The organism is Achromobacter sp. GD03932 (genome assembly GCF_029839485.1).
Classification (GTDB): domain Bacteria; phylum Pseudomonadota; class Gammaproteobacteria; order Burkholderiales; family Burkholderiaceae_B; genus Achromobacter; species Achromobacter bronchisepticus_A.
Genome location: NZ_JAOCAT010000022.1, coordinates 1 through 112,250, shown reverse-complemented (window position 1 = coordinate 112,250; position 112,250 = coordinate 1). Strand labels below are relative to the sequence as shown.

General features: G+C 66.9%; 106 protein-coding genes and 1 riboswitch (1 of these 107 running past the window's edge). Of the genes, 60 read left to right on the top strand and 46 right to left on the bottom strand.

The genetic code is table 11. From position 1 onward, the window contains the following. Positions 1-715, top strand: partial view of a multidrug efflux RND transporter outer membrane subunit OprZ gene (gene oprZ, locus N5C88_RS20640; protein ID WP_280016129.1) — the 3' portion only. It extends 668 nt beyond the left edge of the window; only the last 715 of its 1,383 coding nucleotides appear in the window; its start codon lies beyond the left edge, outside the window; the stop codon is at positions 713-715. A 4-nt stretch (positions 716-719) separates the two neighbouring features. On the opposite strand, the gene N5C88_RS20635 is transcribed toward oprZ, so the two are convergent. The 5 genes from N5C88_RS20635 to betT all read right to left on the bottom strand — a co-directional run bounded on the left by N5C88_RS20635 (position 720) and on the right by betT (position 9,287). After that, positions 720-1,376: a metalloregulator ArsR/SmtB family transcription factor gene (locus N5C88_RS20635; RefSeq protein WP_059374993.1), complete on the bottom strand. Its 657-nt coding sequence runs from the start codon at positions 1,374-1,376 to the stop codon at positions 720-722. Positions 1,377-1,429: 53 nt separating this feature from the next. Next, a complete protein-coding gene (locus N5C88_RS20630; protein WP_280016128.1) occupies positions 1,430-2,875 on the bottom strand; it encodes a TolC family protein in 1,446 nt (481 codons plus the stop codon). Between the two features lie 15 nt (positions 2,876-2,890). After that, positions 2,891-5,995 (bottom strand): MexW/MexI family multidrug efflux RND transporter permease subunit, encoded by a 3,105-nt coding sequence (locus N5C88_RS20625; protein ID WP_059374997.1) that lies wholly within the window; start codon positions 5,993-5,995, stop codon positions 2,891-2,893. 16 nt (positions 5,996-6,011) lie between these two features. Then, entirely contained in the window at positions 6,012-7,139 is a 1,128-nt protein-coding gene (locus tag N5C88_RS20620; protein WP_118931887.1) for an efflux RND transporter periplasmic adaptor subunit, read from the bottom strand. 177 nt (positions 7,140-7,316) lie between these two features. Further along, entirely contained in the window at positions 7,317-9,287 is a 1,971-nt protein-coding gene (betT, locus tag N5C88_RS20615) for a choline BCCT transporter BetT (RefSeq protein WP_280016127.1), read from the bottom strand. Between the two features lie 143 nt (positions 9,288-9,430). On the opposite strand from betT, the gene N5C88_RS20610 reads away from it, so the two are divergent. Further along, complete coding sequence (locus N5C88_RS20610; RefSeq protein ID WP_280016126.1) at positions 9,431-9,811, top strand: VOC family protein; 381 nt, start codon at positions 9,431-9,433, stop codon at positions 9,809-9,811. 18 nt (positions 9,812-9,829) lie between these two features. On the opposite strand, the gene N5C88_RS20605 is transcribed toward N5C88_RS20610, so the two are convergent. After that, complete coding sequence (locus N5C88_RS20605) at positions 9,830-10,453, bottom strand: TetR/AcrR family transcriptional regulator (RefSeq protein ID WP_059375005.1); 624 nt, start codon at positions 10,451-10,453, stop codon at positions 9,830-9,832. 235 nt (positions 10,454-10,688) lie between these two features. Between N5C88_RS20605 and N5C88_RS20600 the strand changes: the two genes are divergently transcribed. The 3 genes from N5C88_RS20600 to N5C88_RS20590 are packed head-to-tail and all read left to right on the top strand — an operon-like array spanning position 10,689 to position 16,398. After that, positions 10,689-11,780, top strand: coding sequence for an efflux RND transporter periplasmic adaptor subunit (locus tag N5C88_RS20600; RefSeq protein WP_280016125.1), 1,092 nt, complete (start codon positions 10,689-10,691; stop codon positions 11,778-11,780). After that, complete coding sequence (locus tag N5C88_RS20595) at positions 11,777-14,950, top strand: efflux RND transporter permease subunit (protein WP_059375007.1); 3,174 nt, start codon at positions 11,777-11,779, stop codon at positions 14,948-14,950. Before N5C88_RS20600 ends, N5C88_RS20595 begins: the two co-directional genes overlap by 4 nt. Before the next feature lie 2 nt (positions 14,951-14,952). Continuing rightward, a complete protein-coding gene (locus N5C88_RS20590) occupies positions 14,953-16,398 on the top strand; it encodes an efflux transporter outer membrane subunit (protein WP_118931889.1) in 1,446 nt (481 codons plus the stop codon). Between the two features lie 46 nt (positions 16,399-16,444). Here N5C88_RS20590 and N5C88_RS20585 read toward each other — a convergent pair whose 3' ends face one another. Beyond that, positions 16,445-17,215, bottom strand: coding sequence for an IclR family transcriptional regulator (locus N5C88_RS20585; protein WP_280016124.1), 771 nt, complete (start codon positions 17,213-17,215; stop codon positions 16,445-16,447). Between the two features lie 259 nt (positions 17,216-17,474). Between N5C88_RS20585 and N5C88_RS20580 the strand changes: the two genes are divergently transcribed. The 9 genes from N5C88_RS20580 to N5C88_RS20540 all read left to right on the top strand — a co-directional run bounded on the left by N5C88_RS20580 (position 17,475) and on the right by N5C88_RS20540 (position 26,738). Next, positions 17,475-18,488 (top strand): tripartite tricarboxylate transporter substrate binding protein, encoded by a 1,014-nt coding sequence (locus tag N5C88_RS20580; RefSeq protein WP_251877480.1) that lies wholly within the window; start codon positions 17,475-17,477, stop codon positions 18,486-18,488. Then, positions 18,488-19,372: a polysaccharide deacetylase family protein gene (locus N5C88_RS20575; RefSeq protein ID WP_251877482.1), complete on the top strand. Its 885-nt coding sequence runs from the start codon at positions 18,488-18,490 to the stop codon at positions 19,370-19,372. The genes N5C88_RS20580 and N5C88_RS20575 overlap by 1 nt, the downstream gene beginning before the upstream one ends. After that, positions 19,369-20,136, top strand: coding sequence for a polysaccharide deacetylase family protein (locus N5C88_RS20570; protein WP_280016123.1), 768 nt, complete (start codon positions 19,369-19,371; stop codon positions 20,134-20,136). Before N5C88_RS20575 ends, N5C88_RS20570 begins: the two co-directional genes overlap by 4 nt. 126 nt (positions 20,137-20,262) lie before the next feature. Next, positions 20,263-21,399: a C45 family peptidase gene (locus N5C88_RS20565; protein WP_118931906.1), complete on the top strand. Its 1,137-nt coding sequence runs from the start codon at positions 20,263-20,265 to the stop codon at positions 21,397-21,399. Between the two features lie 36 nt (positions 21,400-21,435). Beyond that, entirely contained in the window at positions 21,436-23,001 is a 1,566-nt protein-coding gene (locus tag N5C88_RS20560) for an ABC transporter substrate-binding protein (protein ID WP_280016122.1), read from the top strand. A gap of 608 nt (positions 23,002-23,609) precedes the next feature. Beyond that, positions 23,610-24,248 carry a GntR family transcriptional regulator gene (locus N5C88_RS20555; protein WP_059375022.1) on the top strand — a complete coding sequence of 213 codons (639 nt, stop codon included), beginning with the start codon at positions 23,610-23,612 and terminating at the stop codon, positions 24,246-24,248. After that, entirely contained in the window at positions 24,238-24,747 is a 510-nt protein-coding gene (locus tag N5C88_RS20550; RefSeq protein ID WP_280016121.1) for an ureidoglycolate lyase, read from the top strand. Before N5C88_RS20555 ends, N5C88_RS20550 begins: the two co-directional genes overlap by 11 nt. Positions 24,748-24,772: 25 nt before the next feature. Continuing rightward, on the top strand, positions 24,773-25,699 hold the full coding sequence (locus tag N5C88_RS20545) for an allantoinase PuuE (RefSeq protein ID WP_118931896.1): 927 nt from the start codon (positions 24,773-24,775) through the stop codon (positions 25,697-25,699). 43 nt (positions 25,700-25,742) lie between these two features. Beyond that, positions 25,743-26,738, top strand: coding sequence for a tripartite tricarboxylate transporter substrate binding protein (locus tag N5C88_RS20540; RefSeq protein WP_280016120.1), 996 nt, complete (start codon positions 25,743-25,745; stop codon positions 26,736-26,738). A gap of 45 nt (positions 26,739-26,783) precedes the next feature. On the opposite strand, the gene N5C88_RS20535 is transcribed toward N5C88_RS20540, so the two are convergent. The 7 genes from N5C88_RS20535 to N5C88_RS20505 form a co-directional block, all read right to left on the bottom strand. After that, positions 26,784-28,343, bottom strand: coding sequence for an ABC transporter substrate-binding protein (locus tag N5C88_RS20535; RefSeq protein WP_118931897.1), 1,560 nt, complete (start codon positions 28,341-28,343; stop codon positions 26,784-26,786). Between the two features lie 186 nt (positions 28,344-28,529). Beyond that, entirely contained in the window at positions 28,530-29,150 is a 621-nt protein-coding gene (locus tag N5C88_RS20530) for a GntR family transcriptional regulator (protein ID WP_059375031.1), read from the bottom strand. A gap of 91 nt (positions 29,151-29,241) precedes the next feature. Continuing rightward, entirely contained in the window at positions 29,242-30,897 is a 1,656-nt protein-coding gene (locus N5C88_RS20525) for an ABC transporter ATP-binding protein (protein ID WP_059375032.1), read from the bottom strand. Continuing rightward, the gene (locus N5C88_RS20520) at positions 30,897-31,715 is read right to left on the bottom strand and encodes an ABC transporter permease (protein WP_059375034.1); all 819 of its coding nucleotides are present in this window, start codon (positions 31,713-31,715) and stop codon (positions 30,897-30,899) included. Before N5C88_RS20520 ends, N5C88_RS20525 begins: the two co-directional genes overlap by 1 nt. Further along, on the bottom strand, positions 31,712-32,656 hold the full coding sequence (locus N5C88_RS20515) for an ABC transporter permease (RefSeq protein ID WP_054450419.1): 945 nt from the start codon (positions 32,654-32,656) through the stop codon (positions 31,712-31,714). Before N5C88_RS20515 ends, N5C88_RS20520 begins: the two co-directional genes overlap by 4 nt. Before the next feature lie 61 nt (positions 32,657-32,717). Beyond that, the gene (locus N5C88_RS20510; RefSeq protein ID WP_251877496.1) at positions 32,718-33,587 is read right to left on the bottom strand and encodes an alpha/beta hydrolase; all 870 of its coding nucleotides are present in this window, start codon (positions 33,585-33,587) and stop codon (positions 32,718-32,720) included. A gap of 202 nt (positions 33,588-33,789) precedes the next feature. Continuing rightward, positions 33,790-34,707, bottom strand: a complete 918-nt coding sequence (locus N5C88_RS20505; protein ID WP_280016119.1) for a DUF808 domain-containing protein — start codon at positions 34,705-34,707, stop codon at positions 33,790-33,792. 175 nt (positions 34,708-34,882) lie between these two features. On the opposite strand from N5C88_RS20505, the gene N5C88_RS20500 reads away from it, so the two are divergent. Then, on the top strand, positions 34,883-35,191 hold the full coding sequence (locus N5C88_RS20500; protein WP_280016118.1) for a DUF1272 domain-containing protein: 309 nt from the start codon (positions 34,883-34,885) through the stop codon (positions 35,189-35,191). Between the two features lie 25 nt (positions 35,192-35,216). On the opposite strand, the gene ytfE is transcribed toward N5C88_RS20500, so the two are convergent. Beyond that, positions 35,217-35,897, bottom strand: coding sequence for an iron-sulfur cluster repair protein YtfE (gene ytfE / locus N5C88_RS20495; protein WP_059375052.1), 681 nt, complete (start codon positions 35,895-35,897; stop codon positions 35,217-35,219). A 152-nt stretch (positions 35,898-36,049) separates the two neighbouring features. Between ytfE and norR the strand changes: the two genes are divergently transcribed. Beyond that, on the top strand, positions 36,050-37,573 hold the full coding sequence (norR, locus tag N5C88_RS20490) for a nitric oxide reductase transcriptional regulator NorR (RefSeq protein ID WP_280016117.1): 1,524 nt from the start codon (positions 36,050-36,052) through the stop codon (positions 37,571-37,573). 48 nt (positions 37,574-37,621) lie between these two features. Here the strand turns inward: norR and N5C88_RS20485 are convergent, their stop codons facing one another. The 11 genes from N5C88_RS20485 to N5C88_RS20435 all read right to left on the bottom strand — a co-directional run bounded on the left by N5C88_RS20485 (position 37,622) and on the right by N5C88_RS20435 (position 49,673). Continuing rightward, the gene (locus N5C88_RS20485) at positions 37,622-39,001 is read right to left on the bottom strand and encodes an alpha/beta fold hydrolase (protein ID WP_280016116.1); all 1,380 of its coding nucleotides are present in this window, start codon (positions 38,999-39,001) and stop codon (positions 37,622-37,624) included. 58 nt (positions 39,002-39,059) lie between these two features. After that, positions 39,060-39,512: a VOC family protein gene (locus tag N5C88_RS20480; protein WP_059375061.1), complete on the bottom strand. Its 453-nt coding sequence runs from the start codon at positions 39,510-39,512 to the stop codon at positions 39,060-39,062. Between the two features lie 23 nt (positions 39,513-39,535). Then, positions 39,536-41,764: an alpha-ketoacid dehydrogenase subunit alpha/beta gene (locus N5C88_RS20475; RefSeq protein WP_280016115.1), complete on the bottom strand. Its 2,229-nt coding sequence runs from the start codon at positions 41,762-41,764 to the stop codon at positions 39,536-39,538. 12 nt (positions 41,765-41,776) lie between these two features. Then, positions 41,777-42,595 carry an ABC transporter ATP-binding protein gene (locus tag N5C88_RS20470; protein WP_054450398.1) on the bottom strand — a complete coding sequence of 273 codons (819 nt, stop codon included), beginning with the start codon at positions 42,593-42,595 and terminating at the stop codon, positions 41,777-41,779. Positions 42,596-42,631: 36 nt separating this feature from the next. Next, positions 42,632-43,714, bottom strand: a complete 1,083-nt coding sequence (locus N5C88_RS20465; RefSeq protein WP_251877514.1) for an ABC transporter substrate-binding protein — start codon at positions 43,712-43,714, stop codon at positions 42,632-42,634. Between the two features lie 69 nt (positions 43,715-43,783). Then, entirely contained in the window at positions 43,784-44,602 is an 819-nt protein-coding gene (locus N5C88_RS20460) for an ABC transporter permease (protein WP_118931813.1), read from the bottom strand. Continuing rightward, positions 44,590-45,480 (bottom strand): ABC transporter permease, encoded by an 891-nt coding sequence (locus tag N5C88_RS20455; protein WP_251877516.1) that lies wholly within the window; start codon positions 45,478-45,480, stop codon positions 44,590-44,592. Before N5C88_RS20455 ends, N5C88_RS20460 begins: the two co-directional genes overlap by 13 nt. A 1-nt stretch (position 45,481) precedes the next feature. Beyond that, complete coding sequence (locus N5C88_RS20450) at positions 45,482-46,471, bottom strand: alcohol dehydrogenase catalytic domain-containing protein (protein ID WP_251877518.1); 990 nt, start codon at positions 46,469-46,471, stop codon at positions 45,482-45,484. A 24-nt stretch (positions 46,472-46,495) separates the two neighbouring features. After that, positions 46,496-47,269, bottom strand: a complete 774-nt coding sequence (locus N5C88_RS20445; RefSeq protein WP_059375074.1) for an SDR family oxidoreductase — start codon at positions 47,267-47,269, stop codon at positions 46,496-46,498. 7 nt (positions 47,270-47,276) lie between these two features. Continuing rightward, positions 47,277-48,590: a histidinol dehydrogenase gene (gene hisD / locus N5C88_RS20440; RefSeq protein ID WP_280016114.1), complete on the bottom strand. Its 1,314-nt coding sequence runs from the start codon at positions 48,588-48,590 to the stop codon at positions 47,277-47,279. Positions 48,591-48,620: 30 nt separating this feature from the next. Further along, positions 48,621-49,673 (bottom strand): ABC transporter substrate-binding protein, encoded by a 1,053-nt coding sequence (locus tag N5C88_RS20435; protein WP_280016113.1) that lies wholly within the window; start codon positions 49,671-49,673, stop codon positions 48,621-48,623. Between the two features lie 222 nt (positions 49,674-49,895). On the opposite strand from N5C88_RS20435, the gene N5C88_RS20430 reads away from it, so the two are divergent. The 6 genes from N5C88_RS20430 (at position 49,896) to N5C88_RS20405 (ending at position 54,965) form a co-directional block, all read left to right on the top strand. Beyond that, positions 49,896-50,948, top strand: coding sequence for a substrate-binding domain-containing protein (locus tag N5C88_RS20430; RefSeq protein WP_059375082.1), 1,053 nt, complete (start codon positions 49,896-49,898; stop codon positions 50,946-50,948). 19 nt (positions 50,949-50,967) lie between these two features. Beyond that, the gene (locus N5C88_RS20425) at positions 50,968-51,891 is read left to right on the top strand and encodes an NAD(P)-binding domain-containing protein (RefSeq protein WP_059375085.1); all 924 of its coding nucleotides are present in this window, start codon (positions 50,968-50,970) and stop codon (positions 51,889-51,891) included. Next, entirely contained in the window at positions 51,884-52,693 is an 810-nt protein-coding gene (locus N5C88_RS20420; RefSeq protein WP_059375089.1) for an ABC transporter permease, read from the top strand. Before N5C88_RS20425 ends, N5C88_RS20420 begins: the two co-directional genes overlap by 8 nt. After that, positions 52,681-53,475 (top strand): ABC transporter permease, encoded by a 795-nt coding sequence (locus N5C88_RS20415; RefSeq protein ID WP_059375092.1) that lies wholly within the window; start codon positions 52,681-52,683, stop codon positions 53,473-53,475. Before N5C88_RS20420 ends, N5C88_RS20415 begins: the two co-directional genes overlap by 13 nt. Continuing rightward, positions 53,475-54,269: an SDR family NAD(P)-dependent oxidoreductase gene (locus N5C88_RS20410; protein WP_280016112.1), complete on the top strand. Its 795-nt coding sequence runs from the start codon at positions 53,475-53,477 to the stop codon at positions 54,267-54,269. Before N5C88_RS20415 ends, N5C88_RS20410 begins: the two co-directional genes overlap by 1 nt. A 96-nt stretch (positions 54,270-54,365) precedes the next feature. Then, a complete protein-coding gene (locus N5C88_RS20405) occupies positions 54,366-54,965 on the top strand; it encodes a LysE family transporter (protein WP_251877528.1) in 600 nt (199 codons plus the stop codon). 30 nt (positions 54,966-54,995) lie between these two features. On the opposite strand, the gene N5C88_RS20400 is transcribed toward N5C88_RS20405, so the two are convergent. Continuing rightward, positions 54,996-55,892 carry a LysR family transcriptional regulator gene (locus N5C88_RS20400; RefSeq protein ID WP_059375100.1) on the bottom strand — a complete coding sequence of 299 codons (897 nt, stop codon included), beginning with the start codon at positions 55,890-55,892 and terminating at the stop codon, positions 54,996-54,998. A gap of 96 nt (positions 55,893-55,988) precedes the next feature. On the opposite strand from N5C88_RS20400, the gene N5C88_RS20395 reads away from it, so the two are divergent. From N5C88_RS20395 to N5C88_RS20380, 4 genes are all read left to right on the top strand, one after another. After that, the gene (locus tag N5C88_RS20395; RefSeq protein ID WP_280016111.1) at positions 55,989-57,320 is read left to right on the top strand and encodes an arylsulfatase; all 1,332 of its coding nucleotides are present in this window, start codon (positions 55,989-55,991) and stop codon (positions 57,318-57,320) included. A gap of 40 nt (positions 57,321-57,360) precedes the next feature. After that, on the top strand, positions 57,361-58,326 hold the full coding sequence (locus N5C88_RS20390) for a tripartite tricarboxylate transporter substrate binding protein (RefSeq protein ID WP_118931805.1): 966 nt from the start codon (positions 57,361-57,363) through the stop codon (positions 58,324-58,326). 164 nt (positions 58,327-58,490) lie between these two features. Continuing rightward, positions 58,491-58,745, top strand: a complete 255-nt coding sequence (locus N5C88_RS20385) for a type II toxin-antitoxin system RelE/ParE family toxin (protein WP_059375107.1) — start codon at positions 58,491-58,493, stop codon at positions 58,743-58,745. 20 nt (positions 58,746-58,765) lie between these two features. Continuing rightward, on the top strand, positions 58,766-59,125 hold the full coding sequence (locus N5C88_RS20380; RefSeq protein WP_059375110.1) for a helix-turn-helix transcriptional regulator: 360 nt from the start codon (positions 58,766-58,768) through the stop codon (positions 59,123-59,125). A 27-nt stretch (positions 59,126-59,152) separates the two neighbouring features. Here the strand turns inward: N5C88_RS20380 and N5C88_RS20375 are convergent, their stop codons facing one another. After that, on the bottom strand, positions 59,153-59,893 hold the full coding sequence (locus tag N5C88_RS20375; protein ID WP_054450373.1) for an SDR family oxidoreductase: 741 nt from the start codon (positions 59,891-59,893) through the stop codon (positions 59,153-59,155). Positions 59,894-59,931: 38 nt separating this feature from the next. Further along, positions 59,932-61,272, bottom strand: coding sequence for a CitMHS family transporter (locus N5C88_RS20370; RefSeq protein WP_059375112.1), 1,341 nt, complete (start codon positions 61,270-61,272; stop codon positions 59,932-59,934). Between the two features lie 309 nt (positions 61,273-61,581). Here N5C88_RS20370 and N5C88_RS20365 point away from each other — a divergent pair, with 309 nt between their 5' ends. The 5 genes from N5C88_RS20365 to N5C88_RS20345 all read left to right on the top strand — a co-directional run bounded on the left by N5C88_RS20365 (position 61,582) and on the right by N5C88_RS20345 (position 66,783). After that, positions 61,582-62,289, top strand: coding sequence for a response regulator transcription factor (locus N5C88_RS20365; RefSeq protein WP_280016108.1), 708 nt, complete (start codon positions 61,582-61,584; stop codon positions 62,287-62,289). Next, complete coding sequence (locus N5C88_RS20360) at positions 62,246-63,715, top strand: sensor histidine kinase (protein WP_280016107.1); 1,470 nt, start codon at positions 62,246-62,248, stop codon at positions 63,713-63,715. The genes N5C88_RS20365 and N5C88_RS20360 overlap by 44 nt, the downstream gene beginning before the upstream one ends. Further along, positions 63,705-64,793: an ABC transporter substrate-binding protein gene (locus tag N5C88_RS20355; protein ID WP_280016106.1), complete on the top strand. Its 1,089-nt coding sequence runs from the start codon at positions 63,705-63,707 to the stop codon at positions 64,791-64,793. Before N5C88_RS20360 ends, N5C88_RS20355 begins: the two co-directional genes overlap by 11 nt. Before the next feature lie 284 nt (positions 64,794-65,077). Continuing rightward, positions 65,078-66,163 (top strand): LuxR family transcriptional regulator, encoded by a 1,086-nt coding sequence (locus tag N5C88_RS20350; protein WP_280016105.1) that lies wholly within the window; start codon positions 65,078-65,080, stop codon positions 66,161-66,163. Positions 66,164-66,462: 299 nt separating this feature from the next. Further along, positions 66,463-66,783, top strand: a complete 321-nt coding sequence (locus tag N5C88_RS20345; protein ID WP_280016104.1) for a DUF4148 domain-containing protein — start codon at positions 66,463-66,465, stop codon at positions 66,781-66,783. Between the two features lie 7 nt (positions 66,784-66,790). Here the strand turns inward: N5C88_RS20345 and N5C88_RS20340 are convergent, their stop codons facing one another. Then, a complete protein-coding gene (locus tag N5C88_RS20340) occupies positions 66,791-67,756 on the bottom strand; it encodes a helix-turn-helix domain-containing protein (RefSeq protein WP_280016103.1) in 966 nt (321 codons plus the stop codon). Positions 67,757-67,920: 164 nt separating this feature from the next. Here N5C88_RS20340 and N5C88_RS20335 point away from each other — a divergent pair, with 164 nt between their 5' ends. The 9 genes from N5C88_RS20335 to N5C88_RS20295 all read left to right on the top strand — a co-directional run bounded on the left by N5C88_RS20335 (position 67,921) and on the right by N5C88_RS20295 (position 77,171). Beyond that, on the top strand, positions 67,921-68,769 hold the full coding sequence (locus tag N5C88_RS20335; RefSeq protein ID WP_280016102.1) for a phytanoyl-CoA dioxygenase family protein: 849 nt from the start codon (positions 67,921-67,923) through the stop codon (positions 68,767-68,769). Then, on the top strand, positions 68,766-70,298 hold the full coding sequence (locus tag N5C88_RS20330) for an AMP-binding protein (protein ID WP_165867784.1): 1,533 nt from the start codon (positions 68,766-68,768) through the stop codon (positions 70,296-70,298). The genes N5C88_RS20335 and N5C88_RS20330 overlap by 4 nt, the downstream gene beginning before the upstream one ends. Before the next feature lie 22 nt (positions 70,299-70,320). Then, entirely contained in the window at positions 70,321-71,250 is a 930-nt protein-coding gene (locus N5C88_RS20325) for a phytanoyl-CoA dioxygenase family protein (RefSeq protein ID WP_059375132.1), read from the top strand. A 1-nt stretch (position 71,251) separates the two neighbouring features. Beyond that, positions 71,252-72,481 carry a serine hydrolase gene (locus N5C88_RS20320; protein WP_280016101.1) on the top strand — a complete coding sequence of 410 codons (1,230 nt, stop codon included), beginning with the start codon at positions 71,252-71,254 and terminating at the stop codon, positions 72,479-72,481. A gap of 49 nt (positions 72,482-72,530) precedes the next feature. After that, positions 72,531-73,790 carry an ABC transporter substrate-binding protein gene (locus tag N5C88_RS20315; RefSeq protein WP_059375137.1) on the top strand — a complete coding sequence of 420 codons (1,260 nt, stop codon included), beginning with the start codon at positions 72,531-72,533 and terminating at the stop codon, positions 73,788-73,790. Between the two features lie 69 nt (positions 73,791-73,859). After that, complete coding sequence (locus N5C88_RS20310; RefSeq protein ID WP_059375141.1) at positions 73,860-74,741, top strand: branched-chain amino acid ABC transporter permease; 882 nt, start codon at positions 73,860-73,862, stop codon at positions 74,739-74,741. Further along, the gene (locus N5C88_RS20305; RefSeq protein WP_280016100.1) at positions 74,741-75,754 is read left to right on the top strand and encodes a branched-chain amino acid ABC transporter permease; all 1,014 of its coding nucleotides are present in this window, start codon (positions 74,741-74,743) and stop codon (positions 75,752-75,754) included. Before N5C88_RS20310 ends, N5C88_RS20305 begins: the two co-directional genes overlap by 1 nt. Continuing rightward, positions 75,751-76,467, top strand: a complete 717-nt coding sequence (locus tag N5C88_RS20300) for an ABC transporter ATP-binding protein (protein WP_059375147.1) — start codon at positions 75,751-75,753, stop codon at positions 76,465-76,467. The genes N5C88_RS20305 and N5C88_RS20300 overlap by 4 nt, the downstream gene beginning before the upstream one ends. Then, positions 76,467-77,171 carry an ABC transporter ATP-binding protein gene (locus N5C88_RS20295; protein ID WP_059375149.1) on the top strand — a complete coding sequence of 235 codons (705 nt, stop codon included), beginning with the start codon at positions 76,467-76,469 and terminating at the stop codon, positions 77,169-77,171. Before N5C88_RS20300 ends, N5C88_RS20295 begins: the two co-directional genes overlap by 1 nt. Before the next feature lie 19 nt (positions 77,172-77,190). Here the strand turns inward: N5C88_RS20295 and N5C88_RS20290 are convergent, their stop codons facing one another. Together N5C88_RS20290 and N5C88_RS20285 are read right to left on the bottom strand one after the other, a co-directional pair. Then, on the bottom strand, positions 77,191-77,619 hold the full coding sequence (locus N5C88_RS20290; RefSeq protein WP_059375152.1) for a VOC family protein: 429 nt from the start codon (positions 77,617-77,619) through the stop codon (positions 77,191-77,193). A gap of 67 nt (positions 77,620-77,686) precedes the next feature. Next, the gene (locus tag N5C88_RS20285; protein WP_280016098.1) at positions 77,687-78,742 is read right to left on the bottom strand and encodes a hypothetical protein; all 1,056 of its coding nucleotides are present in this window, start codon (positions 78,740-78,742) and stop codon (positions 77,687-77,689) included. 542 nt (positions 78,743-79,284) lie between these two features. On the opposite strand from N5C88_RS20285, the gene N5C88_RS20280 reads away from it, so the two are divergent. Continuing rightward, positions 79,285-79,608 carry a hypothetical protein gene (locus tag N5C88_RS20280; protein ID WP_059375158.1) on the top strand — a complete coding sequence of 108 codons (324 nt, stop codon included), beginning with the start codon at positions 79,285-79,287 and terminating at the stop codon, positions 79,606-79,608. 88 nt (positions 79,609-79,696) lie between these two features. On the opposite strand, the gene N5C88_RS20275 is transcribed toward N5C88_RS20280, so the two are convergent. Further along, positions 79,697-81,082, bottom strand: a complete 1,386-nt coding sequence (locus N5C88_RS20275) for a PLP-dependent aminotransferase family protein (RefSeq protein ID WP_280016097.1) — start codon at positions 81,080-81,082, stop codon at positions 79,697-79,699. 118 nt (positions 81,083-81,200) lie between these two features. On the opposite strand from N5C88_RS20275, the gene N5C88_RS20270 reads away from it, so the two are divergent. After that, positions 81,201-82,061 (top strand): DMT family transporter, encoded by an 861-nt coding sequence (locus N5C88_RS20270; protein ID WP_280016096.1) that lies wholly within the window; start codon positions 81,201-81,203, stop codon positions 82,059-82,061. A gap of 31 nt (positions 82,062-82,092) precedes the next feature. On the opposite strand, the gene N5C88_RS20265 is transcribed toward N5C88_RS20270, so the two are convergent. From N5C88_RS20265 to N5C88_RS20250, 4 genes are all read right to left on the bottom strand, one after another. Continuing rightward, the gene (locus N5C88_RS20265; RefSeq protein WP_280016095.1) at positions 82,093-82,536 is read right to left on the bottom strand and encodes a DUF695 domain-containing protein; all 444 of its coding nucleotides are present in this window, start codon (positions 82,534-82,536) and stop codon (positions 82,093-82,095) included. Positions 82,537-82,616: 80 nt separating this feature from the next. After that, complete coding sequence (locus tag N5C88_RS20260; protein WP_059375169.1) at positions 82,617-83,558, bottom strand: sensor domain-containing diguanylate cyclase; 942 nt, start codon at positions 83,556-83,558, stop codon at positions 82,617-82,619. A gap of 132 nt (positions 83,559-83,690) precedes the next feature. Further along, complete coding sequence (locus tag N5C88_RS20255; protein WP_280016094.1) at positions 83,691-84,563, bottom strand: alpha/beta hydrolase; 873 nt, start codon at positions 84,561-84,563, stop codon at positions 83,691-83,693. Between the two features lie 191 nt (positions 84,564-84,754). Further along, positions 84,755-85,336, bottom strand: coding sequence for an ABATE domain-containing protein (locus N5C88_RS20250; protein WP_251877547.1), 582 nt, complete (start codon positions 85,334-85,336; stop codon positions 84,755-84,757). A 136-nt stretch (positions 85,337-85,472) separates the two neighbouring features. Here N5C88_RS20250 and rpiB point away from each other — a divergent pair, with 136 nt between their 5' ends. From rpiB to N5C88_RS20230, 4 genes are all read left to right on the top strand, one after another. Continuing rightward, a complete protein-coding gene (gene rpiB, locus N5C88_RS20245; protein WP_118931790.1) occupies positions 85,473-85,901 on the top strand; it encodes a ribose 5-phosphate isomerase B in 429 nt (142 codons plus the stop codon). 27 nt (positions 85,902-85,928) lie between these two features. Beyond that, a complete protein-coding gene (locus N5C88_RS20240; protein ID WP_251877549.1) occupies positions 85,929-86,804 on the top strand; it encodes a leucine-rich repeat domain-containing protein in 876 nt (291 codons plus the stop codon). A gap of 14 nt (positions 86,805-86,818) precedes the next feature. Further along, a complete protein-coding gene (locus N5C88_RS20235; RefSeq protein WP_251877551.1) occupies positions 86,819-87,286 on the top strand; it encodes a hypothetical protein in 468 nt (155 codons plus the stop codon). A gap of 72 nt (positions 87,287-87,358) precedes the next feature. Further along, positions 87,359-88,567, top strand: coding sequence for a hypothetical protein (locus N5C88_RS20230; RefSeq protein WP_251877553.1), 1,209 nt, complete (start codon positions 87,359-87,361; stop codon positions 88,565-88,567). 65 nt (positions 88,568-88,632) lie between these two features. On the opposite strand, the gene N5C88_RS20225 is transcribed toward N5C88_RS20230, so the two are convergent. Further along, positions 88,633-89,955, bottom strand: a complete 1,323-nt coding sequence (locus tag N5C88_RS20225; RefSeq protein WP_118931784.1) for a D-serine ammonia-lyase — start codon at positions 89,953-89,955, stop codon at positions 88,633-88,635. 91 nt (positions 89,956-90,046) lie between these two features. On the opposite strand from N5C88_RS20225, the gene N5C88_RS20220 reads away from it, so the two are divergent. Continuing rightward, positions 90,047-90,997, top strand: coding sequence for a LysR substrate-binding domain-containing protein (locus N5C88_RS20220; protein ID WP_280016092.1), 951 nt, complete (start codon positions 90,047-90,049; stop codon positions 90,995-90,997). Between the two features lie 41 nt (positions 90,998-91,038). On the opposite strand, the gene mntP is transcribed toward N5C88_RS20220, so the two are convergent. After that, positions 91,039-91,611: a manganese efflux pump MntP gene (gene mntP / locus N5C88_RS20215; RefSeq protein ID WP_059375198.1), complete on the bottom strand. Its 573-nt coding sequence runs from the start codon at positions 91,609-91,611 to the stop codon at positions 91,039-91,041. A 7-nt stretch (positions 91,612-91,618) separates the two neighbouring features. Next, positions 91,619-91,808: riboswitch (yybP-ykoY riboswitch) on the bottom strand. A 122-nt stretch (positions 91,809-91,930) separates the two neighbouring features. Between mntP and N5C88_RS20210 the strand changes: the two genes are divergently transcribed. Further along, complete coding sequence (locus N5C88_RS20210) at positions 91,931-92,380, top strand: DUF6389 family protein (RefSeq protein WP_251877559.1); 450 nt, start codon at positions 91,931-91,933, stop codon at positions 92,378-92,380. A 22-nt stretch (positions 92,381-92,402) separates the two neighbouring features. Here the strand turns inward: N5C88_RS20210 and N5C88_RS20205 are convergent, their stop codons facing one another. From N5C88_RS20205 to N5C88_RS20180, 6 genes are all read right to left on the bottom strand, one after another. Beyond that, positions 92,403-92,846: a hypothetical protein gene (locus N5C88_RS20205; RefSeq protein ID WP_059375201.1), complete on the bottom strand. Its 444-nt coding sequence runs from the start codon at positions 92,844-92,846 to the stop codon at positions 92,403-92,405. A gap of 84 nt (positions 92,847-92,930) precedes the next feature. Continuing rightward, entirely contained in the window at positions 92,931-95,369 is a 2,439-nt protein-coding gene (locus N5C88_RS20200; protein WP_280016091.1) for a TonB-dependent siderophore receptor, read from the bottom strand. A gap of 66 nt (positions 95,370-95,435) precedes the next feature. Further along, positions 95,436-96,419 (bottom strand): FecR domain-containing protein, encoded by a 984-nt coding sequence (locus N5C88_RS20195; RefSeq protein WP_251877563.1) that lies wholly within the window; start codon positions 96,417-96,419, stop codon positions 95,436-95,438. After that, complete coding sequence (locus N5C88_RS20190; protein ID WP_059375206.1) at positions 96,416-96,922, bottom strand: sigma-70 family RNA polymerase sigma factor; 507 nt, start codon at positions 96,920-96,922, stop codon at positions 96,416-96,418. Before N5C88_RS20190 ends, N5C88_RS20195 begins: the two co-directional genes overlap by 4 nt. 132 nt (positions 96,923-97,054) lie before the next feature. Beyond that, on the bottom strand, positions 97,055-97,777 hold the full coding sequence (locus N5C88_RS20185) for an META and DUF4377 domain-containing protein (protein ID WP_054450298.1): 723 nt from the start codon (positions 97,775-97,777) through the stop codon (positions 97,055-97,057). A 428-nt stretch (positions 97,778-98,205) separates the two neighbouring features. Next, positions 98,206-99,171: a lysozyme inhibitor LprI family protein gene (locus tag N5C88_RS20180; RefSeq protein ID WP_347881405.1), complete on the bottom strand. Its 966-nt coding sequence runs from the start codon at positions 99,169-99,171 to the stop codon at positions 98,206-98,208. 146 nt (positions 99,172-99,317) lie between these two features. Here N5C88_RS20180 and N5C88_RS20175 point away from each other — a divergent pair, with 146 nt between their 5' ends. Beyond that, a complete protein-coding gene (locus N5C88_RS20175) occupies positions 99,318-100,085 on the top strand; it encodes an extracellular solute-binding protein (RefSeq protein WP_280016090.1) in 768 nt (255 codons plus the stop codon). A gap of 98 nt (positions 100,086-100,183) precedes the next feature. On the opposite strand, the gene N5C88_RS20170 is transcribed toward N5C88_RS20175, so the two are convergent. After that, positions 100,184-100,783, bottom strand: coding sequence for a nitroreductase family protein (locus tag N5C88_RS20170; RefSeq protein ID WP_059375218.1), 600 nt, complete (start codon positions 100,781-100,783; stop codon positions 100,184-100,186). Between the two features lie 181 nt (positions 100,784-100,964). Here N5C88_RS20170 and N5C88_RS20165 point away from each other — a divergent pair, with 181 nt between their 5' ends. The 11 genes from N5C88_RS20165 to N5C88_RS20115 all read left to right on the top strand — a co-directional run. Next, positions 100,965-101,336, top strand: coding sequence for a tRNA-binding protein (locus N5C88_RS20165; RefSeq protein WP_059375221.1), 372 nt, complete (start codon positions 100,965-100,967; stop codon positions 101,334-101,336). A 113-nt stretch (positions 101,337-101,449) separates the two neighbouring features. After that, positions 101,450-102,586 (top strand): FAD-dependent oxidoreductase, encoded by a 1,137-nt coding sequence (locus N5C88_RS20160; RefSeq protein ID WP_059375224.1) that lies wholly within the window; start codon positions 101,450-101,452, stop codon positions 102,584-102,586. Positions 102,587-102,614: 28 nt separating this feature from the next. Beyond that, positions 102,615-103,031, top strand: coding sequence for a RidA family protein (locus tag N5C88_RS20155; RefSeq protein WP_059375227.1), 417 nt, complete (start codon positions 102,615-102,617; stop codon positions 103,029-103,031). Positions 103,032-103,158: 127 nt separating this feature from the next. Further along, positions 103,159-104,604 (top strand): M81 family metallopeptidase, encoded by a 1,446-nt coding sequence (locus N5C88_RS20150; protein WP_059375232.1) that lies wholly within the window; start codon positions 103,159-103,161, stop codon positions 104,602-104,604. A 52-nt stretch (positions 104,605-104,656) separates the two neighbouring features. Then, positions 104,657-106,228, top strand: a complete 1,572-nt coding sequence (locus N5C88_RS20145) for an ABC transporter substrate-binding protein (protein ID WP_280016088.1) — start codon at positions 104,657-104,659, stop codon at positions 106,226-106,228. A gap of 52 nt (positions 106,229-106,280) precedes the next feature. Further along, on the top strand, positions 106,281-107,216 hold the full coding sequence (locus N5C88_RS20140; protein WP_013391996.1) for an ABC transporter permease: 936 nt from the start codon (positions 106,281-106,283) through the stop codon (positions 107,214-107,216). A gap of 14 nt (positions 107,217-107,230) precedes the next feature. Continuing rightward, positions 107,231-108,106, top strand: coding sequence for an ABC transporter permease (locus N5C88_RS20135; RefSeq protein ID WP_280016087.1), 876 nt, complete (start codon positions 107,231-107,233; stop codon positions 108,104-108,106). A gap of 8 nt (positions 108,107-108,114) precedes the next feature. Further along, complete coding sequence (locus tag N5C88_RS20130; protein ID WP_280016085.1) at positions 108,115-109,122, top strand: ABC transporter ATP-binding protein; 1,008 nt, start codon at positions 108,115-108,117, stop codon at positions 109,120-109,122. Positions 109,123-109,130: 8 nt separating this feature from the next. Next, the gene (locus N5C88_RS20125) at positions 109,131-110,144 is read left to right on the top strand and encodes a dipeptide ABC transporter ATP-binding protein (protein WP_280016084.1); all 1,014 of its coding nucleotides are present in this window, start codon (positions 109,131-109,133) and stop codon (positions 110,142-110,144) included. 12 nt (positions 110,145-110,156) lie between these two features. After that, entirely contained in the window at positions 110,157-111,611 is a 1,455-nt protein-coding gene (locus N5C88_RS20120) for a D-aminoacylase (protein WP_280016083.1), read from the top strand. Between the two features lie 82 nt (positions 111,612-111,693). Further along, on the top strand, positions 111,694-112,250 hold a 557-nt coding region (locus N5C88_RS20115; protein ID WP_280016082.1), incomplete at its 3' end, for an XRE family transcriptional regulator.

Genomic DNA, 112,250 nt, shown 5'->3' with positions numbered 1-112,250 from the left:
CGCCACGCATGCCGAACTGAGCCGGGAATACCGCCAGTCCGTGCATACGCTGGGCATACTGGCGGGAGACTTTTCCCTGCCGCCCGACACCGATGCCGTCACGCTGGAAAGCCAGAGCCTGACGCCGCTGGCCGCGGGCCTGCCCTCCGCCCTGCTGATCCGTCGTCCGGACCTGCGCCAGGCCGAGGACACGCTGCGGGCCGCCAACGCCGACATCGGCGCGGCGCGCGCGGCGTTTTTCCCATCGGTGCAGCTGACCACCGACATCGGCACCACGGCCGGCAGCTTCTCGGACCTGTTCGGCTCTGGCACCGGCACCTGGACCTTCGCGCCCAAGCTGACCCTGCCCATCTTCAACGCCGGGCGCAACAGCGCCAACCTGTCGCTGGCGGAAACGCGCAAGGACATCGCGGTGGCCCAGTACGAGGGCAGCATCCAGCAGGCCTTCCGCGAAGTGGCCGACGCGCTGTCCGCGCGCGACACGCTGCGCGCCCAGATCGACGCCCAGCGCAAGGTGCGCGACGCCGACCGCGACCGCCAGCGCCTGACCGAAAGGCGCTACGAGCGCGGCGTGGCGAGCTATCTGGAAATGCTGGAAGCGCAACGCAGCCTGTTCGAATCCGAACAGGAGTTCATCCGGCTGCAGCAGCGCCGGCTGGTCAACGCGGTGGAGTTGTACAAGGCGCTGGGCGGCTGGGAGCAGCCCGGATCCTGACGGATCAGTCAGCCTTGTCGATGCGGTAGGCGCAGCGGCGCGCGCCCGCGAGGATGTGCTCTTCGCGCCGCACCCGGACCTCTGCTCCGAGCACCTTGTGGAAGAGTTCCAGCTCGCTGCGGCAAAAGCCCATACAGGCTTTGGCCGCGGAGCAGATCGGGCAGTGGTTCTCGATGAAGAGGAAGTCCGCGCCATCCTTGCGCAGCTCGGCCATGTAGCCTTCGGCGCAGCGGACTTCCACCAGCCGCTCCAGCCTTTCCTTCAGGCTGCGGGCGCCCTGCATGGCCTGGCGATAGCCGTTGAGCATGGCGGTTTCGCGCGCCTGGATCAGCTTTTCGATGCCCTCTTCGCCGAACACCTGGCGCACGGCGCCCAGCATCTGTACCGTCATTTCGGCATGCGTGTCCGGAAAGCGCCCGTTTCCGGCATCGGTCAGAAACCAGATCTGCGTGGGCCGGCCACGGCCCGCGCTGTGGCTTTCGGAATCCACCAGTCCTTCCGCATGCAAGCGCGTCATCTGCTGACGCACCGCCTCGGCCGTCACGTCCAAGGTCTTGGCAATGACGGCGACGGATTGCGGGCCGCGCGTCTTCAGGGTCATGAGCACGCGGTCGGCGGGCTGATGCTCCCAGACCACGGGATGGGACGGACTGTCAGACATGAATGTGGAGTCTCCGGTTGTTTGCCTATGGTGCCATGAACCGCGGCTGCCAGTCAGCCGGAAGCCGCCTGCGGGTCGGCCGCCGGCGCTTCCCATCCGCCTCCCAGCGCCTTGTACAGCGCAATCAGGCGGGTATAGGACTCGGTTTCGGCCACGGCCACGGCGTCCTGGGCGCGCAAAAGCGTACGCTGCGCGTCCAGCACCGTCAAATACGGGGTGCTGCCTTCACGGTAGCGCAGTTGCGCCAGTTCCGCCGCCCTGCCGCTGTGCGCGGCCGCCTGCGCCAGGCTGCCCAGGCGCTGCTGGGTCTGGCCGTATTCCGTCAGCGCCGATTCCAGTTCCTCGACCGCCCGCAGCACGGTCAGTTCATAGCTGGCGACGGCGCCGTCCGCGCGCGCCACCGCGCCGCGCTTGCGCGCCAGCGCCGTGGGCAGGTGGAAGGCGGGCCAGTTGGCCGTGGCCGCCACGCTGAACGCGCGGCTGGCTGATGACCCGAAATCCGCGCCGCGCAGGGCCACAAAGCCCAGGAATCCGCCCAGGTCGATGCGCGGATACAGTTCGGCGGTCGCCACGCCCACGTCGGCGTTGGCAGCGGCCATGCCGCGCTCGGCCGCCAGCACGTCCGGGCGCCGCGACAGCAAGGCGCTCACGTCGCCGATCGGCAGGCGGGTGTCCAGGGGAGCCAGCGCCTTGCCCGCATCAAGCTCGCCCAGCTCCACCGGCCGCAGGCCCGCCAGCACGGCGATCCGGTATTGCGCCAGCCGCCGGGCCGCGATCTGCACCGGCACGCTGGCCTGCACGGTCTCCAGTTCGGCGCGCGCGCTGGCCAGGTCGCCTTCGTCGCCGCGGCCGGCCGACACCATGGCCTGGATCACGCGCAGGCTGTCGCGCTGGCTCTGCAGGTTGGCGCGCGCCACGGCCAGGCGCTGTTCCGCGCCGCGCAGCTCGAAGTAGTTGCGCGCCACTTCGGCCGCCACCACGATGCGGGTCTGGGCCAGGTCCGCGGCCTGCGCCTCGCTGCGCGCGGCGGCGCCCTCGGCCGCCCGGCGCAGCCGGCCGAACAGGTCCAGCTCCCAGGTGGCGTCAAAGCCGACCCGATAGCTTTCGGCCAGGTTGCGTTGACCCGCGACGCCAGCATTGGCCTGGGACAGGCTGCGCTCATAGCCGCCGCCCAGCGTGACCACGGGCAGCCGGTCCAGATCCTTCTCGTCCAGCACCGCGCGCGATTCGGCCAGGCGCGCCTGCGCCATGCGGATGTCGAGGTTGCGGGACAACGCCAGATCGATCAACCGGTCCAGCTGCGGATCCTGCAATTGCTTCCACCAGTCGCGCTGCAATTGATCGGTGGAGAACAGGGCCTGTTCAGGGCTGGCCAGCGCCACCGGCGCGGCCTGGGGCTTCTGATAGTCGGGGCCGACGGCGCAGCCGGCGGTGGCCAGCGCGGCCAGCAGCACGGCCGCGCCGCGGCGCAAGCGTAGGGAAAGTTGTGGATGCTTCATGATGGTTTCCTTCGGCTAAGCGGAGGCGGCGGGCGCCGCGGCGTCCTCGGCCTGGGCCAGCGCCAGTTCCCGAGCGCGCGGCGTGTCGTGCGCTGCGCGGTGGTCGCGGGCAAAGACGGTGTAGACGGTGGGCAGCACGAACAGCGTGAACAGCGTGCCCACCAGCAGGCCCACCACGATGACCAGGCCCAGGCTGTAGCGGCTGTGCGCGCCCGCGCCGCTGGCGAACAGCAGCGGGATCAGGCCCATGACCATGGCGGCGGTCGTCATCAGGATGGGGCGCAGCCGGATGCGGGCAGCCTGCTCCATCGCGGTGCGCCGGTCCAGCCCGTGGCTGACCTGCATTTCATTGGCGAACTCCACCATCAGGATGCCGTGCTTGCTGATCAGGCCGATCAGCGTCACCAGCCCGATCTGGGTGTAGATGTTGATGGTGGCCATGCCCAGCGCCAGCGGTATCAGCGCGCCGCAGATCGACATGGGCACGCTCACCAGGATGATGAAGGGATCGCGCAGGCTCTCGTATTGCGCCGCCAGCACCAGGTAGATCACGATGATGGCGAAGATGAAGGTGATCATCAGCGCCGAGCCTTCCTGGCTGTACTGGCGCGCGTCCGACTGCCAGTCGTAGCTGAAGCCCGCGGGCAGGAACTTGGCCTGGTCGGTCAGGAACTGCACCGCATCGCCCATGGTGACACCCGGCATGGGAATGGCCTGGAAGGTGGCCGCGTTGAGCTGATTGAACTGGGTCAGCTTGTTGGGCTCCACGCCCATGGACACGGTCACGAGGTTGGACAGCGGTACCTGGGCGCCGCTGGCGCTCTTGACGTAGTAGCGCGCCAGCGACTCCGGCGAGATGCGCTGCTCGCGCAGGCTCTGCGGAATGACGTCATAGGAACGGCCGTCCATGCCGAAGCGGTTCACGTAGTTCTCGCCCACCAACACGGCCAGCGTGTCGCCGATGGCCTTCATGGTGACGCCCAGGCTGTTGGCCTTGGCGCGGTCCACCTTCAGCTGCACCACCGGGTTGTTGTAGTCCAGGTCGCTGTCGACCACCATGAACAGGCCGCTCTCGCGCGCCGCCTTCTTCAAGCCCTCCATGGCCTCGTAGACCACCGGATAGTCGGACGCGCTCATGATGACCATCTGCACCGGCAGCCCGCCGGTCGATCCCGGCAGCGACGGCAGCTGGAAGGCGAAGATGTTGCTGCCCTCGACCTGGTTCACCATGGCCTGCATGTCGGCCTGGATCTGGTCGGCCGAACGGTGGCGCTTATCCCAGGGCACGAAGTCCACGCCGCCGATGCTGTTGGAGACGCCGTCGGAGCCATTGATCAGCCAGCGCCCCTGCTGTTCGGGCAGGGTCTTCATGACGTCGTCCCACTTGCGGCCGAACTTCTCCACGTAGTCGATGTTGGCGTGCTGCGGCGACTTGATCGCCGTCAGCACGGTGGACTGGTCCTCCACCGGCGCCAGCTCGCGCTGCGCCGCGTTGTAGAGGAACGGCAGGCTGGCCAGCACCGCCACGGCGATCAGCCCGGTCACCCAGCGGTGATGCAGCGAGACGTCCAGCACGCGGCCATAGGCGTCGCCCAGGCGTCCGAAGAAATGCTCGGCGCGGCGCGCCATCCAGCCCTCGGAAACGCGGCTGTCCAGCAGGAACGAACTCATCACCGGCGACAAGGTCAGCGCGATAACGCCCGACACCACCACCGATCCCGCCAGGGTGAAGGCGAACTCCTTGAAGAGCGAACCGGTAAGCCCGCCCATCAGCCCGATGGGCGCGTAGACCGCCGCCAGCGTAATGGTCATGGCGATCACCGGCCCCGCCACTTCGCGCGCGCCGATGAGGGCCGCGCGCACCGGCGACTTGCCCTCTTCGATGTGGCGGTGCACGTTTTCCACCACCACGATGGCGTCGTCCACCACCAGGCCGATGGCCAGCACCATGGCCAGCAAGGTCAACAGGTTCACGCTGAAGCCGAACAGCGCCATGATGGCCGCCCCGCCCAGCATGGACAGCGGAATGGTCAGTACCGGAATCAGCACGGCGCGCAAGGACCCCAGGCACAGGAAGATCACCACCACCACGATGGCGACGGCCTCGATCAGCGTGCGCACCACGCCGTCGATCGAGGCGCTGATGAAGCGGGCCAGCTCGAACGGCACCTGCACGCTGGTGCCGGGCGGCAGGTTCTGCTTGATGTTGGGCAGCAGCTCGTTCAGGCGCTTGACGATCACCAGCGGATTGCCCACCGGCGTGGCGTTCAGGCCGAAGTACACCGCCGGCTCGCCGTCCATCAGGCCGCTGGAATCGGTGGACGCGGCGCCCAGTTCCACCGTGGCCACATCGCCCAGGCGCACGATCGCGTCGCCCTCGCGCTTGACCACCATGTCGCGGAATTCCGCGACGTTGACCAGGTCCGTGTTGACCTGGATGTTGGACACCACGTACAGGCCCTTGGCCTGTCCCGGCGCCGCCTGCACGTTGTTGTCGCGCAGCGCGTCGGCCAGCTCGCCCGCGGAAATACCGCGCGCCGCCATCCGGTTCGGGTCCAGCCACACCCGCATCGCCAGTTTCTGCCCGCCGTAGAGCTCCACGCTGGCCACGCCGTCGATGGACGAGAGCTGCGGCTGCACCACGCGCGACAGATAGTCGGTCAATGACGCCAGCGACAAGGTGCTGCTGGAAAAACCCACATAGGCCACGGCGGTCGCCTCGCCGGCGGACTTGACCAGCACAGGGTCGTACACGTCCTGCGGCAAGCGGTACTTGACCTCGTTGACCTTGGCCATCACCTCGGTCATGGCCTTGTTGGAATCGGCGTTCAGCTTCATCCGCACCGTGATCACGCTGCGGCCTTGGGTGGAGGAAGACGACAGGTAGTCGATGCCTTCCACCGTGGCCACGGACTGCGCGATGGGCTGGGTGACGAAGCCCTGCATGAGATCGGGCGAAGCGCCCGGATACTGGGTGGTGATGGTGATGGTGGTGCTTTCGGTCAGCGGATACTGCCGCACCGGCAGGCCGCTCAGGGCCTTGATGCCCAGCAGCAGGATCAGCGTGCTGACCACCAGCGCCAGCACCGGCCGGCGTACAAAGAGATCGGTGAATTTCATGTTCTGCTCCGCGCCCTCACCGGACTTGCGCCACGGTCTGCTGCGCGGCGTCCAGCGCCACGGTGTCCTGGGCGCTGACCTCGACCGCCGCGCCGTTGTGCAGGCGCAGCTGGCCCGACGTCACGACCTGGTCGCCCGCCTGCAGGCCTTCGGTCACGACCACGCGGCCGCGCACGCGCTCGGCCGTCTTCACGTAGGCCTGCCGGACCGTCGTGCCGGTGGACGCCTCGCCCGCCTTGGGCGGGTTCAGCACGTAGACGGAATCGCCATAGGCGCTGTAGCTGACCGCAGTTTCCGGCACGGTGATCACGCCGGGGCGCGCCGGCAGGCCGATCTGGCCCTGGGCGTACATGCCGGCCGCGAGCGCGCGGTCGGCGTTGGGCAGGGTCGCCTGCACGCGCACGGTGCGCGATCCCGCATCCACCTGCGGCTCCACGGTGCTGATCTGGCCTTCGAAGACGCGGCCCGCATGGGCGTCCACGGTCACCGCCACCGGCAGGCCCGCGCGCAACGCGCCCATGGCCTGCTCGGGCAGGGTGATGTTGGCATACATGGCGGAAGCGTCGGTCAGCGATACCAGCGGATCGCCGGCGCGGGCGAATTGCCCCAGGTTCACGCGGCGCACGCCCAGCACGCCGTCAAACGGCGCCTTGACGCGCTTTTGCTCGATCAGCGCCTGCACCCGCTTGATGTCGCCCGCGGCCTGGTCGTAGTCGGCCTGCGCCTGGTCCAGCTGTTCGCGCGTGGCGGCCTGCTGCGGCAGCAGGCGGCGGGTGCGATCCAGCAAGGCGCGCGCATTGCGCGCCTGGGCCTGCAAGCGGGCCAGCTCGCCCTGCTCGGGCGCGTCGTTCAACTGCACCAGCAACTGGCCGGCCTGGACCTGCGCGCCCGAGGCGAACAGGATACGGTCGACCCGGCCGTCCACTTCGGCCGCGACCTGCACCTGGCGCGCGGCCTCCAGCGAGCCGATGCCGCTCAGCGTGACCGGGAAGTCCGCCTGCCGCGCGGCGGCCACCGCGACCTTGGCCGGCGCCATGGCCCAGCCGCCCTTTTGCTGCGCGCCGCCGTACTTCCAGTACAGCCCGCCGCCCGCCAGCGCCAGCGCCACGACCCCGGCCGCCCACGCTCCTGATTTCGCCTTCATGATTGACTCGCTATTTATCAAAGAATGTTCTTGGATAATCCACGATATCGGGCATTTCGTCAAAAGGGTTAATCCAATCCCCGGCATAGCGGCGGACTATGGCGTGCAAGCCCATGCGGGGCGTGTGGGCATAAAAAAACCGCCAGCAAGCTGGCGGTTTCGCGGGGTACGGCGCGGCTAGGTCCGCACCATGTGCAGATAGTGGCGGTGGCGTTCGTACTGGTCCAGGATGTCGCCGATGACGGCATCGCGGCTCCAGCCCATGATGTCATAATCCTGCCCTCCTTCACGCAGGTGGACCTCGGCGCGGAAGTACTTGCGCTCTTCCTCGTCGGCCGCTTCCTCGGGCGTGAGGCTGGGGCGTACGAAGGCCTCCGGCAGCACGGCGTAGGAGAAGTCCAGGTGTTCGCCATGGGAGACTTCCATGATCACGCCCTCATCGTTGCCGTGTTCGCGCACTTCCACTTGATAGCCCTGCTTGCGCAGTTCATCCGCCACGTCTTCCAATGCGGGGCGCACCACGTCGCCGATGAAGCGCTGCACATGGGCGCGGCGCGGCATCATGACCATGTTGCGCAGCCGCCGCTCCCAAGACTGTCCGCCGCGCGCCGGGCGCGACAGCGTCAGCGACTGATAGCGGATGCCGCGCTTGGTCGCGTCCAGCTTGAGCGCCTTGAACAGGCCCCACAGCGACAGCAGCAAAATGATGGAGAAAGGCAGCGCGCTGGCGATGGTAGCGGTCTGCAACGCTGTCAGGCCGTCGGCCAGCAGCAGCGCGATCGCCACCGCCCCCATCAGCACCGACCAGAAGATGCGTTGCCACACGGGCGTGCGGTCCGAGCCGCCGGAAGCCAGCAGGTCGACCACCAGCGCGCCCGAGTCGGCCGAGGTGACGAAGAACACCGCCACCATCGCGATGGCGACGACGGACAGCACCCCGCTCCAGGGCAATTGTTCCAGGAAGGCGAACAGCGCCAGGGAAGAATCGGCCTGCACCACTTCCGCCAGGCCCTGCACCTTGTCGACCAGGATCATGTGGATGGCGGTATCGCCGAACACCGTCATCCAGAACAGCGTGAAGCCGGCCGGCACCAGCAGCACGCCGGTGACGAATTCGCGGATGGTGCGGCCGCGCGAAATGCGCGCGATGAACAGGCCCACGAAGGGCGACCAGGCGATCCACCAGCCCCAGTAGAACAGCGTCCAGCCGCCGATCCAGTCGGTCGGTTCATAGGCGTAGAGGTTGAAGGTCTTGTTGACGATATCGGACAGGTAAGCGCCCGTGTTCTGCACGAAGGTCTGGAACAGGAACACCGTGGGGCCGACCACCAGCACGAACAGCAGCAGCACCGCCGCCAGCACCAGATTGGTCTCGGACAAGATGCGGATGCCCTTGTCCAGGCCGCTGGCCACCGACAGGGTCGCCAGGCCGCAGGTGACGATGACCAGGATGATCTGCGTGGTCACGCCCACCGGAATGCCGAACAGGTGGTTCAGGCCGCTGTTGATCTGCGCCACGCCCAGGCCCAGCGAAGTGGCCACGCCCAGCACCGTGCCGATGATGGCGAAGATGTCGACCGCATGCCCGATAGGCCCGTGGATGCGGTTGCCGATCAGCGGATACAGCGCCGAACGCAAGGTCAGCGGCAGCCCGTGCCGATAGCTGAAGAAAGCCAGAATCAGCGCCACCACCGCGTAGATGGCCCAGGCATGCAGCCCCCAGTGGAAGAACGTGATCTTCATGGATTCGCGCGCCGCGAGGGCGGTGCCGCCTTCGCCCACCGGCGGCGCGATGAAGTGCATCACGGGCTCGGCCACGCCGAAGAACATCAGGCCGATCCCCATGCCCGCGGAGAACAGCATCGCAAACCAGGTGAAGTTGCGGTAATCGGGTTCGCTGTGGTCGGGCCCCAGCTTGATGTCGCCGTACCGGCTGACCGCCAGGAACACCACCGCAATCAGGATGATGGCCACGACCAGGATGTAGAACCAGCTGGCGTTGCCCAGGATCCAGCCCTGCATGGACTCGAACAGGCCTTGCGCGACCTTGGGCGCCAGGATCGCGAATCCCACCAGCAGCAGCGTGAACACGGCCGCCGGAAAAAACACGGGACGATTGATGGTGGATGGTCGGGTTTCTGAAGTCATGCTGCCGCTCCTTTCGCCCGAGGGTTGGAAATTCCAGCGCGCGTCCCCCTCAGTCCGGCGCGCGCCGCAAGTATTACTATCACGGCCTAAGGCCGTCTGACAATCAGTAACCTCAAGCCGGGCCGGCCAGAGGAGAGATATCCATGATCGATCACCTGGACCATCTGGTCCTGACCTGCACCGACCCCGCCGCCACGGTGGACTTCTATACCCGGATCCTCGGCATGCGCCTGGAGACGTTCGGAGAGAACCGCCAGGCGCTGCGCTTCGGCAACCAGAAGATCAACCTGCACGTGCGCGGCCATGAGTTCGAACCCAAGGCCCACCTGCCCGTGCCGGGCGCGCTGGACCTGTGCTTCATCGCCGACCGTCCGCTGGAAGAGGTGATCACGCATCTGAACCGCGAAGGCGCCCGGATCATCGAAGGCCCGGTGCCGCGCACCGGCGCGACCGGCAAGATCCGCTCGGTCTACCTGCGGGATCCGGACCTGAACCTCATAGAAATCTCGGAATTGCTGGCCTGAGGCCGGGGACCGGCCGCCTTACTCGGTCTTCGGTTCGCCGAAGACCACGCTGCGGAAGAAACCGGCCAGCACGGCCTCGGTCATTTCCGGCGTGACGGCCTGCGGGTCGAAGGCATAGCTGAACTGCATGCCGTCCGACAGGGCCAGCAGGCCCAGCGCCATTTGCTCCGGCGGCATGCGTAGCGGCGTGCCGACCCGGGCCGAAAACTGCTGCACGTAGTCCGTGACGGCTGCGCGCAATTCCCGCATACAGGCCAGAAAGCCCTCGCGGAATTCAGGGTCGCGGACCGCCTGCAGCTTGCCTTCCATCCACAGCAGGAAACAGTCGTTCTGGCGAAAGTGCGTGGAGTAGTGCTCGAGCACGCGCGCTTCCATCTGCGGGCGCGACGACCCGTCCTCGAAGATGGCGCGCATCTCGTTCATGACGCTTTCGTGGTCGCGTCTGAGCAGTTGCAGGAACAGTTCGGACTTGCTGCTGAAATTGGAATAGAAGGCTCCGCGCGTGTAGCCCGCCTGTTCGGCGATGTCCTCCACGCTGGTCGCCACAAACCCTTTCGCTACAAAAATCGATTGCGCAGCGTCGAGCAGACGCTGGCGCGTCTGATCACGGCTTTGCTCTCGCGTAAGGCGGACTTTTGACATGGCGCGAGTTTAGCACTGGGGCGCATTTCAAATTCACCATTGAATCTGAATTCATACCTGTATTAGAATCCAGGCCGTATCGGGCCGGAACCGGCCCTTATTCCCGAATTTCCGCGCCGCGAGGTGTTACGTGACTTGCCCTGGCCCTGCCGCGCGCCTTGCCGCGCGCTCCGCCGCGGCCGCCCCCGCGGCGCCGCTTTCGCCCTCCACCCGGTCCCGCCGTTGGCCGCGCCTGTTGTCGCTGCCGGGCGCCGCGGCCCTCGCCTTGTTGCTGGCCGCCTGCGGCCGCAACGAGGCGCCCCCGCCCGCGCCGCGTCCGGTGGTCGCCATGCCGGCCCAGGCCGATGAACGCTTGCCGGCCTGGACGCTGCCTGGCGAAGTGCAAGCGCGCTACAGCACGCCGCTGTCGTTCCGCGTGGGCGGCAAGATCATCGAGCGCCAGGTCCGGCTGGGCGATGCCGTCACCCCCGGGCAGATCGTCGCGAAGCTGGATCCGGCCGACGCCGCCAAGAACGCGGCCAGCGCCCGCGCGCAGTTGTCGGCGGCCCAGCACCAACTGGACTATGCGCGCCAGCAGCTGGACCGCGACCGCTCCCAGGCCCGCGAAAACCTGATCGCTGCGACCCAGCTGGAGCAAACCCGCAACGACTACGCCACGGCATTGGCGCAGCGCGACCAGGCGCAACAGCAGGCGGCATTGGCGGCCGACCAGCTCAAATACACCACGCTGCAGGCCGACCATGCTGGCGTCATCACCGCGGAACAGGCGGACACTGGACAGAACGTGGCCGCCGGCGAGCCGGTCTACAACCTGGCCTGGTCCGGCGACATCGATGCCATCTGCGACGTACCGGAAAGCGTGCTGGCGGGCCTGGCCATCGGCCAGCGCGCCAGCGTCACGCTCGGCCCCCTGCCCGGCCAGACGTTTTCCGCGGTGCTGCGCGAGATCGCGCCGGCCGCGGATCCGCAAAGCCGCACCTATCGCGCCAAGCTCACGCTGGAATCCCCGACCCCGGAGGTGCGCCTGGGCATGACGGCCAACATCAGCTTCGACAACCGCTCAGGCGAAAGCCTGACGACCTACACGGTGCCGGCCACCGCGCTGTTCCATGACGGCCCCGCGCCCGCCGTGTGGATCGTCAAGCCGGACGCCGACACGCTGGAGCTGCGCCGCGTCCAGGTGCTGCGCTACGACGCCCGCACCGTCACCCTGTCCAAGGGCTTGCAGGCCGGCGAACGCGTGGTCTGGCAAGGCGTGCACACGGTGGCCGCCGGCGAGAAAGTCCGCGCCGTGCCGCCGCTGCATCCCGAGGATTTCGCCTCATGAGCGGCCCGCAGCAGGACGCTGCGACTCAGGCGCATCGCCACGAGGAAGGCCGCTTCAACCTGTCGGCCTGGGCGCTGCGGCACCAGCCGCTGGTCGTCTTCATCATCACGCTGATCACGCTGTTCGGCGTGTTGTCGTACTCGAAGCTGGCGCAATCGGAAGATCCGCCCTTCACCTTCCGCGTCATGGTCATCAAGACGCTATGGCCCGGCGCCACCGCGCAGCAGGTGCAGGAACAGATCACCGACCGCATCGGCAAGAAGCTGCAGGAAGCCCCCAACACGGACTTCATGCGCAGCTATTCGCGGCCGGGCGAGTCGCTGATCTTCTACACCATGAAGGACTCCGCGCCCGCCAGCGCCGTGGCCGAGCAGTGGTACCAGGTGCGCAAGAAGGTCGGCGACATCTCGGCCACGCTGCCCCCGGGCGTGCAAGGCCCCTTCTTCAACGATGAATTCGGCGACGTCTACACCAACATCTACACGCTGCAGGGCGACGGCTTTTCGCCCGCCCAGCTGCACGATTACGCCGACCGGCTGCGCACCGTGCTGCTGCGCGTGCCGGGCGTGGCCAAGGTGGACTACTTCGGCGACCAGCCCGAGCACATCTACGTCGAGATCTCCAACACCCAGCTCACGCGACTGGGCGTGTCGGCGCAGCAGATCGCCCAGGCCATCAACAGCCAGAACGCCGTGACGAGCGCGGGCACGTTGACCACCGCCGACGACCGCGTCTTCGTGCGGCCCAGCGGCCAGTACGCCAACAGCCGCGTCCTGGCCGACACGCTGATCCGGGTCAACGGCAAATCGATCCGGTTGGGTGACATCGCCACCATTCGCCGCGGCTACCAAGACCCGGCCGTCGAACAGATGCGGCTGGGCGGCAGCTCCGTGCTGGGCATAGGCATCACCATGCAGCCGGGGCGCGACGTGGTCCATCTGGGCAAGGCTTTGAGCGCCAAGTTCGAAGAACTCCAGGCCCAGCTACCCGCCGGGCTGACGCTGAAGGAAGTCTCCAGCATGCCCAAGGCGGTATCGCATTCGGTCGACGACTTCCTGCGCTCCGTGGCCGAAGCGGTGGCCATCGTGCTGGCCGTGAGCCTGGTGTCGCTGGGCTTGCGCACCGGCATGGTCGTGGTCATCTCGATCCCGGTGGTGCTGGCGGTCACGGCGCTGTTCATGGACATGTTCGGCATCGGCCTGCACAAGGTATCCCTGGGTACGCTGGTGCTGGCGCTGGGCCTGCTGGTGGACGACGCCATCATCGCGGTCGAAATGATGGCAGTGAAGCTCGAACAGGGCTGGAGCCGCGCGCGCGCCGCCGCATTCGCCTACACCAGCACCGCCTTCCCCATGCTGACCGGCACCCTGGTCACGGTGGCGGGCTTCCTGCCGATCGCGCTGGCCAAGTCCAGCACGGGCGAATACACCCGTTCCATCTTCCAGGTGTCCGCCATCGCGCTGATCACCTCCTGGTTCGCCGCCGTGGTGCTGATCCCGCTGCTGGGCTACCGCCTGCTGCCCGAGCGCAAACGCGAAGCCCATCTGCCCGACGACCACGAACACGATATCTACAACACCCGCTTCTACCAGCGCCTGCGCGGCTGGGTGGGCTGGTGCGTGGACCGCCGCTACCTGGTGCTGGGCGCCACGGCGCTGGTCTTCGTGGCTGCCATGGCCTGCTTCCGCTTCGTGCCGCAACAGTTCTTCCCGAGCTCCGACCGCAGCGAACTGCTGGTGGACGTGCGCCTGCAGGAAGGCGCGTCGTTCGCGGCCACGCTGCGCCAGGTCGAGCGGCTGGAAAAGACGCTGGAAGGCCGTCCGGAAATCGACCACTCGGTCAGCTTCGTCGGCACCGGCGCGCCGCGCTTCTATCTACCGCTGGACCAACAGCTCGCCACCCCGAACTTCGCCCAGCTGGTCATCACCACTCATTCGGTCGAGGACCGCGAGAAGCTCGCGCAATGGCTGCAGCCCGTGCTGCGCGAGCAGTTCCCGGCCATCCGCAGCCGCCTGTCGCGCCTGGAGAACGGCCCGCCCGTGGGCTTCCAGGTGCAGTTCCGCGTCAGCGGCGACAAGATCGCCGACGTGCGCGCGGTGGCCGAACAGGTGGCAGCCGAAGTCCGCGCCGATCCGCGTTCGACCAATGTGCAGTTCGACTGGGACGAGCCGTCCGAACGTTCGGTGCGCTTCGAGATCGACCAGCAGAAGGCGCGCGAGCTGGGCGTCAGTTCCAGCGACATCTCGGACTTCCTGGCGATGACGCTGTCGGGCTACGCGGTCACGCAATACCGCGAACGCGACAAGCTGATCACCGTGAGCCTGCGCGCGCCGCAGGAAGAGCGGATCGACCCCGCGCGCCTGAGCACCCTGGCCATGCCCACGCCCAACGGCGCGGTGCCGCTGGGCAGCCTGGGCCACGTGCGCTATGACCTGGAGTACGGCGTCATCTGGGAACGCGACCGCCAGCCCACCATCACGGTGCAAGCGGACGTCGCCGCTGGCGCGCAAGGCATCGACGTCACCCGCGCCATCGACGCCAAGCTCAACGCCCTGCGCGCCGGACTGCCCGTCGGCTACCGCGTCGAGGTGGGCGGCCCGGTGGAGGAAAGCGCCAAGGGCCAGTCCTCGATCAACGCCCAGATGCCGCTGATGGCGGTGGCCGTGCTGACCCTGCTGATGCTGCAGCTGCAAAGCTTCGCCCGCGTGCTGATGGTGGTGCTGACCGCGCCGCTGGGACTGATAGGCGTGGTCGCGGCGCTGCTGCTGTTCGGCAAGCCCTTCGGCTTCGTCGCCATGCTGGGCGTGATCGCCATGTTCGGCATCATCATGCGCAACTCGGTCATCCTGGTGGACCAGATCGAACAGGACATCGGCGCCGGCCACAAGCGCGTGGACGCCATCGTCGGCGCCACCGTGCGCCGTTTCCGCCCGATTACCCTGACGGCCGCGGCCGCCGTGCTGGCCCTGATCCCGCTTTTGCGCAGCAACTTCTTCGGCCCCATGGCCACCGCCCTGATGGGCGGCATCACCATCGCCACCGTGCTGACGCTGTTCTTCCTGCCGGCCCTGTATGCCGCGTGGTTCCGCGTCCGCCACGACGAGCGCGACGAACCCGAAGGCGTGCCGCCGGGCGCCAACGCCGGCGACACGGTGGAACGGGGAGCATGACGATGAACCGACTTTCCTTGCGCCTGGCCGCCCTGCCCCTGACGCTGGCCTTGGGTGCCTGCGCCTTCGCGCCCAGCAGCAAGCCGCCCGCGGTCGCGCAACCGGCGCAGTACGGCGTCGAGGCCACGCCCGCCGCAAGCGCCGCCGCCCAGGGCGTGGCGCAGCGCTTCGAACAAGGCGCGCGGCCCGTGCCCGAATGGTGGAAGCGTTATGAATCAGAGGCGCTGAACGCGCTGGTGGCCGAAGGCCTGACCAACAGCCCGGACCTCGCCGCCGCCGAACGCAACCTGGCCGGCGCGCGCGAACAGCTGCGCGGCCAGGTGAATTCGTCGCTGCTGCCTTCGGTGGACGCGGGCGCCGACGCCTCCCGCCGGCGCGCGCTGACCATGCCGAACTTGCACGAACCGACCGCGCAGTACAACGTCTTCACCGGCCAGATCCACGCCAAGTACGACCTGGACCTGTTCGGCGCGGCGCGCTTTGCCAACGCCTCGCTCGCGGCCCAGGTCGAGCAGCAGGCCTTCCAGCTGGAATCCGCCCGCCGTTCGCTCGCCAGCAATATCGTCACCGGCGCCATCACTGCCGCCGCACTGGCCGAACGCGTGGCGTTGACGGAAAAGCAGGTCGTGCTGGCGCGACAGGTGGCGCGCGACACGCAGCGCCGCTACGAACTGGGTTCGGCCTCGCAGAACGACGCGCTGGACGCGGACCAGGACGCCGCCACGCTGGAAGCGTCCCTGCCCGGCCTGCGCGCGCGCTGGCATGCGACGCGCCATGCGCTGGCGGTGCTGCTGGGCCGCAACCCAGACCAGGCCCCACCCGATCTCGCCTTCAGCATGCTGGCCGTGCCGCAGCAAGTGCCGGTGGTGGTGCCGTCCGAACTGCTGGCTGCGCGCCCGGACATCCTGTTCGCGGATGCGGTGGTGCAAGCCGCCGCGGCCGACGTGGGCCTGGCCACCGCGCAGTTGTTCCCCAGCCTGTCCTTGTCCGCGTCCATGGGCAAGAGCGGCTTCAATTGGCCCGCGGCGATGTCGGGCGCCGGCGCCATCTGGGCAGTTGGCGCTACGCTCACGCAACCCATCTTCCATGGCGGCGCGCTGCTGGCCGAACGCAGCGCGGCCAAGGAACGCTACGAAGCCGCGCTGCTGCAATACAAGCAGACCGTGCTGACCGCCTTCCGCGACGTGGCCGACACGCTGTCGCGGTTGGATGCCGACGGGCAGGCGCTGGCCTCCGCCGAAGCCTCGCGCCGCTCGGCCGAACAGTCCTACCGCAACACCGCCAGCCGCGTGCGGCTGGGCGCGCTGGCGCCTTATACCGAATACGCTGCGGAACAGCATTACGTGGCGGCCCGCTTGCGCGAGATCGAGTACGCCAATGCGCGCCTGACCGAAACGGCGGCGTTGTTCCAGGCCATGGGGTCGCCGGCCCGCGCCGCGCAGCAATAGCGCATCCAGCCAAGATCGCCGCAGGCCCGCACGCAAGCCCTCGCGCTCACGGCGCGGGGGCTTGTTCCTTCATGCGCGTGGCCAGCGCCAGCGATTCGATGCGGCGGGCGGCCGACTGCAGCAAGGCCGTGGTCTTGTCCTGCGCGATGGTGTTGAGCCGGGCCGCAAGAAAGGTGACGGTCAGCGCGCCGAACACGCGGCGGTCCTCCTGGAACACCGGCACCGCGATGCCCGCCCGCTCCGGCGAGATCTCGCCCACTCCCAGATAAAAGCCCTGCACCCGGATCTGGTCCAGCTTGCCGGTGAATTCGGCCTGCGTCGCGCCCAGGCCCAGATCGCGGATCTCGTCCGCATGGGCTTCGTACAGGCGGCGCTGGTCCTTGCGCGGCAGGAACGCGACGATGGTCTTGGCCGTGGCGCCGCGGAACAGCGGATGGGCGCGGCCGCGGCCGTGCGGAATGCCCAGTTCGTCTGGACCGCGCTCGTGGTGGATGTTCAGGATGCGCAGGCCGTGGATCACGCTGAGCAATACGTCGCCGCCCACCTGGTCCACCACCTCGCGCATGATCGGGCGCGCCACGCCCAGCACCGGATCGCCGTCGATGATGAGGTGGTCCAGTTCGATGATGCGCGGCCCCAGCTTGTAGCCTTCGCCCGTCACCCGCAGCAGATAGCCCAGGTCCGTCAGGTCGCGGATGTAGCGGTAGCCCGTGGGCGCCGAATACGACAGGCGCGAAATGATCTCTTCCGCCGACAGCACCGGGGTTTCGAGACTGAAGAGGTCAAGTATCGCTAGGGCTCGCTTCAGGGTGGACATGGCGGTCGTGGGGCGGGGAACAACGCGGGATCGGGCGCAGCGTATCACAGGGGTGCGTGCGGCGCGCCTGTGCCATTGGCGCAGCCTATCGCACCCAGCCCAAGCTCAAGACCCAAACTATCGTTTTCCTATTTTTTATCATTTATAGATAAAAACTAATTGGATTGAATTATTTTTTATCGAATAATGACATTCAAGCAATGGGTAGATTGACGTCCAACACGCCACTGCACCTGCGGAAAACATCAGGGGAAAATCCATGAAGCAGTCTTGCGGCACCAAGGGCGGCATCAGCCGCCGGCATTTCCTGGGGGCCTCGGCCGCCACCTTGGCCAGCGCGGCGCTGGCGCGGCCTGGCCGCGCCTGGGCGGCCGGCTATCCGGCCGAACGCGCCATCCAGTTCATCGTGCCCTTCCCGGCCGGCGGCGGCACCGACCTGGTGGCCCGGCCGCTGGCCCAGGGCATAGGCGAGGCGCTCAAGCAAAGCGTGGTCGTGATCAACAAGGGCGGCGCCGCGGGCAACATCGGCACCCAGCAGGCCGCCCGTTCGGCGCCGGACGGCTACACCATCGCGCTGGGCTCCACCGGCACGCACACGGTGAACCAGAGCCTGTACCAGAACATCGGCTACGACCCGGTCAAGGACTTCGAGCCGGTGTCCATGGTCTGCTACTACAACAACGTGCTGGTGGTGCATCCGTCGTTTCCGGCGCGCACGCTGCAGGAGCTGGTCGCGCTCATCAAGGCCAATCCGGGCAAGTACTTCTATGGCATCACGCAGAACGGCAGCTCTGCCCACCTGGCCATGGAACTACTCAAGGCCACGGCCGGCCTGGACCTGCCCGGCGTGCCGTACAAGGGCGCGGCGGCCGCGGTCAACGACTTCCTGGGCGGGCAGTTTCCGATCCTGATGGACGTGGTGATCAACCAGCAGCAATTCATCCGCGGCGGCAAATCGCGCCCGCTGGCCGTGACTTCGGCGCAGCGCGCGCAGGCGCTGCCCGACGTGCCGACCGTGGCGGAATCGGGCTTTCCCGGCTATCAGGCCATAGGCTGGAACGGCGTGTTCGCGCCCGCGGGCACGTCCGCCGCCATCATCCAGACGCTCAATGGCGCCGTGCAAAGCGCGCTCAAGCAGCCCGCCCTGGAGCAGTTGACGCAGAACGGACTGGAGCTGCACGGCAGCACCCCGCAAGAACTGAGCCGTTTCGTCGCGACTGAGAGCGAGAAGTGGCGCACGCTGATCAAGAACGCCGACATCAAGGCCACCTGATGCAACGCATACCCTACGGCGTCCCCTTGGACGCCAGCGCCAATCCCTGGCTGCCGCTGGACCGCGAACTGCGCGCGCAGGGCCTGCGCGCCGCGGGCGCCGCGCCGGTGCGCGCGGTGGTTTGCGTCACCGTCCACGTCGACGGCCCCGCCGTCGAGGTCGGCCGCAAGCAGTTCCCGGCCGGTCCCCATACCGCGGGCCGCTATGCCATCCGCCGCGGCGTGGCGCGGCACCTGGAGATCCTGGCGCGCCACGGCATGCCTGCCACGTTCTTCGCCTGCGGCTACGACGTCGAGCACTATCCGGCGACCTTCCACCGCATCCTGGAGGCAGGCCACGAGATCGCCGCCCACGGCTATCTGCACGAAGCCTGGGACCTGGGCGATGACGAGCCCGCGCTGCTGGAGAAAACCCATCGCATCATCCAGCGCGAGCTGGGCGTGACGCCGGCGGGCTGGTGTTCGCCTTCGGGCCGCAAGAGCCATCGGACCCTGCCCGCGCTGCGACGCCTGGGCTATTGCTACGACGCCAGCGAAAAGGACCAGGACCGTCCCTACCTGCCGGCGGACACGGCGGATTTCATCATGCTGCCGAACAACACGGTCTCGCTGGACGACTATCCGTTTTACTTTTCGGGCCACAGCCTCGCGGCGGAAGCGTACGACAACTGGGTGCAGGAATTCGAGGCGCTGCGCCAGGCCGAAGGCTATGTGCACCTGACCGTGCACCCCAAGGCTGCCGGCGGTTCCGGCACACCGGCCCGCGCCGCGGCGCTGGACCGCTTCCTGGCCTATCTGGCCGCCCAACCCGATGTGCACGTCATGACGCTGGAAGCGCTGGCGCGCCACTGCCTTGCCCGCCCCGACGCCTGGAGAAGCGCATGAGCGCCGACAAAACCGTACTGGTCACCCTCAATGTGCAGGGCATCGGCCCCGAAGCCGCGACCCAGCCGGAAGCCTCGCTGCACGGCCGCGACGCGCATGGCCGCTATACCTACGGCGGCGGCCTGGCGCGCGTGCTGGACATGCTGCGCCGCCAGGACATCCGCGCCACGCTGTTCTGGCCGGTGTTCGAAGCCGAACGCTGCCGCGACCTGCTGGAGCAAAGCCTGCGCGACGGTCACGAGGCAGCCTCGCAAGGCAATGCCTACGAAGACCTGCCCGCGCTGGGCGAGCGCGAAGGCGAAGTGCTGGAACGGGCCCGCGACCGGCTGGCCGAACTGACCGGCGCCCCCCCGCAGGGCTTTCGCTATGCCAGCGCGTTTACCGCCAGCACCGTACCGCTGCTGCACCGGCTCGGCTATCGCTACGACAGCAGCGCAATCGACGACGACGCCCCCTACGCCCTGGACGCCGACGGCGGCCCCGGCATGCTGGAGCTGCCCTGGAGCGAAGGCCTGTGCGACGCCACCCATTTCAGCCGCCGCGTGACGCAGGACCGCGCCTACGCGCACTGGGTGGAACAAGGCGACGCGCTGCTCGCGGCCGATGGCTATGCCTGCCTGACCTTGCATCCGCGCGCCGACAACGGCGTGGGCCGCGCGGCCAGGCTGCTGAAAGTCGAGCAACTGCTGGAGCGCTTCCGCGCCGCGGGCGCAAGCTTCAAGACCTGCGCCGAATTGGCCGCCGCCTCCCACCATACGCGCTGAACGCAGGACGCCCATGGCCTGCTTGCACTGGTAAACCCTGAGCAATATTGGCGCCAAAATAAGCTAACATTTTTTCGCCAACCAATTTCCACCCCAGATTGCGGCGCGGCGCGCCGCCCTATGTCCATGACCCAGATCACCCAATTTCCCTTCGTATCGGTTTCGGGCGCGCCCGAGGCCCGCGGCCGCTCCTATGGCCAGCAAGCTGCCGACCGCGTGCGCAAGAGCGCCAAGATGTACGGCCAGACCCTGGTCGACCTGGGCTACGACGCCATGGCGCGCACCCAGCTGATCAACGGCTTCGCCCGCGAGATCGAGAACTTCGCGCCGCACTACCTGGAAGAGATGCGCGGCATCGCCGCGGGCGCCGACGTGCCGTTCGAAGACATCGTGATGGTGAACGCCCGCACCGAAGTCATCGCCAAGGCCCGCGCCGAAAAGAAGAAGGCCGCCGAACTGGAGCCGGGCGACGGCTGCACCGGCGCGCTGATCCTGCCGACGCGCTCGGCCAACGGCCGCCTGATCCATGGCCAGAACTGGGACTGGCGCGCGGAATGCGCCGAGACCGCGATCGTGCTGCGTGTGCGCAACGACAACGGCCCCGACATGCTGACCTTCGTCGAAGCGGGCGGCCTGGCGCGCAGCGGCCTGAACAGCGCCGGCGTCTCGATCACCGCCAACTACCTGGAATCCGACCGCGACTTCCGCCAGCTGGGCGTGCCGCTGTCGCTGATCCGCCGCAAGGTGCTGGAACAGGAACACTTCGCGCTGGCGATCAAGGCGGTGGCAACCACGCCCAAGTCCTGCTCCAACAACATCATGATCGGCATGGCGGCGGGCTTCGGGGTCGATTACGAATGCACCACCGACGAAGCCTTCCCCATCTACCCTGGCAGCGATGACCTCATCGTCCACGCCAACCACTGGGTCAGCGACGTGGCCCTGTGCAAGCTGCGCGACACGGGCCGCGCCAGCACGCCGGAAAGCGCCTACCGCGACTGGCGCGTGCGCCGCCTGTTGAACGAGCAATCCAAGCTGACGCGCGAAGACTTGAAGCGCGCGCTGTTCGATGACTTCGGCGCGCCCTATTCGGTCTGCCGTCCGCCGCGCCCCGGCAGCCACGACAACCTGTCGGCCACGGTGGCGATGGTGATCATGGAGCCGGAAGCCGGCCTGATGGAAGTCGCGCCGCTGCCGGCGCTGAACCGCAGTTTCACCCGCTACAGCCTGAGCGCCGAACCCGAACTGCTGGCTGCCGCCTGAAGCGGCGCGCCCGCGCAACCCCAGGAAGACGTATCGATGAAAAACCATTTGTTGAGCGCCGCGGTTGCGCTGGCGCTGGGTTCCATGGCCGGCGCGGCCTGGGCGCAATCGGCCCCGCCGCTGCGCATTTCACTGACGGCGGACATCCGCTCCACCGAACCCGGCGTCAACCGCGACAGCAACAGCGACGCGGTGGTGCTGCACATCGTCGAGGGCCTGGTGGCCTACGGCGAGGATGCCGAGGTGCGGCCGCTGCTGGCCAAGTCGGTGGACATCAGCCCGGACGGCAAGACCTATACCTTCAAGCTGCGCGAAGGCATCACGTTCCACAACGGCAAACCGATGACGTCGGCCGACGTGCTGTGGACCTGGCAGCATTACACCGCGGCCAATTCGGGCTGGCGTTGCGCCAGCGAGTTCGACGGGCGCGGCACGGTCAAGGTGACGGGCGTGGAAGCGCCGGACGCGCAGACGGTCGTCTATCACATCGAAAAGCCCAGCAGCCTGTTCCTGGCGACGCTGGCGCGCGCCGACTGCGGCGGCACCGGCATCCTGTCCAAGGACTCGGTGCGCGCGGACGGTTCCTGGGACAAGCCCATCGGCACCGGGCCATTCGAATTGGCGGAATGGAAGCGTGGCGAGTACGTGCGCCTGACGAAGTTCGCGGGCTATTCGAACCTGGACGGCAAGCGCGACGGCTATACGGGATCGAAGCGGCCGCTGGTGGACGAGGTGCGCTTCCTGATCGTGCCGGACGATTCCACCGCCAAGGCGGCCCTGCAGCGCGGCAACATCGACATCATCGAGGACGTGTCCAATAGCGACGTGCCGGTGCTGCAAGGCACGCCGAACGTCAAGGTGGCGCATGCGCCGGTGATGAGCATGACCGCGCTGCTGATGCAGACCAAGGATCCGGTGCTGGCCAATCCCAAGATGCGGCAGGCGCTGGCGCACGCGATCGATTACCAGCAACTGGCGGCGGCAGTGACGGAAGGCCTGGCCCAGCCCAACAATTCGATCGTGCCGCTGGTTTCGCCCTACTACGACGCGGCGCAGAAGCAGGGCTGGAACTACGATCCGGCGCTGGCGCAGAAGCTGCTGGGCGAAGCGGGCTACAAGGGGCAGGATCTGACGATCCTGACGACCAAGCGCTATCCGCAGTCGTACAACTCGGCGGTCATCATCCAGGCGATGTTCCAGGCGGTGGGGATCAAGGCGCAGCTGTCGGTGGTGGAGTGGGCGACGCAGCTGGACCGCTATAACGCGGGCACTTACCAGATGATGACGTTCCCTTATTCGGCGCGGCTGGACGCGGCGCTGAACTACGAGATGGTGACGGGGGACAAGGCGAAGCAGCCGCGCAAGGTCTGGGACAATCCCGCCGCGCTGAAGCTGATCGAGGCGGCGTCGTCGGATACGGATCATGCGAAGCGGCAGGCTTCGTTTGATCAGCTGCATAGGCTGTTCCTGGCGGATGTGCCTAGTATTCCTTTGTACAACGGGTTGGATATTGGGGCTTATCGGGCGGATATCAGGGGGTATCAGCCTTGGGCGGTCAAGAAGCCGCGGGCATGGGAGGTGGAGCGGGTTTCGGCTCCTTGATGTTGATTTTGTTGTCTTTGTTGGTGCCGGTGCGGTCTTCGTAGGTCGCCCGGCGGCGCGGGCCTGGTGGCTGCTCGCGCCCACGATTGCGGTCCGGAGCGTTCGCTCCGGACTGCCCCTTCGTCATCTTCGTCCTCGCCTTCGGCGACTCCTTCAGATTCCCTCGGGCGCATCGAGGTTGCTCGCAGCCACCAGGCCCGCACCGCCGGGCTACGAGTTTCTTGGTTCGCTGCGCCGTCAGACCCGTGGGTAGTGGCGAGGTTTGCGGGGCCCGCTGAATGCGGCCGCCTGCGCGGCCGCATTCAGCTTACTTGGTGGTGGGGCGTCGGAGCGGTGTGCGCTGGCGCGCTGGCGTGGGTCTTGTTTTTTCTCTCCTGCGGTTTTCTCCCCCCGCACCTTCCTTTCCGTTTTTTTCTCCGCTTTCGCTCTGCCTTCCCTTCTTCTCCCCTTTTCTCGCCACTCTGATTGCCTGGCCGTATCCGGCCACGCCTATTAGGGATACTACTGGTATCTCTTTGGGATACCAGTGGGGTACCTTCTCATCCGTTACGCGCGACGGCAACTCGGAGTCTCTGTCGTCCGCGCTTTTTTCTTACGCTGCAACACACATGAACGCTACTCAACGCACCTATCAGACCCTGCTGGACCAGATTGTTTCGCGCCGGATTCCGGCGGGGGAAGTGTTGGAGGAACGCCGGCTGGCGGATGAACTGGAGGTGTCGCGCACGCCGTTGCGCGCGGCGATGAACCGGTTGTTGGGCGAAGGGATGCTGGAGCGGCTGTCCAACGGATCCATCGTGGTGCGCTCGTTTGGCGTGACGGACCTGCTGGAATTGCTGCAGATCCGCAGCCTGCTGGAAAGCGAGGCGGCGGCGATGGCGACCGGGCGGATTCCGGCGGAGCCGCTGGAAGGGCTGCGGGCGCGCTTGCAGGCCTTGCTGGATGCGAAGACGCCGGACGAAAAGTCGGATTGGGAGGTCGATAACGCGCTGCACGATCTGGTGGCGGCGTACTGCGGCAACCGGAATCTGGCGACGATGATCACGGCGACGCGGCGGCAGGTGCGGATGTGCGATGTGGAGCGCTTGCCGCAACGGCAGGTGCAGGCGCGGGAAGAACACTTGGCGATCGTGGAAGCGCTGCTATCGGGCGAGTCGGCCCGGGCGCGGCAGGCGATGGCGGCGCATCTGGAGAACGTGCGGCGCAGCTATGTGAATTCGCTGGGGTATCTGAGCCATGGCGCGTGACCTGGACGCATCCCCGCGCGTGATCCGCCCGCGGCCGCTCACGCCCGAGGCCTTTGCGCCATATGGCGAGGTGATCGCGCACCAGGGCGCGGAGCGCCGTCACTATCTGACCGAGCCCATGCGGCATGGGCCCGAGGTGGTTCGCCAGGCCGGCTGGGTCAGCCGGGTGCAGGCGGCGGCGCCGGGGCCGGTGGAGATCCGGCTGATGGAACGCCACCGCCATGCGGCGCAGAGCTTCGTGCCGTTGACGGACTCGCCCTATCTGGTGGTGGTGGCGCCGACCGGCGCCGACGATCTGCCCGACATGGCGCGGCTGGAAGCGTTTCTCGCGACTGGCAGCCAGGGCGTGTGCTACCGCGTGGGCGTCTGGCATCACGGCCTGACCGTGTTGCAGGGGCCGGCGGAATTCCTGGTCCTGATGGGCCAAACCGGCCGCGGCGATGACGACGAGTTCTGGCAGGCGCCGGCTCCGCACGCCCTGGTTTCGATTTCCGATTGACCCTACCTCGATGGCTAGCCCCGCTATGACTACCGATCATCCGCACTTGCGCCGCGATTTCGTCGGCTACGGCGCCAACCCGCCCGATCCCCGTTGGCCGGGCGGCGCGCGCCTGGCGTTGAACCTCTGCATCAATTACGAGGAAGGCGGCGAGCCTTCGGTGCCGGACGGCGACGCTGAATCCGAGACCGGCCTGACCGAGGGCGGCGCCGGCGGCTTCGCCGGGCGCGACCTGGCGGCCGAATCGATGTTCGAGTACGGCAGCCGGATCGGCTTCTGGCGCGTGCACCGGCTGCTGCAGGAACGCGGCATGGCGGCCACGATACTGGGCTGCGGCCTGGCGCTGGAACGCAATCCGGAGGTCTGCGAGGCCATCAAGGCGGCGGGCTATGACGTGTGCGCGCACGGCTGGCGCTGGGAACGGCACCAGAACCTGACGCTGGAAGAAGAGCGCGAGCGCATCCGCCGCACCGTGGAATCGATCACCCGCACGGTGGGTTCGCGCCCGCTGGGCTGGTACTGCCGCTACGGCCCCAGCCTGAACACCCGCGCCTTGCTGGCCGAGGAAGGCGGCTTTCTGTACGACTCCGATACCTATAACGACGAGCTGCCCTACTGGACCGAGGTCGGCGGCAAGCCCCACCTGCTGGTGCCTTACGGCCTGGCCAATAACGACGCCAAGTTCATCCGCGGCGGCATGGCCACGGGGCAGGACCTGTTCGAGTACCTGCGCGACGCATTCGACATGCTGTACGAGGAAGGCGCCACGGCTCCCAAGATGATGTCCGTGGGATTGCATCTGCGGCTGGTCGGCCAGCCGGGCCGCGCGGCAGGCCTGGCGCGCTTCCTGGACCACGTGGCGGCGCACGGCGACGTCTGGGTCTGCCGGCGCGCCGACATCGCTCGCCACTGGCATGCGCACCATCCGGCCGCCCAGGGCGCCGCGCGCTGATTCGTTTTCTGCATCGCCCACGTTTTCTCATCAGGAGAGCAGCATGTCGAAGTACCAGAAAATCAATCGCCGCGGCCTGCTGGCCACGGCCCTGGCCGGGTTGCTGGCGCTGGGCTTGAGCCCGGCGGCGCAAGCCGAGGTCTATCCCAGCAAGCCGATCCGCATCGTCGTGCCCTTCCCGCCCGGCGGCGCGGCCGACACCCTGGCGCGCGCGCTGTCGCAGCAGTTGAACGACACGCTGGGCAAGCAGGTCATCGTGGAAAACCGCGCCGGCGCGGGCGGCACCATCGGCACCAATGCGGTGGCGCGCGCGGAGCCGGATGGCTACACGCTGCTGTTGGGCAACGTGTCCACGCTGGCGATCGCGCCCAGCCTGTATCCGAACCTGAACTACGACCCGGTGAAGGATTTCACGCCCATCACCCTGGTGGGCAAGAGTCCGCTGGTATTCGCGGTCAATCCGGGCCTGCAGGCGAAGAATCTGCCCGAACTGATCGCGCTGGCGAACAAGGATCCCGGCAAGCTGACCTTTGGCTCTTCCGGCGCGGGCAGCATCACCCACCTGACCGGTGAAGTGCTGAACCTGGCCACGGGCGGAAAACTGGTGCACGTGCCCTACAAGGGCAGCTCGCCGGTGCTGCTGGCGGTGGCCTCGGGCGAATTGAGCATGGGCGTGACGCAGGTTGTGGAGATGCTGCCGCAGTACAAGGGCGGCCGGGTTGGCGCCGCGGCGGTGACGGGCATCGAGAAGTCGCCCGCCCTGCCCGACGTGACCACCGCTGCCTCGCAAGGCGTGAAGGGACTGGAAGCCACCACCTGGTACAGCCTGATGGCGCCCGCGGGCGTGCCGGCGGAAGTGGTGCAGCGCCTGCATCCGGCGCTGGAAAAGGTGCTGACCAACGCCGAGCTGCGCAAGCGCTTTGCCGACGAGGGCCTGATCCTGGCGCCGTCCACGCAGGCGGAGCTGAGCGCGTTCCTGGGCAATGAAGTGCGCGACTGGGCCGCGGTGATCAAGCAGGCGGGCGTGAAGCTCGACTAGCGGCTGGCGCCGGGCCGCGAGCGCGGCCCGGCGCCATCAAGCGTCCTACTTGCCGTCGCGGACCTTGGTTTCCCAGGCCCGCGGCTTGCCTTCCCAGACCGAAAATCCTTCCACGCGCTTGCTGGATGCCCAGGCGTCCGCGCCGTTGTACAGCATCAGCATCGGGGTCTGTTCCAGCATCAGGGCGTGCAGCTGGTCGAACAGCGCCTGGCGCTTGGCCGGATCGGATTCCAGGAAACTCTCATCGATCAGCTTCTGCGCCGCGGGGTCATCCCAGACCTTGCGCGGCTGCTTGGCCTTGTCGCCCGAAAACTGCTCGAAGCTCAGCGAAGGGTCCAGGCGCGAAGAAAACGAGAACGAGCTGATCTGATACTTGCCGGTGTTGTAGCGGTCCAGCTGCGTGGCCCATTCCAGCACCTCGATCTTGGCGTTGATGCCCACCGCCTGCATCATGGCCTGGGCGATCACCGCCACTTGATAGCTCGGCACGTGGGCGCGCTTGTTGGCGTAGATGATCACGGGCTCGCCCTTGTAGCCGGCTTCCTTCAGCAATTGCTGCGCCCGGGCCGGATCGTATTTGTAGCCGCGCTTTTCCGCGTCCTTGTAATAGGCCGAACCCGCGTAGACCGCGGAATTGTTCAGTTGGCCCAGGCCTTCGGAGGCCGCGGCCACGACCTGCGGAATATCCAGCGAGGCGGCGATGGCCTGGCGGATCTTCACATTCTTCAGCACCGGATCCTCGGTCTGGAACAGCAGCACGTGCTTGACCGCGTCATGCGGGCTGAACACCGTCAGGTTCTTGGCGTTCTTCAGTTCGCCCACATCGGTGTTGGTGATCTGCGCGGCGTCGATGGCGCCCGACAACAGGCCCGCCTTCGAAGTGGACGGATCCGGCACCACCAGGAACTTGACCTCATCGGCCAGCGGACGCTTGGAGCCCACGTAGCCGTCCGGCTTGTCGCCAGCGGGCGAGACGTAATCCTTGTAGGCCGTCAACAAGGTGTATTCGCCGCGCTTCCAGTCCTTGAACATGTAGGGGCCGGTGCCCACCGGCTTGATCCAGGAACCGTCGGCGGCGACCGAATCCTTGGAGATGATGGCGGTCATGCCGCAATCGGTGCGGGCCAGCGAATCCAGGAACACGGCCGACTTGCGGTCCACCTTCATCACCACGGTCTGCGCGTCGGGCGCGGACACGTCCGTCACCTTCAGGCCGTTGCGGCCGTCAAAGTCGCTGCGGCAGCGCCAATCCGTCTTGGGATCCATGTAGCGCTGCCAGTTCCAGACCACATCGGCCGAGGTCAGCGCGGCGCCGTTGTGGAACTTGACGCCGTCGCGCAACTTGAAGGTATAGGTCAAACCGTCTTCCGACAGGTCCACCGACTTGGCCAGCAAGGGCCCCACGGTGCCGTTCTCGCGATAGCCGACCAGGCCCTCGACGATGTTGAGGATCACGCCGTCGGTGGTGTTGTCGCGGTTGACGCCGGGGTTGGTCGAGCGGATGTCGGCGGGCTGGGCGATGGTCAGCAGCGCGGCCTGGGCCGAACCGGCGGCGGCCAGCGCCAGGCTGAGCGCGAGCGCTCTAGGTACGAAAACATGGTGCATGCAAAGACTCCCCGGCGTGCGGCGCAAAATTCACGCATATATTGGCGCCAAAATTAGCTGCCCATTATGAGCGGAATGCGCCGCTCCGCTATCGGGGGTATCCCTGAAGGCGCCGCCGGAATGAAAAACGGCGGCCTTCATTCCGAAGGCCGCCGCATGCTTGCAGCGCGGGTTGCGCCGGCCGCCTCAGGAGATGTCCTGCCCCACGTGCTGGGCAATGATTTTCTGCAGGCGCTTGACGTCGCGCGCTTCCAGCGCGTCCACCATGTCGAAATGCTCGCGCGCGGAAATCTCGATGCGCGAGCGCGTCACCCATTCCTTGGCCGGCGCCGCCGGGCCGCGGGCCCGGGTTTCGTGGATCAGCGCGACCAGTTCGCGGTTGCGGCACATGTCGTACATGCCCGCGTGGAAAGCCAGGTTGACCTCGTACTGCTCCAGCAGCGTGCCGTCCTGCAGCAGCTTGGCGAAGCGTTCGGCCAGGGTGCGCAGCGCCTTGACCTTGGCCACGGTGACGTTGGGCATCAGGTCCGCCGCCGCGCCCGTTTCCAGCAGGATGCGGATGTCGCGGATCTGCAGATGCTGGTCCGGATCCATGGCGTAGACGTGATAGCCCCGGTTCGGGATGTGCGCGATCAGCCGCTTGGCGGCCAATTGGTCTAGCGCCCGCCGGACGTCCAGACGCTTGGCGTCGTAGCGTTCCTGCAGGTCGATCTGTTTCAGCCAGGCGCCGGGACCGTAAACGCCCGCCTGTATATCGTGGGCGATGCGATCAACCAGGCCGGGTTGCGCCGTTGCCGCTTTCGGCATGGACCACTCCCGTCTATCAAATCCGAAGCGCGTATTTTATGCGTAAGTATTCCCGGGGGACGGCGCCTGCGCCCCCTGGGATACCCGCCCCTCAGGCGCTGGCCCGCAACGGCTGCTGCTGGTCCAGCCGCCAGCGCAGGCGCACGCCGCCGGTATCGGTGGATTCCAGCGCCGGAATCGCCGACAGCAGGCTGCGGGTGTACTCCTCTTGCGGTTGGTCGAACACGGCGTCGCGAGAGCCCTGCTCGACGATGCCGCCGTCGCGCATCACCACCACGCGGTCGGCCACCTGCTCCACCACGCCCAGGTCGTGGCTGATGAACAGGCAGGAAAAGCCATGGCGTTCCTGCAGGTCGGCAAACAAGTCCAGCACCTGCGCGCGCACGGTCACATCCAGCGCGGACACCGGTTCGTCGGCGATGACGAAGGCCGGACGGCGCACGATGGCGCGGGCAATTGCCACACGCTGGCGCTGGCCGCCCGACATCTCGTGGGGATAGCGCTTGGCGTACTCGGAACCCAGGCCCACTTCGGCCAGCACTTCGTCCACCCGGCGGCGCTTCTCCGCCGCGGGCATGTCGTCCAGCATGCGCAGGCCCTCTCCCACCAGCTGGCCGATGGTCATGCGCGGATCCAGCGAGGAATACGGATCCTGGAACACCATCTGGCAGTTCAGCCGGTAATCGCGCCAAGAGGCCGAACGGCGGTTCACGGCCTGGCCGCGGAACAGGATCTGGCCCGAAGTCGGCGCCAGCAATCCAGCGATGGCCCGTCCCAGCGTGGTCTTGCCCGAACCGGAGCCGCCCACCACCGCCACCACTTCGCGCGGCTTGACGTGCAGGTCGATGCCGTTGAGCGCGCGCTTGGCGCCGGTGCGCGAGAACAGCCGCTGATGGCCGGCGTAGTCGACCACCAGGCTCTTGACCTCGACGATGGGCGGCTCCTTGCCCAGCTGGCGCGCCGGCAGCCGGCGCGGCATGGCGTCCAGCAGCTTGCGGGTGTAGGGGTGCTGCGGCCGCTCCAGAATGCTGGCGGTGGCGCCTGTCTCGAGCACCTTGCCGTGTTGCATCACCACCATGCGCTCGGTGTAGCGCGCGACCATCGGCAGGTCGTGGCTGATCATCAGCACCGCCGTATGGTGTTCGCGGGTCAGGTCCACCATCAGCTCCAGCACGTCGCGCTGCACCACCGCGTCCAGCGCGGTGGTGGGCTCGTCGGCGATCAGGAGCGCGGGCTCCAGCAGCATCACGGACGCCAGCATCATGCGCTGGCGCATGCCGCCGGAGAACTCGTGCGGCCAGGCTTCCATCGCGCCCTTGGGATCGCGGATGCCCACCCGGCGCAGCATTTCCAGGATGCGTTCGCGGCGCGCGGCGGCGGACAGGCCCTTGCGGTGCAGGCGCAGGCCCTCCTCCAGCTGGCGGCCGATGGGCATGGACGGATTCAGCGAGGTCATCGGCTCCTGGAACACCATGCCGATGCGCGCGCCGCGCAGCTTGCGCAGCGCGGCCGGGGACGCCTGCGTCACGTCCACGCCTTCGAACTTGATGGAGCCGCCGGCCACCACCAGCGGCGATGGCGTCAGGCCCATGATGGCGCGCGCGGCCTGCGTCTTGCCGCTGCCGGATTCCCCGACGATGCCGACCATCTCGCCAGGCGCCACCTCGAAGGACACGCCGCTGACGATTTCGCGCCCGCCCGCGCCAACGGTCAGCGACAGATTCGATACGGATACCAATGCGCTCATTACACGCCCCTCATGCGGGGATCGAAGCGGTCACGCACCGCGTCGCCCAGCAGATTGATTCCCAGCAGCGCGAGCGCGATGGCCAGGCCGGGAAGTATGGATAGATAGGAAGCCTGCGCCATGAACGGCCTTGCGGCGGCCAGCATGTTGCCCCAGGTGGGCGCGGGAGGCGGCACGCCCAGGCCCAGGAAGGACAGCGCGCTTTCCGCCAGGATCACCCAGCCGAACATGGAAGTCGCCAGCACCGTCAGCGGCGCCACGCAATTGGGCAGCACGTGGCGGAACATGGTGTAGAGCTCGGAGTTGCCCAGCACGCGCGAGGATTCGATGAACTCCTTCTCGCGCAGCGACAGCACCGTGCCGCGCACGATGCGCGTCACCGAGGGCGTATAGGCCAGGCCCAGCGCCAGGATGATGCCGTACTTGTTGGCGCCTACTACTGCCAGCAGGCCCAGCGCCAGCAACAGCCCGGGAAACGCCAGCAGCGCGTTGTTGAAGGCCATGATGATGCGGTCGGTCCAGCCCCGCACAAAGCCGGTCAGGGTGCCGACGATCGTGCCCGCGACGATGGCGAAGCTCACCGTCAGCAAACTGATCCAGACACTGCTGGAGGCGCCGGCCAGCAGGCGCGACAGCTCGTCGCGGCCGAATTCGTCCGTGCCGAGCAGGAACTCGCCGCCCGGCGGCTTCAGGCGCGCCACGAAATTGATCTTGAGCGGGTCATGCGGCGTCCAGAAGGCGCCCATGATGGCCGCCACCAGCATCAGCGCCACGATGACGCCGCCCAGTAGCGCGTTGGCTGCAATTCGCTTTTTCATTCGGCGGTCACTCTCGGGTCAAAGAGGGGATAGCAAAGGTCGATGAACAGGTTCACGATCACGTAGACCACGCCCACGAACAGCAGACAGCCCTGGATCACGGGGTAATCGCGGGCGAAGATGGAGTCCACCAGCAGACGTCCCAGGCCGGGGATGGTGAACACCGTCTCCACCACGGCGATGCCGCCCAGCAGGTTGCCCAGCACCAGGCCGATCAGCGTCCAGGTGGGACCGAAGGCATTGCGGAAGGCGTGGCGCATCAGCACCGCGGATTCCGACAGGCCCTTGGCCCGCGCATGGGTGATGTAGTCCAGCCGCAGCACTTCCAGCGTGCTGGCCCGCGCCATGCGCATCAGCACGCCGATCTCATGCAGGAACAGCGTCAGGATGGGCATGGCCAGGTACAACAGGCCGGCCTTCCAGTCTTCGCCGATGGACACGTAGCCCACCACCGGCAGCCATTGCAGCTTGAGGCCGAAGAAGATCAGCAGCAGCAGGCCCAGCCAGAAGGTCGGAATCGACACCAGCAGCGTGGCCGTGCCGACCAGGAACAGGTCGGGCGCCTTGTTCTGCTTCCAGGCGGCGATCATGCCGGCCGGCACCGCCACCAGCGCGGCGAACAGCACCGCCACCACCACCACGCGGCCGCTGATCAGGAAGCGGTCCCACACCAGCGGCAGCACCGGCTGGCCGGTATTGATGGACGAACCCAGGTCCCCGTGCAGCATGTTGCCGAACCAGATGCCGAACTGGGTAAGCCAGGTCTGGTCCAGCCCCAGCCGCTCCCGCAGGTCGGCCAGCGCGGCCGGCGTCGCCAGGTCGCCCAGCAGCAGTTGGGCTGGGTCGCCCGGGATGAGCCGGATCATCACGAACACCGCCACCGCCACAATCAGCAGCGTCGGTATGGCCATGACGATCCGGGATAGCGCGAAACGCAGCATGCCCCTCTCCTATTCCTGGTCGCGGACTCGCGGATGCCCGCAAGCGCCGCGTCCGCCGGTCTCAGTTGTCTTCATGCCGCAGCTTGCGCAGGGCGGCGGCCAGGAAGTCCTGCACCTGGCCCACGCACTTCAAGCCGTCATGCGGCACGTTTTCCACCACGTCCAGCACCGCGTTCACACCCTGCGCTTCGAACGAACGGCGCAGCGACTCCAGGCGCTCCGGGCGGGTACTGCCGGCGGAGTTCGCGCCAGGCATGAAGAACTTGCCGCCTTCGCGGTGGGTGATTTCCCAGGTTTCCAGGTCGGCCTTGCCCACGATCATGTGGACCGCCACCTGCTTGAGCGCTTCGATGTCGATGCGCTTGCCGAAACGGGCCTCGGCATCGCGCACGCCCACCCACCAATCCTGGCTGGGATCCAGCAGCGTGACCGAGCCCGGCGCGCCGATCGACACGGCCCACAGGCTTTCGGGGTGCAGGTAGGCGAACCGGTTGACGAACTGGCCGCCGCCCGAATAGCCGAACAGGCCGAACTTCTTGAAGTCGCAGCCGAACTTCTCGCCCACTTCCGCCACCATGTCCAGCAGGATCTCGTCGTAGCGGATGTCGCCTTCGCGCAATTGCTTGAAACCGTCGCGGTTGCCGTCGCCCAGCGGGCTTACGGGGAACAGCGGGCACAGCACGATGCAGTCGTTCCAGCGGGCGAACTCCGCGAACGCGTCGCGGTATTCCACGAAGGCGCGGCCGGTGCCGTGCATGATCACCACCAGCTGCATGGGATGCCTGGCGCTGTCGATGTGCGGCGGGACATAGGTGCAGTAGGAAAAGCGCGGGTCGGAGCGGGCGGCGAAGACGGTGCTGTGGCCCAGGTCGTACATGGCCCGCGCGCGGGCGGCGTCGGGCTGGATGGCGGGTGCTGCGTTGGACTGCATGATTTCCTCGTTTCCATGGCCGCGGGGCCGATGGTCTATGCCGGTGGTCGAAATAATGATCACATAAATTGGCGCCAATTTTAGGCGCACGTATTCCGGCGCAACAAGGCAGGGGATTCCCTAGGAACGTAAAAAGGGAGCGCCGCGGCGCTCCCCTGGATGGCGCCGGCGCCCCCGCTCAGCGGGCCGGCGCCAGTCCGCCTCAGCCTTTCTTGAACAGCCGCTTCGCGAGGCTGACCGCCCCCAGCACCACGGCTCCGGCCACGATGCCGAACAAGGCATTGAGCAAGGTGGCCGTGAGCGCCTGCACCACCCCGCCCCCGCCCACCGCGGCGGCGGCCTGGTCGACCGCAGCCTGCACCGGCGCAATGCCGTGCGTCAGGATGGCGCCGCCCACCATGAACATGGCCGCGGTGCCGACCACCGAAAGGGTCTTCATCAGATAGGGCGCCGCACCCACGATGCGCCGGCCCAGCCAGGCCACCGCCTGGGACGATTTCTGGCTCAGGTATAGGCCCAGGTCGTCCAGCTTGACGATGCCGGCCACCAGGCCATAGACCCCGACCGTCATCGCGATGGCGATGACCGACAGCACCAGCACCTGCCGGGTAAAGTCGGCGTCCGCCACCGCCCCCAGGCTGATGACGATGATTTCCGCAGACAGGATGAAGTCGGTGCGTATCGCGCCTTTGATCTTGTCGCGCTCGAAGGCCACCATGTCGACCGTATCATCCTGCAGGGCCTGGGCGCGCGCGGCGTGGTTGCCTTCGTCCGAATCGCCGTGCGGCAGGAACTTGTGCGCCAGCTTCTCCACGCCTTCGTAGCAGAGAAAGGCCCCGCCCACCATCAGCAGGGGCGTCACGGCCCAGGGCGCGAAGGCGCTGATCAGCAGCGCCGCCGGCACCAGGATCAGCTTGTTGATGAAGGAGCCCTTGGCCACCGCCCAGACGACCGGCAGTTCCCGGTTGACCGGCACGCCCGTAACCTGCTGGGCGTTCAACGCCAGGTCGTCGCCCAGCACCCCGGCCGTTTTCTTGGCCGCGACCTTGGTCATGACGGACACGTCGTCCAATATGGTCGCGATATCGTCAAACAGTGCGAAGAAGCTGCTTCCCGCCATCAAGAATCCCCTGTGCCTCGAAAGGATTTTCGAGTGTACAGGCGGCCGGCGTCCGCCAAGCGTCGCCCGCCTGGCCGTTTTCACTTCTTTTCTGTCCGTAACCCCGATGGCGCGGCCGGGCATGCCGGCCTACCCTGGCGGCTGGACCCGACTATTGCCCCCCCCAGGAGGCCACATGCTTGCCTTGCGACCCAGCTGCGAACACTGCGATGCGGCGCTGCCGCCAGACTCCACCGCCGCCCGCATATGCAGTTTTGAATGCACCTTCTGCGCCGCTTGCGCCGAAGGATTGCTGGGCAATGTCTGCCCCAATTGCGGCGGCGGCTTCGCGCCCCGGCCGGTCCGCCCCGCCAGCGACCGCAAGGGCGGCAACTTCCTGGGCAAGTACCCGGCCAGCACCGAGCGCAAGCATCGTCCGGTCGACCTGGCCGCGCACGACGCCTTGCGGCGCAGCCTGGACGGCGTTCCGCCGGAACGCCGCTAGCGGCTGCAACGCCCGAACGCGGGCGCTAGCTGTGCGCGTGCGCCGCCGGGCTGGCCGCGTTCTCGAACAGGATGTTGTTTTCCAGGTGGATGTGCGCCATCAGGTCTTCCTTGAAGGTACGCAATCCCAGGTACAGCGCCCGCCACGTGTTGCATGCGGCGCGCGGCAGCGTGATGTCGTGGGTCAGCGCCAGCAGCCGTTCCAGCGCCACGCCGTGGTCGTCGTGCTCGGCGCGCATGACCATGATGGGCATGCCGGCCATGGCGCCATGGCCGCGGGCCAGCATCGGGAACAGCACCTGTTCCTCCTTCTGCATATGGCTTTCCAGCTCCTGCTGCATCACGCGCAGGTGATCGGCCAGGCCGGTCGGGCAGTCAGGGCTGTCGGCGTGCACCTGCTCCACCTTGAGCGCCAGCCGGATCAGCTCGGGCAATTGCTGGCGGTGCACCTCGTGGTAGCGCGCCAGGATATGGTCGACCAGTTCGGCCGGCGAGGCCAGCCCCCAATCCGTTTCGTGGGACGGGCTGCGCGCCAGCTCCATCAGGCGCGCCTCGATCTGCGCCGCGTCCAACGAACGCTCGGCCGCCGCCTCGGCCAGGCTCTTCTTGCCGCCACAGCAGAAGTCCAGCTGGTACTCATGAAACACCTGCGTGGCGCCGGGGATGCTGCGGGCCAATTGGCCCAGGGATTGCTCAACCATGCTCATCGCGTCTCTCCATAGTTCGTGACGGGTACTGGAAGCAATGCGAAATCCGTGCCAGGAAAAACTTGCTATTTATCAATGAATTGCAAATTAAAGGGTGAATATCACCCTGGCAGGTCAAGGTTTTATCCACCCCGAACGGTAAAATTCACCCCATGCAAAACCTCCTGCTCGCCGATCTGGTCGCCGACCTGCCCCCCGCCGTCCGCCTGCAGCGGCTGGTGTCCAGCCTGCGTACGCACTTCCGCTGCGGCGCGGTGGCGCTGCTGCAACTGGAGGAAGACCATCTACGCCCCATCGCGGTGGATGGCCTGACGCAAGACGCCCTGGGCCGCCGTTTCGCCGTGCAACAGCATCCGCGGTTGGCGGCCATCCTGGCGCGGCGCGGCGTCACCTGTTTCCACCACGACAGCACCCTGCCCGATCCCTATGACGGCCTGATCAACGGCATGGCTGGGGAACCGCTGCCGGTGCACGACTGCATGGGCACCAGCCTGCACATCGAGGGCCGCCCCTGGGGCGTGCTGACCCTGGACGCCCTGGAAGTCGGCACCTTCGACGCCGAGGCCCAGTCCGACCTGCGCGACTACATCGTGCTGCTGGAAGCCGCTTTGCGCACCACGCGCCTGGAAGCCGAAATCCGCGCGCTGCGCGTGGCGCGCGGCGCCGAACCGGCCGACAGCACCGTCGCCGACAACAGCGAGATCCTGGGGCAAAGCGCAGCCATCGGCCGCCTGTTGCACGAAATCCAGGTGGTGGCGGATTCCGAGCTGCCTATCCTGCTGCTGGGCGAAACCGGCGTGGGCAAGGAACTGTTCGCGCATCGCGTGCACCGCCTCTCGCGCCGCCGCGACAAGCCGCTGGTGCATGTGAACTGCGCCGCGCTGCCCGAATCGCTGGCCGAAAGCGAATTGTTCGGCCACGCCAAGGGCGCCTTCTCGGGCGCCGTGGCCGACCGGCCCGGCCGCTTCGAAGCCGCCAATGGCGGCACGCTGTTCCTGGACGAAGTGGGCGAACTGCCGCTGCTGGTGCAGGCCAAGCTGCTGCGCACCTTGCAGAACGGCGAAATCCAGCGCCTGGGCGACGACCGGCCGCGCCGCGTCGACGTGCGCATCCTGGCCGCCACCAACCGCAGCCTGCGCGACCTGGTGCGGGTCGGCGATTTCCGCGCCGACCTCTATCACCGGCTATCGGTCTATCCCATCCCCATTCCGCCGCTGCGCGACCGCGGCAACGACGTGCTGCTGCTGGCGGGCCGCTACCTGGAACTGAACCGCGCGCGCCTGGGTTTGCGCAGCCTGCGGCTGTCGCCGGAGGCCGAGGACATGCTGCGCCGCTACCGCTGGCCCGGCAACGTGCGCGAACTGGAGCACGTCATCAGCCGCGCCGCCATCAAGGCTGTCAGCCACGGCGCCACGCGCAACGAGATCGTGACGCTGGGCGCCAAGCTGCTGGACCTGTCCGACGGCGACATGCCGCTGGCCGCGCCTCAGGAGAACGCCGACGCGCCCGCCGGTCCTGACCAGACGCTGCGCGAGGCCGTGGACGCCTGCCAGCGCCAGGCCATCCGCCGGGCGCTGGAAACGCACCAGGGCAACTGGGCCCATGCCGCGCGCGCACTGGGCGTGGACTCCAGCAATCTGCACAAGCTGGCGCGGCGCATCGGGCTGAAGGGCTGACTCCGCGCCGGCCGTCCCGGCAAACGCCAAGCCCCAACCGCCATACCATCAGGGCCGCGCCATCGCCCCGAGCACGATATCCGCCACCAGCTTGCCGGCCTCCCATTGCGGCATGTGGCCGGCATCCGGCAGCAGATGCAGCGCGGTCCTGGCTGGCGCATTCAGCGCGTGGCGCCAGGGGATGACGGCGTCGCGCCGCCCGTGGATCAACGTGCAGCGGCATTGCAGGCTGGCCAGGTCCGCGGCGATGCTCAGTTGCTGCACGCCGTTCCAGCCCACCTCCCGGCATAACTCGATCAGGGGCTCGCGCCGCGCCTGCGTGCTCTGGCGCAAGGCGTCGATGAAATTTCCCGACGGAGTCATGCCGGAGACGGTGAGCTTCTGCAGCTCGCGCTGCGCCGCTTCGTTGGTGCCGGCATGCGTCATGCCCGTCAGGAAGCTCTGGTCGATTTCAGTGCCCAGCCCGACCGGCGCGATCAGGACCAGGCTATCCACGGCCATGCCGGGGCGGGATGCCGCCCGGGCCGCCACCGCCGCGCCAAAAGAATGGCCAATCAGGTTCACGGGTCCGATGCACTGGGACGCCACCGTGTCGGCCACCGCATCGACGATATGTTCGAAGCGCGTGGCCTGCGAACGCGTGGCGCCATGGCAAGGCAGGTCCATCGCCAGCACGCGCAGTCCGGCGCGGCTGAGCGCATGCGCCAGGCTGGCCCAGGCGTCGCGGTCGCCGAACATGCCGTGGATCAACACCGCCGTCTGGCTGCCCGGACGCCCCCCTTCCCACACCGTGAACCGGACTTCGCCGTGGCGGGTGTACGCCCAGGCCTCGCGCTTTTCTCCTGGCGCGCCGCGGGCCTGCATGCTGCCCTGTCCGCTGGCGCTTGCCTGACCGACATCCGCCACGGTCACACGGCCGTTGGGCCCGGTCCCCGCCACTGCGTCCAGTGCGATGCCGCGCTCGGCCGCGACGCGGCGGGCGGCGGGGGTGGCGAACTTGCGGTCTACCGAAGGCTGCGCGACAGGATGCGCCAACGACGGCGAGGCCGCCGGCGTCCGCGCGGCAGGCGGCGCGGCCGGCGGCGCGACAACGGCCGCCGCGGCAGCGGCCGCCGCGGCATCCGCAGGCTTTGCTGCCGCGGATTGCGCCGCCGCGCCGCCCGCGCTCGCCGCCACAGCCTCGCCTTCCATCTGTACCCGCGCGATCACTGTATCCGCGTTGACGATGCCGTCCACCGCGACCAGATGTTCCACCATGACCCCGTCGTCGTGCGCGGGCACCTCGATGATGGATTTGTCGGTCTCGATTTCGACCAGCACGTCGCCCGTCTTGAAGGCCTGCCCAGGCGCCACGATCCAGGCGACCAGGCGGGCAGCGTCCAGGGCCTCGCCTGTCGGCGGGACGACCATATCCAGCGTTCTCGTCATGCTTGTTCCTTCGAAGATCGATGCGCGCCCCGGCAAGCGGAGTTGCGCCAGCGCAGCGTCAGGCCGCCGGATTCATGAACTGGATGAACTCCGTGATGGCGCCTTCCGGCTCCATCAGATAGAACACCTTGGTGCGCCCTTGCCGCATGACACGCGGCGAGGACACGCTTTCATAGCCGGCGCGCGTGGCCTGCTCGTATACGGCATCCACGTCCTCCACTTCGAAGGCCACGTGGCTGTAGCCGAAATCGCATTGGCGGCGGGGCTGCCTGTCGCCTTCCGGCGTGTAGTACTTGAACAGTTCCACCCGGTGTCCGCCATGGCGCAGCATGGCCCAGCGTATGGTCGCACCCGGCAGGCCGACCACTTCGCCCAGCGCGGGCTCGCTGCGGTGGTCCATCTCGCCCTCCAGCTCGAAGCCGAGAAAGCCGGTATAGAAGTTGCGCGCGCGTTCGAAATCATTGACGCAGACGGCCGTGTGATGCGTGGCTAGCAGTTTGTCCTTGAGCATTTTTCTCTCCTATGGCGTCCGGTTCAGCGGGCGCCGCCGCGGCGGCTGTCCATGGATTTCAGGGCCATCTCCACGGCCTGCGCGTCCGCCAATGCGGCGCGCTCCAGCACCTTGGAGACCACGGGCGAGGAATTGGCGCCCGTAACGTGCACGATCTCGTGGTCCAGCCAGTCGAACAGCCTTGACTGCGCCTCGCTCGCCACCCGCGAGCCGATCGAGGTGCCGCGGGTAGTCTGCTCCACGATCATCAGCGCCTGCGTGCGCTTGACGCCGGCCGCGATGGTGTCCCAATCGATGCCCAGCGGATCCAGCGTGCGCAGGTCTATCACCTGGGCGTCGATGCCCGTACGTTCCGCCGCCTGGCAGCAGACCTCGACCATGACGCCGTAGGTCAGGATGGTGCAGCGTGCGCCCTCGCGCGCGACCCGGGCCCGGCCGATCGGCACGATGTAGTCCCAGTCCTCGGCGGGCACCTTGCCCACCGTCTTGAACAGGTCGTTGTATTCCACCATCAGGACCGGATCGTCGCAGCGCAGCGCGGCGTTGAGCAAGCCGATATAGTCATAGGGACGCGATGGCGCCAGGATCCGCCACCCTGGATACTGGGCAAACAGGCCGCTGGCGTCCATGGAATGCTGCGAGCCATAGCCGGTGCCCGCCGTGACCCGGCTGCGCACCAGCACCGGCACTGCGAACTTGCCGCCGAACATGTGGCGCACCTTGGCGATCTGGTTGAACAGCTGGTCCGCGGCCACCAGCGCGAAGTCGGGATACATGATCTCCACCACGGGCCGCATGCCGTTCAACGCCGCGCCCAAGGCCAGGCCAGTGAAACCATTCTCGCAGATGGGCGTGCCGATGAGGCGTTCCGGAAAGTGATCGCCTATGTCCTTGGTAGCGCCGGCCGTGCCGCCTTTCAGGCGATGCACATCCTCGCCCAGGATGAAGATGCCGTCGTCGCGCTGCATGTTCAGCAGCATGGCGCGCGAAATCACGTCCTGGAACTTGGCGTCCGCCAGGCTCGCTGGCGTCTGCTCCTCCAGCTCGATGGCGCGTTGGCCCGCGAGTTCGCCCAGGTTGCCGCGGATACCGCTGTCCACGCTGGCCGGGTCCGGCCACAGTTCGGGCCGGATGCGTTGCGCTGCCTCGTCACCGTAATGCTCCAGCAGCCGCCCCAGCGCGCCGTCTATCAATTCGTCCGCGCGGCGCTCCAGGCGGGCGATGCCGGCATCGTCGATCAGACCCAGCGATTTCAGCTGCGCGGGAAACATCGACATGGGATCGCGCGCGCCCCAGGCCTCTTCCTCGTCCTTGTCGCGGTAGCGGAACGCGCTGCCCTTGAGCGCGCCCGACTGGTGCAGGTAGCGGTAGGTCTGCGCTTCCAGCAGCACCGGCCCGCCGTCGCGGCGGATGATGGCCCGAGCTTCCTGCATGGCCAGGCGCGCAGCCACCACGTCCATGCCGTCGAACTCGACCGCCGGCACGCCCAGGGACAGGCCGCGCGCCGACAAGCGGGTTTCGCGCGTCTGTTCCGACACGTGGGTGGACACGGCGTACAGGTTGTTTTCCACGAAGAAAATGGTGGGAGCGTTGTAGAGCGCCGCAAGGTTCATGGCCTCGTACGCCGCTCCGCTCTGCATGGCGCCGTCGCCGAAGAAGGCCACCGACACATGATCGCGCCCGCGCAGCTTGTCGGCAAAGGCGTAACCCACCGCATGCGACGGATTGCCGCCCACGATGGCGTTGGATCCATAGATGCCGGCCTCGGGATAGCGCAGATGCATGGAACCGCCGCGGCCGCCGCAATAACCCGGCGTCAGGCCCAGGATCTCGGCATAAGTCCGGTAGACCACCTCGCGGTGCGAATCCAGCGTTTCCGAGTCCAACGGCGAATAGTCCGCCGGTGTGGCGTGGTTCAGCGCCTTGGCAAGAAACTGGTGGTGCATGCGGTGGGTGCCGTTGATCTTGTCGGCCGACTCCAGCACCGACATGGCGCCCACGGCGGCGCCGTCCTGGCCGATGCTGGAATGCGCCGGACCATGCAGGATGCCGGCCACGCTCAGCTTCAGCAGCTTCTCTTCGAAGCGCCGGATCAGTATCAACTGCTCCAGCATGCGGACCATCTCGCGCGGCGCGATGGCCCCCCCATCCGCGGCGGTGGCGGTAAGCCGCCACCACGGCGTGTCGGTGTGCAGGGCGGCAAGCCGCGAGGGTTTCGCGGCAGGCGCCGCGCCTTCATTGATGTGCTTCATCTACGCTTCCCTTCAGTGAGCCGCGGCCAGGGCGGCATCCAGCGGTTCGGTTTCCTGCGCGCGCAGCAACTTCCAGATGTGCGTGCGCAGGTGCACGAATGCCTCCATGTCCATCACGTCCTCGATCCGCTCCATGCTGTCCCAGTCCTCGCGCTTGCGCACGTCGGCCACGTTGATGATTTCCTTGATCTGTCCCGGGCGGCCGGTCAGCACCACCACGCGGTCGGACAGATACACCGCTTCTTCCACGCTGTGGGTAATGAACAGCACGGTGCGCGGATTGAGGCGGGACAGCTTGACCAGTTCTTCCTGCATCACCACGCGGGTCTGGGCGTCCAGCGCGCCGAAGGGCTCGTCCATCAGCAGCACGTCGGGATCCAGCGCGTAGCTGCGGGCGATGGCCACGCGCTGCTGCATCCCGCCGGACAGCTGGTGCGGATAGGCCTGCTCGTAGCCCGCCAGGCCCATCAGTTCGATGTAGCGCGCCACGGTCCGCGCCCGCGCCTCGCGCGAGGCGCCCTTGCACTTCAAGCCGAAGCCAATGTTCTCGGTCACGGTCTTCCAGGGAAACAGTGCAAACTGCTGGAACACGACGGCGCGGTCCGGTCCCGGTTCCTCGACTTCCTTGCCACCCACCCGCACGCTGCCGGCCGAGGGAAACTCCAGGCCGGCCGCCATGCGCATCAGCGTGGTCTTGCCGCAGCCGGACGGCCCGACGATGGAAACGAACTCCCTCTCGCCCACCTCGAAACTCACGTCATCCAGGGCCAGGAAGCTTTCCCCACCCCGGCTGAACGTGCGCTGCACCCGCTCGAAAGTAATCTGACTCATGCTTGCGTTCCTTTGTTGAGAGCCGCGGCCGCCGGCTTACCTGGCGACATCGGCGACGAAGGCCCTGAGCTTGGGATCGTCCTGGATCATCTGCAGATACTTGCCCGTGACCATGGTCTTGGGATCGGGGATCTTCTTGACCACGCCCACGGACACCATGAATTCCCCCACGCTGTTCCACCAGCCCACGATCTCCGAGGAGCCGCCCGGGCCCGGCGCAAACAACTTGGTCTGCTCCGCCAGGTCGAAAGCCGGACGGTCGCGCAATTCCTGCGCCAGGTACTTGTCGGGGAACTTCACGCCCACGCTGCCGAAGAAGGCCTTCAGATACGCCTGGGCCTCCTCGGGATGCGCGCGCTGCCAGGCCACCGCGCGCAGGTAGACCGCCAGGAAGCGGGCGACCTTGTCGGGATGCTTCTTGGCGAAGTCCGGCGTCGTGAACAGGTAGCTGTGGATAGGCATCTTCAGCTCGGCGCCGGTGCAGATCACCTTTGCGCCTATGGCCTCTTCCAGGATGTAGGTATTGGGAGCCCACACCGAGGAAATGTCGTACTTGCCGCTCATTACCGCGGCATTGATGTCGGGCGGCGACAGGTTCACGAAACGGTAGTCGTCGGGCTTGAGGCCGAACTTCTGCGACAGGCATTCCGTGGCGCCCCACTGGCCCGTGGAGTTGCTGGTGACGGGAATGGTCTTACCCTTGAGCAGCGCCGGGTTCTTGAGATACTCGTCCGCCCGGTCCTTGGTGGCCATCAGCGTGATGATGGCGGCCTCGCCGTCGGCGATGCCTATGGTCTGCAAGCCATACTTCGACGCGCCCAGCAGCGACGGAATATTGCCCGCCCCGCCCACGTCCCATGATCCGGACGCGCCCGCCGCGATTTCGACCGCGCCGGAAGCGAAGGTCGAGATCTCCGGCTTCAGGCCCACCTCCTTCCACCACCCCTTCTCGCTGGCGATGTACCACTCCAGCGCCCACCGCTGCGGCTGCTGCCCGATGCGGATGGTGAACAGTTCATCTCCCGCCGGCGCGGCCTGGGCCGCCGCCTGTCCGGGTCCCCCCAGCCAGCACCCGATCACGAGCGCTGCCAAGGCCTTGAGGCCTTTGTAGTGTTTCATCTGTCTCTCTCCAGTATGAAATGACGCTGCCTGCACTGCCTGCCTGTACTCCCTCCTTTGTTCCCGGGGTCAGCGCGACCAGTCGCGCTGCACCCTGCGCTGCAAGGCGCGCATGCCGTAGTCGATGCCTGCGCCTATCAGGCCGATGGTGATCATTCCGCTGATCACGATGGCGGGCTCCAGATTGCTGCCGCCCTGCACGATCATGTAGCCCAGCCCGGTCGAACCCACGATCAGTTCCGCGCCGATCAAGGACTGCCAGCCGAACCCCGCGCCGACGCGGATGCCAGCGACGATGTGCGCCAATGCGGCCGGCAGCAGGATTTCCGTCAGCGTCGTCCAGCGCCCCGCCCCCAGCATCTGGCCGGCCTCGATCAAGGCGCGGTCGATCTGCCTGGCGCCGCGATAGGCGTTCAGTACACAGGGCGCGAAGGCGCCGGCGAATATCACCAGCGTGGGCGACAGGAATCCGGTGCCGAACCAGAAGATCGCGAACGGCACCCAGGCGATCGGGGGAATGAAGCGGAAGGCTTCGAACACCGGCGCCACCGCCCAATCCAGCGCCTTGAAACGCCCCATGAACAAGCCCAGCGGGACACCAAGCAGGACCGCGATGGAGAAGCTGATCAGGAATTTCTCCAGGCTGGCCAGCAGATGCATCTGCAGCACCGAGCCCGCATAAGGTTCGTGCGTGTGCTCGGCCATGCTGCGCAGCACCGTCAACGGTCCAGGCAGGAAGGCCGGGGACACCAGGCCCAGCCCGGACAGCAATGCCCAACTGCCGAACAGGGTGGCGATGCCCAGCGCCGGCATCAGCCAGCGTTCCAGCACGCGGCGCGACACGAGGGCGCGCGCGCGGGACGGGCCGGCGCGGCTCAGGCTTTCCATGGCATCACCTTGCGTTCGACCTGCGCCAGCAGGGCCGACATCAGCATGCCCATGCTGGCCACGGCGGCCATGGCCACCACTATCATTCCCGAGTTCAGGTCGCGGGTGGCGATGATCAGCACATGGCCCAGGCCGACGAAAGAGCCAACCAGCTCGGCCGCCACCAGCACCATCCAGCAGGCCTGCAGCGAGGTCCTCAGGCCCGTGAAGATGGCGGGCAGCGCGCCTGGAACAATGACGTCCAGCAGCATCAGGCGGCCCGCCGCGCCATTGACGCGCGCCGCCTGGAGCAGCGTGTCGTCGATGTTGCGCACGCCGGTGTAGGTATTGATCACGGTCGGCGCGAAGGCTGCCAGCCAGATGACGAAGACCTTGGCGCTGGTGCCCAGCCCGAACCACAGGATGGTCAGCGGAATCCAGGCGATGGGCGCGATCGGCCGGACAATCTGGAACACCGGATTGACGTAGGCCTCGACCAGCCGGTTCTGCCCCATCAGGATGCCCAGCGGCACCCCCGTCAACGCCGCCGCTGCAAACCCGTACAGCACCAGTCCGGTGCTGGCCGCGATGTGCTGCAACAACGTACCGTCGGCATAGCCTTCCCCAGCGATCTCCAGCAGGGCGTCCCAGGCGTCGGCGGGCGACGGCAGCTGTACCGGGCTCAACAACTCCAACGGCCCCGTGGCCAGGTACCAGGCCAGGAACAGCGCCGTGACCGACGCGCCGCTGACCAGCCAGCGCAGGGACAGGCGCCGGCGCACCGGCGCGGGCGGAGGGGCGGGTGGCCTGGCGACGGTCATGGCGGCGCTCCGGTCGAGCAGGGCCAGGGCGGCCGGAACGCCGCCGACGGCGGGCGGGGAAAGAGGATGGCGGGCCATGTCAATGCGTCCTCAGCACGATCTTTGCCGACGCCGCGCGTCCGCCATCGAGGTCGGAGAAAGCCCGCGCGCCCGCACCCAGCTCACGCTCCTCGATCCAGGACAGGTCGCCGAAAGCGCCGCGATGCAGCGCCTCTACTGTCGCGCGCAGGTCGGCGCTGGTGTACGTATAGGCGCCAATGAGGGTGATCTCGTCCAGCGTCAGGCGCCGCATGTCGATCTCGCTGGCCCAGTCCTGCAGGCCGATGTGCAGCATGACGCCGCCTGGCTGCACCGCGGCCAGCGCCGCGGCGCGCGTAAGCTTGCCGCCCACCGCGTCCACCACCAATTCGTACGCGCCCGGTTCGGGCGCAGCCTCGCGCGGATCGAAGGCCATGCAGCCCGCATGCCGCTGCGCCGAGGCGCGCCGCAACGGATTGGTCTCTGCCAGGCTGACGCGGCAGCCCTGGCTGCGCAGCAGCAGCGCCGTCAGGAGGCCGATGGCGCCGCCGCCCACGACCAGCGCGCGGGCTTCGGCCAGCGGCCGGAACAGCGCCCGCTGCGCCAGCGCCAAGCCGTGCAAGGCCGTGGCCGCGGGCTCGGTCAGCGCGGCCGCGGCGGCCGGCATGTCCTGCGGCACGGGAATCAGGCAACGCTCCGGTATGGCCATGAACTCGGCGAACGCGCCGGGACGCGTCATGCCCACCATGCCGCGGTTGCGGCAAAGATTGTTGCGGCCCTGCACGCAGAAATCGCACTGGCCGCAGTGGATCAGCGGATTGCCGGTGACCCGCTGGCCCGCGCGGCTGCCGCCCACCAGCGTGCCGACGAACTCGTGGCCCAGGATCAGCGGCGGATTGCGGCGCGGATCATGCCCATGGTAGGCGTGCATGTCCGAGCCGCAGATGCCCACGGCCTCGATGCGCAGCAGCGCATCACCGTCCGCTGGCGCGGGGTCGGGTTCATCGCGGTAAGTCAGCTGGCCGGGCGCGGTGTAGACAAGGGCTTTCATGGCGGGACTCCACGGAGATGCCGATCAGCGAGCCGAAAAGCCGCCGTCTATGAACAGGGTCTGCCCGGTGATGTAGGCCGACGCCTCGCTCGCCAGGAACACGGCCGCGCCGTACAGGTCCTCCAGCCGGCCGTTGCGACCGATCATGGTGCTGGCCGCCAGGGCCTGCACCCGGGCCGGGTCGCTCATCACGGGCGCGGTCAGCGGCGTCTCGAAGAAGCCCGGCGCGATCGCGTTGCAGGTAATTCCGTGGCGCGACCAGTACTCGGCGATGGCGCGGGTCAGCTGCATCAGGCCGCCCTTGGACGCGCCATAGGGCGCGCTGTCGGGAAAGGCGCGCACGCACTGCAGCGAGGTGATATTGACGATGCGGCCCCAGCCGCGTTCGCGCATGGCCGGCGCCAGCGCGCGGGTCAGCAGGAACGGCGCGGTCAGGTTGATCGCCAGCGAGCGGTCCCAGTCCTCGTCGGCCGTGTCCTCGAAGGGCTTGCGCACGTTGATGCCCGAGGCATTTACCAGGATGTCGGGCGCGCCGAACGGTTGGGCCGCGCGGGCGGCAAAGCCGCGCAACGCATCGCGGTCAGCCAGATCGCAGGACAAGGCGCGCGCCCGCAGGCCTTGCGCTTCGAATTCACCCGCGGCGCAAGCCAGCTCCTGCTCGCGCCGCGCCACCAGCACCACGCTGGCGCCGGCCCGCGCCAGCGCCAGGCCGATGGCCTTGCCTATGCCGGAACTGCCGCCGCTTACCAGCGCAACTCGGCCGTCCAGGTCGAACAGGCGGAACATGTCGTTCTGCATGATGGCTTCACTCCCGCACCGGTTCGCCAAGTTCGAAGGACTCTTTGGGAAAGTACTTGGCCAGGCGGTCGTCCGCTGTGCGCGCATGCGCCTCCATGCCTTCCAGGCGCGAGATCCGCGCCGTCACCTGGGCGGTGTCGCGGCTGGCCTGGCGCGTCATGCGCTGCCAGGTGACGGTCTTGATGAACTTGTGCACCGAAAGGCCGCCCGAATAGCGCGCCGCGCCCTTGGTGGGCAGGATGTGGTTGGTGCCGCTGGCCTTGTCGCCGAACGCCACCGTGGTTTCCTCGCCCAGGAACAGCGAGCCATAGCAGGTCAGATGCCGGAACCACCAGTCCAGGTCCTCGCAATGGACCTCCAGGTGTTCGCTGGCATAGCGGTCGGAGACCTCGACCGCCTCGTCGCGCGTATCGCACAGCACCACCTCGCCGTAGTCGCGCCAGGCGGCGCCGGCCGCGTCCCTTGCGGTAGGCGGCAGGGACGCGATCAGTTCGGGCACCCGCTTGAGCACGGCTTCGGCCAACTTGCGGTCGGTGGCGATCAGCCAGGCCGGCGATTCGTGCCCATGCTCGGCCTGCCCAACAAGGTCCGAGGCCACAATCGCCGGGTCCGCCGACGCGTCAGCGATGATGCAGACCTCCGAAGGCCCGGCGAATACGTCGATGCCCACGCTGCCGAACAGCATGCGCTTGGCCTCGGCCACGAACTTGTTGCCCGGTCCGACGATGATGTCGGCCGGCTTGCCGGTGAACAGGCCGTAGGCCATGGCGGCGATCGCTTGCACGCCCCCCAACGTCATCACGGCGTCCACGCCCGCCACCTTCATGGCGTACAGCACCTGCGGATGTATGCCCTCGCCGCGGTAGGGCGTGGAGCAGGCGATGACCATGGGCACGCCCGCCGCCTTGGCCGTGGCGATGCTCATGTAGGCCGAGGCGATGTGCGCGTAGCGCCCGGTGGGCACATAGCAGCCCGCCACATTGACCGGTATCAGGCGTTGGCCCGCGACCAGGCCGGGCGCGAGCTCCAATTCGAACTCGCGCACCGAAGCCATCTGCGCCTGCGCGAACTTGCGCACCTGGCCGGCGGCGAACTCGATGTCGCGCTTGATGCCGTCGGGAATGCCCGCGGTGCGCCGCTCCATCTCTGCGGGGCCGACCAGAATTTCCCCCTCCCATTTATCCAGCCGCCGGGCGTAGTCGCGCACCGCGGCCTCGCCGCCCGACTTGATGTTCGCCAGCATCTCGGCTGCGACCTCGCGCGCGGCGGCCTCATTGCCCTGGGGCTGCCTGGACGCGGATTTGAGCTTGCTTACTGCCATGGTATGGCCTCGCGGAAGAATGGATGAAGCTCAGTTGGTCTTGTTGGCGAAGGTCTTGAGCGCCGGCGTCTGCTCGACTCGCTTCATGTAGTCGTCCGTGATGTAGGCCTTGGGATCCGGCACCTCGGTGAGCGTGCCCACGCTCTTCAAGTAGCCAGACAGAGCCTCGTAGGCGTTGTCCAGTGTGGACTTGCCGCCGCTGCGCGACATCAGCTTGAGCTGTTCATCCAGCGTGAAGATCGGCCGTTCCAGCTCCTGCCCCAGGTAGCCGTCGTTGAGCTTGATGCCGTTGGCCTGGAACAGCTTGCGCAGGTAGCCCATGGCTTCCGCCTTGTTGTTCTTTTCGAAGCTGACGGCCCGCAGGTATACCGCCAGGAACTTGGCGACCGCGTCCGGATTCTGCTGGGCGAATTCGCCGCGCGCCACCAGCGCGCCTGGAATCATCACGCCCGCGTCCTTGCCGCTGCACACGACTTCCGCGCCGATCTGTTCGTTGAGCGTGTAGAAATTGGGCGCCCAGGTGCCGGCCAGCATGCCGTTACCTCCGGTGTAGGCGGACACCAGTTGCGCCGGGGCCAGCGTCACCACGCTGACGTCGCTGCGCTGCATGCCCCATTTCTTCAGGCAGGCCATGGTGGCGTATTCGCCCGTCGAGTTCGGACTGAGGAGGATCTGTTTGCCCTTCACTTCCTTGGCCGCGTTGCTGCGCACGGCGGCGGCGTTTTCCTTGCGCGCCATCACGCCGTTGGCGGTCGATTCGTCATTGGTGACGCCGAGCGTCACGATGCCGTAGCGCTGCGCGCCCAGCACCGCGGGCGGAGATCCCGTTCCGCCCACGTCCCAGGACTTGGACGCGGCGCCGGCAATCTGCTGCGCCCCCGCCGGATACACCACGAACTCCGGCTTCAGGCCGGCTTCCGCCCACCAGTTCTTTTCCGTGGCGATGTAGATCGGCAGCGCCCAATAGGCAATCTGGTAGCTGACCTTGATGGGAGTCGGCGTCTGGGCCGACGCGGACGGGCTCAACAACAAGGCGCCCAGCGGCGCCAGGCACAGACCCAGGATGCGGGGGATTCTCGACATGCTTAGTCTCCGATAGTGGATTCCGGTCTGCATGCGCGAGCTGCCGCGACATTCCCCGGATAGCAGGCCCGGATCTGCGTCCGGGCTCGGTTTTTTGAAAGCGCATACAAAGAATAAGCGCGCAAGAATCCCGTTCAACCCCGAGAAAACCCTAGAGATAGACCGTAGCGTTTCAATAACTGTATATTCACACCATCAAATTTCTGAAAGCGCTTTCAAAAAATGAAGCGAAAATCCGCGCCCCTATCCGGGGACACCCTGAAGTCCATCGCCGTCGCTGGCGGCATCTCGTCGGCAACGTTGTCGCGGGTGTTGAACCACCCGGAAAAAGTGCGGCCCGACCTGCGCGCGCGCGCCATGGCCCTGCTGGCCGAGGCTGGCTACGTACCGCACGGCGCAGCCCGTTCGCTCGCTTCCCGCAAGACCCGGACCATGGGCGCCATCATCCCCACGGTGGACAGCGCCCTGTTCGCCAAGCTGGTTGACGGCATGCAGCAGGCGATCCACGAACACGGCTATCAGCTGCTGCTGGCCAGCACCAACTACAGCCCGGCGCGCGAAGCGGGCGAAGTGCGCGCGCTGATCGAGCGCGGCGTGGACGCCATGATGCTGGTCGGCCGCAGCCGCGACCCGGAACTCTACGAACTGCTGCACTCCAAGGGCATCCCCTTCGTCACCACCTGCCATTACGACGCCGCCGATCCCTGGCCCATGGTGGGCTGGGACAACGCCGCGGCGGCGCAACGCATCGCCGACTACCTGCTGGACATCGGCCACCGCCGCCTCGGCGTGATTGCCGGCATATCCAAGGACAACGACCGCGCCGCCGACCGCGTGGCCGGCTTCACACGCGCCCTGACGCGCCGCGGCATCGAACTGCCGCCGCAGTACGTCATCGAAAAGCCCTACACCGTGCCCGAAGCCCGCCGCGCCATGGCCACCCTGCTGCGCCTGCCCGAGCCGCCCACTGCGGTCATGTGCGGCAACGACATCCTGGCCTATGGCGCGCTGCAGGAATGCCTGTGGCAAAACCTGCGCGTGCCCGAGCAGATCTCGATCACGGGCTTCGACAACATCGAAATGGCCGCTCATTGCCGGCCCGGCATCACCACCCTGAACGTGCCGGCCTTCGAGCTGGGCCAGCGCGCCGCCAACATTCTGCTGGCAGCCGACGCCAACACGCCGCCCGAGAATGTCTGCATCGAACTGGAATTGATCGTCCGCGACACTACCGCGCCGCCGCGCAGCAGCACCAGTGCGCGGCTAGGCAGCTGACCACAACGGAGCAAGCCCCATGGAACACATCGAATCACCCCGCATTGCATTCCTGGGCCTGGGCGTCATGGGGAGCGCGATGCTGCGCAACCTGGCCGCGCAGGGGTATGCAGTATCAGGCTACGACGTCGTTCCCGCAGCCATGGAGCGCCTGGCCGACACCGGCTTCCGGCGGGCCGCCACGCCCTTGGACGCCGCGCGCGGCTGCGACGTGGCGATCACCATGCTGCCCACCTCGGCCCAGGTCCGCGACGCCTTGTTCGGCGCCGACGGCGCGGCGGCGGGCTTGAACCCGGGCGCCCTGGTCATCGAAATGAGCACCGGCGACGCGGTCGAGACCGACCGCATCGCCGCCGATCTCGCGGCCCTGGGCCTGCGTTGCATGGATGCGCCCGTGGGCCGCACGCCGCGCGAGGCGGCGCAGGGCAAGGCCTTGATCATGGCCGGCGGCGCGCAGGCCGACTTCGACCAGGCCGCGCCCATCTTCGCCGCCATGGCCAACGAAATCGTGCATGTGGGCGCTTTCGGTTCGGGCATCCGGCTCAAGCTGGTCAACAACTACATGTCCATGGTTGGCATGGTGCTGACGGGCGAAGCGCTGATGTTCGCCGCCAAGCTCGGACTGGACCGCGCCACCGTCGTCAAGGTGCTGTCCAACACCACTGCGGGGCGCGGGCAGCTCCTGACCAATTTCCCCGGCAAGGTACTGGCGGGCGACATCAGCCCCGACTTCCCCATGCGCATGGGCTACAAGGACATCAACCTGGCCATGAACCTGGCGGCGTCGGTGGGCGCGCCGCTGGGCCTGGGCGGCTACGCCCGCGAGATGTTCGCGCTTGCCAAGTCGTGGGGACGGCAGGAGCAGGACTGCACCGCCATGCTGCTGCTGCTCGAAGACGTGGCCCACCTGGACCGCGAGGCCGCGGGGTCCGGCCATGAGTGAGCACATCGCAACCCTGCCCGCGCGGCGGCCGCGCGCATCACGCCGCCGCGTCACCGTGGGCGTGGCCGCCGTCGCCATCGCCTTTGCCGCCTGGTGGATCGTGTCGGCGCTGGGCCTGGTCAATGGCGCGCGCTTTCCCACCCCGCTCACCACCTGGCAGGCCGCGGTGCAGCTCTCGCGCGACTCGGGCTACGCCGGCGGCACGCTGTTCCAGCACATCGGCCACAGCCTGCGCCTGGTATTCCTGGGATTTCTGGTCGCGATCGGCACCGGCGTCCCGCTGGGCCTGCTGATGGGTTTCAGCAAGCGCATCGACGCCCTGGTCGGGCCGGTATTCTCGCTGCTGCGTCCGATTCCGCCGCTGGCCTGGATTCCGCTGGCCATCCTTTGGCTGGGCCTGGGGGATCCGGCGAAGATCTTCCTGATCTGGGTGTCTTCTTTCACGCCTGCCGTCATCAACACCTACGCAGGCGTGCGCAACATCGACCCCACGCTGATCGAGGCCGCGCGCGTGCACGGCGCGGGCAATCCGGTCCGCATGCTGCGCGAGGTCCTGATACCCGGTTCCATGCCCATGATCTTCACCGGCCTGCGGCTGTCGCTGCAGACCGCGTGGATGACGCTGGTGGCGGCGGAACTCATCGGCGCCTTCATCGGCCTGGGCAAGGTGCTGGACACCGCGGCGCTGGACATCCGGCCCGGCATGATCCTGTACGCCATGGTCTGGGTAGGCCTGCTGGGCGCGGTGATGACGCGCGGACTGGAATGGATCGAAAAGAGGGCCTTGCCATGGCTACGCTGACACGCACCTCGGGCGACCCGCCCGCCTTCACCTTCGGCTTGTCCTGCCTGGGGCTGGCCGGCTTCTTCCTGGCCTGGCACCTGCTGAGCGTGGCAGGCGTTTTCCCGCCCAATTACCTGCCTGGCCCGCTGACCGTGCTGCAGACCATCGCGCAGTACAGCAGCGAACCCTATTCCGGCGCCACGCTCTGGACGCACCTGGGCGCCAGCCTCTACCGCTTCGCCTGCGGCTTCCTGCTGGCCGCGGCGGTAGGCATACCGCTGGGCCTGCTGATGGGCTGGTACCGCTGGCTGGACGACGTGGTCAGTCCGTTCTTCGATGCGTTGCGCTTCGTGGCGCCCATCGCCTGGGTGCCGTTCGCCGGCCTGTGGTTCGGCACCGGCATCGGCGGACCCACCCTGATCATCTTCGCCGGCGCCTTTCCGCCCTGCCTGATCAGCGCCTATCGCGGCGCCAAGTTCGTCGACACGCGGCTGCTGGAAGCCTCGCGCACGCTGGGCGCCAGCGGCCCGCGCATCGTGGCCGAAGTGCTGCTGCCGGCCTCGTTGCCATCCATCCTGGCCGGCCTGCGCGTCAGCGCCGGCATCGGCTGGCAATCGCTGGTGGGCGCGGAACTGATCGTGGTGGGCAACGGCATCGGCTACATGATGGTCCAGGGGCAGCTCAACGTCGCCACCAATATCGTCATGGCCGGCATGATCGCCATCGGCATCGTCGGCATCTGCATCGACGTTGCGCTGCGCATGTTTGAACAGCGCCTGAAGGCGCGCTGGGGACGCTGATGGACCACGCAATATCGGACTCGACCCTGTCGGTCATCGTCACGGGCGGCGCCAGCGGCATCGGCGCGGCGGTATGCAGGCGCGTGATCGAGGCAGGCGGCTACGCCGCAATCCTTGACCTCAACCAGGAAGCCGCGCACACGCTGGCGCGGGAACTGGGACCGCGCGCGGTGGCCGCCCCGGGCGACGTGCTGGACGAGGCCGGACTGCGGGCCACTCAGGAACGGCTTGCCGCCCTCTTGCCTACGGTCAACGGACTGGTGAACTGCGCCGGTATCGCCCAGGTTCCAACCGCCATCGAAGACTATCCGGTGGAGGCCTGGGCCCGTGTGGTGGATTCCCATCTGAAAGGCACCTATATCGCCTGCCGCGTATTCGGCAGCGCGATGGCCGAACGCGGACGCGGGGCGGTCGTCAACGTGGCGTCCGTGCTGTCGTTCCGCCCCGGCCCGGTGCTGGCCTACGGTCCGGCCAAGGCCGCCGTGGTCAATCTGACCGAAGCCCTCGCGGTGCACTGGGCGCGCCGCGGCTTGCGCGTCAACGCCATCGCGCCCGGCTGGACCGACACGCCCTTCCTGAAACCCAAGGAGCGGCAGGGGGAGCGGGACATGACGCCGATCCTGAACGCCACGCCGCTAGGCCGCCTGATGCAGCCGCGCGAGATAGCAGACGTCGTGTTCTTCCTGCTGTCGCCCGCGGCCGCGGTCATCACCGGCGCCACCATCCCTTGCGACGGCGGCGTCATCGCCGGATCAGGGTGGGCGCCCTACGGGGGCTTGCCGCGAACTGCCTGAGCGTTGGGAGCGGCCCAGGCCCGCCCGGCGTTTCCCTTGGCAGGGCGCGCGCCGCTACACTACCCGCCGTCATGTTCAACGCCGCCTGTTTCGTCCATGCTTAGCCTTGCCACCGCAGGAGTATTCGCCGTCGGAGTCACCGTCATCCTGGCCATGCCAGGCCCGACCAATACCTTGCTGGCCGCAGCCGGCCTGCGCCTGGGTTTCGCGCGCGCGGCGCGGCTGACGATGGCCGAGCTGGCCGGCTACATCGTGTCGATCTCGCTCTGGGGCCGCTTTCTTGAGCAGGCGGCGAAATCCCTGCCGTGGCTGCCGGCTTGCGTGCGCGCCGCCAGCAGCATCTACATCGCCTGCCTGGCCGTGCGCATGTGGCGCGCCGCCCGCGCCGTGCCGACGGTGGCTCGGCAGGTCATCGGCATGCGCACGCTGTTCACGGCCACCCTGCTCAATCCCAAGGGCATCCTCTTTGCCAGCGCGGTTTTTCCGCCGGCGGCGTTCTGGAGCCTGCCCGCCTACCTTGCAGCCATGGCGCTGTTCACCGCGCTGCTGGTGCCGATAGGCCTGGCCTGGGTGGCGTTCGGCGCGTCGCTGGGTGGCGCGAAAACACGCTGGATCGATCCGGCGCGGGCGCAGCGCGGGGCTTCCGTCATCCTGGGATTGTTCTCGCTGACCCTGGCCTGGACAGCGTTCCGCTAGCGCCGCGCGCGGGCGGAGGGAGTCGGAGCGCTAGGCATCTTGGCCCGCGGCCTCCAGCACCACGGCGCGGAACTCCTGCATCAGCGGCGACCAGGTGGCGCCGTGGCGCGTGACCAGTGCCATGCTGCGCCGCAAAGGACGGCCCAGCGCCACCGGCAACTCCGCAATGTCCGGCGCCAGCGCGCTGTGCGGCATCAGCGCCAACAAGTCCGAGCCTGCCAGCAAGGCCAGCGCGCCGCCCGAGAAGTGCTGGACTTCCAGCGCCGCCGCGGGCTGCGCCAGGCCCGCCTCGGCATAGCGGGCCTGCAGCGCCTGACGCGCCACCGATCCCTGCATGGGCAGGATCCAGCGTTGACCTTCCAGGTCGCGCAACGCCAGCTTGCGCCGCGACGCCAGCGGATGCTTGCGGCTGGCGGCGACGCACAGGCCGTCCTCGCGGATCGATTCCTGGTGCAGCGAACCCGGCACGTCGGCGTAGATCGGCGTCACCGCAAGGTCCAGCTTGCCGCCCGCCACCTGCTCGTTGAGATCGTCCGACTGGCCTTGCGTCAACTGCACCCGCAGCGCGGGCCGGCGCGGCAACAGGCGGCGCAACGCCGGCATCACCACGCTGTCCACGGTAGCGCCGGTGGCGCCAATGCGCAGCAGTCCGGCCTCGCCCAGGCGCAGCTCCATCGCGTTGCGCACGGCGTCACGGTATTCCGCCCACAGCCGCTGCGCATGCTCGCGAAACGCCAGGCCCGCCGAGGTCAGGCGCAAGCCGCGCCCGCCGCGGTCCAGCAGCGCCAGTCCCGTGTCGGCTTCCAGCCGCTGCAAAGACTTGGACAGCGCCGGCTGACTGACGCCGCAGGCGGCTGCGGCGCGGTCCAGGTTGCCGTGTTCCACCACGGCCAGGAAATACTCGATGTCGCGCAAGGACAGATTCATAATCAATAGTTATGCATAGACTCAGCTTCAGGAATATTAAGCCGGGCCCGCGCTCCTAGAATCCCTGGATAAACCCGCAGACAGGAGACGCAGCGCGTGGACAAGCAGCCCAATATCGTATTGATCGTGGCCGACAACCTGGGATGGGGCGAATTGGGCTGCTACGGCGGCGGCGCGCTGCGCGGCGCGCCCACCCCCAACATCGACCGGCTGGCCTCGGAAGGGCTGCTGCTGCAGAACTTCAACGTGGAAAGCGACTGCGTGCCTACGCGCTCGGCGCTCATGAGCGGCCGGCATCCCATCCGCACCGGTTGTTTGCAATCGGTGCCTCCCGGCCTGCCGCAAGGCCTGGCGCGCGATGAAATCACGCTGGCCCAGCAACTGTCGGGCCAGGGCTACGCCACCGCGCACTACGGCAAATGGCACCTGGGCGACATCCCCGGCCGCTATCCGTCCGACCGCGGCTTCGACGAGTGGTACGGCATCCCGCGCACCACGGACGAAAGCCAGTTCACCTCGTCCATCGGCTTCGACCCCTCGGTCGCCGACATCCCGCACATCATGCAGGGCCAGGCCGGCTCGCCTTCGGAAAACATCAAGGTCTACGACCTGGAGACGCGCCGCGGCATCGACGCCGAACTGGTCGACCGGTCCATCGGCTTCATGCGCAAGCATGCCGAGGCCAGCCGCCCCTTCTTCCTATACCTGCCGCTGGTGCACCTGCACTTCCCCACCCTGCCGCACCCGGACTTCGCGGGCCGCACCGGCGCCGGCGACTTCGCCGACGCCATGGTGGAAATGGACCACCGCGTCGGCCAGATCGTGCAGGCGGTGGACGAGCTGAATCTGCGCGACGACACCGTGTTCATTTTCTGCAGCGACAACGGTCCGGAATTTCGCAAGCCCTACCGCGGCACCGCCGGCCCCTGGACCGGTACCTACCACACCGCCATGGAAGGCAGCCTGCGCGTGCCCTTCATGATCCGCTGGCCCGGCCGGGTCCAGCCCGGCCAGGTCTCCAACGAGATCGTCCACGTCACCGACCTGTACACCACGCTGTCGCGCATCGGCGGCGCGTCCATTCCGCAAGACCGGCCCATCGACGGCATAGACCAGACCGATTTCTTCACCGGCGCCAGCCCCGCCTCGCCGCGCGAGGGCTTCCTGTTCTACATCAAGAACGACCTGCGCGCGGTCAAATGGCGCGACTGGAAGCTGCACTTCTACTGGGAGCCCGAGGTCAACGAAGGCAAGGGCAAACTGGAGTCGCCGTACCTGTTCAACCTGAAGCAGGACCCCAAGGAAGAAAGCGACATCCTCATCTTCAACACCTGGGTGCTGGGTCCGATCCTGAAAATGGTGCAGTCCTTCAACCAGTCTTGCGCCGCGCATCCGAATACGCCGCCCGGCAAGCCGGACCCGAGCTGAGACGCGCGGCGGTCCGGGCAAAAAACACAAAGGGGAAAACATGAAATTCGCTATCCGCTGCTGCGCGCTGCTGCTGGGCGCCGCGCTAACCGCCACCGCCAGCGCGGCAGACACCAAGCTGGAATGGCCTGGCAAGCAGATCACCTGGGTGATCGGCTTCGTGCCGGGCGGCACCGCCGACGTGCTGACCCGCATCGCCGCCCAGGAACTGGCGCGGCGCAGCGGCCTGAACGTCATCGTGGAAAACCGCCCCGGCGCGGCGGGCGCCATCGCCCTGCAGCTGGTGGCGCGCAGCAAGGCCAGCGACGGTTACTTGCTGACCGTGCCCGGCCCGCTGATCTACCCCACGCCCCAGCCCGAGATCGGCCGCGAGCTGGCGCCCGTCATCCTGATGGCTCAGGGTCCCATGGTCATCGTCGGCCCCGCCAAGGACGCCCGGGCATCCTTGCAGGACGTGCTGGCGGACGCCCGCCAGCGGCCCGAGGCCTGGAGCTACGGCAGCTCAGGCAACGGCACCTCGCAGAACCTGGCGGGCGAACTGCTCAACCAGTACGCCGGCACCCGTATCGTGCACGTGCCCTACAAGGGCGGCGGCCAGGCGGTGGCCGACGTGGCCGGTGGCCAGATCCCCCTGGCGATCCTGGGCTCGGCCCCGGTCATGCCGCAGATCAAGGCCGGCACGCTGAAAGCCTACGCCGTCACCACGCCCTACCGCCTGGACAGCCTGCCCGGCGTGCCCACGGTGGAAGAGTCCGGCTTCAAAGGCTATGCCGCCACCCAATGGTTCTCGGTCGCGGCCAGCAAGGACATCCCGGCCGCGCAGCTCGATCAGGTCAACGCCGCGCTGCGCGCCGCCGTGGCCACGCCGGAGTTCAAGGCCGCCCTGGACAACGCCGGCATGATCGCCGGCGGCGGCTCGCGGGATGAATTGCAGTCGTTCATCCAGGCGGATAGCGCCAAGTGGCAGAAGCTGATCGACAGCGGGGCGGTGAAGCTGGCGAATTGAGTACAGCAATGAATCGGAGTTCGTCCTGAAGTAACGTCAAGATCTTGATCGGCCCTCCTCAAAAATCTTAGAAGGTGGAGGGCGCCTGATCATTTCTTCTTGCAAAGCAATGGGAAGGCTTGAAAAGCTATATAGCTTAAGCTATAACCGTATGCGAACGCCGAATGTTCTCGATCAACTGGACCAAAACAGCGGTCAAGCAGTTAAGGAAAATCTCTCCCGTCGATCGAAGTCGAATCGTTGAGGAGGTCGCTGAACTGGAGCTGTTTCCCGCGTCGCGCAATGTCAAAGCACTGACCAATCACCAGTTTGGGTTTCGTCTACGTATAGGCCAGTATCGGGTGCTATTCGACGTTGCCGCGGTCGTCCGTATCATCGAGATCCAGGAAGTGAAACGGCGCGACGACCATACCTATTGAGCTGAGCACAAAAACGCCCCATGCGCCTGCATCCCACCATACTTGAATCGGACGGCAAGCCCGCATTCGTTGTCTTGCCCTATTCGGAGTATCTCGCCTTGACGGGTGCACCGGCAGCCATTGCCCGCCGGCCGCCGCGCATTCCCGCAGACGGTACGATTCCACATGAGGTCGTCACGCTCATGACCAGCAACGGCTGGAGCATCGTGCGCGCCTGGCGCGAATATCTGGGGATAACCCAAGTCGACATGGCGGCGCGCCTGGGCATACGTCAGCCCAGCTATGCGGCAATGGAATCCGCGAATGCGAACCCCAGGCGCAGCACCCGTGAGCGCCTCGCGACCGCCTTGGGGGTGCATTTCGACCAGATCGACGTGTAAACGCAAGGCGGCCTAGCAGCCCTGCCCTCAACTCATATACACGCCGCCATTGATCGCATAGTTAGCCCCCGTCACGAACGCCGCCTCATCCGACGCCAGCCAGGCGCACAGCCCCGCCAGATCCTTGGCGGTACCCAGCCGGCCCACCGGCACGCTTTCGACGATACGGTCCAGCAGGGCCGGCGGAAAGGCCTTCACGGTGTCGTCGGCGATGAAGCCCGGCGACGCCAGGTTGACGGTCACGCCGCGCGCCGCGACTTCCTGCGCCAGCGAACGGGTGAAGCCGATCACCGCGCCCTTGGCGGTGGCGTAGTTGATCTGTCCGATCTGGCCTTTCTCCGCGGCCACGGAGCCGATGTTGATGATGCGGCCCCAGCCGCGGTCGGCCATGCTGTCGACGACCTGCTTGGTGGTGTTGAACAGCGTGTCCAGATTGCTGCGCAGCACCGCCGACCAGTCCGCCTGGCTCATCTGGCGAAAGCGCATGTCCAGCATGGCGCCGGCATTGTTCACCAGCACGTCGATCTCGCCGACCTCGCGCCGCACCTTGGCGAAGGCCGCCTCGGTCGAGGCCCAATCGGTGGCGTCGCCCTCGGAGGCGACGAAATCGTAGCCCAGGGATTTCTGTTCCTTCAGCCAGTGGTCCTTGCGCGAGGAGCGCGGCCCGCAGCCTGCCACCACGCGATGTCCCGCGTTGTGCAGCGCCTGGCAGATCGCGGTGCCCGTGTGGCCCATACCGCTGGTGACGTAAGCAATGCGCAAAGCCATGTACTTCCCCTTTTGAAAAGACGGTATCGCGCCGCCGCTCAGCCCATCTGGCCGACCAGCGGGAACAGGCCGAACGCCAGCGCCGCGGCCAGCATCACCAGGCAGACCATCGTGGCCCACTTGAGCGAATAGCGCTGGTGGTCGCCGAAGTCCACGCCGGCCAGGCCGACCAGCAGGTAGGTCGACGGCACCAGCGGGCTCAGCAGGTGCACGGGCTGGCCGATCAACGAGGCGCGCGCCATCTCGACCGGCGAAATGCCGTAACCCTGGGCCGCTTCGCTCAGGATCGGCAGCACGCCGAAGTAGAAGGCGTCGTTGGACATGAAGAAGGTAAAGGGCAGGCTCACCAGCGCGGTAATGCCCGCCAGGTACGGACCCATGGCGTCCGGGATCACCGCCAGCAGGCTGCGCGACATGGCCTCGACCATGCCCGTGCCAGACAGGATGCCGGTGAAGATCCCGGCCGCGAAAATCAGCGACACCACCGACAGCACATTGCCCGCGTGCTGCGCAACGCGGCGGCGCTGTTCGGCCAGGTCCGGATAGTTGATGACCAGCGCAATGGCGAAGGCGATCATGAACAGCACCGGCAGCGGCAGCACGCCCATCACCAGGCTCACCATCAGCGCCAGCGTCAATCCGGCGTTCACCCACAGCAGCTTGGGGCGGCGCAGGTCCTGGTCGACCTCGATCTCGGGCAGGTTCTTGGGGCCGTCCTCGTCATAGCCGGCGTGCAGCGAAGCGCCGTCCGGCAGCGACAGCACGCCCAGGCGGCGGCGTTCGCGCAGGCCCAGGCAGAACGCCAGGATCAGGATGGCGACAATGGCCACGCCCATCACCGGCACCAGCGGCACGAAGATGTCGCCCGCGTCCACGTGCAAGGCGCTTGCGGCGCGCGCCGTCGGGCCGCCCCAGGGCGTCAGGTTCATGACGCCGCTGGCCAGCATCGCCAGACAGGTCATGGACAGCGCGTTCATCTTCAGGCGGCGATACAGCGGCAGCATCGACGCCACCACGATCATGTAGGTGGTCGAACCGTCGCCGTCCAGCGAGATCACCAGCGCCAGCACGGTCGTGCCCACCACGATCTTCAGCGGATCGCCCTTCACCGCGCGCAGGATGCGGCCGACGATGGGGTCGAACAGGCCGGCGTCGATCATGACCCCGAAGTAGAGAATGGCGAACATCAGCATCACGCCGGTGGGCGCAATCTTGCGGATGCCGTCCAGCATCATCTTGTCGATGCCGGAGCCGAACCCGCCCAGCAGGGCGAAAATAATGGGGACAAGGATCAGCGCCACCAACGGCGACAGGCGCTTGGTCATGATCAGCGTCATGAACGTGATCACCATGCCGAAGCCAAGCAGGGTCAGAAGCATGAGGGTTATCTCCGGCTAGTCGTTGTTATGTGTAAGCGCGCCTCCGGCTGGGGAAGCGCGACCGCAAGACTAGAAATAAAAGCTGTCGGCAACCTGTCGTTTTTTTGAACGCGAGTGCGGTGTGAGGCCGCCCCAAGGCGGAAGGCGCCCCTCGGGGGCAGCAAGCGAGCGCAGCGAGTGCGGCGTGGGGGTCCATCCCTTCCGCCGCCGGGCCGCCCCAAGGCGGAAGGCGCCCCCTCGGGGGGCAGCAAGCGAGCGCAGCGAGTGCGGCGTGGGGGTCCACATCCCCCTCATGCGACAATCGCCCCTATGCGCATATTGGTGATCGAAGACGACGCGGACCTGGCCGACGCACTCGTGCGCCGGCTGCGCCGTCTCGGCCATGCGGTCGACTGCCAGAACGACGGCCTCAGCGCTGACGGCGTGCTGCAATACGAAACCTTCGACCTCGTCATCCTGGACATCGGCCTGCCCCGCATGTCGGGCTTCGACATCCTGCACCGCCTGCGCGACCGCGGCAGCAAGACGCCCGTGCTGGCGCTGACCGCCCGCATCGACATCGAAGACCGCGTCCACGCCCTGGATACCGGCGCCGACGACTACCTGGCCAAGCCCTTCGATTTCCGCGAACTGGAAGCCCGTTGCCGCGCCCTGCTGCGCCGTCCCAGCGCCCAGGCCGCCGGCGTGCTGCGCTTTGGCGAACTCATCATCGACAGCGCCGCGCGCCAGGTCACGCTGGCCGGCCAGCGCATCGAACTGCCCAAGCGTGAATACAGCCTGCTGGAAATCCTGCTGGCCGGCATGAACCGCGCCGTCAGCAAGACCGAAATCGCCAACAAGCTGTTCGCGTTCGACGACGACGCCGCGCCCAACGCCATCGAGGTCTATATCGCCCGGCTGCGCCGCAAGCTCGAAGGTTCGCCGCTGCGCATCGAAACGCAGCGCGGCACCGGCTACCTCCTGACCGCCACCGATGACCACGACAGCTCCGCCGCGTCCGGCCCCGGCCGGGAGTGAATCCGCCAGGCCCGCCGCCGCGCAGGGCCGCATCTCGATCAAGCGCCGCCTGCTGGCCATGCTGCTGGCGCTGTTCGTCGCCGCCCTGGCCACGCTCTACCTGCTGGTGCGCGGCTACGCCAATCAGACTGCCGACACCACCTACGACCAGTTGCTGCGTGCCTCGGTGCTGTCCATCGCCGACAGCCTGCAGCTGGTGCAGGGCGAGTGGCGCATGGATATGCCCTACGCCTCGCTGGCGCTGCTGGAACAGGCGCCGCGCGACCGCGTGTTCTATCGCGTCGGCGACGCCGGCGGCGCGCTGATTTCCGGCTACGCGAATCTGCCCGCGCCGCCCGGCCGCGGCAACGACGGCTCTGCTTATTCGCCCCGGCTGTACGACGCCAGCTACCAGGGCGAACCGGTGCGCATCGCCTGGATGGAACGCAAGATCGCCGGTCCCCGCAATGCCGAGACCGCCCTCATCCAGGTCGCGCAGACCCGCGAAGCGCGCAACGCGCTGGCGGCGGGCATCTTGTGGCAAGGCACGCTGGCGCTGATCGGCTTTACCGCCGCGGCGCTTGCGCTGGCCTACTGGGGCCTGCTGCGGTCGCTGTCGCCCATCCGCCGCATCGAACGCGAACTGGCTGTCCGCAACGCGTCGGACCTGCATCCCATCGCCGCTCCCGTGCCCGAGGAACTCGACACGCTGGTGCACTCGCTTGACGGCTTCATGGCGCGCCTGTCGGAAAACCTCGACACCCTGCGCCTCTTCATCGCCGAGGCCGCCCATCAGCTGCGCACGCCGCTGGCCGCGCTGCACGCGCAGATGGAAGTGGCGTTGGACGAGGAGGACCCCGCCGAACAACGTCGCAGCCTGCTGGCCGTGCTGCGCAACGCCGAGAAACTCTCGCGCCTGGTGAACCAGCTGCTGAGCGACGCCAGCGTCATCCACCGCAGCAACGTGCGCCAGTTCCAGCCGGTGGACCTGGCCGAGCTGCTGCGCCAGGCGGTGTATGACACGGTCCCGCAAGCCGATCCCCAACCCGATGTGCGCCTGCATCTGCCCGTTACGGCGCCCGGCAGTCCCCCCACCGTGCTGGGCGACAGCCTGATGCTGCGCGAAGCCTTCAAGAACCTCATCGACAACGCCCTGCGCCACGGCGCCACGGAAGAGGGCCACATCGACGTGCGGCTGGAGCCGCAGGACGCAGGCTGGCGCATATCCGTATCCGACCAGGGTCCAGGCATTCCCCCGGCGCTGGCCAACGCCGCCTTCGAGCGCTTCGTGCGCGGCCCCAACCCGCGCGCGCCCGGCGCCGGGCTGGGCCTGTCCATCATCAAGCGCGTGGTCGACATCCATCAGGGCCGGCTGGCCCTGAGCAACCGCGTGGGCGGCGGCCTGGACGCCGTGGTCACGCTGCCGCCCCGACCCCATGAAGCTTGATCTCCTGAAACCCCTGCGCCTGCTGGCGGCGCTGGCCGCGCTGCTGCCCTTTGCTGCCGGCAACGCCGCGGAAACCAGCGCCGGCGGCCTGACGCTGGGACCCGCCGACAGCAGGAACGTATTGGTCGTGCATGCCTCCAACAGCGTGCAGGTGTTCCGCGGCGTGCTGGAAGACTTCAGCAGGCTCAACCCCGGCCTGCGCCTGGAGTACACCGAGCTGTCCACGCAGGAGCTGTATGCCGGGACGGTCTCCCGCGCCACGCCGGCGGCCACCACCCGGTCCGGGCCCGACATCGTCATCAGCAGCGCCATGGACCTGCAGACCAAGCTGGTCAACGACGGCTACGCGCAACCCCACATCTCGCCGGAGACCCGCGCCCTGCCGGCCTGGGCCAACTGGCGCGACGAGGTCTTCAGCATCGGCACCGATCCCATCGTCATGGTCTACAACACCCGCAAGCTCGCGCCCGCGCGGGCGCCGCGCACCCGGCGCGAACTGCTGTCCCTGCTGCAGGCGCCGGACCAGCCCCTGGCCGGCGCCATCTCCACCTACGATGTCGAGGGCAGCGGCATCGGCTACCTGGCGGCCACGCAGGACACGCGGCTGGACAGCATGGCCGGCGCGCTGCTGGCCGAACTGGGCCGCAACCGCGTCGCCGTGCATGCGTCCACCGAAGACGCGCTGGACAAGCTCGAACGCGGCGAGATAACGCTGGCCTACAACCTGCTGGAGTCCTATACCCGGCATCGCATCGACCAGGGCGCGCCGCTGGCCATCGTCTATCCGCAGGACTACACGCTGATGCTGTCGCGTTCCGCCATCATCCCCAAGCAGGCGTCGCGGGCGGATCTGGGCGCGATGTTCCTGGACTATCTGCTGTCGCCGCGGGGCCAGGAAATGGTCGCGCGGCAATCGGGCATGCGGCCGGTGGGCGCTTCGGCCAACCCGGAAGCGGGCGTGCGGCCGGTTGGACTGGGCGTAGGGCTGCTGGTGTATCTGGATGCGCTCAAGAAGCGGCATTTCCTGGATCTGTGGCGCGCGGCGATCCGTCCGCCCGGCGGCGGCGCGCAACCCTGACGCCGCCAGGCGGCGCATACTGGTAAGAATGCCCCGGTACGTCGATACCACCTCCGGATCCGGCCCCTCTTGTCCGGACGGAGCGCCTATTTTTTTCATCCGCCCCGGGATTTTGCGAGGATAATTTCCTTGTGGCAGCGCCGCCGACAATCCAGGCAGGCCAACCTCCCCCACGCCGGCAAACCATGGCCGCGCAGCGCTCCCCCGATCTGGCCGGAGCCACCTCTACAACGATCTGTGATGCGTGACAGCGTTTGCGTCTGAACCAGAGTTGGAGGCACGAAATGGCTGAACACCAGATTGCCGTCCGGCGCGCGATCGAAGCCCTGGACCGTCTGGCGGATCCCGATCCGCCCTGGCGCGACATCCTGCTGACCGCCCGCGACATGGTGGGCGCGGACAGCGGCACCTTGATCGTCTTCGATGCCCGTCACAAGCTGCTGGACCTGTCCACCGTAAGCTTTCCCGAAGCCGCCGCCACGGACTACCGCAACCACTACTACAGCTGCGACATCGTCGAACAGGACTCGCGGCTGCTGCCCGTAGGCACTTGGCTGGATACCGCCAGCATGTGCGGCCACAAGCAGCTGCAGTGTTCCGAGTTCTACACGGACTTCATGCTCAAGCACCGCATGGCGCAAGTCCTGTGCCTGGTGATCGAATCCAGCGCCAAGCTGCGCGCCGCCATCGCCTTTCAACGCTCGACCGTGGACGACAAGGCCAGCGAACGGCTCCAGTCCGGCGACATCGCCCAGTACTTCCGCCTGCTGAAGAACCGGTTGGCCCAGCGCGAAAAGATGCTCGCCATCGGCTGGACAGCCATCGATAGCGCGCTCTCGGACGTGGGCGAGGCCGTGCTGCTGGTCAGCCGCGACGCGATGGTGAACATGAAGTCTGCCCTGGCCACGCGCTATCTGGACGACGGCCACGGCTGGAACGTGCGCGGCGGCAAGCTGCGCCATCCCGACGCCAAGATACAGGCCTTGTTCGACGCGTATTGCCAGGCGGTCGCGCGCGACGGCAAGGCGCGGTCGCTGGCGGCCGCCGCCGGATGGGGCGAATTGACCTGGATCGACATCAGCGCGGCCCCGCAAGCGCTGAGCCTGATCGGCAACCGCATGCTGCTGGTGCGCATGCGCAGAAAGAGCGCCTTCGCCCAACCCGACGTCGACAGGCTGGAAGCCGTGTTCGCCATCACGCACGCGGAAGCCGCGGTGCTGGCCGGACTTGCGATGGGACATAGCGTGGAGGAAGTCGCCACGCTGCGCCATGCCTCGGTGCTGACCGTGCGTAAACAGGTCGCATCCCTGCTCAACAAGATGGAATGCAACCGCCAGTCCGAACTGGTCAGGCTCGCCTCGCTGCTGTGAGCGTGCGCCGCCGGCACGACGTACCCAATATTGAGTATGTGGCGCCTACTCGCACCGTCCTACGATGAGCACGAAGGCATGAGGCCCGGACGTCCTCTCCGGCCCGAGTCGTAAACCTGGCAGCGCAAAGGCGCCAGGTGCGTGTCCGCGCCCGCCGCGGGCCGGGCCGGCCTGCCCAAGAAGAACATCAATGCGCCAATCCGGTAGCGCAGCTGTCCCTGCCCCGGGCTGCATTGCCGCAAGCCCCCATGGACACCGGTTTCCAATGCTGCGGTCACTCACGTCATCAGGAGCATTTCATGAAAACTGCCCTAACCGTCCGCGCCATGATCCCCGTCGTCCTGGCGGCCTGCGCCCTGCTCTCCGGCCCCGTCGTCGCGCAAACGGCCGTCGCCCCCACCACCGCTGCGCCCCCGTCGGACGTCCAACTCAGCCGCGATCAGGTCGAACGCGACCTGGCAGCCTGGAAGCAATCCGGCGTTGAAAGAAACTGGGACAGCGACAGCACCCCGGACATCAACAGCCCCGAATACGTCGCCGCCTACAGGAAGTATGTGGACACGGTCAGGCCGGCAAACTCCCCACAGATGCAGCAGCCGCAGGGCCAGAGCAAGTGGTGATGCGCCGCTATCCTGCCCGCGAGGGCGCACCGCCGCGCTCGCTGCCTGGCGAGCGGCCATAGTGCGCGCGGTACGCCCGATTGAATGTGGAAACTTCCTCGAATCCCCAGCTGGCGGCGATGTCCGCGATGGAGCGGCCAGGCTGGGTTTCGATGGCCTGGCGGCATTTCTCCAGCCGGCACTGCCGCACGTGGGCGCTAAAGCTCAAACCATGCTCGGCCATGATCTTGAACAGATAGCTGCGGGAGATGCCTAGTTCCTCGCTGGCCGAGACCGGCGTCAGGCCAGGGTCGGCCAGACGGCGCTGCACCAGCGCCAGAATGCGGTCCAGGACTTCATGGCGCACCCGTTCGGCGATCTGCGCGCCGGCATCCGCCCCTTCGAGCTGGGTCCGCGACAGCAGTTCGCCGCAATGCCTGACCATCAGCGCCTGCACCTGCTGCAACTCGTTTGCCGGCAATTCGCTGACCAGGCGCATGTAGCTGGCCAGCACCCGCCCCGCCCCTGAACTTCCGTCCAGCACCGGCGTGGCCAGCCGTCCGCGGCGGCCCAGTTGCGGCCGCAGGAGGCCTTCCGGGATTTCGATGCAGAACATGCGGAAATCGGTGCGGAAGTCGACTTCCCAGGGCGACGCGCAATCCACCACATAAACGTCGCCGGCCTGCGCGCGCATGGCGCTTCCGTCCTGCGAGACCAGAGCCTCGCCCGCACACAGCAAATTGGCGAAGAACGGAGATTGCGTGCGGGCCGAGAGACCGGCTGCGGACAGCCTGACCACATGGGACTGGGCAGTAATGGTCGAGCCGTGCAGATCCGGCAGCAACAGGCCGTCGATCTGGCCGCGAAAGCTGCGCGCGGCGTCGCGCTCGGGTTCGAGCGGCACGTAGGCATCGCAGATCGCATCGCGCCAATACGCGAACTGATCCTGCGGCGCTATGACATCGGTGGTGTGGTGGTAGGCCTGCGCGCTCATCTTGAGTACCGGATCATGCCGACGGGGCCGCCATCTTCTAGGGGATGGACGCTTTGCGCCACTGCCGTGGACGCTACGCGCTGGCAGGGCGAAGACTACCGGCCGATTATACGCACAGACCTATACCGCCGGACGCCGATCCAGGCCCCATCAGGAGACAAGAGATGTCCACGCCCGAACCGCTCGACGAGCGGATCGCAGCCTTTGAACGCGACGGCTTCGTGGTGCTGCCCGGGATCATCCCTCCCGAGCAGGTCAGCCAGCTGCAGGAAGCCCTGATCCGGATCGAGGCCGAGCATAACCTCGGTTATGCCCAGACCTCGTTCGAAGGCCGCAAGACGGTGCGCATCAACAACCTGCTGGTCTACGATCCGCGCTTCTGGGACGTGCCGCTGCAGCCCGACGTGCTGGGCCTGGCCGAACGCCTGCTGGACCGTGAGCTGCTGCTGTCGTCGCTGTGCTCGCTGACGCTGGCGCCAGGACAAGGCGCCCAGCCGTTGCACGAAGACACTCAGCAGCTGGCCATGCCGCGCCCGCGCCCGCCGCTGGCGGTCAACGCCATCTGGGCCTTGAGCGATTTCACGGCCGAGAACGGCGCCACCCACATCGTGCCGGGCAGTCATCGCTACGATTCGTCGCCGCCCTATGGCGCGCAGGATATAGACACGGTGCAAGCCACCATGAAGGCAGGCAGCGTCATGCTGTTCGACAGCGCACTGTGGCACAAGGGCGGCGCCAACAACAGCAATGCGCGCCGCTACGCCCTGTCGTGCTACTACTGCGCCGGCTGGATGCGGCAACAGGAAAACCTGCAACTCGGCATTCCGGCCGAGGTGGCGCGAAGCTTTCCGCGCCGCCTGCAGGAATTGTGCGGCTACAGCATCTACAAGGGGCAGTACGGCCACATCGACAACGCCGACCCCATTACCCTGTTGGGCGGGGCAGGCCGGCCCACGGTATGGCAGGCCAGCGACGCCAAGGCCGCCCGCAAGGCCGCCGAGCGCAAGACATGAACTCCCCCGCCCTGCCCGCCGTCCCGGACTCGGTGATCCATCTGCTGCGCGACGCCGCCCGCGAAACGCCCGATCTGCCCGCGCTGTTCTTCGAAGGCGTACGCCTGAACTACGCGCAATACGCCGGCCTGGCCGGCGCATTGGCGCGCCGCCTGGGCGAGCGCGTGCGGCCCGGCGACCGGGTGGCGCTGCTGATGCAGAACTCGCTGGACCTGGCCGTCGCCACCTTTGCCGTGCACGCGCTGCGCGCGCAGGCCGTACCGTTGAATCCCGGCTACCGCGAACGCGAACTGGCCTACATGCTGCACGACGCCGCGCCTTGCATGCTGCTGCACGACGACAGCGTAAAGCTGGACCTGCACGCCCTGTGTCCCGGCCTGGATGCCGGCGCCATACTCCGTATAGGCAACGGCGCCGGCCTGCTGGAGATGCTGCCGCAGGCCTGCGCCCTGCCCGAAGACCTGCCCCGGCACGAAGACCTGGCCACGCTGCAATACACCGGCGGCACCACCGGACGCCCCAAGGGTGTGAACATCCTGCACCGGCAGATCGCCTACAACATCGCGCAGCGCGAAGCCTGGCTGCCGACGCGGCGCGAATCGGAGGTAGTGCTCTGCGTAATGCCGCTATTCCACGTGTCGGCGGTCGCCATGTCGCTCTACCTCAGCCTGCATGCCCGGGGCGAACTGGTGGTGATGCGGCGCTTCGATGCCGCCCGCACGATAGACGCCATCGCCGCCCATCGCGTCACGCTGCTGCCGGGCGCGCCTGCCATCTTCCACGACTTGCTGCTGAACCCCGCTCTCAGTCCAGAACGCATGGCCAGCCTGCGCGCCTGCTTCTCCGGCGCGGCGCCGCTGCCGCGCGAAACCCTGGCGCGCTTCGAGCAGCGCGCGGGGTGTCCCATCTACGAAGGCTACGGCATGAGCGAAGCCGGCCCTTGTCTGGCGTTCAACCCCATGCACCGCCCGTGCAAGCCAGGTTCCGTGGGTCTGCCGGTTCCGGGCGGCGAGCTGCAGGTGGTGGATCTGGACCATGGCGACCGGCCTCTGCCGCCCGGCCAGCCCGGCGAGATCCGCGTGCGAGGTCCGCACGTGATGGCCGGTTACCGCCAGCCCGCGCAGGCGCTGCGCGCGGGCTGGTTCTACACCGGCGACGTCGCGGTCCTGGATGACGAAGGCTATCTCCACCTGCAAGGCAGGCGGCACGACTGCATCAACGTGGGTGGTTTCAAGGTCTATCCGCTGGAAGTGGAGCAGGTGCTGCTGTCGCGCCCCGAGGTCGGCGAAGCTGCCGCCTTCGGCGTGGCCGACGAGCGGCTGGGACAGGTGGTGCACGCATGGGTCACGCCCGCGCCGGGCCAGCGCCTGGACCCCGACGCCCTGCAAGCCCATTGCGCCGCACATCTGGCCGGCTACAAAGTGCCGCGCCGCATAGGCGCGGCGGAAGCCCTGCCGCGCACCAGCATCGGCAAGCTCGCACGCGGCGCACTGGCCCCCGTGGCCGCGCCCGGTCCGATTTCGCAGTGACATTCAACACAAGGGGAGGAACATGAAGCAACTCGATCTGCAGGCGCTGCAACGCCAGCTCGCCGAAGAAGGTTACGCCGTCATTGAAAACGTGCTGGACGCCGCGCAACTGGAACAGGCGCGCGAGCGCGTCGCCAGCCTGATGGCCGCCGAACGCGCCGATCCGTTCCCGCTGGACGACGAACGGCACGAAGACGATGACGACATCCTGGCCTACTATAAGCGCCACTACACGGTGAGCGACATGGAAGCGCAGCGCATGGTGGCGCGCGTGCACCAGTACCGCCGCGACAACGAAAACACGCGCTGGCCGGTACCCATCAACAAAGTGTCGAAGAACTTCCTGCACTTGCCCACCCTGTTCGACGACGACAAGTCGCAACGCGTCTGGAACCTGCTGAACAAGGCGCCCGACATGATCCCGCTGATCGAGCACCCGGTGGTGCTGCCGATGGTGCGCAGCGTAATGGGCCAGGACTGCAACCTGCACGACTTCCAGGCCACCAGCATCGGCCCCGGCACGGGCGGCGGCGCCTGGCACGTGGACGCGCCGCTGGGCCAGATCGCCGAGCCGCTGCCGGAGTTTCCGCTGACGCTGCAGAACGTCTGGATGCTGGACGACTTCACCGCCGACAACGGCGCCACGCGCGTCATGCCGCGCAGCCACAAGCTGCGCAAGTCGCCGCCCTGGGGCAGCGGCCCGCTGGACGGCGAGGTCACGCTGACCGCGCCCGCCGGCTCGGTCGCCATCTGGCTGTCCAATACCTGGCACCGCTCCGGCCCGAACCATACCGACCGCGAGCGCCGCGCCATACTCTGCAACTACAACGTGTCCTGGCTGCGCGGCTTCGCCGACTTCACCAGCACCCTGCCCGCAGGCGTCGCGGCCGCGTTGTCCCACGATGCGCGCTATCTGCTGGGCTACGGCGCACGCGCGCCGTTGACGCGCTGACATGGGCGCCGCGACCTCGCCCCAGGCGCCAGCAACCGCGCCCCCGGCCATCCACGGCTACTGCGATCCCGCCTTCGAACCGGTACGCGCCGCGTTCGCGCGCAACTTCCAGGACGGCGGCGAGCTGGGCGCGTCCGTCGCCATCGAGGTCGACGGCAATCCGGTGGTCGACCTGTGGGCCGGATGGGCCGACACGGACCACAGCCGGCCCTGGCAACGCAACACCGTCTGTATCGTGTTCTCCAACACCAAGCCAGCCACGGCGCTCTGCGCCCACATGCTGGCCGAAGCCGGCGAACTGGACCTGGACGCGCCTGTCATCCGCTACTGGCCCGAATACGCCGCAGCGGGCAAGGCCGGCACCACCCCGCGCATGCTGCTCAACCACACCGCAGGCTTGCCCGCGCTGCGTGAACCCTTGCCCGCGGACGCCGCCTTCGACTGGGAAGGCATGGCTGGCCGGCTGGCCGCCGCCGCGCCTTTCTGGACCCCGGGCGAACGGGTGGCTTACCACGGCCTGACCTACGGCTGGCTGGTCGGCGAATTGGTGCGCAGGCTGGGCGGCTGCATGCCGGGCGAGTTTTTCCGCCGCCATATCGCGCAGCCGCTGGACCTGGACTTCTGGATAGGCCTGCCGGCAACCGAGGAAGCGCGGGTAGCGCCCATCGTGCCGCCGCCGGCGCCGCAAGCGCCGTTCAGTCCCTTCGAACAGTCACTGAAGGATGAGCCCGCAAGCCCCACCGCGCTATACGCCAAGAATACCGGCGGCTGGCGCCCTTCCGGCTTCAACAGCCGCGCGGGCCGTGCAGCCGGGCTGTGCGCGGCGGGCGGAATCGGCAATGCGCGCAGTCTGGCCCGCCTGTACGGCACGCTGGCGCTGGGCGGCGCGCGCGGCGGCGTGCGCCTGCTGCGCGAGGACACGCTGGCCGCGGCCACCGCCCTGTCGGCGCGCACGGACGACGACGCCTGCCTGCGCGTGCCTACGCGCTACGCCAGCGGCTTCATGCGCCAGATGGACAACCGTGCACAGGGCCTGGACAGCGCCTGCTTCGGCAGCGAGGCCTACGGCCACACGGGCGCCGGCGGATCGTTGGCTTTCGCCTGGCCGCAGCGCCGGCTTTCCTTTGCCTACACCATGAACCGCATGGGCCGCACCGTGCTGCTCGATGAACGCGCGCACCGCCTGGTGCGCGCGACGCACGCGGCTCTGGGCGCGGGGCCGCCAGACTGACGCCAACGCGGCACACACTAATCACAAAAAATACTGGAGACAAATTCTCATGAGCACGAGCTTTCCCTATCGCCCCTCCGTCCTGCGGCATCTCTTCGCCGCCGCCGGCGCCACCCTGCTGGTCCACGGCGCCGCCATGGCCGCCGACCCGGTGAAGATCGGCTATCTGATTCCGCTATCGGGCAGCGCCACAGCCTCCATCGGCAAGGATATGTCGCGCGCCACGCATCTGGCCGTCAAGCACATCAACGACGCCGGCGGCATCAAGGCGCTGGGCGGGGCGCAATTGCAACTGGTCGAAGTGGACACCCGGGGCGACGCCAAGGTCGCCATGACCGAGGTCGAACGCCTGATTACCCGCGAGAAGACCCCGGTGCTGCTGGGCGCGTTCCAAAGCGGCGTGACCTTCCCCGCCACGGCCGTCGCGGAAAAGAATCGGGTGCCGTGGGTAGTGGACCTGGCTGCCAAGGCCGACATCACCGAGCGCGGCTTCAAGTACGTATTCCGTCCCACGCAGATCCCGGCATCGGGCAATGCCGAGAGCATGGCCGACTTCATTCAATACGCGGGCAAGACCACCGGCAAGCCAGCCAAGACCGTCGCCATGGTCTATGAGAACACCGATTGGGGCCAGGACATGGCCAACACGCTGCGCGCCAAGTTCAAGGCAGCCGGCATCGATCTGGTGCTGGACGAGGGATACCCGCCCAACTCGCCCGACCTGCGTCCGCTGGTGCTGAAGATCAAGGGCAAGAAGCCTGATGTCGTCACCGTAACCTCCTATGGCGCCGACGCGGTGCAACTGCACAAGCTGCTGGCGCAAATGCGGGTCGGCTCGACCTACGTCGGCAGCGCGGCCGGCCAGATCGACAGCACCTTCATTCCGCTGGTCGGCAAGGAAATCGCCGGCAATGTCTACACCACCAACGGCTGGGCCGGCTACGAGTCGTCCATCACCACGCCGTTCGCCCAGAAGTTCTGGGACGATTTCGTCGCCGCCTACAAGGTCGATCCCAACGAACTGTCGGTCAGCGCCTACGCCGCGGTCTGGGTCATCAAGGACGCGCTGGAGCGCGCCGGCCGCGCCGATCCCGAGGCCATCCGCGACGCCCTGGCCCAGACCAGGATGCAAGGCACTGACCTGAACAAGCTGGTGGGCTATGACATCGTGATCGACGCCAAGGGCCAGAACCCCGAGAAGCGCTACGTCATGCAGCAGATCACGCCCGACGGCCAGTACCGCACCGTGTGGCCGGAAAACCTGGCTTCCAAGTCCTACAAGATGGTCTGGCCCGCCGCCCAGCCCTGACCGACCCGGCGCCGCCGCGCCACGCCCCGCGCGTGGCGCTGGCGCCCCGTTATCGCTAGGAGCTTCCCCTTGACCAATACCCTACTCCAGGCGCTGTTGGGCGGTATCGCCAGCGGTGCCGTCTACGGCCTGATCGCGCTAGGCCTCAGCCTGCAGTTCGGCGTCATGAAGATCATCAATTTCGCCCACGGCGCCTTTCTGATGATGTCCATGTACGTCTGCTTCGCGCTCACCAGCCATTTCGGCCTGCACCCGCTGGCCGCCATGCCGCTCACGGCGGCGGCGCTGTTCGTCGTCGGCTATGCCTGCCAGCGCTGGCTGCTCGACGGCATCTACCGCAAGGAAAACTCGCGCGAGCCGATCGGCGTACTGATCTTCACCACCGGCCTGTGGATCTTCCTGGACAACGCCTTTCTGGCGCTGGCCGGTCCCGACAGCCGCACCATCGACGCGCCCTGGGCCAACGAGGTCTGGATGCCCGGCGACCTGATCTTTACCTATCCGCAGATCGCCGGCCTGTTCTTCGCCTGCCTGATCACGGCAGCCCTGGTGCTGTTCCTGCGTCACACGCGCACCGGCCGCGCCATCCGCGCCACCGGTCAGGACCGCGAAGCCGCCAGCGTGTTGGGCATAGACAGCGCCCGCGTCTACCGGCTGTCGTTCGCCATCGGCCTGCTGGTGCTGGGCGCGGCCGGCGCGCTGCTGCTGCCGCTCTATCCGGTCAACCCCTTCGTCGGCGACATCTTCGGCCTGCGCGCCTTCGTCATCGTCGTGCTGGGCGGCATCGGTTCGGTGGCCGGCGCGTTCTGGGGCGGCATCCTGGTCGGCGTGCTGGAATCGGTCGGCAGCCAGCTGATTCCCATCACTTACGCCGAGGCGCTCATCTTCCTGCTGTTTCTCGCCACCATGTATTTCCGGCCCAGCGGGCTGTTCGGCGTGGAGAACGAATAATGGCCAAGACCACAAAGACTTCGGCCGCCGGCATCGCCGCGCTGGGCCTGTTGGCGCTGCTGCCGCTGGCCAGCGGCAACCAATACCTGCTGTCGGTAGGCGCCATGACGCTGCTGTACGCCTATCTGGCGCTGTCGTGGAACATCCTGGGCGGCATTGCCGGCCAGCTCTCGCTGGGCCATGCCGCGTACTTCGGGCTGGGCGCCTATACCTCGACCTGGCTGTTCGTGAACCTGGGCATCAGCCCCTGGCTAGGCATGTGGGCCGGCGCCGCCGTGGCCATGGGAGCGGCGCTGATCGTGGGGTTGTCCTGCCTGCAATTGCGCGGCGCCTACTTCGCGCTGGCCACGATCGCCTCATGCATGGTGCTCAAGACCCTGGTGGAAAACGCCGATACCCTGCTGGGCGGGCCGCGCGGCATGGAGGTTACTTTGCTGCGCGACGCGCCGCTGTACTTCCAGCATACCGGCAAGGCCTATTACTACATTGTGGCGCTGGCCTTTACCATCGCCGCGTTGCTGATCAACCGCCACGTGCTGCGCAGCCGTTTCGGCTACTGCCTGACGGCCGTGCGCAACGACCAGGACGCGGCAATGGCGCTGGGCGTGCCCGTGCGCCGCTACAAGCTCACCGCGGCCATGCTGAGCGCGGCCATGACGGCACTGGGCGGCACCTTCTATGCACAGTTCGTGCTCTACATCAGCCCGGACAAGGTGTTCGGCGCCAATCTCAGCGTCGTCATTGCCGTGGTCTGCATCATCGGCGGACGCGGCACGCTCTGGGGGCCGGTGCTGGGCGCGCTGCTGTTGTTGCCTGGCGAAGAACTGGCGCGCTCGCTGACCGGGGGCATGGTGGGAGCCGACATGATGCTGTATGGCCTCTTGCTGATGATCGTTATCCGCTGGGAGCCGCGAGGACTGATGGCGATACTGTCCCGCCGCGCCAAAGCGCCTGTGCGCGCCGCCGGCGCGCCTGCCAAGGCGGCCGGCCCCGCAATGGGAGGCACGCGATGAACCTGCTCGAATTCCATAATGTCAGCCGAAATTTCGGCGGCGTACGAGCCTCCGACGAGGTCAGCTTCGCCGTCGGCGCCGACGAGATCGTCGGCCTGATCGGTCCCAACGGCGCCGGCAAGACCACGCTATTCGCCATGGCCTCCGGCTTCGTGCCACCCAGCAGCGGCGACATCCGCTTCAACGGCGCCCGCATCAACGGCCAGGACCCGGCGCGCATCTGCGCCGCTGGACTCGCACGCACGTTCCAGATCGTGAAGCCATTCGGCGACATGACGGTGCTGGAGAACGCCATGATCGGCGCCTTCCTGCGCCACCGCGCGCCAGCCCAGGCCGAGGAAATCGCCCAAGCCGTGCTGGCCCGCGTCGGCCTGGCCGGACGCGAGCACCAAATCGCACGCACCCTCACCCTGTCGGGCCGCAAGCGCCTGGAAGTCGCAAAGGCCCTGGCTACCCAGCCTCGTCTGCTACTGCTGGACGAAGTGATGGCGGGCCTGACGCCGGTGGAGACCGAGGAAATGGTGGCGCTGATCCTGTCGTTGCGCGGCGACGGCATCAGCGTCCTGGTGATCGAACACAATATGAAAGCCATCATGCAACTATCCGACCGCATCGTCGTCATCCAGCAGGGGCGCAAGATCGCCGACGGTCTGCCGCAGCAGGTCGCCCGCGATCCGCAGGTGGTGCGCGCCTATCTCGGGGAGGCCGCCTGATGCTCGAAATCCGCCAATTGGACGCCGGCTACGGCGACGTACAGGTGCTGCGCGGCGTGGACCTGCACGTGGGCGAAGGCGAGATCGTCAGCCTGGTTGGCGCCAACGGCGCCGGCAAGAGCACGCTGATCCGCACCGTCATGGGCTCCCTGCCCGCGCTGGCCGGCGAGGTCCGCTTCCTGGGCGAGCGCATCAGCGGCCTGCCCGCGCACCTGGTGGCGCGCCTGGGCATGGCCCAGGTCATGGAAGGCCGCCGCCTGTTCGGCCACATGGACGTCGAGGACAATCTGCTGGTCGGCGCCGACGTGTTGCGCGACAAGCGCCGCAGCCGCGACAACCTGGACTGGGTCTATCAACTGTTCCCGCGCCTGCGAGAACGCCGCCGCCAGCTCGCCCGCTCGTTCAGCGGCGGCGAGCAGCAGATGCTGGCCATCGGCCGCGCGCTGATGACCTCGCCCAAGCTCCTGCTGCTGGACGAGCCGTCCATCGGACTGGCACCCATCATGGTCAAGGACATCTTCGACAAGCTGCCGCTCATCAACGCGCGCGGCATCACCATTCTGCTGGTGGAGCAGGACGTGCACCGCTCGCTCAGCATGGCCGCGCGCGGCTATGTGCTGGAACACGGCGAGATCGTCATGTCGGGGCCCGGCGCCGAACTTCTGGCCGATGAAGGGCTGCGCCGCGCCTATCTGGGGGTGTGACCACGGGACGGCGCGCGGCTCAGAACGTCACTTTGACCGAGGGCGCGCTGCGCCGCGCCTCGCCGTGGAACACGGCCTCGATGTTGTTGCCATCCGGATCCAGTACGAAGGCGCCGTAATACCCCGGGTGGTAGTCCCGGAAACCCGGCGCGCCGTTGTCCTTGCCGCCATGGGCCAGCGCCGCCTTGTAGAAGGCATCGACCATGGCCTGGTCCTGCGCCTGGAACGCAAGATGATGGCGTCCGGTCAGTTGCCCCGCCGCGGCCTTGCTGTCGGGCGTGGACACGAACAGTTCGTCGGCCCAGAAATAGCCGTCGCCCGTGCCGCCCATCGGTACCTTCAACGCATCGAAAACCGCTTGATAAAACCGCTGGCTGGCCGCCAGGTCCCGCACCACCAGCTGGATGTGGTCGATCAGCCGGCCGCGATGGATTTCATTGGTCTGCATGTGGCGCTCCTGTTGGATGGGGAGCCTTTGACTATACCTTTCGGCATGCGGCCCCGTCCGCGCCGGCTCAAGCCAGGTACGAAGCCACCTCTTCACGCGTGAGATAGCGCGTGAATGTCATGGACGGCTGCTGCGCCTCGTGCATGGCGCCGTTGAACCCGGACCAATTGCGTTTCATGCCTTCGTCCGTTTCCAGCGCGATCAGCACGCGCCTGCCGTGGCGTGAGGCGTTGTGGCGCAGCGCCGCCTCGCCCCACGCGTAGCGCATGGCGTCGATCAGCGCGCCATTGGCATAGGCGTCGGCCTGCAGCCATTGGAAATCAGCGGTATCGCCGTCCTGATCCGGTTCGCGCGGCGCGATCTCGCGCTTCACGCCCAGCGCCTGCGCATGCTCGCCGATGATGATCTGCAGCAACGTGAATGCGTGGAAGTTGTTGTTCACGGCATGCGCCCTGGCAATGAAGCCTGTCATGGAAGCCGGCAGCAGCACCACCAGTTCATCCTCGTAACCCAGCTGCGAGGCCAGCCACAGATAATGCAGATTCTCGAAGGGCAGGCTGTCGTTGCTGGTGGCCATGGGATGCAGCAGCGCCATCAATTCCGCGTCGGACACCAGGGCGGCGTGATTGCGGCGATCGCGCAGGACCATGGTCATCATCGGCAGCACCAGCAGGTCCGCCGCCTGGTGCAAGGCCTCCACCTCCCAGCGCCGGTCTTCGGGTACGTCGGCCATGCGCGACCTGGCGTCCTGCCAGGCCTGTCGGTCGGCCTCCTCCACCTCATCGTCGTCATCCTCGACCTCCTGCGCGCAATACGGACTCAGGGTGCGCAGCCACTGCCGCAGCAAGTCTTGCAGGACGGCAAAGAGTATTGCCGGATCGGCGCCATCCTCCACCAGCGAGCCGCACATCAAGGCCAACGCGGCGGCGCGACCGGGGTGCAGCGTCGGCAGCAGGTCGGCGCAGATCCGCAGACTGGCGTCGGCCTGCCCAGGTTCGCGGGCCCTGGCAAGAAAGGCGCTGACCTCGGGGCGCTGGAAGAACTGATCCAGCGGGTCCAGATCGTCGGCAGTGGTGACGGGAGTACGAAGCGCGGCGGCGAATGTCGTGTCGGAAGCAGTCATGGAGATGAGCGAACATGAAAGCGGCGGTGGACGCCGCGCGGCAGCCCGGAGTTTACTGAAGCTGCGCCGGACGCGTCTGCAGCAAGCTTTCAAGACGGGGCGAAACACCCCGTCGCCAGAATCCGGAAGATAGTGATCGCATGTGCATCGAGCGCCAGGTATTGATTTTTCCCCGCGACCTGCGACAATGAAATCACGCATTTCATCTTGGCCGACAGTCCGTTCCTGGTCCCTGACCATCACCGCGCTCCGCAAGGCGCGATCAAAGGAGCCCACGATGCCGCCCATAATCCTCCCGGCATTCGCGTAGCGAGCCGACCCTCTCCTCACAAGACGCAGTCCAGCCGCGAACGTTCCGCCACGGCCGCATATCGCCCTGCGGACGGACGCGCCCGCGCTGCAGCAGCAAGCCATACATGGGCTCGCCCAAGCGAACACGGCCCGATAACGGATTGCGATTAACTTTCGCCGCCGGCTGCCGTTAAAGAAGTGAAGACAGACATAGCCATCCCCTCCGTTTCCAGTCGCAAGGAGTTGCTGTCATGTCCAAGCTCCAATATCGCCTTTCCCTGCTTTTGCTGTGTGCGTCCAGCGTCCTGCCCGCAGCCCACGCCGCGGATGGAACCATCTATTTCCACGGGGCCATCGTCGAGGCGGCATCATGCACGCCGCAGATTCAACCCAAACGGGTCGCCGTGCGCGTGGAATGCGACGCTGAACGCGCCCGCGCCGCCGGCAAGCCGGCCTACCGCTACGGGGTAAACGCCAGCCGCGTGCAGGTCGACGTGCAACCCGTGTCCCTCAAGGCGCGACAGACCGGGCAGAAAGATGCCCAGGGCTACATCATCACCCTCGCCTACTTGTAGTCGCAAGTACGCACGATCCGGCGGCCCGCGCGCCGCTGGATTGCGTAGCCCCCCGTGGCGCGCGGCAAACCGGGATAGACAGGACGCATCAAGCGGCGTTCAAGGCCTTGGCCAGCACCGTGAATATCCGCTCGTCCGTGGACTGCGCAACGTTGAACCGCAGGAAATCCCCAGCTGCCAGCGACTGGCTGAACGCATTCCCCGGCGCCACCAACACCCCTTCCTTCAGGCACAGGCGGGCCACGGTAGCCGCGTCCTTGCCTTCGGGCAGGCGGCACCACAGAAACATGCCCGCCCGGGGCGTCAACCAGGGCTTGATGCCCAGCTTCTGCAGCTTGGCGGCGGTCTTGTCCATCTGCTGCGCCAGACGCAGCCGGGTCAACTCCATATGCCGACGGTAGCCGCTGCCCGTCAAGGTTCTGAAAATGACGTCGGCCGCCAGCCGGCTGCTGCCAAAAGTCGTGGCGACTTTCAGGTCGGTCAGGCTTTCCACCCAGTCGGACCGCACCGCGATGTAGCCGCAGCGCACCGACGCCGACACCGTCTTCGAGAAGCTGCCGATATGTATGACCCGCGACAGCCCATCGAACGCGGCCAGCCGCGGCGCGGGCGTGTTCTCGAAATCCGCGAAGATATCGTCTTCGACGATCACCAGCTCGGAATCGTCCGCCAGCTTCAACAGACGGTGCGCAACCAGGGGCGACAAGGTCGCCCCCGTCGGATTGTGTATGCCGGAGTTCGTGATGTAGAGCCGCGGGGAATGCTCGCGCAGCGCCGCTTCGAACGCTCCGAGGTCCGGCCCGTTCGGCGTGTACGGCACTCCCACCGCCTTGACGCGATGCGCCTTCAGCAGCGCATGGAAGTTGAAATAGCAGGGATCGTCCACCAGCACCGTGTCCCCAGGCTCCAGCAGGAAGCGCAGGATCAGGTCGATGGACTGCGTTCCCGAATCGGTCAGCATGATCTGCTCGGGCCCGGCCTCTATCCCCATGCCCGCCATGCGCCGCGCCAATAACTGCCTCAAAGGCGCATGGCCCAACGGCGTTCCATACTCGGTCAGTTCCGCGGTTTCGGCCCGCGCCATGCCGCGCATGGCGCGCCGCAACCCGTCTTCATACATCCAGCTGACCGGCAGCCATCCGCAACCCGGCCGCAAGCTGTCCGCGTCCGCCGCCAGCGACTGGCGCGAAACCCACAGCGGATCGACCTCCCGGTCCAGCTTTGGTCCCATCTCGGTCAGCGTCAGCGGTGCCACCTGCCCGGCCACATAAAAGCCGGAGCCGGGACGCGACACCAGCACGCCCTCGGCCGCCAGCCGCTCGTAGGCTTCCACCACCGTGGACACCGACACGTCCAGCGTCTTGGCCTGCACTCTTACCGAAGGCAGCCGGGCGCCAGGCAAGGCCGTGCGCGCCGCAATCCGCCCCTGGATCTCGCCCATAACCTGCTTGATTAGGGTGCCGCCACGCGCCATGGAAATCTCCGCCGTACTGGCTTTTTATACATAACAGTTCCTTGAAATTGTACTGGATTGTGCGTGGACTAAGGACAACTGCCGTGCTGTACTGAAGCCCGCTATCAAGGAGCTTCAGATGCAAAAGGCCACCAGCGGCTGGGTGAACGGTTTTATCGGTGTGGTGATCTTCGCGGGCTCCTTGCCCGCCACCCGGGTCGCCGTGGCGGACCTGGATCCCATTTTCCTGACCTGCGCGCGCGCCGCCATCGCGGGCCTCTTGGGCCTGGCCCTGTTGGTTCTGCTGCGCCAACGCCGGCCGTCCCTGTCCGACCTCCCCTCCCTGGCGCTGACCGCGCTGGGCGTGGTGGTCGGCTTCCCCCTGCTGACGGCGCTGGCCCTGCAGCACGTCACCTCGGCCCACTCCATCGTCTTCCTGGGACTGCTGCCTCTCAGCACCGCGATCTTCGCAGTGATACGCGGCGGCGAACGCCCACGACCGCCGTTCTGGATGTTCTCCATCGTCGGCGCCGCCTGCGTCGCGGGCTACGCCGCCTGGGGCGGCCTGCAAGCCTCGCCCACCGGCGACCTGCTCATGCTCGCCTCCATCATCGTCTGCGGCCTGGGCTACGCCGAAGGCGCCAAGCTCTCCCGCAAGCTGGGCGGCTGGCAGGTCATCAGCTGGGCGCTGGTACTGTCCCTGCCCCTCATGCTGCCCATCGCGCTACTGACCATGCCGGCCACGTTCGAACACGTTGGCGCGCCGGCGTGGATAGGTCTCGCCTACGTGTCGCTGTTCAGCATGCTCATCGGGTTCGTGTTCTGGTACCGCGGGCTGGCGCAGGGCGGGATTGCGGCGGTGGGGCAGTTGCAGCTGTTCCAGCCGTTCATGGGGCTGGGATTGGCTGCCGTGCTGCTGCATGAGCAGGTCAGCTGGACGATGCTGGTCGTGACGCTGGCGGCGGTGATTTGCGTGGCGGGCGCCAAGCGGTATGCGTAGCACGTGGCGCGCAAGCGCCACCCAAGCCCTATCAGTGAAGCTGGTCTGAACCCTGGGGCTGCAATTCCGCCAAGGCATTCCAATCGGGATCCTTGTACATGCGCAGTTGTATGGGATAGACCGGATGCCCCGCCAGGCATGCATTGAACGCATCCAGAAAGGCTTCGACGTCCCGCGTGTAGTAACGCCATTCTTTGTGGTGATTCCCGGTCAGGCAAGCCACCTGCACCCCGATATCGGAGTTCTCAAAGCCTTTTTCGATAGCCTCTTCAAAGCTATTGTGGCTCTGCTTGTCTTCGTCACTGGGCATGCCGGACTCGGTGCCCTGGTACGGCCAGGAGATGATGACCAGGTTTTCATTGATCTGACGGTCAGGCGCCGATGGCAGCCCGGTGCGAAAACGAACGATGACCGTCAAGCCCTCGATCTGCGCTTCACCCACTGCCCACAGATCGCCTGGAAAAATACTGCTCATTAAATCAATTCCTGTGTAGACGCCGAACCCGGGAGGTTCAGCGCTTGTTACTGAGAAAACCTTGCGCGCGCGACCCAGCGCTACAACTGCATATGCTCAATGCGGTCCCGCCCATTTTTCTTGGCCGCATATAGCTGCTGGTCGACGGCTTCGATGAAGCCAGCGCGGTCTATCTTCCCGTCTGGCACCACCGTTCCGGCGCCAATGCTGACGGTGACGCGCCTGCCATGCGGTGACAGCGCGTGCACGATAGCCTTTTTCTGGAGCAAGCGCTGGCAGCGCTCAGCGACTTTTCGCGCCACCTCGGCGTCGGCTTCCGGCAGCAGCACGACAAACTCTTCGCCCCCGTAGCGCGCAACCAGATCGCGAGGCCCATCCAGCGCCAGACTCAAGGTCTGGGCGATATCCACCAAACATTGGTCCCCCTGGGTGTGGCCATACAGATCGTTGTACTGCTTGAAGAAATCAACGTCGAACAACAGCATGGACAGCGGCTGACGTTCGCTGCGCGCGCGCTCCCACTCCAATTCGAAACCACTATCGAAGCGACGCCGGTTGGCAATGTTCGTCAAACCGTCCTTGAAGGACAGCGCCTCCAATTCCTTCTGCAAGGTCAGCAGCTTTTCCTCGGTCTTCTTGCGTTCGGTGATGTCGAACATGAAACCGATCAGCGCTTCGACCTCGCCCCTGTCGTTGCGCACCACGTGCACAACGTCGCGGATCCACACGTAGCCGTTTTCCTTGGTCAGCGCCCGGTAGTCCGCCTCGTGGTCGACGCCGGCCTGGGATTGGGTGACGCAAAAATTCACCACATAGTCCCGATCCTCCGGGTGCATGCGCATGGCCCAGTCCTCCACGCTCACCCAGCTGTCGGCCTTCCAGCCCAACAACGTTTCAATCTGCGGGCCGATATAGGCGAACTGCTTCGTGGCCCAATCGATCTTCCAGGGAATTGCCTTGGTCGACTCAAGCAAGGTCCTATACACCGCGTTGTCATCAAGAAGCGGGCTTTCGCTCGACATACCCTATCCATCCTCGATCCAAATGAACGGGTCACTGTAGCCTGAATCCATCAGCTGCGGCGGGGTGCTCGGTGAGCGCCAAAAGAAGCGAGCCATGAATCGGCCGCGTTCGGCGGCCGCTTCCGGGATCCCTCAAGGCGCCAACACCTCGATAATCCGGCTCCCGATGTACTCCGCATGGGTCTCGAGCGCAAAATGCCCGGTATCCAGCAGCTCGACCTGCGCGTCCGGATTGTCCCGCTTGAACGCCTCGGCGCCAGGCGGAATGAAGAACGGATCGTGGCGCCCCCAGATCGCCAGCGTCGGGATCTTCGCCGCGCGGAAAAAGGCCTGGAAATCCGGATACCGCTTCAGGTTGTTGGCGTAGTCCAGGAACAGATCGAGCTGGATTTCCTTGTTGCCCGGCCGCTCGAGCAAGGCGGCATCGAGCGTGTAGCTTTCCGGAGCCACGTCGTCCGGATTGGCGACGCCATGCACGTACTGCCACTTTGTACCCTCTAGGTTCAGCACGGCATCCGCGATGACCTGGCGGTTGGCGGCGGTTGGCTCCGCCCAATAAGCGCGGACCGGCGCCCAGGCATCGCCCAGGCCTTCGAGATAGGCATTGCCGTTCTGCGAAACCAGGCCGGTGACCCGCTCGGGGTGGGCTAGCGCCAGGCGCAGCCCGACCGGTGCACCATAGTCGAAAACATACATCGCATAGCGCTTGAGGCCCAGCGCATCGACGAATGCGCCGAGCGACGCGGCCAGGTCGTCAAACGTATAGCGGTAACCGCGCTCCTCGGGCACTTCCGTGAAGCCGAAGCCGGGCAGGTCCGGCGCGATCACTTGAAAGCGCGTGGCCAGAATCGGGATCAGGTTGCGGAATTGATGCGAGGAACTGGGAAAACCGTGCAGTAGCAGCAGCACGGGCGCATCGGGATTGCCCGCTGCGCGATAGAAAAAATTCAGGCCGTCGGCTTGCACGCGACGCGTTTGGATCGGGCTTTCAGGGGTACTGGACATGACGGTCTCCGTAGTCAGGAACTGGATCAGCAGCCGAATTCCGGCAGGCTGTGCGAGCCATTCTTGCTCCTTTCAAGTAACCCGTCAAACTAATATTTAACGGTTACTTAAATAGTTCAAAGCTATGACACGGAGAGGTTCGTTCAAAAAAAATCCGGCCAGGGCGGCCGGATGAATGGGCAAGCAAGCGCTCAGGAAGCCGCGTCCTGGGCTTCCCTTTGGCGAAAGGCCGCCACCTTGTGGCGGTTGCCGCAAAGCGACATGCTGCACCACCTGCGGCGATGAGATCGCGTGCGGTCGTAGAACCAGAGGGAACAGAGCGGGCTTTCGCATTTGCGCACCAGCTCGAAGTCCCCGTGCACGAGCAAGTCCGCAGCCGCCTCCGCGGCGGGAAGCAGCCATTGGTCAGGCGTGGCCGCTTCGTACCGACGGGCCAGGCTGGGCGCGCCCGCCACCACGGTAACCTCGAGATGGCTGCCGCCGGCGGCGAGCGCCCGGTTGAGCGCGCTGAGCTTGAGCGGCAATCCGGCCTTTCTCTGGGCAACCAACGCACGCACCGTCTCGCGCAATGTCCGCGCGGATTCGAGCAGGCCCTTGGGCGTCTTGCGCTGGGCGGGCGCAAAGCCCAAGGCGTCCAGCCAGGACCGCACATCGTCGTCCGATTGCAGGCGGTCGCGAGGGCCGTCGTCGGACTGCTCGACGGTGTTGATCAGGTCTAACGCCGCATGATCGCCCAGCAGGCGGAATTCGGGCGTGGGGGTAGTGGCGGTCATAACGTTCTCCGTCTTGAATGTAACCACTTAGTTTGCGACTATCAAGTTACGGAAGAATCGTGCGGCGCGCGGCGTCACGCTTTCGCGGACTACAATCGCGCTCGGCAATCCCGAGTCCCCACATGAGAGAGAAAGCATGCAAATCGCCATTGCCTCCGACCACGCCGGCTACGAGCTCAAGGAAAAGCTGAAGAAGGCCTTCGAAAACGTGGATTGGCTGGACCTCGGAACCCACAGCGAAGACTCGGTCGACTACCCCGCTTTTGGCTTTGCCATGGGGCGGGCAATCACGGACGGAAAGGTCCGGAAGGGCGTCGTGATTTGCGGCTCGGGCATAGGCATTTCGATTGCCGTCAATCGTTTCCCCGCCGCAAGAGCCGCCTTGTGCACGAATGCCACCATGGCGCGCCTGAGCCGTCAGCACAATGATGCGAACGTGTTGGCGCTTGGAAGCAGAATCATAGGAATCGAGGTGGCGCGCGAATGCGTCAGCGCTTTCCTTGACACGCCCTTCGATGGCTCGCGTCATCAGCGCCGCATCGACATGCTGAGCGAGGCGGGCTGAGCTCCCGACGGCCTGCCGGAACGCCACATGTCCATCATCCCGTTTTCGATCCCGCGGCCAGCCCGCGACCAGACCTGGCGCTTCATGCACAGCCGCCAGCGCTCGCAATTCGCAGGCGCGGATGAACGCATCGTGCTCTACGATGCCCCGCCGCAAGAGGCCGTCCTGGCCTCGATCGAAGACGTGCATCTATGGGCGCCTCAGGGCGACCCGCTGCACGAGCTGCCCGAACTCCTCGCCCGGCTGCCGGCGCTGGCGCACCTGTCCATCGGCCCCGGCGCGGTCGCGGGCAGCGTTCTGACCGGATTGCGCGCAGACATGCTCCCAGCCAGCCTGCGCCATCTTTCCATCCATCCCGAACCCGGCACGTACGCCTGGAAAGCCGGCCCGCTGCCCAGGCTGGAGGCGCTGACAGTAGACGCAACGTTGCGGTTCGAGCCGGAAGACTTTCCGGCATTGATTTCCTTGTCCATGGTTCCGGACCGGCGCGGCATGCTGCTGGACCGCGCCTTGAGCCTGCCGCTCAAGGAGCTGAACCTTTGGAACGTGCCGTTCGATTCGTCGATATTCGATCGCATCGCGGGACTGCCGCTGTTGGCGCTGGGCTTGCTGGCGGGCCGTGGCTTGAAGACGCTGTCCGGCATCGAGCAACTGACAGGATTGCGCTCCTTGCGCCTGAAGAACCTGGGTGCGCTGGAGAAGATAGGTCCGATCAGCGCCCTTGAAAGCCTGGAACGGCTGGACATTCAGTACTGCAAGCGGATTGCGGACATCGGCGTGCTGGATACGCTGACCCGATTGCAGGAGCTGACGCTGGTCGGCTGCGGCGATGTGGGATTGGGCGAGTTGGCGCAAACCTTGAACGCGCGCTTGCGGCGCGCGAACATCGCGGCAACGCGATAACCAAGACAAGCCTGATGAGCAACTTGCACGAACGTTTCCTGAGCTTGCTTGCCGCGCGCGGCTGGACGGTACACCGCGCGACGCCCGTGGCTACACCGGCTGACTCCTCGGAACACGCGGCGTTCCTGTCCTTGTACACGCAGCTGAGCAGCGCGGACGACACGCGCTGGTTCCTGAGCGCGGCCGACTATGCCGGAACCGCCGACAGCGCCTTTGGGCGGGACGCCTTTCGCGACATCAGCCTCGAAGCCGCCATCAGCGACGCCGACCGGCACGCCGTCGAGGCATTCTGGGCGCGCCATGTGCCGATCTTCATGAGCGTGGACGGCGATTATGAATTTCTCGCGATCGACCTGATCTCGGGGCGGGTCGTGCACGGCGTCGAGCCGGAGTTCGAGGCAGTCAGCGAGGTGGCCAGCAGTCTTGGCGACCTGTTCGAGCAGATGCTTGCGGATGACGAGGCGGCTGCGCTATTGGGCTGATGGTTCCGGTATAGTCAGCCGACGCTATCCCTTTGGATCCCAGGCTCCTCGATGTTTCGCTCACCGTCCCGTATGCACCGCAACGTCCGCAGCGCGATTGCGCTGGCAGTCCTGTCTCTTTTAGCCGCCCAGGCCCACGCCGCGCCCCGCACCGTCTACACCGGAACACTGCAAGGCGCCGGCGACATCGTGCTGGAGCTGGACACCGAAGCAGCGGCCGACGGCACCTTGACCGGCCGCTACTTCTACGCCAGGCACGGCGTGGACATCCCGCTGCGCGGCACGGCCAAGGAGCTCTTCGAACCGAAGCCCCGCCAGGAAGGCAAGCCGGCGGATCAGGCCGCAAGCTGGCAAGGCACGCGCGATGCCACCGGCTACCGCGGCCTCTGGACTGACGCCGGCAGCGGCAAGCAGCTACGCTTCGACCTGAAGCAGGTTGCGCAATACGACACGGAGCAGCTGGAAAAGGACCGCAAGCAGGCCCGCGCCAGCCAGGTCAATCTTGGCGACGTCGACGTCCAGGCAGGCATCACCGCCGCCCGCGCGCCCTACGAGACGCTGAAGCTGGCCGGACACGCCCAGCCGGTCGGCAAGGAGATCGGTGACGGCGCGGTGGCCTATCGCATGTGGCGCGATCCGCGCACCAAGTTCACCTACCCGCGGCTCAGCCGCCATCCCGATGCGCAGGTCCTGCAGCGCACGAACTATCTGCTCGAACAACGCCATTGGCAGAAGAGCCTGGGCGCGCTGGCTTGCATGGCCTCGGCCTACACCAGCGGCAATCCGGGCGCCGGCACGCTGGGCGGATTCGATGAAGAGGCCGTGCACGTCACCTGGCTGTCGCGCGCGCTGATGACGGTGACCGAATCGGGCAGCCTGGACTGCGGCGGCGCGCATCCCTACAACCATTTCGAACCCTACACCTACGATCTGCTGCGCGGCGAATACCTGGACTGGAATCGCGTGTTCGACGCGTATGTGCCGGGCAAGCGCAGCTTCGGCGGGGAAAAGAGTCCCGCCCTGCTCGCGCTGATGCAACAGGCGGTCAAGTCGGGCACCGCCGCCCAACAGTCCGGGGATCGGCCCAATCTGGAAGACTGCGCGGACCTCTGGCCCGACTATCTGGCGCTGGGCGTGCAAGCGCCCGGCGCGCTGAGCCTGTCCGTGTCCGGAGTCGGGCACGCGTCGGGCGCTTGCCTGGGCACCCATGCCAGCGTGCCGTTCAAGGCCTTGACGCCTTATCTGAAGCCGGACGGGCGGGCGTATCTGGTCAACAACTGACGGAGCGCACGGGCTTGCCGTGCGCGAAAAGCCATGCGGTCGAAAGCGGCCGGCGCCGCCTGGAATCACGGGTCAAGGGCCGCACCGGCGCGGCTGAGTCCCCTGGCGTGTTCCTGGAAGCCGCGCAACGCCTCCGCGGGCACCAGCGACCCGCCCGTGGCCCAGATGACGTGCGTGGCTTCGGACATATCCATGCCCTGGACATACGCGCGGCCGGCGGCTGAATCCAACCAGCCCGGACCGGAAACCGCGGCGGCGGCCGATGGTTCGACCTCGACGCCCAGGGTGTCTTTCAGCGCAATCAGGTTCAGGTAGAGCTCGTCATCGGACACGGTGAAGACGCCGCCCAGCTGGGGCTTCATCAGCGCGGCCACCAGCTCGGATGCCTGGCCGACGGCCAGGCCGTCTGCCTCGGTCCGGTTGTCCAGGCCGATGTCGTACACCGACACGGGAGTGTCCGCTCCCGACGCCAACTGCACCAGAAAGCACGGTGAGGCGACGGGCTCGGCGAAGAAGCAATGCACGTGAGTCCCGAACAAAGCCTTCAGGCCATGACTGATGCCACCCGGTGCGCCGCCGACGCCGCAGGGGATATACACGAACAGCGGGTGCGCTGCATCGACCACGCGCCCCGCTTCCACCAATTGCCGCGCCAGTCCGCGCGCCGCCGCGGCATAGCCGAAGAACAGCAGCTCGGATTGCTCGTCGTCGACGAAATGGCTGCGGGGCGCGGCCAGCGCCTGCGCCCGCCCGGCTGCGACGGCCTCGGCGTAGTCGCCGTCGTGTTCCACCACGCGCACGCCGCGTTGGCGCAGCCGGTCCTTCTTCCATTCCTTGGCATCGGCGGACATATGCACCACGGCATCGAATCCCAGCGCGGCGGCCATGACGCCGATGCTCATGCCCAGGTTGCCGGTGCTGCCCACGGTCACGGCATACCGGCTGAACACGGCGCGAGCCCGCGGCGTGGCCAGGATGCGCCTGTCCGTTGACGCATCCTGCAGCAGCCCGTGCTCCTGCGCGATCGTCTCGGCAATGGCCAGCACTTCATGAAATCCGCCGCGCGCCTTGATGGAGCCTGCGACGGGCAGCTCGTCATCGCGCTTGAGGTACCAGCTGCCCGAGGCGCAGCCGCCGCCCAGCGCCTGTTGCAACGGCCCGGCAGCCATCAGCCGGGACTCGATATGCCCATTCGCGGCCGCGAGCTCGGGAAAGAGCGTGGCCAGCAGCGGCGCGCAACGCGCCAGACGGCTTTCCGCCTCGTCGATCAGGGTCAGGGACGGGGCGGATCCTGGCATGGGTCCGCCCCTTTCGGGGTTGAGCCATAGCAAAGGCGTTCTTGATTGAAGATTTTCTAATAGCTGAGGATCGAAATTGGCGGTCATCATGAACTTGCAGGTTGATGGTTCAGCGCGAATCGTAGATGCCGCCAGCATGCAAGAATAGCGATCATTTCTACTGCAGCCATTAGCGTGACTTATGCCAGCCCATTTCGACTCGACACTGCTGGGCGCCCTGCGCTGTTTTGACATGGCCGGCCGTCATCTCAGCTTTACCAGGGCTGCGGCAGCCATGAACCTCACGCAAAGCGCGGTAAGCCAGCAGATCCGGCAGTTGGAAGACCGCCTGGGCTACCTGCTGTTTTTTCGTCAACAACGCGGCCTGACGTTCACGTCCAAGGGCGAGTCGCTGTACTCGACGGTCAGCCGCGCGCTGGGCGACATCCAACAAGAGATCGAGCGGCTGGGCTTGCCGGCGTCAACGCTGCAGGTCAATTGCCTGCCCTCGTTCGCGCTGCAATGGCTGATGCCGCGCCTGACGGAATTCCATCGCTTGCAGCCGGACATATCGGTGCGGCTGAAGGCGGAGTTCCAGCCGCTGGACCGCAAGCTGATGGAGGAGGAAGACATAGACATCGCCATCCGCTACGACCCGGCGCATTACAGCGATTTGCAGGCGGACGCCTTGCTGGACGAGTATCTGCTGGTGGTCGCAACGCCCGAATACCTTGCGGCCCACCCCAAGTTTCGCGCCGGCAAATCGCTCGATGGCGTCGAGTTCCTGCACGACGCCTCGCCTTGGGCTGGCGCCGCGGAGTTCATCGAATGGCGCACCTGGATGCAAGCGCACCAGCCGGGCTGGGTGCGCCATCTGGACGGGCCGCAGTTCAACCTGGCCAGCCTTGCCATTGGCGCCGCGCTGAATCACCAGGGCGTGGCGATCGGGCGCAGCGCGATGGTCTATGACGAGATCCGCAGCGGGCGGCTGGTCGACGTGTTCGGCAAGCACACGCCCGCGCCGGCGCGCTACGTATTGCTGTCACGCCGGCCTGATGAGCGGCGCACCCGGATCTTTTCCGAGTGGTTGAAATCCGAATGCCGCAGCTTCGACAGCGCGCGGTCCGCCTTGATCGGGGACTCGCGCGGGTAAGGACACGCCGTGAAACCGGCGAGCGACGCCGCCGCGCGACATCAAACCGCCGCGGCGCTCAAATGTTCATAAAGTATCGCCGCGCCTATCCCGATCAGCGCGATACCGCCCAGGATCTCGGCCCGCTTCCCGGCGACGCTGCCCAACACCCGCCCCAGCATCACGCCTATCGTCACCATCAAGGTAGTCGCCAGGCCAATGGCAATGGCCGCCACCACGATGTTCACGTCCACGAACGCCAACCCCACGCCGACCGCCATGGCGTCGATGCTGGTGGCCAGGCCCGTTGCCGCCAGCAGCCAGAAGGAATGGCGGGTGACGGGCGCGGCGTCCTCCTCCTCTTCCTTGAGGCCGTTGCGTATCATCAGCAAACCCAGAATACAGAGCATCGCGAACGCGATCCAATGATCCCAGGCAACCACGTACTTGGCCGCGACCGAGCCCAGTCCCCAACCTATCACCGGCGTGATGGCTTCGATCACGCCGAAGATCAGCCCTGTGCGCAGGGCTTCCGGGAATCGGGGTTTGTATAGCGCGGCGCCTTTGCTGATGGCCGCGGCGAACGCGTCCGTGGACATGGCGAACGCGAGAACGATGATGGCGATGGGATTCATTGGAGTCGTGATCCTGCTGGGCGGAAACGGCACGGATCTCCCGCGCCGCCCGGCGTCGCGCGAAAAATCCGTGGTCTCGCCAAGCATGGATGCCGCTTGCGCCATGGCCGAGGAAGCCAAGAATGTTGACGCAAGCCCCTGCGGACCGGACCTTGGCTGGCCGGGCTGCAAGGAGGCTACTCCCCAAAGAGTAAGGGCAGTCTAGCAGAGCCTGCCGATCCGTGTGTTACACCACTAGTCCTTGTGGATTCCCAGCTCCACGCGAACGCCTGTCTGGCGATGCTGCCATCGCCCCGGCGGGAATGATCAGGACACGCACATGACCCAATCCGAATACATCGCCGAACTGCTGCGCATCCTGCGCGCCCACGACGCCGCGGCGCGCGCCACTCTGACGGCGCTGATCGCCGCCCTGCCGCCCAAGGCGCGCGAGATCCATTTCGTGGTGTTCCCCGATCAGGACGGCGAAGGTACGTTTTCGGTGGTGGCCAGCCTGGAAGGCCCGGACCTGTTCGTGCTCAACAAGGCCATCGAAGGCCACCGCTACCTGTTCGACGTGCGCCACACGGAAGACGGCATCGAACCCGAAGTGCCGCTGTTCGCGTCGGACGAAGCCGGTTTCAACGTACAGGACGTCATCGTCGATACCGCGATGCAATGGGTGGCGGAACTGTGGGAAACCAGCGGCCACGGCCATTCGCCGCTGCCGGGGCTGGTGTACGGGGAGGAAGGCTACGGAACGCTGGAACCGCTCGCACTACCGGCGTAGCGCCGCGGCATGGGCCGCGCACTCACCAGGCCACGTGGAACATCGCCTTCGCCAGCACCACGATCAGCACCATGTGGCAGAACACGCTGATGTGCATGCGCCTGCTCAATGCGCCGGTCAGGCGCTTGCGGCGCGCGAGCGTCAAGGCGGTCGCGACATGGAGCAGCACGCTCAAGGCCAGCGCGATCTTCAGCGACAGCAGCACGCCGAAGGACGAAGCGAATGGATCGGCGAGCGCGCCGCGGTATTGCCAGGCCAAGCCCAGGCCGGCCAGGTAGAGCACCACGACCGACCACGGCAGCACGGCCCGCACGCGCGGCGCCAGCTGGCTGCCCAGCGCGCGGCGCACGTCGGGCGGCAGGCGCTTGTGCACCGGTTCCAGGAACAGCACCTCGAAGGTGACGGTGCCGACGAACAGGAAGGCGGCAAGCAGATGCAGGATGAGCAGCAAGGGGTAGGTGTTCATGGCTGCGAATGGGAATGGCCATCAGTCGGGATTGTCTCATCCGCGCCATGCGCTGCAACATGACAAACATCAAACGCCCCCCGCTCAGAACTTGTAGCTCACCTTCATCCAGACGTTCCTGGGCGTGCCGTAGTTGTAGCCGTTGTAGCCCCCCAGGCCGCTGTAGTAATACTTGTCGGTCAGGTTTTCCACATTGACGGACGCGGACACTTGCCTGTTGAAGTCATAGCGCGCCATCAGGCCAAACAGCGTGACGCCGCCCTGGCTGGCGCGTCCTAGTCCGCCGGCTTCGTCGTAGTAGATGCTGCTCTGGTAGCTGACGTTGCCGCCGATCGTGAGCTTGTTCCACTCGCCCGGCAGCCTGTAGCTGGCAGCCAGGCGGAACAGCCGCTGGGGCGTGCTCGGCAGCAGCAATGCGCCCTCGGCGTCGCGCTTGGCAAAGTAGGTATAGCCGCCCATCAGCTGCAGGCCAGGCGCCACTTCGCCGGACGCGGTCAACTCGAACCCCTTGCTGCGCGCGCCTTTGACGGCGCGGTAGGGAGTGCTCCCGTCCGGCAGCGGCGGGCTGGACGGATCCTCCACCGCAACGTTTTCCTCCTGGGTGCGGAATATCGCGAAGCTTGTGTTCAGCCTGCCGTCCAGATGTTCGCCCTTCAAACCGATTTCATAGTTTTGACCGGTTTGCGGCGGCAACACCACGTTGCTGGCGTCACGCGAGGTGGTGGGTATGAATATCCGGGTGTAGCTGGCGTAAGCCGAATAATCCTTGCTCAGGTCCACGACCACGCCGGCATAGGGCGTGAAGACGCCATTTTCCTTTGCGGTGGGGTTGTGGGTCCAGGTGTTGGCGGGGCCGTTATAGGCCGAAGAGTTTTCTTCGTACCAGGTGGTCCGGGCGCCCAGGATCAGCGACACCGGCTCGGCCACCTTCAGGCGCGCGGAACCGTAGATGGCGGTCTCCTTCGCATCCAGGAAGGTGTCGTAGAAGGTGTAGGGCATGGCGGGCCGCGGCACGTCGCGCAGATCGTAGAGATTCACGCGCCGGCGGTCCCAGCCAGCGGGGTTCGCCGAGTTCAGGTTGAGTTCGCTGGTGTAGCGGTTGTAGCTCAGTCCCAGGACGGCCCGGTGCTCCCTGCCGAATGCCTGGAACGGCCCTTCGGCGTAGATATCGAAGGACTTGTTGGTGGAGCTTGCCGGGTTGTCGCGCAATTCGATGGTGGAAGCGCCGGACGGATCGACGGGCTGATACGCGAGGACGTAGCCCCAGGCGGCCTTTCTTTCGTTTTTCAAGCGGCTGGCGTCCATCTTGACGTGCCAGCCGCTGCCGAAGCGATGGTCCAAGGTCGCGAATATCCGGTCCGTATACATGTCCCATTGGCTCCATGGCGTCACGGGATTGAAGGACCGGGGAAAGTTCGTGCGCGTGCCGTCGCTGTAGAACAGCGGCGCCTGGCCGAAGTTCGCGCCGTCGATGGCGGTCTTCTGGTGCTCGTAGCCGAGGCTGACGGTGGTGCTGGGCAGGATGTCGGCCTCGAGGATGCCGTAGAAGACATCGTCGGACCGCTTCTTGTAGTCAATGAAGCTGTCGCCCGCGGTGCGGGCGGCAACCACCCGGCCGCGCAGCGTGCCGGCGCTGTTCAGCGGGCCGCCCAGGTCGGCTTCGGCGTTGTAGCTGTTCCAGCGGCCGACGCCACCGGTGACGTGTCCGGCGAACTCCGACGTGGGACGCTTGCGCACCAGATTCACCGAACCGCCCGGCTCGCCCACGCCGTTGAGCAGGCCGGCGGCGCCGCGCACGACTTCCACCCGGTCGTAGATGGCGGTGTTGATCATGCCCGCCTCGGCCGACGGCGTCTTGAACGACAGCGTGGGCACGCCGTCGAGCATGGTGTTCAGCGCAAAACCGCGCGAGGTGAATTGCACGCGCTCATCCAGCCGCTCGACGGCGATGCCGGGCGTCTGGCGCATCACCTCGTCCAGCGTGTTCAGATTCTGGTCGTCCATCTGCTGTCGCGTAACGACGCTGATGGATTGCGGGGTTTCACGCAGCGACAGCGGCATGCGGGTGGCGGCGCTTGTTGCCGGCACGGTATAGGAGCCCGTCCCTTCGGAGGGGCCTTCGTCGCCAGCGCCGGTGACGGTCACTGCGGGCAAGGCGGTGACTTCGCCCTGCGGCAATCTGCGCAGCGTGTAGCCGCCATCGGCGCGCCGCGCCGGTTCCAGGCCGCTACCGGCCAGCAACTGGCGCAACCCTTCCTCAAAGCCGAAACTGCCGCGTACCCCAGGCGATTGGAGATCGCGCGTCAGGGCGGGATCGAACGACAGCAGAACGCCGGCCTGGGCAGCGTAGGCCGAAAGCGCCGCGCTGAGCGGCCCGGGCTCGACGGCCACGCTCACCTGCCCCGCCTGGGTCTGCGCCTGGGCGGGCGCTATCAACCCGGCCAGCGGTAGCGCGAATGCGCCTGCCGCGAGCAAGACTGGGAAGGAGACGCTTGCGCGCAACGGGGAAAGCTGACGGGGCATGACATGCACTCCAGATGTTGGTCTTACCCTCGTAGCCAGATAAGACGCGCAAAGTGCTAGTCGCCGTTACAAAATAGTCTCGCCGCGCGGCACCAGCGACACCCAGTAGCGGGTGCGGTAGCGCAGGCCGAGTTGCAGGGTGTCCGCCACCGTGACCAGCACCCGGTCGGGTTCGGCCAGCGGGAAAGCGCCGGAAATGGGCAGATGCGCCACTTCGGGCGCGCAATCGATCCAGCCCGCGCGGTAGCGCTGGAGTTCACGCAGGAATTCATTCAAGGGCATGCCGTCGACCTGCAGCATGCCGCGCTGCCAGGCGGAGGGATCGCCGGTCAGCGCTTGGGCGTCATCGATCTGGCCGCCGCTAAAGCGCAGGCCCATGCCGGCGGGCACGATGCGCGCGGCATCCGCCGAAGCGCCCGGGAGCGCCACGCGCACGGCGCCTTCCAGCACCTGTACCGCCGATACGCCGTCGTCGCGCCTGACCACGAAGCGCGTACCCAACGCGGTGATGCTGCCTTCGCGGGTGCGCACGATGAACGGCCGAGCGTCCTGTTGCGGGTCCGGCGCGGTTTCGATCAGGATTTCGCCGCCGTGCAGCGCGATCAGCCGCTGCTGGGCATCGAACAAGACGTCCATGGCGGTGGCGGCATTGAGCACCACGCGGCTATGGTCCGCCAGCAGCACCTCGCGCCGGGCGCCGACGGCCGTGCGGTATTGGGCCACCCAGCCGCGCCAGGCTTCATCGACCTGCGCGTAGCCGATGGCGCCTCCGGCGCCGATCAGCACCAGCAGCTTGCCCAGCGCGGCGCGGCGGGCGGACGAGCGCGGCCGTCCCAGCACGGGCAGCATGCCCTTGGGCAACGCCTCGAAGCGACGCGTAAGCGCTTCGGTGCGCCGCCAGGCGCGCTCGTGTTCGGGATCGGCCTGGCGCCAGGCTTGCCACGCTTCCCGGTCCGCCTGGCTGGCGCTGCCCGACGTCAGGCGCAGAAACCAGTCCACCGCTCCGTCCAGCGCGCGCGGATCGATGCGCCCTGCCTCTCCGGCGCTCATGGCGCGAACTCCAGGCACTGGCGCAGGGCGCGCGCGATGTACAGCCGCACCGAGCCGACCGACACGCCCAGCGTCTTGGCAATATCCGCATGCGTCAGGCCTTCCAGCTGGCAAAGCAGGAAAGCGCGCCGCACCGGCACGGGCAAGCCGTCCAGCATGGCGTCGATTTCGCACAGGGCTTCCAGCGCCAGGGCGCGCTCCTCGGGCGACGGCGACTGCGCCTGGGGCAGCTGCGCCAGCGTTTCCAGATAGGCGCGTTCGAGGTCCCGGCGCCGCAGATGGTTGACCATGAGACCGTGCGCGATGGTCGCCAGATAGGACCGCGGCTCGCGAATGTCGCCCGGTTCGCGGCGGGCCAACACACGCAGATAGGTGTCATGCACCAGGTCGGCGGCGTCGAAGGCGCATCCCAACTTTTTGCGCAGCCAGCCCTGCAGCCAGCCTTGGTGTTCCTGGTACAGCGTGTGCAGGGGGTGCCGCGGAGAGGGATCGGAGGCGGCCATGAAGACGCACGGTTATAAATGAGAATGACTACAATTTACAACATAGTGCCCTGCACCGGGTGAAATGACTGCGCCCGGCCGCTGAATCCAGGGGCCGGGCGCAATCGGGAAATCCAGAGGGAAGCTGGCGTCTTACTTCTTCGACGCGTCCTGCTCCACCACCATATCCAGCACATACACCTGCTTGGGCGCATCCGCGGGCGGATTCTTCCAGTCGTAGCGCTTCACGCGCAGCACGGTGCGCACGCCGTCCTGGTGCTGGAAGCCTTCGATGGACTGATACAGCGGATGCCACTTGTCCTGGGTGGGCTGCTGCACGCCGGCTTCGTTGTAGCGGCGCTCGCGCACCATCAGGCACTGGTAGTTGGGAATCAGCGGGTGGCTGCACTCGGTCTTCTTCGCGGCGACTTCGAGGAACATGATTTCGCCGGCGCTGCCGTAGAGCGTTTCAGGCGTGGGTTCGCCGACAAACTTAAGCACGCTGCCGTCCTGCGCGACCAGTTCCAGTCCCGGTTCGGAAGCGTGTCCGCTGAGCGTGGCGCGCAGGTCGCCCTTCATGCGCTGGCCGATCTCGGCGTCCAGGCGCATCAGGCTCTGGTCGCAGGCCTTCATGGTCGACGCGAGGTTCGCCACTTGCAGCACGCCGTTCTTGTAGGTGTAGCCGCCGAACTGCGCGTTGCAGCCGCCGCGGATGTTCAAGGCGTCCTGCGTGAACGACAGGCGCAGCTGGTGCTCGACGCCGGCCTGCAGCGCGGCTATCGGCTTGCCCGCCGCGTCGGTGGCGGAAGCCAGGCGCCAGTAGTAGGCGGGCAGGCTCACTTCAGGGCTGGCGGGCGTGGTGGCGGTAGTGGGCATGGAGGACGATCCTTCGCGGGGAGAGGAGGTCGGCGCGCAAGCTTGCAGCAGCGCGGCGCATACGGACGCAAGGAGGATGGTTTTCTTCATGGTTCGTTCCTGTCAGCCGGATGGCACTGATGAAAAACGGGATTCTACGTTCGCGGGATGGACGTTTTGGACGCCCGGTCACCCAGTCCGTTTCAAAATCTTGCCGCAGAGCCGGCCCGAAAAACACCCTCTGAGCAACGCAATCTACGGGTTTTCCCTAAACAAACGTGTATTACTCTTGCCTGCCAACGGATAGCCGCGAGGTCTTCGCTGGCTTACAACTAAATACATAACCCTCAAAATACTGCAAGTATTGCCAATACACCGCGAACTGCGCGCAATACGCAAAATCGTCGCAACGCGAAACTGATCATGCAGGCGCGATCAGCTCACTGGCGTCAATTGGCGGGGTAGGCCGCGCCCGTCAGGCAGGCCCGGGCCCACTCATAGTCGTCATCACTCACGATCTCTCCATCGATCTTGGGCAGCGGCTGGTCGGGATAGGAAAAGTCCGGCTTTTGCGGCTTCATGTTCCATTTTGTCTGGCCCGGGGTATCGGAACACGCCTCGTCCGAGCTGCTGAACGAGCAGGATGCAGCCAACTGCGGTTTGCCGTCCACCACGTTGGCGACATAACGCTTGGTATAAACGCCGCCCGAGGCCCAGTACTCGTCGACCGAGCAGATGCGGTCATTGTTCTGGTAATGCCGCGTCGCGAAGCAACCGTAGTAGGCATGTTCGCCTGGAAAGATGTCGCATGAAGTCGAGTAGCCGGCGTACGCGCCGCCGGTGAATTGCGCCTGGAACTGCCGCTGGCGGACTGCGCTGCCGATGATGTCGGGCAGCGCGGCGCCCTTGTGCGTTTCCTTGAGCTGCGCCGTGCGGCTTTGGATCAAATCGCGAGCGACGCCTGCAACCGTCTTGCCGGCGGGGACCGAGCCCGGATCCTCGATCAGGTCCGTTAGCGCGCGGTCGCGCGCCACAATCCAGCGCTTCTGGCTGTGCGCCAGCATGGCGCGGATATCGCCGTCGGGGGCCTGTTTCAGTATCGCGGCGTAAGCCCGGTTCAACTCGGCGTCCGCCGCCACGGTCTTGCGGTCCGAGCAGATCAGCTTTTCCGCGGCGCTGGCGGCTTTGGCGCAATCGATCGCGTAGGCGGGCGCGGCAAGCGCGCAGAAACCAGCCATGCACAACAAACGGCCTGCGGTGATTCCAGATTTCATGTGACGTTTCTCGTTGAGGATGCCCCTCGCCTTGTCTCGATGCCTGAAGACTGTGTTGTCGTCCATCGCGAGGCGGCGGCAAGGCTGCAATTTTGCACGCGACTTTTTAACAGACTGGAAACAGAGTTCTACCCTCTGCAACGTCCTCGCCGGAATATTCCCCTTCCCTTGCGCGTCTACCGGGTGGCGAGCCGCAGGAAAGACCCCGCGGCGCTCCATGGATCAACCAGCCGATCGCGCCGCTTGTCTCAACCGGCCGCAATCGGCGTAGAACGGAAGTGTCAGCTATGAAGTCGATCAGATCCCTTGCCTGCGGCATTGCCCTGGCTTGCTCCGCCGTCGGCAGCGCCTGGGCCGCTCCGAGCCTGAACGTGTATGGCCCCGGCGGCCCCGCGCCCGCGATGAAGGAAGCCGCCGCTGCGTTCGGCAAGCTGCACGGCATTGATGTCAGCGTCACCGCGGGTCCGACGCCGGCCTGGGCCGACAAGGCCAAACAGGACGCCGACGTGATCTACAGCGGGGCCGAAAACATGATGAGCGGTTTTGCCTCGGCGCTGCCTGACGTGTTCGAGCTGCGCGAAGCCCGCACGCTGTACCTGCGACCCTCCGCCATCCTGGTGCGCCCGGGCAATCCCAAGGCCATCACGGGCTTCAAGGATCTGCTCAAGCCCGGCATCAAGGTCATGGCGGTATCCGGCGCGGGCCAGACTGGACTGTGGGAAGACGTGGCCGGCCGTCTTGGCGACATCGAAACCGTGCGCGCCTTCCGCGCCAACCTCGTGCTGCCGGAGGCCGGCAACAGCGCGCAGGCGCGCACCCAATGGACCGAGGACAAGACCATAGACGCCTGGCTGATCTGGAACATCTGGCAGGTGTCCAACCCCGAACTGGCCAGCGTGGTCGAGGTGGAAGAGCCGTACCGAATCTATCGCGACGCGGGCGCCGTCGTCACCAAGAAAGGGAAAGGCAACGCGCAGGCGCAGGCCTTTGTCGACTTCCTGACCGCGCCCGAAGGTCGGGCGATCTTCAAGAAGTGGGGCTGGAAGACGGATTGAAGGCCGCCAGGAGCCGGACGTAAAAAAACCCGCTATTCCCAGGGAATTGCGGGTTTTCCGATGCGCTCGGACCGGGACGCCCAAGGCGTCCCGAAAACTCAGCCGGCCACGCGGAAGCGCTCGGCGTCGTCCATGAACGCCTTTTCACCGAAGCCGTTTTCGTTGGAGCCGAACGGCATCTGCGCGCGCAGCTTCCAGTACGCCGGGATGTTCCATTCGCGCGCAACGGCGGCGTCGATCAGCGGGTTGTAGTGCTGCAGGCTGGCGCCCACGCCGGCGCTGGCCAGGGTGCTCCAGACCGACAGCTGGGCCATGCCGCCCGCCTGCTCGGACCAGACCGGGAAGTTGTCCGCGTACAGGGCGAATTTTTCCTGCAAGCCCTGCACCACACCCTGGTCTTCATAGAACAGCACGGTGCCCACGCCCGCGGCGAAGCTCTTGAGCTTGGCTTCGGTCTGGGCAAAGCTCTCGGCCGGCGCCACCTTGCGCACTTCTTCGATCGCGATGTTCCAGAGCTTGTCGCTCTCGGCGCCGAACAGGATCACGGCGCGCGAACTTTGCGAATTGAACGACGAGGGGCTGTGCTTGATCGCTTCCTGGATCAGGGAGGTCAGTTCCTCCTTGGAGATCGACAGGTTGCGGCCCAGCGAGTACTGCGTGCGACGCTGCTTGAGGGCGTCCAGATAAGCGTTGCTCATGACGTTGTGGCCTTCCGACGAGTAGATAGAGGAAAATGCATGGCGAATTCTACCGACCGCCAATTGTCCCGAATACGTTTAGGAAGCCAAAAAACACACCATTGCGCGGAACAAACTGTTCCGTCTATCGACCAAATCGGCTCTGCGCAAGGTGACGGACAACCCAATCCAAGGACCCAACGTGCACTACACCCAAGACCCGAATACCCCCGCCGCCGCCGACATCGGCTTTGACGACTTCCTCAAGGTCGACATCCGCATAGGCACCATCCAGTCGGCACAGGCCTTTCCCGAGGCGCGCAAGCCCGCCTACAAGCTGACGATAGATTTCGGGGCCGGCGTGGGCATCCGCAAAAGTTCGGCGCAGATCACCGATCGCTACACGCTGGAACAGCTGGCGGGCAAGCGCGTCATGGCGGTGGTGAACTTTCCGCCGCGCCAGATCGGGCCGATGAAATCCGAAGTGCTGGTGCTGGGTTTCGCCGACGAAGCCGGCGGCATCGTGCTGGCAGTGCCGGACGATCAAGTTCCCAATGGCACGCGCCTGACCTGAATTTCCGAGCCTCGGAGTTTCCTCCATCGGGGCTTTCCCCTATTACTTGTCTGCCGTCAAAAAACTATCGTATTCGAGAATTATCAAATAAGAGAATTCTCGCTTCCGACAAAATGACAGCAGAACCCCTATTCGATTACGCCGTGATCGGCGCCGGCATCGCTGGCGCTTCCGTGGCCTACCGCCTGAGCGCCACGGCCTCGGTGGCCGTGTTGGAACGCGAGGCCCAGCCGGGCTACCACTCCACCGGCCGATCCGCGGCCATGTTCATGGAAACCTACGGCACGGACCAGATCAAGGCGCTCACGCGCGCCAGCCGCGCCTTCTACGAAAATCCGCCGCAGGGCTTCAGCGAGCATCCGCTGCTCAGCCCGCGCGGCGTGCTGTACATCGCCACGCCCGAACAGCAGGACCTGCTGCGCCAGGTCTATGACGACTTCCGCAGCCAATCGCCCAATGTGACGCTGATCGACGCCGAAGCGGCCGTCGAGCGCGTGCCCTGTCTGCGCGCCGACCAGATCTGCGGCGCCATCGAAGAACCGGACGCCCGCGACATCGACGTGCACGCGCTGCACCAGGGCTTTCTGCGCGGCATGGCGCGCCAGGGCGCGGTGCTGCACAACAACGCCGAAGTCGTGTCGGCCGCGCATGCGGACGGCGTCTGGACGCTGACGCTGGCCGATGGCCGCACCCTGCATGCGCGGGCGCTGGTCAACGCCGCCGGCGCCTGGGCTGACCATACCGCGACCCTGTGCGGAGCCTCGCCCGTCGGCCTGCAGCCGTGCCGGCGCACCGCCTTCACGTTCTCCGGCCCGCAGGACGTGGACTTTGCCCATTGGCCCGCGGTGGTCGGGGTCGACGAAAGCTATTACTTCAAGCCCGATGCCGGCCAACTGCTGGGATCGCCGGCCAACGCCGACCCGGTCGCCGCGCATGACGTGGTGCCGGAAGAACTGGACGTGGCCACCGGCATCTACCGCATCGAAACCGCGACCTCGCTCACCATCCGCCGCCCCAAGCACACCTGGGCCGGCCTGCGCTCCTTCGTGCGCGATGGCGATTTCGTGGTCGGCTGGGACGCCGATGCGCCCGCCTTCTTCTGGCTGGCGGCCCAAGGCGGCTATGGTATCCAGACGGCGGCGGCGACTTCTGAGCTGGCTGCCGCACTGCTCACGCACCAGCCTCTGCCCGCCCATCTGCAAGCGCACGGCGTGGACGCCGAAGCCGTGCGTCCCGCGCGATTGCGCTGAACCCTCCCCTTGCCTGCGAGAGTCCACCATGACCACCATTGCCCGCTACCCCAGCCCCCTGCCCCTGCCGTTCTCCCGCGCCACCCAGGCCGGCGGCTTCCTGTTCCTGTCGGGCCAGATCCCGATGGACGCCAACGGCCAGGTCGTGCGCGGCGACATCGCCGCCCAGACCCATGCCGCCATCGAGCGCATCAAGGAAACGCTGGCCCTGGCGGGCGCCACCCTCAAGGACGTGGTGCGCGTGACGGTGTGGCTGTCGGACCTGGAACTCTTCGCGCAGTTCAACGACGCCTACCGCAGCCATTTCTCTTCCGACTTCCCCTCGCGTTCAACGGTCGAGGCCAAGCTGGCCATGGGCGTGGACGTGGAAATCGAGGTGCAGGCCTGGCTGGGCGCGGCGGCCGTGCACGGCGGCTACACGCCGGGCCCCGTGTCCGAAGCCTGAGCCCGCGCCGCGGGCCGGTCCCATTGCTAGCCACCCCCTGGCCCTGGCGCCAGGCGGTGCGGTCTTTTCCCTGCGCTCGCGGCAACGCCGGCGCCCCCATGTGCACATCCTTACGCGGAGCGGCAGCATGAAAATCTTTTCCGGGTCCCTGGCGACCGAGACGAATACCTTCTCTCCCATCCCGACCGGTCTGTCGGCCTATCGGGCGCGCGGCTACTACCCCGCGGGTCAGCATCCGGACCGCATGCAGATGTTTTCGGGGCCGCTGTGGGCCGCGCGCCAGCGCGCCCAGGGCAAGGACTGGACCCTGGTCGAAGGCCTGACCGCCGGCGCCACGCCGGCCGGCATCACCACCCGCCACGCCTACGAAACCCTGCGCGACGAACTGCTGGGCGATCTGAAGCGCGCCGGCCGCGTCGACATCGCCCTGTTCGGCCTGCACGGCGCCATGGTGGCCGACGGCTACGACGACTGCGAAGGCGACCTGCTGCGCCGCGCCCGCGAGATCGTGGGCCCCGACACCGTGATCGGCGCCGAACTGGACCCGCATTGCCACATGACGGCAGACATGGTGGAAAGCGCCGACTTCCTGGTCTGCTTCAAGGAATATCCGCACACTGACATCCTGGAGCGCGCCTACGACCTGGTGGACCTGTGCGTGGCGCGCGCCGAAGGCCGCATCAAACCCACGCGCGCCGTGTACGACTGCGAGATGATCTCCATCATGCACACCAGCCGCGAACCCATGCGCAGCTTCGTGGACCGCCTGCTCGCCATGGAAGGCAAGGAGGGCGTGCTGTCGGTATCCATCGCGCATGGCTTCCCGTGGGGCGACACGCCCGACATGGGTTCCAAGGTGCTGGTCTATACCGACGGCGACCAGGCCCAGGCCAACGCGCTGGCGCGCGCGCTGGGCGAAGAGATCATCGGTTTCCGCGAGCAGCTGGCGCCGCCCTACCCCGGCGCCGACGAAGCGCTGGACCAGGCCCTGGCGTTGAACGACTTTCCGGTGGTGCTGGCCGACTCCGCCGACAACGCGGGCGGCGGCGCGCCCAGCGACGCCACCTTCATCCTGGAACGCGTGCTGGCGCGCGGCATCACCGACGTCGCGACCGGCCCGTTCTGGGACCCGGTGGCCGTGCAGCTCTGTTTCGAGGCGGGCGAAGGCGCGCGCATCCAGCTGCGCATCGGCGGCAAGGTCGCGCCGGTGTCGGGCCAGCCGCTGGACCTGGATTGCGAAATCGTGGCGCTCAAGCGAGACGCCATCATGACCGGGTTGGCCGGCACGCCCGCGCTGCTGGGTGACGTGGCCATCGTGCGCAGCCAGGGCGTGACCATCGCCCTGACCACCAACCGCACCCAGGCCATGGGCACCGACCTGTTCACGCAGTTCGGCGTGGACCTGCAGGCCATGAAGCTCATCATCGTGAAATCGTCGCAGCACTTCTACGCCTCGTATTCGCAGGTCGGCCGCCACGTCATCTACGTGGAAACGCCGGGCGCCATCACCACCGACTACAACGCGCTGCCTTACACCAAGCGCAAATTGCCGAAGTGGCCGTTCAAGGCCTGAGGCTCAACGATCGCCGCCCGAGCAGGGCATGGGAATAACGAAGGGGATAACAATGATCAGACGTTTCAGTTTGCTGGGCGCAGCCGCCCTGCTGGCCATGGGGGCCGCCACCGGCGCGCTGGCGCAGACCAAGACCCTGCGCCTGGTGCCGCACGCGGACCTCAAGACGCTGGACCCGCTGTTCAACACGGCCTACATCACGCGCAACCACGGCTACATGGTGTTCGACACCCTGTTCTCGCAGGACAGCAAGGGGCAGGTCAAGCCGCAGATGGTGGACAGCTGGACCGTGTCCGAAGACGGCAAGAGCTGGAGCTTCACCTTGCGCCCGGGCCTGAAGTTCAACGACGGCACGCCCGTCAAGGCCGAGGACTGCGTGGCGTCGATCCAGCGCTGGGCCAAGAAGGACACGCTGGGCCAGGCCATGATGGCCGCGGGCGCCGAACTCGCGGCGACCGGCGACAACAGCTTCACGCTGACGCTCAAGGAGCCTTTCGGCCTGGTGCTGGACGCCTTGTCCAAGCCTTCCGGCATGCCGCCCTTCATCATGCCCAAGCGCCTGGCCATGACGGACCCGAACACCCAGGTCACGGAAATGGTCGGTTCGGGCCCCTTCCTCTTCAAGCGCGATGAATGGGTGCCGGGCAACAAGGTCGTGTACGCGAAGAACCCGGCCTATGTGCCGCGCGCGGAGCCCGCCGACGGCCTGGCCGGCGGCAAGAACGTCAAGGTGGACCGCGTCGAGTGGGTCTACATCCCCGACGGCAACACGGCCACCGCCGCCCTGATGAACGGCGAGGTCGACATGATCGAACAGACCACGCCCGACTTCCTGCCCGTGCTGGAAACCAACAAGGACATCACCCTGAACACGTCCGTCGCGACGCAGGGCATGGTCATCCTCAATTCGCTGCATCCGCCCTTCGACAACCAGCTTGCCCGCCAGGCGCTCTACCACCTGGTGAACCAGAAGGAAATGCTGTCGGCCATGGGCTACCCGGAGAAATACCGCGTCGACTATTGCCCCAGCCTCTTCGTCTGCGGCTCGCCGCTGGCCAGCGACGCGGGCGCGGCGCCCTACGCCAAGACCGATCCGGCGCGCGCCAAGCAACTGCTGCAGGAAGCCGGCTACAAGGGCGAGAAGGTGGTGGTGCTGTACCCCACGGACCACCTGAGCGCGCCCGCCGTCATGGTGCTGACGCAGAACATGAAGAAGGCCGGCATCAACGTCGACCTGCAATCCATGGACTGGGCTTCGCTGGCCGGCCGCCGCCTGAAAAAGGATCCGCCGGCGCAAGGCGGCTGGAACGTCTTCCTGACCTGGGGCGGCTATTACGACGCCAGCACGCCGGTGACCAACCCCTGGATGTCCGCCGCCTGCGGCAACAGCCTGCCGGGCTGGCCCTGCGACAAGGAGCTCGACACGCTGCGCACCAGCTGGATCCGCGAAACGGACCCGGCCAAGCGCAAGGACATCGCCGCGCAGATGCAGGCGCGCGCCTACCAGAGCGTGCCCTATGTCATGTGGGGGGAATTCAAGCCCGTGTCCGCATTCCGCGGCCTGCAGCACACCGAGCTGCTGAAGACCGGCATCCCGGTGATGTGGAACATCGAAAAGCCGTAAGGCGGGCGCCGGGCGCCGCGTGCGCCCGGCCACAAGCCGGGGGAAAACCAGCGTGAAATACATACTGCGCCGCATCGCGGCCGTCATTCCTGTCATGGCCGTGGTCGCGGTCGTGGTGTTCCTGCTGATCCACCTGTCGCCGGGCGATCCCGCGGCCGTGATCGCGGGCGACAACGCCACCGCCGACGACGTGGAGAAGATCCGCCAGAACCTGGGCCTGGACAAACCGTTGCTGCAGCAGTTCGGCATCTGGGTCAGCCACATCGCCACCGGTGATCTGGGCACTTCGATGTCGACACAGATGCCGGTCTCGCAGCTGATCGGCCAGCGCATGGGACCGACGCTGTCCATCGCCATCTTCACCATGCTGTTCGCGGTGATCGTGGCGATTCCGCTGGGCGTGCTGGCGGCCTGGCACGCGGGACGCTGGCTGGACCGGCTGGTCATGATAGGCGCGGTCTGCGCATTCTCGGTGCCGGTGTTCCTGATCGGCTACAGCCTGGTCTACGGCTTTTCGATCAAGCTGGGCTGGCTGCCGGTGCAGGGCTACAAGCCCCTGGCCGACGGCGTGGTGCCCTACCTGCGCCATCTGGTGCTGCCTTGCCTGTCGCTGGGCCTGGTCTACATGGCGCTGCTCACGCGCATGACGCGCGCCACCATGCTGGAGGCCCTGTCCGAGGACTACATCCGCACCGCCCGCGCCAAGGGCCTGGCGGCTGGCCCCATCGTCTGGCATGCGCTGAAGAACGCCGCCAATCCCATCGTCACCACCATCGGCGTGGGCGTGGCCCTGCTAATCGGCGGCGTGGTGGTCACGGAAACCGTATTCGCGATTCCCGGCCTGGGCCGCCTGACCATCGACGCCGTGCTGCGCCACGACTATCCCGTGATCCAGGGCGTGCTGCTGGTGGCCTCGGGCATCTATGTCCTGATCAACCTGCTGGTCGACCTGAGCTACCGGCTCTTCGATCCGCGCATCCGCTATTGAACCGGGGGCAACGCATGACTACCACTACCCTGTCCCTGCCCGCGCGGCGCCCGCGCCACCGCCGCGTGCTGCGCTCGCTGCGCCGCCATCCCATGCTGTACATAGGCGGCGCCATCCTGCTGGCGCTGGCCGCGATTGCGCTGGCCGCGCCCTGGCTGGCCACCGTCGACCCGCAGGACATCAATCCGCTGGCGCGCATGAAGCCGCCGTCATCGGAACACTTCTTCGGCACCGACGCGCTGGGCCGCGACGTCTATTCGCGCACTGTCTGGGGCGCCCGCGTCTCCCTGGTGGTCGGCGTCGTGGTGGCGGTGGTCTCCACCGTCGCCGGCGTGGCGCTGGGCATGGCGGCGGGCTACTTCCGCCGCATCGACGCGTTCATCATGCGCATCATGGACGGGCTGATGGCCATCCCCGGCGTGCTGCTGGCCATCGCCTTGATGGCCACGCTGAAGGGCGGCCTGGGCACCGTGATCATCGCCATCGTCATTCCCGAGGTGCCGCGCGTGGTGCGGCTGGTGCGGGCGCTGGTGCTGACGATACGCGAGCAACCCTATATCGAGGCCGCCATTTCGTCCGGCACGCGCGTACCCGCGATCCTGCTGCGCCACATCCTGCCCAACCTGTTCGCCCCGCTGATGGTGCAGGCCACCTTCATCGCGGCATCCGCCATCCTGACCGAGGCCGTGCTGAGCTTCCTGGGCGTGGGCATACCGCCGCAGATCCCCAGCTGGGGCAACATCATGGCCGAAGGCCGCAACTTCGTCGCCGTGGCCTTCCACATCATCCTGTATCCGGGCCTGTTCCTGGGCGTGGCCGTCCTGGCCGTCAATCTGGTGGGTGACGGCCTGCGCGACATGCTCGATCCCCGTCTGGCCAAAAAGCTGTAGGAGCGCACATGCAAACCCAACCCGTCTTGCGCGTGCACGACCTCACCACCTGTTTCGACGGCGATGAAACCACCGTGCTTGCCGTGGACCGCCTGTCCTTCGACCTGATGCCCGGCGAAACGCTGGGACTGGTCGGCGAATCCGGCTGCGGCAAGAGCGTCACGTCCCTGTCCATCATGCGGCTGTTGCGCGCCCCCGGGCGCGTGGCCGGCGGCCGCATCGAGTTCGACGGCCAGGATCTGCTGGCGCTGTCTGAAAAGGCCATGCGCGCGATCCGCGGCAACCAGATCTCGATGATCTTCCAGGAACCCATGACCTCGCTGAACCCCGTGTTCACGGTGGGCCGCCAGATCAGCGAATCGCTGATGCTGCACCAGGGCCTGTCGCGGCGCGAGGCCATGGCGCAGGCCGAATCGCTGCTGGAGCTGGTGCAGATCTCGGACCCGGCGCGCCGCGTGCGCGAGTACCCCTACCAGCTGTCCGGCGGCATGCGTCAGCGCGCCATGATCGCCATGGCGCTGGCCTGCCAGCCCAAGGTCCTGATCGCCGACGAGCCCACCACCGCGCTGGACGTGACCATCCAGGCGCAGATCCTGCACCTGCTGCGGGAAATCCAGCAGCGGCTGGGCACCTCCATCGTGCTGATCACCCACGACCTGGGCGTGGTCGCGCAGATGTGCCAGCGCGTCATCGTGATGTACTCGGGACGCAAGGTCGAGGAAGGCAGCGTCGACGACATCCTGGATCGCGCCCAGCACCCCTACACCCAGGCGCTGATCCGCTCGCTGCCGGACTTCGCCGACGGCCAGGACCATACGGCTCGGCTGGCCGAATTGCCCGGCATCGTGCCGGTGATGACGCCCGAGTCGCGCGGCTGCGCCTTCGCGGCGCGCTGCCCGGAAGCGCAGCCGCGCTGTTCCGAGCAGGCGCCGCCCGCCGCCGATGCCGGCAGCCGCCACCGCGTCTGGTGCTGGGCCCGCGCGGCCGAACCCGCTCCCGCCGCCCTGACCGCCTGAGGCCCGCCATGAATTTGCACGACATCCCCCTTGCGAGCGCCGTGTCCGCGCCCGCCGCCGACGCCCCGCCCATGCTGGAAGTCATCGGCCTGAAGAAGCACTACCCCGTGGACAGCGGCAGCGGCGCCAAGGTGCTGCGCGCGGTCGACGGCGTTTCCCTGTCGGTGCCGCGCGGCCAGACGCTGAGCCTGGTGGGCGAATCCGGCTGCGGCAAATCCACCACCGGCAAATGCCTGATCCGCCTGACCGACCCCACCGAGGGCCGCATCCTGCTGGAAGGCCGCGACCTGGCCGCCATGAACAGCCGCGAACTGCGCGCCATGCGCCAGCGCATGCAATTCATCTTCCAGGATCCGTTTTCCTCGATGAACCCGCGCATGCGGGTGCGCGACATCATCGGCGAGCCGCTGCGCGCCTTCGGCCACAGCCGCGCCGCCATCCGCGAGCGCGTCGCGCAGTTGCTGGCCCGCGTCAGCCTGCGTCCGGACGCCGCCGACCGCTACCCCCACGAGTTCTCCGGCGGCCAGCGCCAGCGCATCGTGATCGCGCGCGCGCTGGCGCTGGACCCGGGCCTGATCGTTTGCGATGAACCCGTATCGGCGCTGGATGTGTCGGTGCAGGCGCAGGTCATCAACCTGCTGATGGACCTGCAGCGCGACCTGGGGCTGACCTACGTTTTCATTTCGCACGACCTGAGCGTGGTGCGCCACATCAGCCACCGCGTTGCCGTGATGTACCTGGGCAAGATCGTCGAGACCGGCACCCGCGAGGCCATCTTCGAACGCCCCGCCCATCCCTATACCCGCGCCCTGCTGGCCGCCGTGCCCTCGGCCCGCCAGGGCGAGCGCAAACCCGTGGAAGTGCTGAAGGGCGAAATACCCAGCCCGCTGTCGCCGCCCTCGGGCTGCGCCTTCCGCACCCGTTGTCCGATGGCGCAGCCGCGTTGCGCCGAGGAAGCGCCGCAGCCGCGCCAGATCGCCCCCGAACAGCAGGTCGCCTGCCACTTCGCCACCCCCCTTTAGCCGGAGATACGCATGTCCCAGACCGACGCCACCCCGTTCGATTACATCCTTGCCGGCGGCACCGTCATCGACGGCACCAACTCGCCCGGCCGGCTTGCCGACGTCGGCGTGCGCGGCGACCGGATCGCCGCCGTCGGCGACCTGAGCGCCAGCAGCGCCCGCCGGCGCATCGACGTGGCCGGCAAGGTGGTGTCGCCGGGTTTCATCGACTCGCACACGCACGACGACAACTACCTGCTCAAGCACCGCGACATGACGCCCAAGATCTCGCAGGGCGTCACCACCGTGGTCACCGGCAACTGCGGCATCAGCCTGGCGCCGCTGGCACATGCCAACCCGCCCGCGCCGCTGGACCTGCTGGACGAAGGCGGCTCGTTCCGCTTCGAGCGCTTCTCCGACTACCTGGAGGCCCTGCGCGCCGCGCCGCCCGCCGTCAACGCCGCCTGCATGGTGGGCCATTCCACCCTGCGCGCCGCCGTCATGCCCGACCTGAAGCGCGAAGCCACGGCCGGGGAGATCCAGGCCATGCAAGCGCTGGCCGACGACGCGCTGGCCAGCGGCGCCATCGGCATTTCCACCGGTGCCTTCTACCCGCCCGCCGCCCACGCCAGCACCGAGGAAATCATCGAGGTCTGCCGCCCGCTGGGCACGCATGGCGGCGTCTACGCCACCCACATGCGCGACGAGGGCGAACACATCGTGGCGGCGCTGGAAGAGACCTTCCGCATCGGCCGCGAGCTGGACGTGCCGGTGGTGATCTCGCACCACAAGGTCATGGGCAAGCCCAACTTCGGCCGCTCCAAGGAAACGCTGGCGCTGATCGAGGCCGCCATGGCAACCCAGGACGTGTCCCTGGACGCCTACCCCTACGTGGCCGGCTCCACCATGCTGAAGCAGGACCGCGTGCTGCTGGCGGGCCGCACGCTCATCACCTGGTGCAAGCCCTTTCCCGAACTGAGCGGGCGCGACCTGGAGGAAATCGCCGCCGAGCGCGGCAAGTCCAAGTACGACGTGGTGCCGGAGCTGCAGCCCGCGGGCGCCATCTACTTCATGATGGACGAGCCCGACGTGCAGCGCATCCTGGCGTTCGGCCCCACCATGATCGGCTCCGACGGCCTGCCGCACGACGAGCGTCCGCACCCGCGCCTGTGGGGCACCTTCCCGCGCGTGCTGGGCCATTACTCGCGCGACCTGGGCCTGTTCCCGCTGGAGACCGCGGTCTGGAAGATGACCGGCCTGACCGCCGCCAAGTTCGGCCTGGCCGAACGCGGCCAGGTGCAGCCCGGCTACTACGCCGACCTGGTGGTCTTCGACCCCGCCACCGTGGCCGACTCGGCCACCTTCGAGCGTCCCACCGAGCGCGCGGCGGGCATCCACTCGGTCTACGTCAACGGCGCGCCCGTCTGGGAAGGCCAGGCCTTTACCGGCCAGCACGCCGGCCGCGTCCTCAACCGGGCGGGAGCCTGATCCCGGCCAGCCCTTACAATCCGGCATACGCAGCGGGGCTTGCGGGCCCTGCCCCAATCACCCCTACCTGCCAGATCGCTACATGGCCCTACCCGGCACTACATCCCCGCCCGAGATCGTCGGCAAGGAAGAAATGGGCGCTCGCCTGCGGGCCGAGCGCAAGGCGCGCAAGATGACCCTGCAGGCGCTGTCCCGCGCCAGCGGCATCGCGGTCTCGACGCTGTCCAAGGCGGAGCTGGGGCAGATCGCCCTCAGCTACGAGAAGTTCGCCGCGCTGGCCGGCGCGCTCGGCATAGACATGACCCGCATGTTCATGCTGCCGGACGCCTCGCAGGCCGCCGTCGCCCCCACCTTCGTCAAGAACAAGCTCAGCGACGCCCGCGACTACGTCACCGAGAACTACCACTACCGCTTGCTGATGGGCGAATACCCCGGCAAGAAGATGACGCCCATGCTGGCGCTCATCGACTCGCGCAAGGTGGTCGAGTTCGAGGACTACATCCGCCACCCCGGCCAGGAATTCGCGGTGGTGCTGTCGGGCAAGGTCCGCATCCAGTTCGAAAACGGCGACAGCGTCGTGCTGGGCAAGCTGGAGACCGCCTACTTCGACAGCAGCATCGGCCACGTGTACCTGTCCAT

Coding starts and splice junctions, on each gene's coding strand:
- N5C88_RS20635 (WP_059374993.1), bottom strand. CDS start 1,376: ATGTCTGACAGTCCGTCCCATCCCGTGGTCTGGGAGCATCAGCCCGCC.
- N5C88_RS20630 (WP_280016128.1), bottom strand. CDS start 2,875: ATGAAGCATCCACAACTTTCCCTACGCTTGCGCCGCGGCGCGGCCGTG.
- N5C88_RS20625 (WP_059374997.1), bottom strand. CDS start 5,995: ATGAAATTCACCGATCTCTTTGTACGCCGGCCGGTGCTGGCGCTGGTG.
- N5C88_RS20620 (WP_118931887.1), bottom strand. CDS start 7,139: ATGAAGGCGAAATCAGGAGCGTGGGCGGCCGGGGTCGTGGCGCTGGCG.
- betT (WP_280016127.1), bottom strand. CDS start 9,287: ATGACTTCAGAAACCCGACCATCCACCATCAATCGTCCCGTGTTTTTT.
- N5C88_RS20610 (WP_280016126.1), top strand. CDS start 9,431: ATGATCGATCACCTGGACCATCTGGTCCTGACCTGCACCGACCCCGCC.
- N5C88_RS20605 (WP_059375005.1), bottom strand. CDS start 10,453: ATGTCAAAAGTCCGCCTTACGCGAGAGCAAAGCCGTGATCAGACGCGC.
- N5C88_RS20595 (WP_059375007.1), top strand. CDS start 11,777: ATGAGCGGCCCGCAGCAGGACGCTGCGACTCAGGCGCATCGCCACGAG.
- N5C88_RS20590 (WP_118931889.1), top strand. CDS start 14,953: ATGAACCGACTTTCCTTGCGCCTGGCCGCCCTGCCCCTGACGCTGGCC.
- N5C88_RS20585 (WP_280016124.1), bottom strand. CDS start 17,215: ATGTCCACCCTGAAGCGAGCCCTAGCGATACTTGACCTCTTCAGTCTC.
- N5C88_RS20580 (WP_251877480.1), top strand. CDS start 17,475: ATGAAGCAGTCTTGCGGCACCAAGGGCGGCATCAGCCGCCGGCATTTC.
- N5C88_RS20575 (WP_251877482.1), top strand. CDS start 18,488: ATGCAACGCATACCCTACGGCGTCCCCTTGGACGCCAGCGCCAATCCC.
- N5C88_RS20570 (WP_280016123.1), top strand. CDS start 19,369: ATGAGCGCCGACAAAACCGTACTGGTCACCCTCAATGTGCAGGGCATC.
- N5C88_RS20565 (WP_118931906.1), top strand. CDS start 20,263: ATGACCCAGATCACCCAATTTCCCTTCGTATCGGTTTCGGGCGCGCCC.
- N5C88_RS20560 (WP_280016122.1), top strand. CDS start 21,436: ATGAAAAACCATTTGTTGAGCGCCGCGGTTGCGCTGGCGCTGGGTTCC.
- N5C88_RS20555 (WP_059375022.1), top strand. CDS start 23,610: ATGAACGCTACTCAACGCACCTATCAGACCCTGCTGGACCAGATTGTT.
- N5C88_RS20550 (WP_280016121.1), top strand. CDS start 24,238: ATGGCGCGTGACCTGGACGCATCCCCGCGCGTGATCCGCCCGCGGCCG.
- N5C88_RS20545 (WP_118931896.1), top strand. CDS start 24,773: ATGACTACCGATCATCCGCACTTGCGCCGCGATTTCGTCGGCTACGGC.
- N5C88_RS20540 (WP_280016120.1), top strand. CDS start 25,743: ATGTCGAAGTACCAGAAAATCAATCGCCGCGGCCTGCTGGCCACGGCC.
- N5C88_RS20535 (WP_118931897.1), bottom strand. CDS start 28,343: ATGCACCATGTTTTCGTACCTAGAGCGCTCGCGCTCAGCCTGGCGCTG.
- N5C88_RS20530 (WP_059375031.1), bottom strand. CDS start 29,150: ATGCCGAAAGCGGCAACGGCGCAACCCGGCCTGGTTGATCGCATCGCC.
- N5C88_RS20525 (WP_059375032.1), bottom strand. CDS start 30,897: ATGAGCGCATTGGTATCCGTATCGAATCTGTCGCTGACCGTTGGCGCG.
- N5C88_RS20520 (WP_059375034.1), bottom strand. CDS start 31,715: ATGAAAAAGCGAATTGCAGCCAACGCGCTACTGGGCGGCGTCATCGTG.
- N5C88_RS20515 (WP_054450419.1), bottom strand. CDS start 32,656: ATGCTGCGTTTCGCGCTATCCCGGATCGTCATGGCCATACCGACGCTG.
- N5C88_RS20510 (WP_251877496.1), bottom strand. CDS start 33,587: ATGCAGTCCAACGCAGCACCCGCCATCCAGCCCGACGCCGCCCGCGCG.
- N5C88_RS20505 (WP_280016119.1), bottom strand. CDS start 34,707: ATGGCGGGAAGCAGCTTCTTCGCACTGTTTGACGATATCGCGACCATA.
- N5C88_RS20500 (WP_280016118.1), top strand. CDS start 34,883: ATGCTTGCCTTGCGACCCAGCTGCGAACACTGCGATGCGGCGCTGCCG.
- ytfE (WP_059375052.1), bottom strand. CDS start 35,897: ATGAGCATGGTTGAGCAATCCCTGGGCCAATTGGCCCGCAGCATCCCC.
- norR (WP_280016117.1), top strand. CDS start 36,050: ATGCAAAACCTCCTGCTCGCCGATCTGGTCGCCGACCTGCCCCCCGCC.
- N5C88_RS20485 (WP_280016116.1), bottom strand. CDS start 39,001: ATGACGAGAACGCTGGATATGGTCGTCCCGCCGACAGGCGAGGCCCTG.
- N5C88_RS20480 (WP_059375061.1), bottom strand. CDS start 39,512: ATGCTCAAGGACAAACTGCTAGCCACGCATCACACGGCCGTCTGCGTC.
- N5C88_RS20475 (WP_280016115.1), bottom strand. CDS start 41,764: ATGAAGCACATCAATGAAGGCGCGGCGCCTGCCGCGAAACCCTCGCGG.
- N5C88_RS20470 (WP_054450398.1), bottom strand. CDS start 42,595: ATGAGTCAGATTACTTTCGAGCGGGTGCAGCGCACGTTCAGCCGGGGT.
- N5C88_RS20465 (WP_251877514.1), bottom strand. CDS start 43,714: ATGAAACACTACAAAGGCCTCAAGGCCTTGGCAGCGCTCGTGATCGGG.
- N5C88_RS20460 (WP_118931813.1), bottom strand. CDS start 44,602: ATGGAAAGCCTGAGCCGCGCCGGCCCGTCCCGCGCGCGCGCCCTCGTG.
- N5C88_RS20455 (WP_251877516.1), bottom strand. CDS start 45,480: ATGGCCCGCCATCCTCTTTCCCCGCCCGCCGTCGGCGGCGTTCCGGCC.
- N5C88_RS20450 (WP_251877518.1), bottom strand. CDS start 46,471: ATGAAAGCCCTTGTCTACACCGCGCCCGGCCAGCTGACTTACCGCGAT.
- N5C88_RS20445 (WP_059375074.1), bottom strand. CDS start 47,269: ATGCAGAACGACATGTTCCGCCTGTTCGACCTGGACGGCCGAGTTGCG.
- hisD (WP_280016114.1), bottom strand. CDS start 48,590: ATGGCAGTAAGCAAGCTCAAATCCGCGTCCAGGCAGCCCCAGGGCAAT.
- N5C88_RS20435 (WP_280016113.1), bottom strand. CDS start 49,673: ATGTCGAGAATCCCCCGCATCCTGGGTCTGTGCCTGGCGCCGCTGGGC.
- N5C88_RS20430 (WP_059375082.1), top strand. CDS start 49,896: ATGAAGCGAAAATCCGCGCCCCTATCCGGGGACACCCTGAAGTCCATC.
- N5C88_RS20425 (WP_059375085.1), top strand. CDS start 50,968: ATGGAACACATCGAATCACCCCGCATTGCATTCCTGGGCCTGGGCGTC.
- N5C88_RS20420 (WP_059375089.1), top strand. CDS start 51,884: ATGAGTGAGCACATCGCAACCCTGCCCGCGCGGCGGCCGCGCGCATCA.
- N5C88_RS20415 (WP_059375092.1), top strand. CDS start 52,681: ATGGCTACGCTGACACGCACCTCGGGCGACCCGCCCGCCTTCACCTTC.
- N5C88_RS20410 (WP_280016112.1), top strand. CDS start 53,475: ATGGACCACGCAATATCGGACTCGACCCTGTCGGTCATCGTCACGGGC.
- N5C88_RS20405 (WP_251877528.1), top strand. CDS start 54,366: ATGCTTAGCCTTGCCACCGCAGGAGTATTCGCCGTCGGAGTCACCGTC.
- N5C88_RS20400 (WP_059375100.1), bottom strand. CDS start 55,892: ATGAATCTGTCCTTGCGCGACATCGAGTATTTCCTGGCCGTGGTGGAA.
- N5C88_RS20390 (WP_118931805.1), top strand. CDS start 57,361: ATGAAATTCGCTATCCGCTGCTGCGCGCTGCTGCTGGGCGCCGCGCTA.
- N5C88_RS20385 (WP_059375107.1), top strand. CDS start 58,491: ATGTTCTCGATCAACTGGACCAAAACAGCGGTCAAGCAGTTAAGGAAA.
- N5C88_RS20380 (WP_059375110.1), top strand. CDS start 58,766: ATGCGCCTGCATCCCACCATACTTGAATCGGACGGCAAGCCCGCATTC.
- N5C88_RS20375 (WP_054450373.1), bottom strand. CDS start 59,893: ATGGCTTTGCGCATTGCTTACGTCACCAGCGGTATGGGCCACACGGGC.
- N5C88_RS20370 (WP_059375112.1), bottom strand. CDS start 61,272: ATGCTTCTGACCCTGCTTGGCTTCGGCATGGTGATCACGTTCATGACG.
- N5C88_RS20365 (WP_280016108.1), top strand. CDS start 61,582: ATGCGCATATTGGTGATCGAAGACGACGCGGACCTGGCCGACGCACTC.
- N5C88_RS20360 (WP_280016107.1), top strand. CDS start 62,246: ATGACCACGACAGCTCCGCCGCGTCCGGCCCCGGCCGGGAGTGAATCC.
- N5C88_RS20355 (WP_280016106.1), top strand. CDS start 63,705: ATGAAGCTTGATCTCCTGAAACCCCTGCGCCTGCTGGCGGCGCTGGCC.
- N5C88_RS20350 (WP_280016105.1), top strand. CDS start 65,078: ATGGCTGAACACCAGATTGCCGTCCGGCGCGCGATCGAAGCCCTGGAC.
- N5C88_RS20345 (WP_280016104.1), top strand. CDS start 66,463: ATGAAAACTGCCCTAACCGTCCGCGCCATGATCCCCGTCGTCCTGGCG.
- N5C88_RS20340 (WP_280016103.1), bottom strand. CDS start 67,756: ATGAGCGCGCAGGCCTACCACCACACCACCGATGTCATAGCGCCGCAG.
- N5C88_RS20335 (WP_280016102.1), top strand. CDS start 67,921: ATGTCCACGCCCGAACCGCTCGACGAGCGGATCGCAGCCTTTGAACGC.
- N5C88_RS20330 (WP_165867784.1), top strand. CDS start 68,766: ATGAACTCCCCCGCCCTGCCCGCCGTCCCGGACTCGGTGATCCATCTG.
- N5C88_RS20325 (WP_059375132.1), top strand. CDS start 70,321: ATGAAGCAACTCGATCTGCAGGCGCTGCAACGCCAGCTCGCCGAAGAA.
- N5C88_RS20320 (WP_280016101.1), top strand. CDS start 71,252: ATGGGCGCCGCGACCTCGCCCCAGGCGCCAGCAACCGCGCCCCCGGCC.
- N5C88_RS20315 (WP_059375137.1), top strand. CDS start 72,531: ATGAGCACGAGCTTTCCCTATCGCCCCTCCGTCCTGCGGCATCTCTTC.
- N5C88_RS20305 (WP_280016100.1), top strand. CDS start 74,741: ATGGCCAAGACCACAAAGACTTCGGCCGCCGGCATCGCCGCGCTGGGC.
- N5C88_RS20300 (WP_059375147.1), top strand. CDS start 75,751: ATGAACCTGCTCGAATTCCATAATGTCAGCCGAAATTTCGGCGGCGTA.
- N5C88_RS20295 (WP_059375149.1), top strand. CDS start 76,467: ATGCTCGAAATCCGCCAATTGGACGCCGGCTACGGCGACGTACAGGTG.
- N5C88_RS20290 (WP_059375152.1), bottom strand. CDS start 77,619: ATGCAGACCAATGAAATCCATCGCGGCCGGCTGATCGACCACATCCAG.
- N5C88_RS20285 (WP_280016098.1), bottom strand. CDS start 78,742: ATGACTGCTTCCGACACGACATTCGCCGCCGCGCTTCGTACTCCCGTC.
- N5C88_RS20280 (WP_059375158.1), top strand. CDS start 79,285: ATGTCCAAGCTCCAATATCGCCTTTCCCTGCTTTTGCTGTGTGCGTCC.
- N5C88_RS20275 (WP_280016097.1), bottom strand. CDS start 81,082: ATGGCGCGTGGCGGCACCCTAATCAAGCAGGTTATGGGCGAGATCCAG.
- N5C88_RS20270 (WP_280016096.1), top strand. CDS start 81,201: ATGCAAAAGGCCACCAGCGGCTGGGTGAACGGTTTTATCGGTGTGGTG.
- N5C88_RS20265 (WP_280016095.1), bottom strand. CDS start 82,536: ATGAGCAGTATTTTTCCAGGCGATCTGTGGGCAGTGGGTGAAGCGCAG.
- N5C88_RS20260 (WP_059375169.1), bottom strand. CDS start 83,558: ATGTCGAGCGAAAGCCCGCTTCTTGATGACAACGCGGTGTATAGGACC.
- N5C88_RS20255 (WP_280016094.1), bottom strand. CDS start 84,563: ATGTCCAGTACCCCTGAAAGCCCGATCCAAACGCGTCGCGTGCAAGCC.
- N5C88_RS20250 (WP_251877547.1), bottom strand. CDS start 85,336: ATGACCGCCACTACCCCCACGCCCGAATTCCGCCTGCTGGGCGATCAT.
- rpiB (WP_118931790.1), top strand. CDS start 85,473: ATGCAAATCGCCATTGCCTCCGACCACGCCGGCTACGAGCTCAAGGAA.
- N5C88_RS20240 (WP_251877549.1), top strand. CDS start 85,929: ATGTCCATCATCCCGTTTTCGATCCCGCGGCCAGCCCGCGACCAGACC.
- N5C88_RS20235 (WP_251877551.1), top strand. CDS start 86,819: ATGAGCAACTTGCACGAACGTTTCCTGAGCTTGCTTGCCGCGCGCGGC.
- N5C88_RS20230 (WP_251877553.1), top strand. CDS start 87,359: ATGCACCGCAACGTCCGCAGCGCGATTGCGCTGGCAGTCCTGTCTCTT.
- N5C88_RS20225 (WP_118931784.1), bottom strand. CDS start 89,955: ATGATGACCGCCAATTTCGATCCTCAGCTATTAGAAAATCTTCAATCA.
- N5C88_RS20220 (WP_280016092.1), top strand. CDS start 90,047: ATGCCAGCCCATTTCGACTCGACACTGCTGGGCGCCCTGCGCTGTTTT.
- mntP (WP_059375198.1), bottom strand. CDS start 91,611: ATGAATCCCATCGCCATCATCGTTCTCGCGTTCGCCATGTCCACGGAC.
- N5C88_RS20210 (WP_251877559.1), top strand. CDS start 91,931: ATGACCCAATCCGAATACATCGCCGAACTGCTGCGCATCCTGCGCGCC.
- N5C88_RS20205 (WP_059375201.1), bottom strand. CDS start 92,846: ATGAACACCTACCCCTTGCTGCTCATCCTGCATCTGCTTGCCGCCTTC.
- N5C88_RS20200 (WP_280016091.1), bottom strand. CDS start 95,369: ATGCCCCGTCAGCTTTCCCCGTTGCGCGCAAGCGTCTCCTTCCCAGTC.
- N5C88_RS20195 (WP_251877563.1), bottom strand. CDS start 96,419: ATGAGCGCCGGAGAGGCAGGGCGCATCGATCCGCGCGCGCTGGACGGA.
- N5C88_RS20190 (WP_059375206.1), bottom strand. CDS start 96,922: ATGGCCGCCTCCGATCCCTCTCCGCGGCACCCCCTGCACACGCTGTAC.
- N5C88_RS20185 (WP_054450298.1), bottom strand. CDS start 97,777: ATGCCCACTACCGCCACCACGCCCGCCAGCCCTGAAGTGAGCCTGCCC.
- N5C88_RS20175 (WP_280016090.1), top strand. CDS start 99,318: ATGAAGTCGATCAGATCCCTTGCCTGCGGCATTGCCCTGGCTTGCTCC.
- N5C88_RS20170 (WP_059375218.1), bottom strand. CDS start 100,783: ATGAGCAACGCTTATCTGGACGCCCTCAAGCAGCGTCGCACGCAGTAC.
- N5C88_RS20160 (WP_059375224.1), top strand. CDS start 101,450: ATGACAGCAGAACCCCTATTCGATTACGCCGTGATCGGCGCCGGCATC.
- N5C88_RS20155 (WP_059375227.1), top strand. CDS start 102,615: ATGACCACCATTGCCCGCTACCCCAGCCCCCTGCCCCTGCCGTTCTCC.
- N5C88_RS20150 (WP_059375232.1), top strand. CDS start 103,159: ATGAAAATCTTTTCCGGGTCCCTGGCGACCGAGACGAATACCTTCTCT.
- N5C88_RS20145 (WP_280016088.1), top strand. CDS start 104,657: ATGATCAGACGTTTCAGTTTGCTGGGCGCAGCCGCCCTGCTGGCCATG.
- N5C88_RS20135 (WP_280016087.1), top strand. CDS start 107,231: ATGACTACCACTACCCTGTCCCTGCCCGCGCGGCGCCCGCGCCACCGC.
- N5C88_RS20130 (WP_280016085.1), top strand. CDS start 108,115: ATGCAAACCCAACCCGTCTTGCGCGTGCACGACCTCACCACCTGTTTC.
- N5C88_RS20125 (WP_280016084.1), top strand. CDS start 109,131: ATGAATTTGCACGACATCCCCCTTGCGAGCGCCGTGTCCGCGCCCGCC.
- N5C88_RS20120 (WP_280016083.1), top strand. CDS start 110,157: ATGTCCCAGACCGACGCCACCCCGTTCGATTACATCCTTGCCGGCGGC.